General features: G+C 36.8%; 100 protein-coding genes and 1 riboswitch (1 of these 101 running past the window's edge). Of the genes, 45 read left to right on the top strand and 55 right to left on the bottom strand.

All coding sequences use genetic code 11. The features are described from left to right. Positions 1–1,115 carry the 3' portion of a histidine kinase dimerization/phosphoacceptor domain -containing protein gene (locus ABJH90_RS08395; RefSeq protein WP_348138280.1) on the top strand. Its footprint begins 799 nt before the window's first position, so only the last 1,115 of its 1,914 coding nucleotides appear in the window; its start codon lies off the left edge, out of view; its stop codon occupies positions 1,113–1,115. 2 nt (positions 1,116–1,117) lie between these two features. Continuing rightward, on the top strand, positions 1,118–1,855 hold the full coding sequence (locus tag ABJH90_RS08390) for a response regulator (RefSeq protein ID WP_348138278.1): 738 nt from the start codon (positions 1,118–1,120) through the stop codon (positions 1,853–1,855). Positions 1,856–1,893: 38 nt separating this feature from the next. Here the strand turns inward: ABJH90_RS08390 and ABJH90_RS08385 are convergent, their stop codons facing one another. Next, positions 1,894–2,517, bottom strand: coding sequence for an FMN-binding negative transcriptional regulator (locus tag ABJH90_RS08385; protein ID WP_348138276.1), 624 nt, complete (start codon positions 2,515–2,517; stop codon positions 1,894–1,896). A gap of 140 nt (positions 2,518–2,657) precedes the next feature. Between ABJH90_RS08385 and ABJH90_RS08380 the strand changes: the two genes are divergently transcribed. From ABJH90_RS08380 to ABJH90_RS08355, 6 genes are all read left to right on the top strand, one after another. Continuing rightward, complete coding sequence (locus ABJH90_RS08380; protein ID WP_348138274.1) at positions 2,658–3,296, top strand: hypothetical protein; 639 nt, start codon at positions 2,658–2,660, stop codon at positions 3,294–3,296. 15 nt (positions 3,297–3,311) lie between these two features. After that, positions 3,312–4,643 (top strand): 2TM domain-containing protein, encoded by a 1,332-nt coding sequence (locus tag ABJH90_RS08375; protein WP_348138272.1) that lies wholly within the window; start codon positions 3,312–3,314, stop codon positions 4,641–4,643. A 136-nt stretch (positions 4,644–4,779) separates the two neighbouring features. Continuing rightward, entirely contained in the window at positions 4,780–5,061 is a 282-nt protein-coding gene (locus ABJH90_RS08370) for a 2TM domain-containing protein (RefSeq protein ID WP_348138270.1), read from the top strand. Positions 5,062–5,139: 78 nt separating this feature from the next. Continuing rightward, positions 5,140–5,442, top strand: a complete 303-nt coding sequence (locus ABJH90_RS08365) for a 2TM domain-containing protein (RefSeq protein ID WP_348138268.1) — start codon at positions 5,140–5,142, stop codon at positions 5,440–5,442. 35 nt (positions 5,443–5,477) lie between these two features. Beyond that, positions 5,478–5,795, top strand: a complete 318-nt coding sequence (locus ABJH90_RS08360; RefSeq protein WP_348138266.1) for a 2TM domain-containing protein — start codon at positions 5,478–5,480, stop codon at positions 5,793–5,795. 64 nt (positions 5,796–5,859) lie between these two features. Further along, positions 5,860–6,615, top strand: a complete 756-nt coding sequence (locus tag ABJH90_RS08355; RefSeq protein WP_348138264.1) for a LytTR family DNA-binding domain-containing protein — start codon at positions 5,860–5,862, stop codon at positions 6,613–6,615. Positions 6,616–6,691: 76 nt separating this feature from the next. On the opposite strand, the gene ABJH90_RS08350 is transcribed toward ABJH90_RS08355, so the two are convergent. The 9 genes from ABJH90_RS08350 to ABJH90_RS08310 form a co-directional block, all read right to left on the bottom strand. Beyond that, a complete protein-coding gene (locus tag ABJH90_RS08350; protein ID WP_348138262.1) occupies positions 6,692–7,885 on the bottom strand; it encodes an LETM1-related biofilm-associated protein in 1,194 nt (397 codons plus the stop codon). 611 nt (positions 7,886–8,496) lie between these two features. Then, on the bottom strand, positions 8,497–9,084 hold the full coding sequence (locus ABJH90_RS08345) for a superoxide dismutase family protein (RefSeq protein WP_348138260.1): 588 nt from the start codon (positions 9,082–9,084) through the stop codon (positions 8,497–8,499). 232 nt (positions 9,085–9,316) lie between these two features. Next, positions 9,317–10,531 carry a bifunctional alpha/beta hydrolase/OsmC family protein gene (locus ABJH90_RS08340; protein ID WP_348138258.1) on the bottom strand — a complete coding sequence of 405 codons (1,215 nt, stop codon included), beginning with the start codon at positions 10,529–10,531 and terminating at the stop codon, positions 9,317–9,319. 230 nt (positions 10,532–10,761) lie between these two features. Further along, positions 10,762–11,448 carry a DUF2490 domain-containing protein gene (locus ABJH90_RS08335; RefSeq protein ID WP_348138256.1) on the bottom strand — a complete coding sequence of 229 codons (687 nt, stop codon included), beginning with the start codon at positions 11,446–11,448 and terminating at the stop codon, positions 10,762–10,764. 123 nt (positions 11,449–11,571) lie between these two features. Continuing rightward, positions 11,572–13,518, bottom strand: a complete 1,947-nt coding sequence (locus ABJH90_RS08330; protein WP_348138254.1) for an alpha/beta fold hydrolase — start codon at positions 13,516–13,518, stop codon at positions 11,572–11,574. 284 nt (positions 13,519–13,802) lie between these two features. Next, positions 13,803–15,056, bottom strand: a complete 1,254-nt coding sequence (locus ABJH90_RS08325; RefSeq protein WP_348138252.1) for an amidohydrolase family protein — start codon at positions 15,054–15,056, stop codon at positions 13,803–13,805. 44 nt (positions 15,057–15,100) lie between these two features. After that, positions 15,101–15,868, bottom strand: a complete 768-nt coding sequence (locus ABJH90_RS08320; RefSeq protein ID WP_348139353.1) for a CDP-alcohol phosphatidyltransferase family protein — start codon at positions 15,866–15,868, stop codon at positions 15,101–15,103. Between the two features lie 123 nt (positions 15,869–15,991). Beyond that, positions 15,992–17,368 (bottom strand): amidohydrolase family protein, encoded by a 1,377-nt coding sequence (locus tag ABJH90_RS08315; protein WP_348138250.1) that lies wholly within the window; start codon positions 17,366–17,368, stop codon positions 15,992–15,994. A 150-nt stretch (positions 17,369–17,518) separates the two neighbouring features. Continuing rightward, the gene (locus ABJH90_RS08310; protein WP_348138248.1) at positions 17,519–18,094 is read right to left on the bottom strand and encodes a YdeI/OmpD-associated family protein; all 576 of its coding nucleotides are present in this window, start codon (positions 18,092–18,094) and stop codon (positions 17,519–17,521) included. 107 nt (positions 18,095–18,201) lie between these two features. Between ABJH90_RS08310 and ABJH90_RS08305 the strand changes: the two genes are divergently transcribed. Beyond that, on the top strand, positions 18,202–21,618 hold the full coding sequence (locus ABJH90_RS08305) for a ThuA domain-containing protein (protein WP_348138246.1): 3,417 nt from the start codon (positions 18,202–18,204) through the stop codon (positions 21,616–21,618). A gap of 91 nt (positions 21,619–21,709) precedes the next feature. Here ABJH90_RS08305 and ABJH90_RS08300 read toward each other — a convergent pair whose 3' ends face one another. The 4 genes from ABJH90_RS08300 to ABJH90_RS08285 form a co-directional block, all read right to left on the bottom strand. After that, positions 21,710–23,344, bottom strand: coding sequence for a M1 family metallopeptidase (locus ABJH90_RS08300; protein ID WP_348138244.1), 1,635 nt, complete (start codon positions 23,342–23,344; stop codon positions 21,710–21,712). Then, on the bottom strand, positions 23,345–24,673 hold the full coding sequence (locus ABJH90_RS08295) for a DUF2268 domain-containing putative Zn-dependent protease (RefSeq protein WP_348138242.1): 1,329 nt from the start codon (positions 24,671–24,673) through the stop codon (positions 23,345–23,347). It abuts the gene before it with no gap. 9 nt (positions 24,674–24,682) lie between these two features. Beyond that, positions 24,683–26,020 carry a M28 family metallopeptidase gene (locus ABJH90_RS08290; protein WP_348138240.1) on the bottom strand — a complete coding sequence of 446 codons (1,338 nt, stop codon included), beginning with the start codon at positions 26,018–26,020 and terminating at the stop codon, positions 24,683–24,685. A gap of 259 nt (positions 26,021–26,279) precedes the next feature. After that, complete coding sequence (locus tag ABJH90_RS08285; RefSeq protein ID WP_348138238.1) at positions 26,280–28,484, bottom strand: bifunctional alpha,alpha-trehalose-phosphate synthase (UDP-forming)/trehalose-phosphatase; 2,205 nt, start codon at positions 28,482–28,484, stop codon at positions 26,280–26,282. Between the two features lie 102 nt (positions 28,485–28,586). On the opposite strand from ABJH90_RS08285, the gene ABJH90_RS08280 reads away from it, so the two are divergent. Further along, positions 28,587–30,386 carry a glycoside hydrolase family 15 protein gene (locus tag ABJH90_RS08280; RefSeq protein ID WP_348138236.1) on the top strand — a complete coding sequence of 600 codons (1,800 nt, stop codon included), beginning with the start codon at positions 28,587–28,589 and terminating at the stop codon, positions 30,384–30,386. A 46-nt stretch (positions 30,387–30,432) separates the two neighbouring features. On the opposite strand, the gene ABJH90_RS08275 is transcribed toward ABJH90_RS08280, so the two are convergent. Beyond that, on the bottom strand, positions 30,433–31,869 hold the full coding sequence (locus tag ABJH90_RS08275; protein WP_348138234.1) for an aminotransferase class V-fold PLP-dependent enzyme: 1,437 nt from the start codon (positions 31,867–31,869) through the stop codon (positions 30,433–30,435). Between the two features lie 160 nt (positions 31,870–32,029). Between ABJH90_RS08275 and ABJH90_RS08270 the strand changes: the two genes are divergently transcribed. Then, positions 32,030–34,060, top strand: coding sequence for a dihydrofolate reductase (locus tag ABJH90_RS08270; RefSeq protein ID WP_348138232.1), 2,031 nt, complete (start codon positions 32,030–32,032; stop codon positions 34,058–34,060). 84 nt (positions 34,061–34,144) lie between these two features. On the opposite strand, the gene ABJH90_RS08265 is transcribed toward ABJH90_RS08270, so the two are convergent. The 8 genes from ABJH90_RS08265 to ABJH90_RS08230 all read right to left on the bottom strand — a co-directional run bounded on the left by ABJH90_RS08265 (position 34,145) and on the right by ABJH90_RS08230 (position 47,537). Next, entirely contained in the window at positions 34,145–35,956 is a 1,812-nt protein-coding gene (locus ABJH90_RS08265; RefSeq protein ID WP_348138230.1) for an acyl-CoA dehydrogenase family protein, read from the bottom strand. A 21-nt stretch (positions 35,957–35,977) separates the two neighbouring features. After that, positions 35,978–37,168 carry an acetyl-CoA C-acyltransferase gene (locus ABJH90_RS08260; protein ID WP_348138228.1) on the bottom strand — a complete coding sequence of 397 codons (1,191 nt, stop codon included), beginning with the start codon at positions 37,166–37,168 and terminating at the stop codon, positions 35,978–35,980. Between the two features lie 4 nt (positions 37,169–37,172). Continuing rightward, the gene (locus tag ABJH90_RS08255) at positions 37,173–39,578 is read right to left on the bottom strand and encodes a 3-hydroxyacyl-CoA dehydrogenase/enoyl-CoA hydratase family protein (protein ID WP_348138226.1); all 2,406 of its coding nucleotides are present in this window, start codon (positions 39,576–39,578) and stop codon (positions 37,173–37,175) included. Continuing rightward, positions 39,575–40,039: a MarR family transcriptional regulator gene (locus ABJH90_RS08250; protein WP_348138224.1), complete on the bottom strand. Its 465-nt coding sequence runs from the start codon at positions 40,037–40,039 to the stop codon at positions 39,575–39,577. Before ABJH90_RS08250 ends, ABJH90_RS08255 begins: the two co-directional genes overlap by 4 nt. A gap of 138 nt (positions 40,040–40,177) precedes the next feature. Further along, the gene (locus ABJH90_RS08245; RefSeq protein WP_348138222.1) at positions 40,178–41,950 is read right to left on the bottom strand and encodes an AMP-dependent synthetase/ligase; all 1,773 of its coding nucleotides are present in this window, start codon (positions 41,948–41,950) and stop codon (positions 40,178–40,180) included. A gap of 146 nt (positions 41,951–42,096) precedes the next feature. Beyond that, complete coding sequence (locus ABJH90_RS08240; protein WP_348138220.1) at positions 42,097–42,579, bottom strand: GNAT family N-acetyltransferase; 483 nt, start codon at positions 42,577–42,579, stop codon at positions 42,097–42,099. Continuing rightward, positions 42,549–46,226 carry a phosphoribosylformylglycinamidine synthase gene (gene purL, locus ABJH90_RS08235; RefSeq protein ID WP_348138218.1) on the bottom strand — a complete coding sequence of 1,226 codons (3,678 nt, stop codon included), beginning with the start codon at positions 46,224–46,226 and terminating at the stop codon, positions 42,549–42,551. Before purL ends, ABJH90_RS08240 begins: the two co-directional genes overlap by 31 nt. Positions 46,227–46,325: 99 nt before the next feature. Continuing rightward, positions 46,326–47,537 carry a methyltransferase domain-containing protein gene (locus ABJH90_RS08230; RefSeq protein WP_348138216.1) on the bottom strand — a complete coding sequence of 404 codons (1,212 nt, stop codon included), beginning with the start codon at positions 47,535–47,537 and terminating at the stop codon, positions 46,326–46,328. 193 nt (positions 47,538–47,730) lie between these two features. Between ABJH90_RS08230 and ABJH90_RS08225 the strand changes: the two genes are divergently transcribed. Then, positions 47,731–48,759, top strand: coding sequence for an oxidoreductase (locus ABJH90_RS08225; RefSeq protein ID WP_348138214.1), 1,029 nt, complete (start codon positions 47,731–47,733; stop codon positions 48,757–48,759). 81 nt (positions 48,760–48,840) lie between these two features. On the opposite strand, the gene ABJH90_RS08220 is transcribed toward ABJH90_RS08225, so the two are convergent. From ABJH90_RS08220 to ABJH90_RS08185, 8 genes are all read right to left on the bottom strand, one after another. Further along, positions 48,841–49,188, bottom strand: a complete 348-nt coding sequence (locus ABJH90_RS08220; RefSeq protein WP_348138212.1) for a DUF6515 family protein — start codon at positions 49,186–49,188, stop codon at positions 48,841–48,843. A 181-nt stretch (positions 49,189–49,369) separates the two neighbouring features. Continuing rightward, positions 49,370–49,822 (bottom strand): hypothetical protein, encoded by a 453-nt coding sequence (locus ABJH90_RS08215; protein WP_348138210.1) that lies wholly within the window; start codon positions 49,820–49,822, stop codon positions 49,370–49,372. After that, on the bottom strand, positions 49,815–50,327 hold the full coding sequence (locus tag ABJH90_RS08210; protein WP_348138208.1) for a hypothetical protein: 513 nt from the start codon (positions 50,325–50,327) through the stop codon (positions 49,815–49,817). The genes ABJH90_RS08215 and ABJH90_RS08210 overlap by 8 nt, the downstream gene beginning before the upstream one ends. A 118-nt stretch (positions 50,328–50,445) precedes the next feature. Beyond that, complete coding sequence (locus ABJH90_RS08205; protein WP_348138206.1) at positions 50,446–50,988, bottom strand: RNA polymerase sigma factor; 543 nt, start codon at positions 50,986–50,988, stop codon at positions 50,446–50,448. A gap of 60 nt (positions 50,989–51,048) precedes the next feature. Next, positions 51,049–52,878, bottom strand: coding sequence for an ABC transporter ATP-binding protein (locus ABJH90_RS08200; RefSeq protein WP_348138204.1), 1,830 nt, complete (start codon positions 52,876–52,878; stop codon positions 51,049–51,051). Next, positions 52,878–54,587: a phospho-sugar mutase gene (locus ABJH90_RS08195; RefSeq protein WP_348138202.1), complete on the bottom strand. Its 1,710-nt coding sequence runs from the start codon at positions 54,585–54,587 to the stop codon at positions 52,878–52,880. Before ABJH90_RS08195 ends, ABJH90_RS08200 begins: the two co-directional genes overlap by 1 nt. 49 nt (positions 54,588–54,636) lie before the next feature. Further along, a complete protein-coding gene (locus ABJH90_RS08190; protein ID WP_348138200.1) occupies positions 54,637–55,593 on the bottom strand; it encodes a glycosyltransferase family 2 protein in 957 nt (318 codons plus the stop codon). 44 nt (positions 55,594–55,637) lie between these two features. Beyond that, positions 55,638–56,156, bottom strand: coding sequence for a DUF4199 domain-containing protein (locus ABJH90_RS08185; RefSeq protein WP_348138198.1), 519 nt, complete (start codon positions 56,154–56,156; stop codon positions 55,638–55,640). Positions 56,157–56,331: 175 nt separating this feature from the next. Here ABJH90_RS08185 and ABJH90_RS08180 point away from each other — a divergent pair, with 175 nt between their 5' ends. The 3 genes from ABJH90_RS08180 to mtaB all read left to right on the top strand — a co-directional run bounded on the left by ABJH90_RS08180 (position 56,332) and on the right by mtaB (position 59,369). Continuing rightward, positions 56,332–56,640: a type B 50S ribosomal protein L31 gene (locus tag ABJH90_RS08180; RefSeq protein ID WP_348138196.1), complete on the top strand. Its 309-nt coding sequence runs from the start codon at positions 56,332–56,334 to the stop codon at positions 56,638–56,640. An 83-nt stretch (positions 56,641–56,723) separates the two neighbouring features. Beyond that, positions 56,724–57,899 carry a GlmU family protein gene (locus tag ABJH90_RS08175; protein ID WP_348138194.1) on the top strand — a complete coding sequence of 392 codons (1,176 nt, stop codon included), beginning with the start codon at positions 56,724–56,726 and terminating at the stop codon, positions 57,897–57,899. Between the two features lie 141 nt (positions 57,900–58,040). After that, the gene (mtaB, locus tag ABJH90_RS08170; RefSeq protein ID WP_348138192.1) at positions 58,041–59,369 is read left to right on the top strand and encodes a tRNA (N(6)-L-threonylcarbamoyladenosine(37)-C(2))-methylthiotransferase MtaB; all 1,329 of its coding nucleotides are present in this window, start codon (positions 58,041–58,043) and stop codon (positions 59,367–59,369) included. A gap of 31 nt (positions 59,370–59,400) precedes the next feature. Here mtaB and ABJH90_RS08165 read toward each other — a convergent pair whose 3' ends face one another. Beyond that, positions 59,401–59,694 carry a GNAT family N-acetyltransferase gene (locus tag ABJH90_RS08165; RefSeq protein WP_348138190.1) on the bottom strand — a complete coding sequence of 98 codons (294 nt, stop codon included), beginning with the start codon at positions 59,692–59,694 and terminating at the stop codon, positions 59,401–59,403. Between the two features lie 176 nt (positions 59,695–59,870). Here ABJH90_RS08165 and ABJH90_RS08160 point away from each other — a divergent pair, with 176 nt between their 5' ends. Beyond that, entirely contained in the window at positions 59,871–60,533 is a 663-nt protein-coding gene (locus ABJH90_RS08160) for an alpha/beta hydrolase (protein ID WP_348138188.1), read from the top strand. Positions 60,534–60,578: 45 nt separating this feature from the next. After that, positions 60,579–61,535 (top strand): lytic transglycosylase domain-containing protein, encoded by a 957-nt coding sequence (locus ABJH90_RS08155; RefSeq protein WP_348138186.1) that lies wholly within the window; start codon positions 60,579–60,581, stop codon positions 61,533–61,535. A gap of 4 nt (positions 61,536–61,539) precedes the next feature. Here ABJH90_RS08155 and ABJH90_RS08150 read toward each other — a convergent pair whose 3' ends face one another. Further along, positions 61,540–62,055, bottom strand: coding sequence for a DUF2892 domain-containing protein (locus ABJH90_RS08150; protein WP_348138184.1), 516 nt, complete (start codon positions 62,053–62,055; stop codon positions 61,540–61,542). A 2-nt stretch (positions 62,056–62,057) separates the two neighbouring features. Then, positions 62,058–62,942: a DUF6263 family protein gene (locus ABJH90_RS08145; RefSeq protein ID WP_348138182.1), complete on the bottom strand. Its 885-nt coding sequence runs from the start codon at positions 62,940–62,942 to the stop codon at positions 62,058–62,060. Between the two features lie 138 nt (positions 62,943–63,080). Between ABJH90_RS08145 and rpmH the strand changes: the two genes are divergently transcribed. Beyond that, on the top strand, positions 63,081–63,239 hold the full coding sequence (rpmH, locus tag ABJH90_RS08140; protein WP_297702715.1) for a 50S ribosomal protein L34: 159 nt from the start codon (positions 63,081–63,083) through the stop codon (positions 63,237–63,239). A 94-nt stretch (positions 63,240–63,333) separates the two neighbouring features. Continuing rightward, entirely contained in the window at positions 63,334–66,186 is a 2,853-nt protein-coding gene (gene carB, locus ABJH90_RS08135; protein ID WP_348138179.1) for a carbamoyl-phosphate synthase large subunit, read from the top strand. Positions 66,187–66,227: 41 nt separating this feature from the next. On the opposite strand, the gene ABJH90_RS08130 is transcribed toward carB, so the two are convergent. Together ABJH90_RS08130 and gndA are read right to left on the bottom strand one after the other, a co-directional pair. Continuing rightward, the gene (locus tag ABJH90_RS08130) at positions 66,228–67,247 is read right to left on the bottom strand and encodes a phosphotriesterase (RefSeq protein ID WP_348138177.1); all 1,020 of its coding nucleotides are present in this window, start codon (positions 67,245–67,247) and stop codon (positions 66,228–66,230) included. A 195-nt stretch (positions 67,248–67,442) separates the two neighbouring features. Continuing rightward, positions 67,443–68,852, bottom strand: a complete 1,410-nt coding sequence (gene gndA / locus ABJH90_RS08125) for an NADP-dependent phosphogluconate dehydrogenase (protein ID WP_348138175.1) — start codon at positions 68,850–68,852, stop codon at positions 67,443–67,445. Positions 68,853–69,032: 180 nt separating this feature from the next. Here gndA and zwf point away from each other — a divergent pair, with 180 nt between their 5' ends. Continuing rightward, the gene (gene zwf, locus ABJH90_RS08120; RefSeq protein ID WP_348138173.1) at positions 69,033–70,565 is read left to right on the top strand and encodes a glucose-6-phosphate dehydrogenase; all 1,533 of its coding nucleotides are present in this window, start codon (positions 69,033–69,035) and stop codon (positions 70,563–70,565) included. A 9-nt stretch (positions 70,566–70,574) separates the two neighbouring features. Beyond that, on the top strand, positions 70,575–71,288 hold the full coding sequence (pgl, locus tag ABJH90_RS08115) for a 6-phosphogluconolactonase (protein ID WP_348138171.1): 714 nt from the start codon (positions 70,575–70,577) through the stop codon (positions 71,286–71,288). Positions 71,289–71,338: 50 nt separating this feature from the next. Here the strand turns inward: pgl and ABJH90_RS08110 are convergent, their stop codons facing one another. From ABJH90_RS08110 to ABJH90_RS08090, 5 genes are all read right to left on the bottom strand, one after another. After that, entirely contained in the window at positions 71,339–71,704 is a 366-nt protein-coding gene (locus ABJH90_RS08110) for a 6-phosphogluconate dehydrogenase (protein WP_348138169.1), read from the bottom strand. Between the two features lie 5 nt (positions 71,705–71,709). Further along, positions 71,710–73,047, bottom strand: coding sequence for a DNA recombination protein RmuC (rmuC, locus tag ABJH90_RS08105; protein ID WP_348138167.1), 1,338 nt, complete (start codon positions 73,045–73,047; stop codon positions 71,710–71,712). A gap of 63 nt (positions 73,048–73,110) precedes the next feature. Next, complete coding sequence (locus ABJH90_RS08100) at positions 73,111–73,863, bottom strand: ABC transporter ATP-binding protein (RefSeq protein WP_348138165.1); 753 nt, start codon at positions 73,861–73,863, stop codon at positions 73,111–73,113. Between the two features lie 64 nt (positions 73,864–73,927). Then, the gene (locus tag ABJH90_RS08095) at positions 73,928–74,959 is read right to left on the bottom strand and encodes an iron ABC transporter permease (protein WP_348138163.1); all 1,032 of its coding nucleotides are present in this window, start codon (positions 74,957–74,959) and stop codon (positions 73,928–73,930) included. Then, positions 74,959–76,011: an ABC transporter substrate-binding protein gene (locus tag ABJH90_RS08090; protein WP_348338075.1), complete on the bottom strand. Its 1,053-nt coding sequence runs from the start codon at positions 76,009–76,011 to the stop codon at positions 74,959–74,961. The genes ABJH90_RS08095 and ABJH90_RS08090 overlap by 1 nt, the downstream gene beginning before the upstream one ends. Before the next feature lie 310 nt (positions 76,012–76,321). Beyond that, positions 76,322–76,548: riboswitch (cobalamin riboswitch) on the top strand. 70 nt (positions 76,549–76,618) lie between these two features. Here ABJH90_RS08090 and ABJH90_RS08085 point away from each other — a divergent pair. Further along, a complete protein-coding gene (locus ABJH90_RS08085) occupies positions 76,619–78,484 on the top strand; it encodes a TonB-dependent receptor plug domain-containing protein (RefSeq protein WP_348138159.1) in 1,866 nt (621 codons plus the stop codon). 4 nt (positions 78,485–78,488) lie between these two features. On the opposite strand, the gene ABJH90_RS08080 is transcribed toward ABJH90_RS08085, so the two are convergent. Then, positions 78,489–79,967, bottom strand: a complete 1,479-nt coding sequence (locus ABJH90_RS08080; RefSeq protein WP_348138157.1) for a S41 family peptidase — start codon at positions 79,965–79,967, stop codon at positions 78,489–78,491. 240 nt (positions 79,968–80,207) lie between these two features. Here ABJH90_RS08080 and ABJH90_RS08075 point away from each other — a divergent pair, with 240 nt between their 5' ends. The 5 genes from ABJH90_RS08075 (at position 80,208) to ABJH90_RS08055 (ending at position 83,297) form a co-directional block, all read left to right on the top strand. Beyond that, entirely contained in the window at positions 80,208–80,717 is a 510-nt protein-coding gene (locus tag ABJH90_RS08075) for a sigma-70 family RNA polymerase sigma factor (RefSeq protein WP_348139351.1), read from the top strand. Beyond that, positions 80,704–81,123, top strand: a complete 420-nt coding sequence (locus ABJH90_RS08070) for a hypothetical protein (protein ID WP_348138155.1) — start codon at positions 80,704–80,706, stop codon at positions 81,121–81,123. Before ABJH90_RS08075 ends, ABJH90_RS08070 begins: the two co-directional genes overlap by 14 nt. Before the next feature lie 10 nt (positions 81,124–81,133). Continuing rightward, positions 81,134–81,688 (top strand): DUF4252 domain-containing protein, encoded by a 555-nt coding sequence (locus ABJH90_RS08065; protein WP_348138153.1) that lies wholly within the window; start codon positions 81,134–81,136, stop codon positions 81,686–81,688. A gap of 99 nt (positions 81,689–81,787) precedes the next feature. Further along, complete coding sequence (locus tag ABJH90_RS08060) at positions 81,788–82,327, top strand: DUF4252 domain-containing protein (protein ID WP_348138151.1); 540 nt, start codon at positions 81,788–81,790, stop codon at positions 82,325–82,327. Positions 82,328–82,484: 157 nt separating this feature from the next. Then, the gene (locus ABJH90_RS08055; protein WP_348138149.1) at positions 82,485–83,297 is read left to right on the top strand and encodes a mechanosensitive ion channel domain-containing protein; all 813 of its coding nucleotides are present in this window, start codon (positions 82,485–82,487) and stop codon (positions 83,295–83,297) included. 75 nt (positions 83,298–83,372) lie between these two features. Here ABJH90_RS08055 and purB read toward each other — a convergent pair whose 3' ends face one another. After that, complete coding sequence (gene purB / locus ABJH90_RS08050) at positions 83,373–84,716, bottom strand: adenylosuccinate lyase (RefSeq protein ID WP_348138147.1); 1,344 nt, start codon at positions 84,714–84,716, stop codon at positions 83,373–83,375. Between the two features lie 124 nt (positions 84,717–84,840). Beyond that, a complete protein-coding gene (locus ABJH90_RS08045; RefSeq protein WP_348138145.1) occupies positions 84,841–85,419 on the bottom strand; it encodes an adenylosuccinate lyase in 579 nt (192 codons plus the stop codon). A gap of 46 nt (positions 85,420–85,465) precedes the next feature. Here ABJH90_RS08045 and ABJH90_RS08040 point away from each other — a divergent pair, with 46 nt between their 5' ends. Further along, entirely contained in the window at positions 85,466–85,930 is a 465-nt protein-coding gene (locus ABJH90_RS08040; RefSeq protein ID WP_348138143.1) for a heme-binding domain-containing protein, read from the top strand. Here the strand turns inward: ABJH90_RS08040 and ABJH90_RS08035 are convergent. Continuing rightward, the gene (locus ABJH90_RS08035) at positions 85,893–86,588 is read right to left on the bottom strand and encodes an NAD-dependent deacylase (RefSeq protein WP_348138141.1); all 696 of its coding nucleotides are present in this window, start codon (positions 86,586–86,588) and stop codon (positions 85,893–85,895) included. The two genes, ABJH90_RS08040 and ABJH90_RS08035, sit on opposite strands and share 38 nt — an antisense overlap. A gap of 45 nt (positions 86,589–86,633) precedes the next feature. On the opposite strand from ABJH90_RS08035, the gene ABJH90_RS08030 reads away from it, so the two are divergent. Genes ABJH90_RS08030 through ABJH90_RS08020 form a run of 3 tightly spaced genes read left to right on the top strand, consistent with a single transcriptional unit; the run spans position 86,634 to position 87,857 of the window. Beyond that, positions 86,634–87,290 carry an RNA methyltransferase gene (locus ABJH90_RS08030; protein ID WP_348138139.1) on the top strand — a complete coding sequence of 219 codons (657 nt, stop codon included), beginning with the start codon at positions 86,634–86,636 and terminating at the stop codon, positions 87,288–87,290. 27 nt (positions 87,291–87,317) lie between these two features. Continuing rightward, positions 87,318–87,470 (top strand): hypothetical protein, encoded by a 153-nt coding sequence (locus ABJH90_RS08025; RefSeq protein WP_348138137.1) that lies wholly within the window; start codon positions 87,318–87,320, stop codon positions 87,468–87,470. Positions 87,471–87,479: 9 nt separating this feature from the next. Then, positions 87,480–87,857, top strand: coding sequence for a VOC family protein (locus tag ABJH90_RS08020; RefSeq protein WP_348138135.1), 378 nt, complete (start codon positions 87,480–87,482; stop codon positions 87,855–87,857). A gap of 1 nt (position 87,858) precedes the next feature. Here ABJH90_RS08020 and ABJH90_RS08015 read toward each other — a convergent pair whose 3' ends face one another. The 5 genes from ABJH90_RS08015 to ABJH90_RS07995 form a co-directional block, all read right to left on the bottom strand. Beyond that, on the bottom strand, positions 87,859–88,671 hold the full coding sequence (locus ABJH90_RS08015; protein WP_348138133.1) for a metallophosphoesterase: 813 nt from the start codon (positions 88,669–88,671) through the stop codon (positions 87,859–87,861). Between the two features lie 72 nt (positions 88,672–88,743). Beyond that, positions 88,744–90,435, bottom strand: a complete 1,692-nt coding sequence (locus ABJH90_RS08010) for an alpha-amylase family glycosyl hydrolase (protein WP_348138131.1) — start codon at positions 90,433–90,435, stop codon at positions 88,744–88,746. A gap of 132 nt (positions 90,436–90,567) precedes the next feature. Further along, positions 90,568–91,347, bottom strand: coding sequence for a carboxypeptidase-like regulatory domain-containing protein (locus tag ABJH90_RS08005; protein ID WP_348138129.1), 780 nt, complete (start codon positions 91,345–91,347; stop codon positions 90,568–90,570). Between the two features lie 74 nt (positions 91,348–91,421). Continuing rightward, on the bottom strand, positions 91,422–93,227 hold the full coding sequence (locus tag ABJH90_RS08000; protein WP_348138127.1) for a DEAD/DEAH box helicase: 1,806 nt from the start codon (positions 93,225–93,227) through the stop codon (positions 91,422–91,424). A 158-nt stretch (positions 93,228–93,385) separates the two neighbouring features. Next, complete coding sequence (locus tag ABJH90_RS07995) at positions 93,386–93,961, bottom strand: non-canonical purine NTP diphosphatase (protein WP_348138125.1); 576 nt, start codon at positions 93,959–93,961, stop codon at positions 93,386–93,388. A 76-nt stretch (positions 93,962–94,037) separates the two neighbouring features. On the opposite strand from ABJH90_RS07995, the gene ABJH90_RS07990 reads away from it, so the two are divergent. Both ABJH90_RS07990 and ABJH90_RS07985 read left to right on the top strand, forming a co-directional pair. Then, entirely contained in the window at positions 94,038–94,490 is a 453-nt protein-coding gene (locus tag ABJH90_RS07990; protein ID WP_348138123.1) for an isoprenylcysteine carboxylmethyltransferase family protein, read from the top strand. A 161-nt stretch (positions 94,491–94,651) separates the two neighbouring features. Beyond that, the gene (locus ABJH90_RS07985) at positions 94,652–95,812 is read left to right on the top strand and encodes a 1,4-beta-xylanase (protein ID WP_348138121.1); all 1,161 of its coding nucleotides are present in this window, start codon (positions 94,652–94,654) and stop codon (positions 95,810–95,812) included. Here the strand turns inward: ABJH90_RS07985 and ABJH90_RS07980 are convergent. Next, the gene (locus tag ABJH90_RS07980; protein ID WP_348138119.1) at positions 95,806–97,764 is read right to left on the bottom strand and encodes a glycoside hydrolase family 3 N-terminal domain-containing protein; all 1,959 of its coding nucleotides are present in this window, start codon (positions 97,762–97,764) and stop codon (positions 95,806–95,808) included. The genes ABJH90_RS07985 and ABJH90_RS07980 overlap by 7 nt on opposite strands. A gap of 207 nt (positions 97,765–97,971) precedes the next feature. Between ABJH90_RS07980 and serA the strand changes: the two genes are divergently transcribed. Then, entirely contained in the window at positions 97,972–99,855 is a 1,884-nt protein-coding gene (gene serA, locus ABJH90_RS07975; protein WP_348138117.1) for a phosphoglycerate dehydrogenase, read from the top strand. Positions 99,856–99,896: 41 nt separating this feature from the next. On the opposite strand, the gene rlmH is transcribed toward serA, so the two are convergent. Beyond that, on the bottom strand, positions 99,897–100,370 hold the full coding sequence (gene rlmH / locus ABJH90_RS07970) for a 23S rRNA (pseudouridine(1915)-N(3))-methyltransferase RlmH (RefSeq protein WP_348138115.1): 474 nt from the start codon (positions 100,368–100,370) through the stop codon (positions 99,897–99,899). Between the two features lie 83 nt (positions 100,371–100,453). On the opposite strand from rlmH, the gene nadC reads away from it, so the two are divergent. The 4 genes from nadC to priA are packed head-to-tail and all read left to right on the top strand — an operon-like array spanning position 100,454 to position 105,187. Further along, on the top strand, positions 100,454–101,311 hold the full coding sequence (nadC, locus tag ABJH90_RS07965; RefSeq protein WP_348138113.1) for a carboxylating nicotinate-nucleotide diphosphorylase: 858 nt from the start codon (positions 100,454–100,456) through the stop codon (positions 101,309–101,311). Next, the gene (locus ABJH90_RS07960; protein ID WP_348138112.1) at positions 101,312–102,277 is read left to right on the top strand and encodes a YihY/virulence factor BrkB family protein; all 966 of its coding nucleotides are present in this window, start codon (positions 101,312–101,314) and stop codon (positions 102,275–102,277) included. Beyond that, positions 102,274–102,717 carry a DUF2147 domain-containing protein gene (locus ABJH90_RS07955; protein WP_348138110.1) on the top strand — a complete coding sequence of 148 codons (444 nt, stop codon included), beginning with the start codon at positions 102,274–102,276 and terminating at the stop codon, positions 102,715–102,717. The genes ABJH90_RS07960 and ABJH90_RS07955 overlap by 4 nt, the downstream gene beginning before the upstream one ends. 13 nt (positions 102,718–102,730) lie before the next feature. Continuing rightward, positions 102,731–105,187 carry a primosomal protein N' gene (priA, locus tag ABJH90_RS07950; RefSeq protein ID WP_348138108.1) on the top strand — a complete coding sequence of 819 codons (2,457 nt, stop codon included), beginning with the start codon at positions 102,731–102,733 and terminating at the stop codon, positions 105,185–105,187. Here the strand turns inward: priA and ABJH90_RS07945 are convergent, their stop codons facing one another. Beyond that, positions 105,188–105,880 carry a LytTR family DNA-binding domain-containing protein gene (locus ABJH90_RS07945; RefSeq protein ID WP_348138106.1) on the bottom strand — a complete coding sequence of 231 codons (693 nt, stop codon included), beginning with the start codon at positions 105,878–105,880 and terminating at the stop codon, positions 105,188–105,190. A gap of 241 nt (positions 105,881–106,121) precedes the next feature. Between ABJH90_RS07945 and rpsF the strand changes: the two genes are divergently transcribed. The 6 genes from rpsF (at position 106,122) to hisS (ending at position 112,488) form a co-directional block, all read left to right on the top strand. After that, positions 106,122–106,460 carry a 30S ribosomal protein S6 gene (gene rpsF, locus ABJH90_RS07940; RefSeq protein WP_348138104.1) on the top strand — a complete coding sequence of 113 codons (339 nt, stop codon included), beginning with the start codon at positions 106,122–106,124 and terminating at the stop codon, positions 106,458–106,460. A gap of 5 nt (positions 106,461–106,465) precedes the next feature. Beyond that, entirely contained in the window at positions 106,466–106,762 is a 297-nt protein-coding gene (gene rpsR, locus ABJH90_RS07935; RefSeq protein ID WP_019668764.1) for a 30S ribosomal protein S18, read from the top strand. A 13-nt stretch (positions 106,763–106,775) separates the two neighbouring features. After that, the gene (gene rplI, locus ABJH90_RS07930; RefSeq protein ID WP_348138101.1) at positions 106,776–107,228 is read left to right on the top strand and encodes a 50S ribosomal protein L9; all 453 of its coding nucleotides are present in this window, start codon (positions 106,776–106,778) and stop codon (positions 107,226–107,228) included. Positions 107,229–107,326: 98 nt separating this feature from the next. Further along, positions 107,327–110,503: a carboxypeptidase regulatory-like domain-containing protein gene (locus tag ABJH90_RS07925; protein WP_348138099.1), complete on the top strand. Its 3,177-nt coding sequence runs from the start codon at positions 107,327–107,329 to the stop codon at positions 110,501–110,503. A 59-nt stretch (positions 110,504–110,562) separates the two neighbouring features. Further along, positions 110,563–111,033 carry a DUF6495 family protein gene (locus ABJH90_RS07920; protein ID WP_348138097.1) on the top strand — a complete coding sequence of 157 codons (471 nt, stop codon included), beginning with the start codon at positions 110,563–110,565 and terminating at the stop codon, positions 111,031–111,033. 63 nt (positions 111,034–111,096) lie between these two features. Next, a complete protein-coding gene (gene hisS / locus ABJH90_RS07915) occupies positions 111,097–112,488 on the top strand; it encodes a histidine--tRNA ligase (protein ID WP_348138095.1) in 1,392 nt (463 codons plus the stop codon). Here the strand turns inward: hisS and ABJH90_RS07910 are convergent. Both ABJH90_RS07910 and ABJH90_RS07905 read right to left on the bottom strand, forming a co-directional pair. Then, positions 112,468–113,016, bottom strand: coding sequence for an NUDIX domain-containing protein (locus ABJH90_RS07910; protein ID WP_348138093.1), 549 nt, complete (start codon positions 113,014–113,016; stop codon positions 112,468–112,470). The genes hisS and ABJH90_RS07910 overlap by 21 nt on opposite strands. Before the next feature lie 39 nt (positions 113,017–113,055). Beyond that, entirely contained in the window at positions 113,056–114,144 is a 1,089-nt protein-coding gene (locus ABJH90_RS07905; protein ID WP_348138091.1) for a M42 family metallopeptidase, read from the bottom strand. A gap of 104 nt (positions 114,145–114,248) precedes the next feature. Between ABJH90_RS07905 and ABJH90_RS07900 the strand changes: the two genes are divergently transcribed. Next, positions 114,249–114,935 (top strand): DUF4294 domain-containing protein, encoded by a 687-nt coding sequence (locus tag ABJH90_RS07900; RefSeq protein WP_348138089.1) that lies wholly within the window; start codon positions 114,249–114,251, stop codon positions 114,933–114,935. Positions 114,936–115,343: the final 408 nt, after the last annotated feature.

Below are 115,343 nucleotides of genomic sequence, written 5' to 3'. Positions count from 1 at the left end.
ATCTTGCAGGTGAGAATGCAGTAAAATATGGGCAATTGTTGGATAATAACTTCATGTTAATGCGTTCCTGGCTGTCTATTGGTAAATCACAAAACCTGCAGGGCAAATACATTTCCGCAATCGAGAGTCTTGAGAGAAGTCTTTACATTGCCACTGAGGATTTTGGAGATGATTTTTATCTTAGCCAGGCCTATGAAGCATTGGGTAAGGCTTATGCAGGTAATCACAATTATCGAGAAGCATATCAGGCCTATGCAGAGTATGATAAACTTAAAAAGGAGATATTTACGGCCGAGGCAGATCAGCATATTTCATTATTACTTACTGAGTTTGACGTGGCTCAAAAAGAGAGTACTATCATAGTACAGGAAAATCAAATTAAAAAACAAAGATCAACGCAGACGCTAATGATTCTTATTGGAGGGCTTTTGCTTATGATTTTATTACTCCTATATAATGGCATAGAAACCAATAAAAGGAAAAACAGATTGCTTAAAAAACAAAATGACGAAAAAGAATTTTTACTAAAAGAAATACACCACCGGGTAAAAAATAATTTAGAAGTTGTATCCAGTTTATTATCTCTGCAATCTGAACAGGTAGGGGATTCAAAGGTAGCCGACGCTATGCAGAAAAGTCAACTTCGGGTACATAGTATGAGTATGATTCACCAAAAACTTTATCAGGGTAAAAGCTTTTCATCCATTGAGATGAAGGAATATTTTAAGAGCCTGGGAGATTATATTGTAGATATTTACGGGGCTTCAGAAAGAATTCATATTGAATGTGAGATGAAGAAAATGGAATTGGATGTTGATACTGCTATTCCAATTGGTCTGATAGTGAATGAGTTGTTTACCAATGCTTTAAAATATGCCTTTCCAGATAATCGTAATGGACTTATAAAGATTAGTCTTATAGAATCGGGGAATCAGTTACAACTCGAAGTGTCAGATAATGGCATAGGGAAAAACTATCATGAAAAGATGGAGGGTACGGGTTTTGGTACTCAATTAATTGAATTACTTACCAGGCAATTAGAAGGCAAAATGTCCTTAAATGTTAAGAAGGGAACAGCAGTTTCTTTTGAATTTCAAAATCATAGAGCAGCTTAAATATGAATAAGTTAATTAGAATTTTAATAGTGGAAGACGATATGATTATCGCAGCGAATCTTTCATTACAATTAACAAAGTTAGGCTACGAAGTCATTGGTATTGTGTCCGGGGGTGAAGATGCAATTAGTAATGCAAATCAAAATAAACCTGATATCATTTTGATGGATGTTAATCTTAAAGGTGCCATAGATGGCATAGATGCGGCTATTGCTATTCATCTGCAAAATGAAATACCCATAATATATTTAACTGCCAATAATGATGACGGCACTTTTTCCAGGGCAAAAGAAACGCAACCTTATGCTTTTATTTCCAAACCGTTTAATAAATTAAATCTTCAGCGAACGATTGCACTGGTTGTTGAGAAAATAAAGGATAACGGAAGTTTAAAACAATACAGGGCTCAAACTAATTTACAGGTTTTACCTGATCAGATTTTTGTGAGGCATAATGGGAAAATGGTTAAAATATTAATAGACCAAATTCTTTATATTGAGGCCGAACGAAACTATTGTAATATTATAACCGAAATAGGTAAATACCTGGTTGTAAGCACTTTAAAAACAATTGAAAATGAATTAAAAGATAGTTGTTTTATACGAGTCCACAGGTCATTTATCGTTAACATATGTAAATTGGATATTGTAGCAGATAGTCATCTAGAGATAGACAGAAAGGTTATTCCAATAAGTAAGTCATATAAGGAAGTTTTACTTGGAAGATTGCATACCATTTAAGGGTTAAAAGAACAACTTTCTTAAACAATACACTTATCTTATTTAGTTTTTTTGATTGTACTTTTTATCATGGCTTCTACAATTGCATGCCCACCACCGTTATCTCTTTTTTTTAGCTCCTCGATTATTTTGGGATGATCCTGTTCACGACCTTGCGATAACTTATAAGCTGCCTGTATTTCCTTTATCTCAATCTCAAAACCTATAATGCCTTTAATTTGCCTGAGTGTATTCTTGGACAAATTATTCAGGGATATGGGATTTTCTGATTTTCTCTCATATTTGTCTACCAGTTTATGAAGAGAGGTCATCATCGCCTTCTCGTCCTGAATTTTTAATAATCCGTAGATATGTACTGCAATATAATTCCAGGTAGGAACTTCTTCTTTTGCATACCAGGATGAAGAGACATAAGTGTGTGGCCCGTTAAATATGCAAAGTACTTCCTTATTTTCAATAAAATATTTCCATTGTGGATTTGCCTTAGCAATATGCCCTACAAGGATGTCATTCCCATTACTATCCTTATCTAGCTCTAGTGGGATATGTGTGGCCCAAGGTTTACCCTTTATGGAATTTATTAAAATGCCAAAGGAATTATTAATAATGAATTCCTTAACTTCTTTAAGGTTCTCATTTTTGTAGTGTTGTGGGATATACATAGGTTTACCTTACTTATTCTCCGCCAAAGGAGGGTCTAAATTACAATTAGTCGCTCAAAAACTACAATTCAGTAAGTCTTTTTTATATGGGAACGGGTTTTAGGCCATTTTTGAGCCATAAACCTTTAAAACTCCAAAAAATGAAAAACACTTTATTACTAATATCTTTCTTTATAGGGGTATCTGTATTTGGACAGGATAAATATACCAAAGGGATGCAACAGGCTTTTTCACTTTGGGGTGAGGAAAAGACAACAGAAGCGTCCAATCTTTTTGAACGAATTGCCATGGCGGAATTGGATAATTGGTTGCCATATTATTATGTTGCTCAGGTAAATACCACTCACTCGTTTGGCGAAACAGATAAAGAAAAGATAGGTCAACAGCTAGAAAAGGCGCAGGAATCTATTGACCTTGCTATGGCCATATCACCTGAAAACCCGGAAATACTGATACAGCAGGCAATGATCCATACTGCTTGGATAGCTTTTGACGGTGCCACCTATGGAATGACCCTCTCAGCGAAAAACGTTGCGATTTATACAAAGGCATTGGGCCTGGCTCCTAATAATCCAAGAGTGGTTTTGTCTAAAGCCGAATGGGACATGGGTTCTGCCAAATACTTTGGAAAAGACACGGCTCCTTATTGTAAAGATGTAGAGCGGTCATTGGAACTTTTTGCTAACTTTAAACCTGAAGGACCATTTTATCCTAATTGGGGAAAAGAAAGAGCTGTAATGATTCTCAATAATTGTGATAATCAGAAAGTTAATAAATAATTAAGGCTTTAAATAATGAGATATCTGTTTAAGACATTTTTAATAGGCATATTTATTGGGCTGGTCTTATCTGTTATTTTTATTGGTATTGAATTCTTTGCAAACGGCTCAGTTCAATTTGATAGAGAATTTTTCATAGGAGTGGGTTATAATCTACTTTATTCTGTGATACTGACCCTTATTAACAGTTCTTTTTTTGATTATTTAAATCATCGGGTCGTTTGGAAAAAATATGGCAGGTATAGACTGGTTATAGGAGCCGTTGGTGGAATAGTTCTAACCATGATTGGCATTCTTTGGATAAGAATATTGATTCGCATGGGGTTCGAAAGCGCCAGTTGGGAGGAATTTCTCGCTGAGGAAAGGGTTATCCATTACCTTATAGCACTAATAATCACCGTTGTAATTAGTGTCTTTTTTCATGCCTTTTACTTTTACAGGGCTTTACAGGATAAAAAAGTCAAGGAGCAAAAAATAATTGCCGGGACAGCTTCTGCAAAGTTCGATGCATTAAAAAATCAGCTAGATCCTCATTTTTTATTTAACAGTCTTAATGTACTTACAAGTTTAATTGAGGAGGATCCCGATCAGGCACAAAAATTTACTACGTCTCTATCAAAAGTATACAGGTACGTTCTGGAACAAAAAAACAAGGACCTGGTTACCGTTGACGAGGAACTTCAGTTTGCAAAAACATATATACGATTGTTAAAAATGAGATTTGAAGACAGCATTGTATTTGATATTCCAGAAAAGTGCAGTAATCCTGAAGCTAAGATTGTGCCACTTTCCCTGCAACTTTTGCTGGAGAATGCGGTTAAACACAACGTAATCACGAGTACAAGACCTTTGCATATTAAGGTTTTCGAAGAAGGGGAGTCACTGGTCATTCAAAATAATTTGCAAGAGAAACAGGTGGTCAAGAAGAGTAGTGGTGTAGGACTCAGGAATATTCAACAACGATATAGTATCCTTTCGGACAAAGAAGTTCAAATTAAAAAGACCTCGAAAGATTTTACAATCTTATTGCCTATGCTTACCAAAAAGGTTAGTATGAGGGAATCACAGCAAATCTATATCAGTGATAAGAGATATCAGAAAGCTAAAGAACGAGTAGAGGCAATTAAGGGTTTCTATGGAAATCTTACTGCATATTGCATTGTAATCCCTTTTTTGATTTGGTTAAATTTTAGGTCAACAGGTTTTCCGTGGGCAATCTTTCCTGCACTGGGATGGGGTTTTGGACTTCTAATGCACGGAATGGAGGCCTTTGGCTATAATCCTCTATGGGGTAAGAACTGGGAGGAAAAGAAGATAAAAGAACTAATGGATAACGATAAGTTTTAGGAAGGGATTCGGTCTACTCAAAATTACAATTCATCGGTTTAATAATACGGTTGAGAAACTTAAATTTAGAAGGTTGTCCAACATTTCGGAATTTTGATTTGTAATTAATAACAGAATCATTTACAAAACAGGACTCATGGAAAATAATAGAAAAGAAGCCGGTTATTTAAAGGCAAAGGAACAAGTAAAAGCTATTAGGGAATTTTATATCAGTAGTATTTTGTACTGCATAGTTATCCCTATCCTAATATGGATAAATTATCAGACTACCAGCTTTCCCTGGGCGGTGTTTCCGGCTCTTGGCTGGGGTTTTGGCCTTGTAGTTACAGGTATGGCTGCCTATGGAATAAACCCTTTGTGGGGTAAGGGATGGGAGCAAAGAAAAATACAGGAATTAATGAATAAGGAAGGTTTTTGAGCTACTCTGAAACCGATTCTCTAAGTTGCCTATTTTTAGGACAACACTAAAATATTAACAACTAACAACAAAAATATCATGGAAGATTTTAATAAAGAAACTAAATACCTAAGAGCGAAAGAACGTGTAGATTGCTTAAAGAAATTCTACGGAAATTTAGTGTCATATACACTGGTAATTTCTTTTTTGGCGATAATAAACTACTGGACGAATGAGTGGCGGTATATGTGGTTTTTATGGGCCGCATTCGGATGGGGAATTGGGATAATTTTTCACGCCATTAAAACTTTTAATTTAAATCCTTTTTTTGGGAAGGATTGGGAAGAGCGCAAGATTAAGGAGATCATGCGGGAAGATGAACATCAAAACAGGTGGGAGTAAACTAATTATAGAAAATTATACTAAATAAGATACTAATGGATATTGACAATAATAATAAGCTCGAAAGGGCTAAGAAGAGAGTGGGAGAGATAAAAGGATTTTATATACATTTGGCTGTTTACATAGTGATCAACTCCTTTATTCTTGTGAATATTTATATAAGGACTATGGCTGAAGGGGAAAGTTTCTGGCAATTTCCCACGTTTTTTACCTTGATTTTCTGGGGAATTGGATTGGCATTTCACGGGGCGCACGTATTTAATTATAACCCGCTATTTGGAAAAAAATGGGAAGAACGCCAAATTCAGAAATATATTGAAAAAGACAAACGCGAAGCTGATAAATTTAAATAGTAAAAGTATTTTGGTAAAGTATTCGATTATTTTCAAAATAATAGAAATTGATTAAATCATTAGGATGAATGTATTGATAATTGAAGATGAAAAACCCGCTGCAAGGAGACTGGCAAGGTTGCTCACTGAACTTAATGTCAGGGTATCTACTATGCTTCATTCTGTGGAAGAAGCAGTGGAATGGTTTCAGAATAATGAGCATCCCGATTTGATTTTTCTCGATATTCAATTGTCGGATGGCTTATCCTTTGAAATTTTTGATGTCGTTGAGGTTAATAGTGCTATTATTTTTACCACGGCTTATGATGAATATGCATTACAGGCATTTAAACTTAACAGTATAGATTATCTTCTAAAACCAATTGACGATGAAGAGTTGGAAAGTGCAGTTAGAAAATATCAAAACCTTAAACCGGATCATGATCAAATAAGTCTGGATTTTGAGGATATAAAAAAATTACTTGTCAACCCCCTCGAAAGAGAATACAAAAAGAGATTCACTATTAGACTTGGACAGCATCTGAAAATTATCATTGCCGATGAAATTGAATGTTTCTATAGTGAAAACAAAGGTACATATGCTGCAACTGCAGAAGGAAGAAACTATCTTCTGGATACTACACTAGAAAACCTTGAGAATGAATTATCACCACAAATATTCTTTAGAGTGAGCAGAAAGTTCTATGTCAATATCAATCACATAAAAGACATTATTTCTTACACCAATTCTCGTCTAATAATCAAATTAAATCACTATAATGAGCAGGAAATAATTGTTAGTAGGGAGAGGGTTAGAGATTTTAAGTTATGGTTAGAGTAATAGCCATTAAATATCTGACATAAAAACACTTAAGTATAACTATAGATTTTTCTTATAGTTGGTTTTTTGTAGCTTTTCAGGACTTTTTATTCACTCTGTTGTCATCAAAAGCAGAGGGAAGTAATTTAGGGATTAATTTAATGAAAATTGGCAATAAAACTGCTCCTCCGGGTAATAAAAATATCGCCAGGGAAGGTATGCTTTTAAAAATATCTATAAGCTGATTTTGAACTTTTTTCTTTTCTTCCGGACTGAGGTCCTTGACCGTGGACTTGGAAAGTAGCTGCATCAATTCTTTACTCTCTGATAATTCTTTTTGAAGTCTTTTATTATTTCTTAAAATCAGTTTATTGACCACTTTGGACATGCTATCATAAAATTGAATTGCCATGTTTGGGTCTTTCAGAAAAGGAATATTTGCAGAATTTTTTTCAAAAAAGGATGTAATTTCCTCCAATGATCGGGAAATCTCTTTTCTCTCAAAACCAAGATCCTTGCCAATACCAAAGATAAATTCGGATTCCTGATATTCCAGTGTTTTATCTTCCCAAACAGTAAGACATGCCACATCCAGAAAATAATGATTTTCCCAGATTGCTGAGTTATTCAGTAGCTGGACTCTGTATGAACCGTCAAATTCTTGCTTTTCACCATCAATAAATGTCATAGAAGAAGCAAAAAGTTGCGCTAAACGCTCGTCCGTTTTGTTTTTCTCTTTAGAGTTTAGTGCGTGTGAGGTAACATTTACGGTCAGGTATTCTAGTGTTTGGGCGTGTTCCCTTATGTTTTTACCTCCGTTCAGGTAATATTTGAATGTAAGAACGTCAATAAATAATAGTGAGTTAGTAATAATTCTGTTGAAAGTCTTACTAAATACATTATCGCCCAGGTAAACCCTTGATTCAATCAATTTTTCAAGTTGCTTAGAGGTTTTACTGCCGGCAAGGATTTTATTGAGGAAAGAAATATTACTAATATTAAGTTCCTTATAAAATTGAAAAATTATTTGAACAAAATCATCAAAATTAGAATTGTTGTGTTCTAATTTAAAAGTAAAAAACAAGGACGTTAACAGGTTGATTTTTGCTTTTTCATCTTCAGACAAAGTGTGCTCAGGACTAATAAAACGGGGAATCTTGATATTTAAACCGTAGACAAAACCGGATGTTTTAAGCCCCCCGTAAAGATCTCTGAAATCGGTAAAAACTTCAAGATTATGTTTTACGTCGTACCCGAATTTGTCAATCCAACCGGATGCGGATGGGTTCATTGGCTTAATCTTTTAAAAATTCAAAGTAAAACAAAATATGGGACATTCCCTTTATTGTCCTTGTTATTAAAATGGAAAATAGGGCGGTAGTAACAGCTCTCAACATAATTTTATTTTTTTATAAACTGTAAATTGGATTTAAATATTCGCTATTAATCAGTGCTAAATCCAGTTAGTATTTTGGTTATTTTTAACTTTTTTGTAGGATTTTATGGATGAAATGCTTATGTTTAACGTTCAAATGCTATCAGAGCATTTCTGCAATGCCCCAAGTATTACAGAAATCTGAATTTATTTATTAGTACGTTTTCGAGAATTTAACCCAAATCAACCTCGTTATGGAATACTATATTTTCTCCGTTTGGTTTTTAGTGATGTCATTTCTTTTGTTCAAAGTTTTTAAAGCCCATTATTCCTTGAGAAAAAATCAGGGTAGAGAAATTAATCATTAATAATTTAAATATTATAAGTACTAAGCTATCAAAATTTCAAAAATGATAGACTGTTACTGCTATTCGAGATTCACTGAAAAAACCATAAACGAATAGACCTCTTAAGACTAAAAATGGCTGCTAATTTAGCAGCCATTTTTTAATAAAATTACAGGTATACTATTCAATGATTCCGGTGCAGCTTACTCTGGCACCAGCGGCACCACTTGGTTGAGAGGTAAAATCATCAACTCCCTGATGTACAATGACAGCTTTGCCTAAAATATTCTTATTTGCATCATCACAGCCTATGCACCATTGATCTGTACTAAATTCAACAATAGCATTTCCTTCTGTATCTGCGGTAAAATTACCGATATCACCTTTATGATATCCCTCCGCTGCGCCCCATTTTCCATGTGGTTCATGTGTAGGGTTCCAATGCCCACCGGAAGACTTGCCATCATCAGAAGAACAATCTGCCTTTTCGTGTATATGGATTGCGTGTTCTCCAGCACTAAGGCCGCTTAAAGTGGCTTTCATCATTACCATTCCATTTTCTTCTGTAAAAACAACTTCACCCTGAACATTACTGTCACTTTTGGGTTGCATAGAAAATTTTATAACCTCTACATTTACTTCCTCTACAATTTTTTCTACAGGTTGGTCCGTAGCATCTTTGCCCTCTTTTTCAGTCTTTTTACCATCTTTACAATTATATGCCAGTACAAGAATCATACTTAAAGCGATGATGTGTATTTTCTTCATTTGTTTATCTTTTTATGTTACATAGGAAAGTTACGGAATAATCGCTGGTAAGTCAATACAATAATTACAATGATTTAAATAAGGCCTTGGGACCTCTTACCATGTTTAAGGTTATCAGACTGGAAAATGGATTCTTCTATGCTTGCTTCGGGAACTTATTTCTTCTTAGTTTTTAAATAATACCTCTTTTTTCCATCGGTAGACCTTTCCATTCTAAAAGGATCGTTTATAATTAACTAATTAGTTTAGTTACGACCTGTGTCTCACTGTACAGGGTTTTGTGAACAGGACATTTATTTGCTATTTCCAGGATACGTTGAGTCTGTCTCTCATCAATATTGCCGGTTAGTTTAAGTTCCCTGTGAAAAGTATCTATCATTGCCCCGGGTGACTCACAATCCTGGCAGTCCTCCGCATGTGATTTACTATATGAAGTGTGCACTTCAACATTTTGCAGGTCCCAAGCTTTCCGTTTTACATACATCTGAATAGTCATGGCAGTACAGGCAGACAAACCTGCAGAGACCAACTCATATGGAGAAGGCCCGAAATCATTGCCACCAAATTCTTCTGGTTCATCAGCGATCATATAATGTTTACCTACTTTCATTGATGTTGAAAATCCTTCATTTCCATCCAGGCTCGCTACCACCTGGTGTTTGGAATTAATGCTTTTGTCCTGAGGAATTTCGAGGTAACGTTGTGCCCAACCTGATATTACTTTACCTGCATATGATGAATCTTTTTTATCTGAGAGGAGGTGATCAGCGCCATCTAAAGAAATAAAGCTCTTCGGGTGATGTGCGGCAATATAAATTTCTTCCGCATTTTTAATAGCAACGGTTTGATCTTGTGGAGAATGCAATATCAAAATTGGTTTGCGTAATTCTTTAACTGTTTGTGGAAGAGTCCTATTCTCCAAATCATCCAAAAATTGCTTTTTAATAGTAAAATCCCGACCTCCGATATTGACCTGGGCCTTCCCTTTTAAGTTTATTTCATCAAGATTACTCTTTAGCAGATGTTTTACATGCACAGGATTTGAGGGCGCAGCTATTGTAACTATGGCATTTACCGAAGTTATTTCCGATGCAGCAAGGAGCACTGCTGCGCCCCCCAAAGAGTGTCCAATCAAGAGGGTTGGGGCTTTATAAGTGGCGTTGAGATAATCCGCAGCAGCGATTAAATCCTCGACGTTCCCTGAGAAATTAGTATCGGCAAAATCACCCTCACTTTCACCTAAACCAGTGAAATCAAAACGTAAAACACCAAAACCATTGGAGGTAAGTGATTTACTTATATTTTTTATTGCTAACAGGTTTTTGTTGCAAGTAAAACAGTGGGCAAATAACACATAATTATGCGGTACTTGATTTGCGGGTAACTCTATTCTTCCCACCAATTTCTGGCCCGACTTATTATGAAATATTACTTTTTGTAGGCTCATATTGCTTTTTAATTAATTGATAGTCGAATGAAAGGTACTAAACTTTCTTGCAGATGGAAATTGTAATTATTAGATCAATTTGTTAAAAATATAGAAATAACTCTTTAGGGTTGAGCAATTTGAATATTCTTAAGTTAAGGTCGTAAGCCTTCATTCTGGATGATCCTTAATTGAAAGTTGGGTATTTTTATGAAAGGCAACTATACCAACGAAACCTTAGTATGACCGGGTTATTTTGCCTCACTCTTTTTTCGACGTAAATCCGGATTGTAGAAAACACCCACCTGTAAACGATCGAAATTGGTAGTACTAAAATGGTTTTTCAAATACCCTAACTGCAAACTTAAATTTTCCACAATATTTAAACCCAGGGCAGCATAAAGTCTGTTCTGTCCAAAAATTTCGTCTTGAAGATTCAAAAATATCTCATCATAGAAGTTAAGGAAAAAAGTATTGGTAAGTGGCAATGTTATTTGTAATCTATACCTGGCTCTGTGCTGGGTATCAGAAGAATTTCCTGAATTCAAAAAACGCTGTTCGAAGCGAAAGCGGTGTTCAAATAATAGTTCCCAAACTTTGTTTTTGAGGATAAATTGTTCAAAAATTCTGTTTTCCAAGAGCTTATTTTGATTAGGGATATCTTCAAAACTTGTATCGGTATCAATGTAGCCATAACCTATAGTAGCAATGGCCTCAGGACTAATATGGTAATTGAGGCCAATTCTAAGTAGTAATTGATTGAAATTACTGGTAGTTTCATAGTATCTGAACTGAGCTTCGGAATGAATGCTAAATCGCTCTGAAACTTTATTCATTCCAAAGTACATATACCATGCCCCTAATTTATCTTCTCCTGTTTCCTGAGCCTGAGTAATGGCAACAATAAAAAATATAACAATGGCTACCAATTTTCTCATAAAGTAATATCCTTTATACCAGTGTAAAATTACAGGCTCGCTTGATTGCCAAAAGTCAATTCAAGCGAGCTTCTTTATTGAATTAAAATATCTAAATTCAATTAATTTAGATTTTATTAAAACTTATGAATCGGAATTCATTTCCATGGTTTCACCATCCTTAATGGGAGTACCCTTATCCTGCTTTAGATATACATCTAAAAATTCCAAAACTTTACTATAAGCTTCAATTTGATTTTCCTTTTTAATAAAACCATGACCTTCGTCTTCAAATAGGACATATTCCACCGGAACCCCATTTTTTCTAACCCCTGCAACAATCTCATCAGATTCAACCTGTAAAACCCTGGGATCCTGTGAGCCTTGCAAAACAATCAATGGTTTAGTTACCTTATCAGTATGGAATAAAGGGGATATTTTTTTAAGACGAACAGAGTCTGCGCTATTTGGGTCTCCCAATTCTTTGTAAAGCGCATCTTTAAATGATTCCCACCATGGCGGAATACTTCTAAGGGTTCTAATCCAGTTGGTAACACCAAATAAATTTACTCCTACTGCAAATTCTTCAGGGGTATAGGTAAGCGCAGCCATAGTCATATAGCCGCCATAAGAACCACCTATGATACCAATCTTCTCTGCATCAATTTCTGCTTGTTGTGTGAGCCAATTTTTCCCTTCCACACAATCTTTTAGATCTTTATCCCCATGATTTAAGTCATCCATCTGATAAAAAGTCTTACCATAACCGCTGCTTCCTCTGTTGTTTACCGCCAGGATGGCATAGCCATGATTTACCATATATTGTATTAAGGAACTAAAATTTTGTCTTGATTGTCCTCCAGGGCCACCATGCACCCAAACCAGAGCAGGCACTTTGTTTTCAGTACTGGCCTGATGAGGTTTGTAATAAATGGCTGGTATTTCAGTGCCATCAAAAGATTTAAAGCGTATAACTTCTGCAGTGACAAGATGTTCACCTTTTATTTCCTGATTTAAAACGTCTGTAATTTGATTCTGCCCTTTGGTTTCTATATCATATACAAATAAATTAGAAGGAGTATTTGAACCACCAACATAAAACCTCATGGTTTTTTCATCCTCTGAAAAACCAACATTAGTAATGCTGGTATTATCAAATTTGGGAAGTTCAATATTTTCACCAGAAGCCATATCTTTTACTTCAATAACATTTTTGGCGTCTTCATTTATATAAGTCACCTGGTACGTGCCATTTTCAGTAAAATAACTACCAACTATATCCCAATCGCGTTCCATAACTTTTTCACGAGAACCATCAGTAATATTATATTTCATGAGGTAAGCAAATTCTGCGCCATCGTCTGTAGTATAATATAATGCCGAATTGTCTTTAGCAAAGTCCTCGCTACTATTAGCGCATTGATTGAGATTTATTTTTGTTGTAGACTTATCCTTAAAACTATAGAGGAACAAATCACTGTCATTCGTGTTAATAGCTTTGCTTAAAGGAAGGTATTGTTTGTCATGTGAGATTCCGCTAACGTTATATCCTTCATTATTTTGGTAGAGAAGGGTAGGGGTAAAATTCTCTAAATCCATCTCGTACAGATCCATATACCTCTTATCCCTTTTGTTGGAAGTGAAGTAAAAGCTTTTGTCATCCTCAGCCCATCCGTAAAAAATTGTTCTGGCACCTTCATAAGGGGTTAGATCTTTGTGCGCTCCATCCTCGCCCCTCAGATAAATATGATAAATTTCATCCCCATTATTATCCATTCTAAATAACATACGTTCGTCTTCAGGGAAATAGGAAATGGAAAACACAGAAGAACTATCAGAGGCAGTAACCGGGATAAAATCTCCACCTGAGGAAGCAACGGTATACAGATTATAAATACCTGAACGGTTACTGGATACTAATAATTTTGATTTATCCGGTGAAAAGCTTCCACCAAACACACTCTCATTGTCCATCATTTGCTTTATGGTGTAAGTCTCCAGAGTTTCTGCAATGTTTGGTTTTTCTCCCATTTTTTCTTCCTTGCAACTCCATATCATTGTGATTGCCAGCAATAAGATCAGTTTTTTCATTTTTACTATGGTTTTAAGATTGATGATTAAGTAGCTATTAGCCCAGAAAATAAAGAAGAATGAGCATTAATTATTGCGGGTAGGAATGGCCATTTTTGCATTAAATAAAGGTGCTTAAATTTAGTTGCTAAATATACCAAAAAGTTGAACTATAAATCTTAAAAGCTTGTTAATGGCAGATTCCAATTTATAATTAGAAATGTTTATAAGAAGAAAAGTCGATATATAGCATTCGATAATTATTTAAATTGTAAAATTTGCATCAATTGTAATGCTCTAATGATCTAATGCTCTGCCAAATAGACTTCGCCATCTTTCATTACAAATTTCACCGATTTTATAACCGAAATATCCTTAGTAGGGTCACCTTGAACGGCTATGATATCTGCCAAAAACCCCTTCCTTATTTGGCCGAGTTTGTCAAGGTGAAATACACGTGCATTTATGGAGGTTGCAGATTGCAGAACGGTCAAAGGGGTCATCCCGTATTCTACCATTAATTTCATTTCCCGATAATTTTCTCCATGACTAAAAACACCTACATCCCCGCCAAAAATAATCTCAACCCCCGATTGTATTGCCTCTTCAAATGAAGCTTTTTTTTGAATAATTCTTTTGGGCACGGGACCTCTACCTTTTATCCAACCGCTATATTGCTCAACGGCTTCGCCCGCGGCAAGTGTGGGACAAAAGGCAACATCGTTTTCCTTCATTAAATTAAACTCCTTAATTGTTCCCAAATCCCCGTGTTCTATCGTTTCTACTCCTGCAAGAACTGCCCTGCGTATTCCCTCAGGAGTACTAGCATGAGCTACTACATATCTTCCTGCACTTTTAGCGGTAGCCACCATAACTTCAAGTTCATTCTGCAAAAAAGTAGGTTGGGCCGGTTCACCAGTTTTCCATCTGTAGTCTGCATATACTTTAATAAAGTCGGATCCATTGCCTATCTGCCTGCGCACCGTTCGAATGGCTTCATCAATTCCACTTACTGTTTCCGCTCCCAGGGGGACGGCTACCCCGTCATGAAACCCTTTTGGGCCATACGCTCCTGTAGCAACAATTGCCGGGCCTGCAACCAGTAAGCGAGGTCCGGGAATAATACCTTCATCAATAGTTTTTTTTAGATAAACATCAGTATATCCGGCTCCTTCTGCGCCCAGATCCCGCATTGTAGTAATTCCTGCCAATAGGGATCTTTTGGCATAAACGGAACCTCTGATTGCCCTCTCTGCAGGAGATTCCTTAAGTACCTGATCATTCCAGCTGGTTTCATTATATGGATGAAGCAGTAGATGTGAATGACCCTCTATAATTCCTGGTAGAAGTGTCATCCCCTTAAGCCAAATAGTATCTTTTATAGTTTTTATGGGACATTTATCAAGAGGGCCCGTGTAATCAATACGATTGCCATCCACAACAACGATCCAATTAGCAAACAAATTTTCTCCATCAAATACCCTATCAGGAATTAATACTGACTGACTTTGTATTCCGGTACTTAAAAGCAACAAAAATATGATAAACAACTTTTTCATTTCTGGTTTTATTATTGAAGATTGAGTCCTGAAAATAAAGATAATTACCGATTTAGTATCCTTCTAATTGCAATAAATAAAAAAATGAATAGGGAATAACCAATAAAAAACGGAATTATATAGGATTCCAGATTACACATAAGCATTATACCTATTATTAAAAGTTGAAATCCTAGTCCAAAAGTAGAAACAGCCGTCATAAACCAATTGGGAAGATATTGACTTGCTACAGCCCTTCTGTCCAATTCATAAATTATCCTATCAAATAGTCCATATAAGATGCTGTAAAGTCCAAAAAGGAAATTAACCGTGCGCTGATTCTCTCCGTTCATGGCTTTTGGCGCCTTGCGTTCAAAGACCCGGCTAGTAGTATCACCATTGTATTTATTTCTCAGAATAACATAATAGTAATTATAGAGTGTTCCCTGTAGCTGAAGTCCAATAAAAGCCAGGATGGTATACATTATTGATCCATCAGTAACGTACCAAATGGTAATCAGGATCATTAGATTAAGAATAATATCCGAAACAGAATCTAAATATCTGCCTGTATAAGAGGGCTGATTTTTAATACGGGCTAATTCTCCATCTGCAGCATCTAAAATTGATTTTAATATTAGGAAGAACGCAGTGGCCAGGTAATTATGATTAAGGATACATAGGATGGCAAGAAGCCCCGAAATCACAAATCCGATAGTTAGATGAACCGGCCTAAAAGCTGTATTTTTTAAATAGTTTGCTATGATTCGTGCAATGGGCCTGCCATAGTCTGAAAGGTCTATAAATTGATATTCCTTAGGTAATTTAGACATTACGTTTATGCCTGCTACCTCTGTAGATATTAATAACGATGACACGCTGGCTTAATATGAAGTAAAGGCTTAATACAAAAATAACAATAAATCTACCATTACATAAGTTAAAAATGAGCGCAACTAGTTAGTGGAAGCGTTTTTTGCTATTTGTTGAAGTTTTTGATCAATATCTATCTTGCTTATCCATTTCCCCCTGACCATTACGCCAGACACGTCTTTTAAGGCATTTATGTCTTCAATGGGATTAGAATTAACCAGCAGAATATCTGCAGCCATTCCTTCCTTTAATTGGCCGAAAACACTATCCATATCAAAGAAGATAGCTGGGTTAACTGTTCCGGTTTGTATTATTTCAAGTGGAGATAAGCCCGACTTCAACAATCCATCCATTTCGTGATGGATGGAAAATCCGGGAACATTGAATAATTGTGGAGCATCTGAACCCAAAAGCAAGCCATGCCCAGTTTTATTCAGTTCATATATTAGTTTTCTTCTTATGTCTATAAAGGTAAACCACTGCGATTTTTCAAAATTTGTGCCCGGACCTGTTGATGCATCTTTACGTTTTCTCCATTCTGACAAGGTTGATGCGGGCATGTATTTCATCTCGGGTTGCTGAAGAAGTATCTCTCCATCTACCGGTGCAAACCATCTTTCAAAAAGGCTTTGAGTTGGTACTATCCAGACGTTGTTATTTTTTGAAAGCTCAACCAGTTCATCTATCTTGGAAGTATCAGCCAGTTTTGTGAAATTGTAGCCAAAAAATCCATTGTCATTTGGATTAACATTCTCTGACTTAGGCACCAAACCTTCTAAAAACCCGTCTACATGGTCTATAGAGGCATATCTACTCTCCAAGGCATGTTCAATACCGACATCAACAGGGACATGTCCGGAAAATGAAATCCCCGATTCATTGGCAGTTTTAACTAATTCGTCAAACACATCACGCTTAATTCCAGGGTGAATTTTTAAAAAATCATATCCGTCATTTTTATAGGATATGACTTTCTCTCTGGCTTCTTCAGCTGAGGTTACCGAATTTCCATTTAAGGAAGGACTTGAAGTAAATATTCTCGGACTTAGAAGTTCTCCTTGTTCTGCCGCTTTTCGCAACTCTAAATGAGATGAATGACCTAACATTCCCCTTATAGTTGTAATACCATTTGAGAGATACAGAAAAAGGGTTTCTTCTGTTCGTTCCTTAGATGTAGGCGGTGAAGGAATATGAGCGTGCATTTCGGCGAGGCCGGGTAAGGCATATTTCCCTTGACCATCTATTATGGTTTTATATACTCCTTCATTTTCTATGTTGGTTACAATCTTCTTAATTTTTCCGGAGTCAATAACCATTTGCCTCCCAGGGAGAAGTTCCCCAGTATTTACATCAATGACGCTAACATTGGTAATTAAAATGGCCGTATCACTTATTTTATCCTGAGCCTGATTGCATGAAATAAAGGTTAAAATAGCACTGACAATAAATATTTTTTTCATGGGTTTATATTTTTTCTATTTCCGATTCTTTCATTATTATGAGCAACTCTTTAGAGTTTAAAATTGAATCTTTAAGGCTAACAATATCAATTAATATCCACATAATCCCTAATGATAATGGATTAATTCAGTTTCTATTTAATAAATCATTTACCTCGATTTAATATTCTTAGCACAGAGTTCAATGATTTGTTGAATTCTTTTTTTTCTGGTTTCATCTCTTTTTGCCTGATTAAGCCAAGACAAATAACTCTTCTGATAGGTCCGGCTAAACCTTTTATAATTTTTGAAGGCGGCTTTGTCTTTGTCAAAAGCATTTTGTAGATCTTTTGGAATAATGCCATTTTCAACATTATCAAGAGAATACCACGATCCATTTTGCTTGGCAAGTTCAACTTTTTTTAAACCACTTTCATGCATTAAATCCTTTTCTATAAGCTCCTTTACATATGTTTTATTGAGTTTGCTCCAAGCGCTTTTAGGATTTCGTGGGCAGAAATATTGCTTTCTTTTTCCATTACCCAGACTTTTAACTTTACTATCTATCCAACCGTAGCAAAGTGCAACTTTAACAGCGTCCTCCCAGCGCATTCCAGCTATTTTCAATTCCACCTTATAGAAAGTAAGATAGACTGCGGGATAAGAGTCATGGTGTTTGGCAAGCCAATCGCGCCACTCTTTCTTGTTTCTAAAATACAATTCCGGTGTAGAATTTACAGTTACCATCTTCTTATATTCAAATTAATAACTCTTGAATGCTTTTTGGATTAAATCGTATACAATACTTATCTTAGAACATTTTCTATTTTAATTTAAAAACATATTTGAAAATAATGAAAAATATTTATAGCTGTGCGATAGTTTTCTGTTGTCTTTTATTTTTTGGTTGTGATTCCAAAAAAAGAGAGGGGAATCCGAAAGTATTGGTATTCTCCAAAACCATGGGATTTAAGCATACAGCTATCCCTGATGGAATTGCCGCCATTCAAAAACTAGGTGCCGAGAATAATTTTGAAGTAGATACCACAAAAAATGTGGCCATCTTTGAAGAAGATTCATTACAGCAATACTCGGCTATCATATTTATGAGTACTACTGGGAATATTTTGAACCATAAACAGGAAGCTGGTTTTGAACGTTATATTCAGGCTGGGGGAGGCTTTGTTGGCGTACATGCAGCTACGGATACAGAGTATGATTGGAATTGGTATGGGAAATTAGTTGGAGCCTATTTTCATAGCCATCCTTCTGGTACGCCCGAAGCAGATTTTATAATAAAGGATCAGGCTTTTGCCGCAACCAGCTTCTTTACAGATACCATCTGGCACAGGACCGACGAAATGTACAACTTTAAAAAAATAAATCCGGATATAAACGTCCTTATTACCATTGATGAAACTACCTACGATGGGGGTATTAATGGTGATTTCCACCCAATGAGTTGGTACCATGAATACGATGGTGGCAGAGCTTTCTACACTGCTTTAGGTCATACTTCAGAATCCTTTACCGAGGAACTGTATTTAAAACATTTACTAGGTGGTATCCAATACGCTATTGGGGATAATCTAATACTTGATTACTCTAAGGTAAGCTCGCAGATACCTCCGGATATTGATAGGTTTTCCAAAGTTTCTCTGGTAGGTGGAGGAGAGTTTTTTGAACCTACGGAAATGACCATTTTACCAAATAATGATGTGCTTATTGGTCAGCGAAGAGGAGAAGTTATGCATTACAGCGCAGATTCCAAAGAATTAAAACAAGTGGCATTATTGGATGTTTATCATAAGACATTATCTAACCCTGATGTTAATGCCGAAGAAGGACTCATGGGATTGCAAAAAGATCCGAATTATTCCCAAAATCACTGGATATATGTTTATTACGCTCCAACCGGGAATGAATCTGTAAACCGATTGTCAAGATTTAAGTTTGAAGATGGAGTTTTTGATTTGGACTCTGAACAAAAAATTCTGGATGTCCATAGCCAGCGTGAGATATGTTGCCACACAGGAGGATCAATCGCCTTTGGACCTGGAGGGCTTTTATACTTGTCTACGGGAGATAACTCCACACCCTTTGATGAAAAAGATGTTAAATATGTGCATAGCGGATATGCTCCAATAAATGATATTCCCGGGAAACAACAGTATGATGCACGAAGATCTTCCGGAAATACAAATGATCTAAGAGGTAAGATTTTGCGGATAAAAGTCAATAAAGATGGCTCTTATGACATTCCAAAGGGTAATTTATTCCCGGTAGGAATGGACAAAACCAGGCCTGAGATCTACACTATGGGTCATCGAAATCCTTATAGAATCTCGGTTGATCCTAAAAAAGGTTATGTTTATTGGGGTGATGTAGGTCCGGATGCCAGGGAGGACAGCCTTTTAACAAGAGGCCCCAGAGGTTATGATGAAATGAATCAGGCCAGGGAAGCCGGTAATTTTGGCTGGCCACTTTTTATTGCGGATAATAAAGCCTATTTCGAATACAATTATGAAACAGGAGTTAGCGGAGAAATATTTGATCCTGAGAAGCCCCTTAATAATTCTAAAAATAATACGGGCTTAAAAGAACTTCCAAAAGCGATGCCTGCCTATGCTTATTACCCGTATGTCGAATCTTCAGATTTTCCCCAGGTAGGTACTGGAGGAAGAAATGCCATGGCCGGACCTGTTTATTATTCAGATCTTTACAAAGGTCAAAATGCGCTTCCAGAATACTTTAATGGAAAAGTGCTCATCTATGATTGGATGCGGGGCTGGATGAAAGCAGTTAGTCTCTTTGAAGACGGAACATTCAATAAAATGGAACCTTTTTCTTCAGATATTGAAGTCAATAGCCTAATAGATATGGAGGTAGGTGCAGACGGGAGAGTTTACCTGCTTGAATATGGGAGTGGTTGGTACTCAAAAAATGATGATTCAGGATTAAGCTATATCGACTACAATAGCGGAAACAGGCCTCCAGTTATTGATCACATGATCGTGAATAAGACCTCCGGTAGTTTGCCACTGAATATTTCGGCAGAAGTTGTGGCAATGGATAGGGAGAAGGATAAAGTAAGTTATATATGGGATCTTGGAGATGGAACTACTATGGAGACACCTGAGCCTTCTATTGAATACACCTATGATAAAGTAGGCGAATACAGGGTTTCTGTAGAGGTAAAGGATGATAAAAATGCTGTAGCTACCAGCGAAGTGATAACAGTGGTTGCAGGAAATTCCAGGCCTAAGGTAACTATAGATCTTAGTGGCAGCAATACCTCGTTCTTCATACCAGGTTTACCTGTTAAATACAAGGTTACTGTGGACGATCCGGATGGTAAAGGGAAAATTGATGAAGAAAATATTTTTGTTTCAGTTGATTATATGGAAGGGATGGATGAGGTAAATCTTTCATTAGGTCATAAGGAAATTTCTGCCTCTGTTTCAGGTAAGGCCCTTACTTTATCAATGGATTGTAAGACCTGCCATAAGGTGAACGAGGCTTCAATTGGACCAACCTATTTGCAGATAGCTGAAAAATACAAAGACGATGAAAATATACTTAGCTATTTGCAAGGTAAAATCAAATCAGGCGGAAATGGTGTATGGGGTGAAGTAACGATGCCGGCTCATCCCAATATTACGAATGTAGAATCCAGACAAATTGTTATGTACATCCAATCGCTGGCAAAAGGAAGAGCGGCAAAAAAATCACTTCCTGCAAAGGGTATAATAGTACCTGAACCAACACCAGGGGCTAATGTATTTGTTCTTACAGCCAGCTATACCGATGCCGGAACAGATGAAGCCAAACCGCTAACAGGTATGGAAAAGGCTTATTTAATGGGTAGTACTGTACCTTTTTCAGATAAAACCAAAACAGAAGGATTTACGCCTGTTTCTTTTAATGGAATGGATTTGCTTGTGATTCCCTCAAAACAAGCTTGGTTTGCACTGGAAAATATCGATTTGAAGGGGGTAAAGAACGTTTATATAGCCATTGGAGGACAGGAATTACCTACGTCCGGACTGGGTTTTGAAATGCGATTAAATGCTCCGGATGGTAAGTTATTAGGAAAGGGAAGCATGCCGAAACCTGCTGCAGGGCAACGAAGCGGAGAAGTGGCTATTAAACTTGTAACAGATTCTGATGTCAAAGCAGAGGAGTTATATTTTGTTTATGTGCCGAAAGAGCAGGAGGAGAAAAGATCTGGTATTGCTGTAGCACTGAACGTTAGGTTTGCCGCCAATTAATTATTTTTAAGAGTATCAATTAAGTCGGAGTTAAGCACTATTAAAAGCGTTTTCTTAACTCCGATTTTATATTTAATAGATTTTAAGGGATTTATTTGGACAGGTTTTTTACCAAAATATAAAAATTCTCATCTACCAGAACTTGGGTTGTGCCTTTGGCAGGTAAGTTTTCTGATTTCCATTCAGCCTCAGGAAAAAGCCATTTCTCCTGATCATTAACTTTAATTCTTACAGGCATATCAAAATCCTTTACAATATTTGTATATCTGAATCTAATTTTATTATCCTTAAGTCTAAATTCTAAAACCGGTATTTTTGTTGTCCGTAAATATTGATTAAAAAATGCAGTGAGATCTATTTTTGTTTGTTCACTGAGGTAGTTTTCAATTTGTTGTGTTGTAACCGTTTGATGATAAAATTCTTTATTTAACCCGCGAAGAATTTGCCTCCATTTTTCATCATCTTCCAGGAGTTGCCGAAGAGTATGCAACATGTTGGCCCCTTTATAATACATATCAGGTGATCCTTCATAATTAACTCCATACACACCAATAATAGGGCGGTCGTTTCGAATTCTTTTTCGGGTTCCGATGACATATGCTGCTGAAGCTTCGGTGCCAAAATAATAATCCAAATAGAGGTTTTCTGAATAGGCTGTAAAACTTTCATGAATCCACATATCCGCAATATCTATATTGGTAATATTATTGGCGAACCATTCATGGCCCGATTCATGAATAATTATAAAATCGAATTTTAGCCCCCATCCACTCCCTGAAAGGTCAGTTCCTCGATATCCATTCTGGAACTTGTTTCCGTAGGTCACAGAACTTTGATGTTCCATCCCCAGATAAGGGACTTCTACCAATTTATATCCATCTTCATAGAAAGGGTAGGGGCCAAACCAATATTCAAAGGCTTCCATCATCAGACCAGCTTGTTTAAACTGTTTTTCGGCTTTAACGAGATTCTCTCTTAATACGTAATAATCCATGCTCAACTTCCCATTTTCTCCTTCATAGGTCTCTCCGAAATAAACATAATCCGCTATGTTTACATTTACACCGTAATTATTAATAGGATTGGTCACAAACCAATGGTAAGTTATAGAATTCGGGCCTTCTTCAATTTCTCTTAAACGGCCATTGGAAACATTCATTAGATTTTTTGGCACAGTTACGCTTATTGCCATACTATCCACTTCATCATACATATGGTCCTTGTTGGGCCACCAGATACTAGCTCCCAGACCCTGACAGGAAGTTGCAACAAATGGATTGCCATTTGAATCTGTACTCCAGGAGAACCCTCCATCCCATGGAGCATTATCAGCTTCTTTCGGATGCCCGGAATAGGAAACGATTAATTCATTGTATTCACCAATTTTTTGCGGCTTTAAAAGAGTTACCCAGTGTGCATTCCCTATGGAATTAAAAATAAGATCATAGCCGTCCTGAGTTATTTTTGTTATAACCAGAGGTGATTGCAGGTCTATTTGAATAACCTGACTTTCACTTAATACTTTGTATCTGATGGTATTGCTTCCCGAAATAGATTTCTCATCAGGATTAACTTCAATGTTGAGGTCGTAATAATTCAAATCCCACCATGCCCTTTCAGCAGTAATACTTCCTCTAAGAGTGTCTTGCGCAGTAAAAAGTGGTGCCTGGGAGTAAACAGGCAAAACTATAAAAAGTATGACGGCAAGAAGTAAAAATCTAATCATTTAAAGGTTCTTTTCCAGGAGAAAAGCATAATCACTTTCCTTAAGAATAGATAAAAAGTCGTTTGTATTTAAAAGTTCAAATACAGCCTTCTGCTTATCTAATGCAAGTTGATAATATGATTTGGAAATCAGGTATCCTACTGTATATCCCAGATCATGCGGCCTGTCATCAATTGCACCTCCGTTATATAGCCATTTGGAATTGTCCTCCGAAAACAAATCGTTTTTTAGGTCATTCATTATTCTCTGCTCATTTTCTTCATCACTAAGATACATAAGATTGGAATTCTTTAATTCTTCCCCCGAACACAATTCAACAAGAAAATCACATACACCTTCACCGATCACCTGAGCAAGCACTGTTTCATTATTTTTAGTATCCTGATAATTTTGTTGAAAATGCATTAATTCATGTATGGTAAGTCCCGGGAGGTCTGAAACCTCCATGATAGCTTCTTTTTGCCAACTGGTTAATCCTTCAGTAGGCATTGAGTCAGATCTGCCATACATATCACCTCCAATAAACATGCCCATTTCAGTTGCTGTTCCACCAGAGTTTAAAATGCCCGGTACCACATATACTTTTGGAAAAACGGCTTTAGGGTAAATATTTTTAAAATTACGCATCCATCCGGCAGTTTTTGATTTTAAGGCGTTAATGCTATCCGGGTCAAACTGATTTTTTAAGTAATGGAAGTAATCCGGTGAGGCATTTATCATTTGTCCATACATATTGTTCAAATTTATATAGCGCACTACATAAAAATCACGCAGCTCTCTGGGACCTTTAAAAATAAATTCTTTAAAGATATCTTTGGCATTGGCCGTGTCTTTTGCAGCTCGTTCAAAGTAGTCCCAAAAAAGAGTCATTGAACCTATTTCCATACTGTAATGAGAAACGTCCTGAAGCTGCAATTGTATGGAGTCTAATCTCGGTTGCAGTTCCTGCCATAATGGAGTATCCATATTATTTTCCACACCCTGAAGCTTCGAGATTATTTTTGGATTGGCCATACCATTATCTATAGCCTTATGCAATAAAATAGCCACCGAATCTGAATTTCCGGCCTGCGCATATAGGGATGCTGCTTCTACAAATAATTCTGAAGAATTCAAATCTCTATTGGCGTTTACCAACTTATATGCAAAAGTATTGTATGCCCCAGTACTGTCTAGTTGCTCATAATCTTCATAGAGCTGGTTTAAATTGGGTAAATAAAGCCGGTTTAGTGCTTCTTTTTCTGCTTCCTTTCCAGATTGGCAGGAATTTAAAAAAGTTGTAAGCAAAATGATGAAGATAAAGACTCGGGGAAGGTTTCTTCTATTCATGATGTTTTGTTATTCTCTAAAAATTCGATTTGGAAATACAATAATACTTTCATGTCCATTTGCTCCAACGGCCGCAACGCCAAAAAAGGAATTATCAATTACTATTCCATCTAATGTGAAGGAAGTAATATCACCAACATAACGACTGTGATCCCAAGTAGGTGATGTGGTATCACGCCAGTAAATCTTGTAGCCAGTGGCTCCTTCAGACTTGTTCCATTTTAATTTTACTGAAGCCTGTACAATACCACCTATTTGCACTTCCTCCGGTGCTGGGGGTGCAGAGGCAATTGATGCCAAATTTATAGCGTTAACCGCTGTAAGTTTTTTTGCGTACTCAAAATTTACATGTTCCAATACATCGCCGTAAGCTATTCCATTTTCCATTCTGATATCCTGATGTTGCTGGGTATAATTTTCATGTGCTTCCATAATCCGGATACCTGCAAAACCAGCATCATTAAATGGTCTGTGGTGTCCACCTCTACCAAAACGATCCAGTCTGTAAATTAGTATTGGATTCATTTCCGGCATATACATTTTAGTAGTTTTAAAAACATATCTGGCTAGTTGCCGGGAAATACCATCAACTTCTCCGCCATAGAATCTTCTTGCTTTACGCTGCTGTTCTGTTTCCGTGGGAGGTACAGGTTCAGAAAAAATTCGAAAATCACGATTACTAACCACACCGTCTACACCACTTATATTGCCAATCATATCATTATTCAATATTCCTAAAATTTCCCATCCGCTTTTTTTGGCATAGGCTGCAAGACCTTTACCTCCAAATAGTCCTTGCTCTTCACCCGATAGGCCAACATATATAATGCTACTTTCAAACTTATACTTACTCAGAACTCTGGCAGCTTCTATGGTACCTGCCATACCACTGGCATTGTCATTTGCTCCGGGGGAATCTGAAGTAAAATTAGTAGGATCACTAACCCTGGAATCAATATCACCACTCATTATAATAAACTTATTGGGGTACTTACTGCCTCGTTGGATTGCCACAACATTTACTACCCAAACATCATGGACAATACGTTGGTTCTCACCCTCTTTAACTAAATCTTTTTGATAAAACACCTCCAGGCAACTATTACAATTATCTGAGATTTTTTCAAATTCACTTTTTATCCAGCGTCTGGCTGCACCAATCCCTCTCGTTGCCGAAATCGTATCACTTAGCGTATGTCTGGTACCAAAGTTCGTAAGTGTTGTTACATCATTTCTTAAACGTTCAGATGATACATTGTCAATGATCTCGTATAAGCGGGAATCTACCTGGGAATAGGAAAAGGCCGGCAATACTAATAAAAGGAATAAAGCAGAATAACTTCTCATGGACTATAAAATTAAAAAGAGATTATGTTCAAATTGATTCAACAAAAATACAACTAGGATCAGGAACTTTTACAAATTGCTTACCTCAATATTCTCAAATCTAGAATTTACTCAGAAAAGATAAGATTGTTATCTGACCTGCAACTGATCAAAGAGAAGGGATGAATTTAAAAACCAGATTTATTGGATTATTATTTTATTAAGAATCTACTTAAATAACAGGGTTTAACAAGTTAACACCAAAAAACTACAATAATTACTAAATAAATTTTTCAAGGAAACCCCGCACTCCTGAAACACTTTCAATATAATATTTAGCCTTTGTGTTTTGCATCCCCACTTTAACGGTCACGGCCTCTTCAGGAAGCTCCTGGAACATAAACTCATCTGTCCAGTCATCCCCGATAGCAAATATAAAATCATAATCCTTTTGTGGTAGTACTCTCATTGCTGCTCTGCCTTTATTCACATTGCTACTTTTTATTTCCATTACTTTGTTTCCATTTAATACACTTATATCATCATTGCCAATAAGACTGGTAAGTACAGTATTCAATTCAGCAGCTCTGTTGGCTCCAAAGTCGGGATCTGTATTTCTGTAATGCCAGGCCAGAGAATAATTTTTTTCTTCTATAAATGATCCAGGCGTCCTATCCACAAATGATTCCAATACAGGGTAAATTTTTTCCATCCAGTCCTTATTAACATTTTCAAGCATTCTGAATTCTTCGCCATTTTCTGAAATCCATACGCCGTGTTCCGCAATCATATTATACTTTTTCGGTAAAAACCAGCGACCAAACGTCTCTTTATCCCGTCCACTAATCAAATAAATATCGTTTCCTTCCTTTTCGTTCAATTGATCCAATAATTTAAATAGCGATTGATCCGGGCTTGCTTTTTGCGGATCAATTTTAAAGCCAGTTAATGTGCCATCATAATCAATAAAGAAAACTCGTTTTTTTGCCTTGTTGTAATTTTTTAGAATAGCTGTTAGGAGATTTTCAGTTAGGCGTTTAGAAACATTGGTGGCATCGCGGTTTTTTTGCTCCCTTAGAGAACCCATAAAGTCATTGGCCCATTTCTCAACATTATAGCGCTCAAGGCGTCTTTGCAGTATGGTATTTCTCCTTTGCTGTTCTAATTCAGGCATATTTATTGCCTTATATAGGGCGTCTGCAATCTGTTCAAAATTATTTGGATTTATGAGCAGAGCTTCATTCATTTCATTTGCAGAACCGGCCATTTCACTCAAAATAAGAACCCCGGTTTTATCTGTTCTTGTGGCAATGTATTCTTTCGCAACCAGGTTCATTCCGTCCCGTATGGGTGTTAACCAGGCAATATCACTCGAAGTGTATAAATCAATTAAATTCTCAAAAGGAAGTGATCTGTAAAAATACCAGATAGGGGTCCAGCTAACCGTTGCCAATTCTCCATTAATTCGCCCTACAAGTTCATCAATCTCCCTTTTTAATAGTTGATATTGAGGGACGTTAGATCTTGATGGTACTGCCAATATTATAAGTCTGATCTTTTCTTTGTATTGAGGATATTTATCCAGAAAGTATTTAAATGCATGTAAGCGTTTGGCAATACCTTTACTGTAATCCAGACGATCAATAGAAACTACTAATTTGGCATCCGGACTTGATTTTTTATGAAGATCGAGCCTGCGCTGTAAATCGGATTGTTGTGCTTCACTTTGCTGATGGTGTACTTTGGCAGCCTCATTAAATTTTTTATAGTCAATACCCATGGGAAAGGAATCGACCTTTACAATTCTATCATCAACGTAAATATCATCAAAACTAACTTCGTTTCCCAGCAACCTTCTGACAGAACTTAAAAAATGACGTTCATAATCATACGTATGAAAACCTATTAAATCTGAACCTAATAGTCCTTCAAGAATTTCTTCCCGCCAGGGTAAGGTTCGAAATATTTCATAGGAGGGAAAAGGAATATGGAGGAAGAATCCTATCGACAAATTTGGGCGTTTTTCCCTAACCATTTTTGGCACCAGCATTAATTGATAATCATGTATCCAAATGGTGTCATTTTCATCTGCCTTTTCAATAATGGCATCAGCAAATTTTTGATTTACTGACTTATAGGTCAACCAGTTATCTAATTCAAATTCAGCATACTGCAAAAAATAATGAAATAATGGCCAGATCGCACGATTGCTGAATCCAAAATAAAAACCGTTTACCTCGTCTTCACTGAGATTTACTTTGGAAGAACCATGTTTGGCGAGTGCCTTATCTATTTTTGGGATTAGTTCTTTAGGAATTTCTTCATCTGTAAGGCCGCTCCATCCAATCCAAAGACTATCTCCACCCGAATGGACAGATTTCATTCCGGTAGCCAGGCCTCCCACACTTGGTATCGCATTAATACTTCCATTGCCAATTTGCAATTGAACAGGCAGTCTATTTGAGATTATGATAGTTTTGCTCATGTATTGGATAAAATTAAGGGGTATTGATTTTTATTTTTCTAAATTTCGGCAAATTGCAGTGCAATAACAATTAAAAAGAAACTTTTAGCGGATAATTTAATTATGGACAATTTGGATTATGGTATTATCGGAAATTGCAGGAGTGCAGCATTAATTTCTAAAACCGGTTCCCTGGAATGGTGTTGCTTACCTGAATTTGATTCGTCTTCAGTTTTTGCTAAGCTACTGGATGAGAAAATTGGGGGCAGCTTTGAAATTCATGTTTCAGAAGAGTACTCAATAAGCCAGCGATATAAGAAAAATACAGCTGTCCTGATTACCAGGTTTACTGATGGAGATAATACGTTTGAACTGCACGATTTTATGCCAAGGTATTATGCAGAAAATGGAAATTATCATGCACCACCCGAATTAGCACGCCATGTGAGACACATAAAAGGGAAGCCCAGATTTAAAGTACTCTATGACCCAAAACTGGAGTATGCCCTGGGAGAGACCCGGTCTTATGTAAAAAAAAACTTTATTGTTAGTCTTACAGACAACAAAAAATTTGATACTGTCTTTTTGTACACTTCTTTCAACAAAAATGCCGTCATGGAAGGAAGGGAAATAGAAGTCACAAAAAACGGGTACTTTTTACTGACTTATAATGAGAAGATACTACAACCCGATTCGAGGAAGATTTATTTAGACCTGGAAAACACTAAAGTATATTGGTTGAACTGGACCAACAGAACGCCAAAATACAATCAATATAATAAGGAAATTACAAGAAGTGCCATAACACTCAAATTGCTTAGCTATGATAAATCGGGTGCTGTATTGGCTGCTGCCACAACCTCCCTTCCCGAAACTATAGGGGAAGTTAGAAATTGGGACTATCGTTTTTGTTGGATAAGGGACGCTTCAATGGTTATTAAAGTAATGGCTCACTTAGGGCATAAAAACGTTGCCAAGAGGTATTTACAGTTTGTTATTGATCTAATTCCGGATAAAGACGAGAAACTCCAAATAATGTATGGGATTAATAAGGAAAAAAATCTGACTGAAGAGACACTTGATCATTTAAGTGGATATAAAGGTTCTAAGCCGGTTCGAATAGGTAATGCTGCTTACGCACAAAAACAAAATGATATATATGGTATTCTAATGGATGTAATTCATGCCCAGTTGGTAAGATTTAGCACCAACATAGAGAATGGGGAAGAACTATGGGGAATTACCAAAGGGATTGTTTGGATCGTACAGCGGCACTGGAAAGAGGCTGATAAGGGGATTTGGGAGTTAAGAACAGAAGAAAAGCATTTCACTTTTTCTAAAGTGCTTTGTTGGGTGGCTATAGACCGGGCAATAAAAGTTGCCAGGATACTAAAAAAAACCCGGAAACTTGAAAAATGGGTGAAATTGGAACAGGAAATAAAGAAGGATATTTATTCGAATTCCTGGAACAGCGATGTAAACGCGTTTACCCAGTCTTATGGATCGAAACATCTGGATGCCTCTGTTCTGCTGATGGAGTCTTATGGATTTATTAATGCCAGGGAACCTAAATTCGTTAGTACGGTATTGGCCATTGAAAAAGATTTAAGCAATGATGGATTGATGTACAGATATAAAAATGAGGACGATTTTGGATTACCTTCATCGTCATTTACAATCTGTACGTTCTGGTTTATAAATAGCCTGTTTAAGATAGGAGAAGAAGAAAGGGCACAAAAGCTTTTTGATAAAATATTAGGCTACAGTAATCATTTAGGCCTTTTTAGTGAAGATATTGATTTCAAGACAAAAAGATTGCTTGGGAATTTCCCACAGGCGTACTCACATTTAGCCTTAATAGAATGTGCTGTTAATTTTGCAAATAAGGCCGCTGAGGAGAAAGTTTTAGAGTCTATGCGCTAAGAATTAGCCAGAGATTGAAGTGCTATGTGCTTTTGAGTTATATGATTTATGAATTTAATAAAGGAATAGCTTTTCTTTTTATATTATTAAGCAATTCCTTAAAGTGTTCTTCAGTAGTGAATGGATTCATTATTGTTGCCCTCAGGTAAATAATTCCATTAATTTTTGTTTGCACGATATAAAACTCACCTTCTTCCAGAAGTTTTTGCCGAATTGTTACATTGATCTTATTCAGGCTTGGAAGATCTAAGTCTTTATCTATAATTCTGAAACAAATTATATTGGACATTGGTTTTACCGCTATTTCAAAGAATGAGTCATTTTCTAAAATCGCACCAAACTTTTGTCCCAGATCATAAAGTGTTGTGACGAACTCATCAAATAAATCTTTACCATAAATTTTAAGTAAGGTATACCAATGCAGGCTCATCATATATTTAGTGCATTCAAAAGTTCGCTTTGCAAGATTATACCAATCTTCCTCCATGGACTCCTGAAGCAAATAATCTGCTTTTTGTCTGAAGGTGTTATGTGAGTCAACCGCTTCTTTAAACAACAAAGCTGTTGTAATAGAAGGCATCATCATCATTTTATGGCCGTCAATAACAATAGAATCTGCCTTCTGCATTCCTTTTAGCAATGATTTGTATTTTGAAGAAAATATAGCTCCGCCTCCATGTGCCGCATCAATATGGAACCAAATTCCTTTTTCCAAAGCAAAATCCCCAACAGCATTTAGGTCGTCATAAATACCTGTAGCAGTCGAAGGCGCACTTCCCACAATAGCTATAACTTCATACCCTTCATGAATAGTCTTGTTGTAGGATTGCTCTAATAGCTCTGTTTTTAGGGCAAAACCTTCATCAACGGGTATTTTCACAATACCTTTCTCGCCTAATCCCATGATTCGCGCAGCTCTGTCTATGCAGTAATGTGCTTCCTCTGAGACCATTATGGCTAATTTATTGGAAGTGCCATTTTCCCATACGTCATTCCCAGCTCTTTTTTTACGGGCACTTAGAAGGGCTGTAAGATTTGCTAATGTCCCACCTGATGTTAAAAATCCACCGGATTTTTTATCGTATCCAATTTCCTTACATAATTGTTCAACTACAACGCGCTCTATTGCAGTTGGGGCCATTCCCATTTCATAGATCCCCATACCATTGTTTAATATCGCATTTAAGAGGCTTGTCAGGCCTGTAACTGGTGCTACCGGACTTATCTGATGTCCCATATAATGAGGATGATGCAGGTGTATGCTCCGCTTTAAGATTTCATTATTCAGATCGGATGGTTTTCCATTTAAAAGAAAGTTGTTCCAGAATTGATATTCTTCCGAAGGGTTATCCCAATTGATAACTTTTGTTGAAGATTTATTCAATGTTTTATTCAGATGATCGGCCAGAAGATCAATTAATTGATGCCCGTTTTGTCTAAAATCCTCCGGGGAATAAGCAGCCTTTAAAAGTTGTTTGTCCATTCTTTAAAATTAGAAAGTTAGCTCCTTTTAAGCAAGACTTACTTTTTTAATTCACAAGTTAAGAAAATGGATAAAAGACATCGAAACTTGTGTCTAACAAGTATTACAAATTGGTAATGTTTCGCTAAATTTGCAGGGTTAAATTTAAAGGTATAAAATCATGAAATTGAAACATGTTCTAGGTAGTTTTCTTGTAATATTAGTATTGTGGTCTTGTAAAGAAAAAGTATTGCCAGAGGAGACTGTTTTGGTCACTGATACGGAATTTGAATACGTAGTAGATCAGTTTGCAGATCTAAGAGTACTCCGTTATCAGGTTCCGGGTTTTGAGGAACTTACCTTAAAAGAAAAAGAATTGGTTTATTATTTAACACAAGCCGGTTTAGCTGGTCGGGACATTATATGGGATCAGAATTACAGGCATAACCTTAAAATAAGAGAGGCACTGGAAAGCATTTACACCACATTTACGGGAGATAAATCTACCTATGACTGGAACTCATTTGAAGTGTATTTAAAACGAGTATGGTTCTCCAACGGAATTCATCATCATTATTCAAATGATAAAATAGAACCTGGTTTTTCTAAAGAGTATTTAAATTATTTACTTACAGAAACAAATACGGAACTGGAAGGAGAAGCTTTTGAAGTTATATTTAATGAAGCGGATAGCAAAAAGGTGAACAAGAAAAAAGGAGTGGATAATGTGGCCTCCTCAGCAGTTAATTTTTATGGTCAGGATATTACCGATGCGGATGTGGATGCATTCTATAAAACTGCATATAAAGGGCCCGAGGGTCGTTCAATAGAAACGGGTTTAAATTCTACTCTGGTAAAAGAGAACGGTAAATTGGTGGAGAAGGTATGGAAATCAGGCGGTTTGTATGGAACTGCTATAGACGAAGTAATAAAATGGCTGGAAAAAGCGCAGACTGTTGCCGAAAACGAAAAACAAGCTAAAACTTTAGAATTACTGGTAGAGTATTACAAAACTGGAAGCCTTGACGCATGGGATGCGTACGCTATTGAATGGGCAACTTCCACTCAGGGAAATATAGATTGGATAAATGGCTTTATAGAAGTGTATAACGACCCTAAGGGTTATAGAGGATCATATGAGAGTATCATTCAAATAAATGATTTTGATATGTCCAGAAAAATGGCTGTACTTTCAGAATATGCGCAATGGTTTGAAGATAATTCTACCTTAATGGAAGAGCATAAAAAGGACAATGTGGTTGGTGTTTCTTACAAGACAGTTAATGTTGCCGGAGAGGCGGGCGATGCCTCCCCAAGTACGCCTATCGGTGTAAATCTCCCTAATAATAATTGGATACGGCAGCAACATGGAAGTAAGTCTGTGTCATTGGGAAATATAGTTGATGCGTATAGTAGTGCCGGAGGTAGTGGCAGATTAAAAGAGTTTGCCAATGATGAAGAGGAGATCAGGCTTGAAGAAAAATACGGTAAACTTGCAGATAAATTACATACCGCTTTACACGAAGTAATTGGTCATGCTTCAGGACAAATAAATCCGGGAGTAGGTCAACCTAAGGAGACCTTAAAGAATTATAGATCAACTATAGAAGAGGGTAGAGCAGACCTTGTAGGACTGTATTTTGTTATGGATCCTAAGCTAGAGGAATTGGGTCTGGTGGATAACTGGGAAGAAACGGCTAAAGCCTCATACGATGAGTATATAAGAAATGGAATGGTTACCCAATTGATAAGATTAGAATTAGGAGATGATGTGGAAGAGGATCATATGGTGAACAGACAGTGGGTATCAGCCTGGGCATTTGAAAAAGGTAAGCCTAACAATGTCATAGAAAAACTAAGCAGGGACGATAAAACATATTACAATATCAATGATTACGAGGCACTCCGTGAATTATTTGGAGAATTATTGCGTGAAACTCAAAGAATAAAGTCTGAAGGTGATTTTAAAGCTGCTCAGGAATTGGTAGAAGGTTATGGAGTTAAAGTAGATCAGGCATTACACGCTGAAGTACTGGATAGAAATGCCCAATTTACGTCTGCACCATATAGTGGGTTTGTTAACCCTGTATTGGTCCCAACTGCTAATGATGAAGGTGAGATTCTTGAGGTTAATTTAATTCAACCTGAAAGTTTTGAAGAGCAGATGTTAAACTATTCGGCAAGTTATGGTGTTCTAAATTCACAGAATTAAACAAAAAGCTATTTAAGGATATTCTTATTTATAAAAAACCGCTCAATTGAGCGGTTTTTTTATTCTAAAATAAATTGAATTCACTTAATCAAAACTATAGCTGTTATCTGAAGCTACCTTGTCCGCAATTTGCATTCGGAGTTCCGCAACATTAGGCTGATTGGAATATTTTGTAAAACGCTTTAGTCCCATAAGCATCATACGTTGTTCATCACCCTCTGTAAAAGATACTATTGCTTCCTTACCTTTTTGAATCACGATATCAACTGCATTGTATAAATACAGCCTGGACATTGCAATTTGTGTAGCTTGGTTCTCTTCCCCAAATCTTTGGGCATTTTTCTCAGTTCTGAGGATAGTAGATTCGGCCATATATATTTCTATCAATATGTCTGATGCAGCCAATAACACTTGCTGGTGTTTTTCCAGATCAGTACCAAACTTTTGTACTGCACTTCCGGCTACCATCAGAAATACCTTCTTCAGTCTCGTGATTATATCATTTTCTTCCGAAAAGAGCTTAGAATAATCAGGTGTATCAAAAGACGGTATTCCCATAAGTTCATCAGCCACCTTAGTTGCAGGGCCCAATAAATCAACATGGCCTTTCATTGCTTTTTTTACCAGCATACCAACCGCTAACATCCTGTTTATTTCATTGGTTCCTTCATAAATACGTGCTATACGAGCATCTCTCCATGCTGATTCCATTGGCGTATCTGCACTAAACCCCATTCCGCCAAAGATCTGGATACCTTCATCTGTTGTTTGTTGAACATCTTCAGATACTGCAACCTTTAGAATAGAACATTCTATGGCATATTCCTCGACACCTTTGAGTTCGGCCTCCTGGTGTGAATTACCTTCAGCAACACGTATGGCTATTCTATCTTCAATATTCTTAGCAGCCCTATAGCAGGCAGATTCTCCCGCATAGGCATTCGTCGCCATTTGCGCAATCTTTGCTTTAATAGCACCGAAATTTATGATTGGAGTTTTAAATTGAATCCTTTCGTTGGCGTAATTAACTGCCTCACCAAGCACTCTCCTTTGAGCTTCCAGACAAGCTGCAGCTAACTTAATTCTTCCAATATTCAAAGCGTTCATTGCAATTTTAAACCCATTCCCTCGCTCAGACAACATATTTTCAACAGGGACCTTGGTATCACTAAAAAATACCTGGCGGGTGGAGGAGGAGTGAATTCCTAATTTTTTTTCTTCATCTCCCAGAGTAATTCCATTTGAAGCATCATTTTCAATTATAAAGCCCGTAATGTTTTTATCGTCTTCTATTCTGGCAAAAACAATAAATAATTTACAGAAGCCCGCATTGGAAATCCACATTTTTTGCCCGCTAATATGATAATGCTTTCCGTCTTTGGATAATACAGCCTTGGTTTTTCCAGAATTTGCATCTGATCCTGCACCTGGTTCAGTTAGACAGTAAGCTCCGAACCATTCACCTGATGCCAGTTTGGGCACATATTTCTTTTTTTGTTCTTCTGTTCCATAGAGAGTGATTGGCATTGTACCAATTCCAGTATGCGCTCCGAAGGCCGTACTAAATGAACCCGTAGCGCCGGAAATATAATCACATACCAACATTGTGGAAACGAATCCCATGCCAAGACCCCCATATGCCTCAGGAACAGCAACACTTAACAGACCAAGTTCACCGGCCTTGCGCATGCACTCTTCGGTATAGGCATAATCCTTTTTCTCAAATCTTTCCCAATGCCCCCATAGTTCACGATCTACAAACTCATTGGTGCTGTCACGCATCATTTTTTGCTCTTCGGTCAGATCTTCAAGTGTAAAAATATCTTCGCATTTTGTTTCTTTAACCAAAAATTGACCGCCACGTAAGATATCTTTGTTAATTGTATCCGTACTCATTTTATATTTCTTTAATTTATTTTAATTTAAAAACTCGTAGATGCCAGCTGCACCCTGGCCCGTTCCTACACACATGGTTACCATTCCATATTTTCCTTTCATATCGCGCTTACGCATTTCATCAAATAATTGGACGGAAAGTTTGGCTCCTGTACAACCCAGGGGATGACCCAGTGCAATGGCTCCTCCATTTACATTAACCAGATCCTGATTGAGGTTTAATTCCCTTATAACTGCTAGGGATTGAGAGGCAAAAGCCTCGTTTAGCTCTATCAGGGAAATAGCATCCTGTTTTAAACCTGCTTGTTTTAATGCTTTAGGGATTGCCTTTACAGGCCCAATTCCCATGATTCGCGGTTCTACACCGGCAGCTGCATAATTCACCAGACGGGCAATTGGTTCTAACTTTAGCTCCTTTACCATTTCCTCACTCATCACCATTACGAAAGCTGCACCATCACTCATTTGTGAAGAATTACCTGCAGTAACACTGCCACCTGCTGCAAATACAGGCCTTAATTTGGCAAGAACTTCTTTGGAAGTATCTGCTCTTGGGCCTTCATCTTTATTTACAGTGTAGGTATTTGTTTCTTTTTTGCCTGAAGAATTAACAAAAGTGTGTTCTACTTCAATTGGCACGATTTGTTCCTGAAACTTGTTTTCCTTTTGTGCTTTTAAGGCTTTCATGTGAGAGTTGTATGCAAAATTATCCTGATCATCTCTTGAAACCTTAAATTGTTTTGCTACAGCCTCTGCTGTTAATCCCATACCCCAGTAATAATCTTCATGACCTTCTTTGGCGATTTCGTAATCGGGGGTTGGCTTGTATCCTCCCATTGGGATATAACTCATGCTTTCAGCTCCTCCGGCTATTATACAATCGGCCATGCCTGCCTGTATCTTGGCTGTAGCAATACCAATGGTTTCTAGCCCCGAGGCACAATAACGGTTTACCGTAACGCCGGGAACGTCGTCTATTTCCAATCCCATTAAGGAAATAAGGCGAGCCATATTAAGTCCCTGCTCCGCTTCTGGCATTGCATTACCTACAATAACGTCATCAATTCTCTTTTTATCGAACTGTGGCAACTCGTTCATCATAAATGCGATGGTCTCTGCCGCCAATTCATCAGGTCTTTTAAAACGAAATAATCCTCTTGGTGCTTTGCCAACTGCTGTTCTGTAAGCCTTAACGATATATGCTGTTTTCATTTTTTTAATTTCTAAGTGGTTTACCTGTTTTTAACATGTGTTGAATTCGTTCCAAAGTCTTTCTCTCCGTACAGAGCGATAAAAAGGCCTCTCGTTCCAAATCCAATAAGTATTGCTCACTTACAAGACTTGCTTCTGATAAATCTCCTCCAGCCATTACATAAGCTAATTTATCTGCGATTTTTTTATCGTGCTCACTAATGTAGTGACCTGCTTCCATAGAATCCGTGCCTACCAGGAACATGCCCAAAGCCTGTTTTCCCAAAACCTTTACATCTTTTCTTTTGATGGGTTGGGTATAACCTCCTTCAGCTAAAAGTTTCGCCTGGGCCTTAGCTGTTGCTATCTGCCGGTCTTTATTTACGACAACGATGTCCTTTCCTTTTTGCAGGACACCTAAGTCATATGCTTCATATGCTGAAGTAGACACTTTGGCCATTCCAATTGTCAGAAAATATTCCTGCAGCACATTTAATTCTACATCATTTTTTCTGAATATGTCAGATGCCCTTAATGCCATTTCTTTTGAACCACCACCACCCGGGATGACTCCAACTCCAAATTCGACCAGCCCAATATAGGTTTCAGCGGCAGCAACTACTTTATCAGCATGAAGTGATAGCTCACAACCACCGCCCAGACACATGCCATGTGGCGCTGAGACTGTTGGGATAGAAGAATAACGCATGCGCATCATTGTATCCTGAAAGTATTTAATAGCCATATTCAACTCATCGTACTCCTGTTCAACGGCCATCATGAATATCATTCCTATATTGGCTCCCACGGAAAAGTTAGCCGCCTGATTACCTATAACAAGCCCTTGAAAATCCTTCTCAGCAAGGTCTACTCCTGTATTTAAACCAGACAATACATCTCCGCCAATAGTATTCATTTTAGATTGGAATTCTACATTTAGTATTCCATCACCAAGGTCTTCAATGACGACGCCACTATTTTTAAATACTTCATTAGATTTTCTTATGTTATCTAAAATAATAAATGAATCCTGGCCGGGTACCTTAGTCATGGCCTTCTGCGGAATATCATAGAAATAAGTAGCCCCATCCTTTATACTGTAGAATGAAGAGACACCTGAGTCCTTAAGCTCCTGAATCCATGTTGCCGGACTATGACCCTCTTCTGCAATCATTTTTAAACCATTTTCCAAACCAATGGCATCCCATATCTGGAAGGGCCCATGTTCCCAGCCAAAACCGGCTTTCATAGCATCGTCAATTTTATATAATTCATCTGTTATTTCAGGTATGCGGTGGGAAACATATGCAAAAAGTGCCGCAAAGCTTTTACGGTAAAAGATGCCGGCTTTATCCTTGCCATTTACCAAAACTTTGAAACGATCAATAACTTTATCTATGGGTTTGGTAATTTCCAGGGTGGCGAAATTTGCTCTCTTTTTGGGTCTGTAATCCATAGTATCCAGATCCAGGCTAAGAATGTCACTTTTCCCTTCTTTTGTCTTTACCTTTTTATAGAAACCCTGACCTGTTTTACTTCCCAGCCATTTGTTATCAGACATGGTCTGGATAAATTCCGGTAACTTAAATAATTCATGTCGTTCATCATCGGTACAATTTTCATAGATACCATTGGCCACATGGACTAAAGTATCTAGTCCTACTACATCCACGGTTCTGAAAGTTGCAGATTTTGGTCTACCAATTACCGGACCTGTTAGCTTATCTACTTCTTCCACAGTGAGCCCTAATTCTTTGACCATATGAAATAAACTCTGAATGCTAAAGATCCCAATTCTGTTACCTATAAAAGCAGGGGTATCCTTTGCTACTACAGATGTTTTTCCGAGAAATTTTTCGCCATAGCTATTTAAAAAATCCAACACAGATTGTTTCGTTTTCGGCCCCGGAATGATTTCAAATAGCTTTAAATAACGAGCGGGATTAAAGAAGTGAGTCCCACAAAAATGTTCCTGGAAATCATCGCTTCTTCCTTCGCTCATGAATTTAATGGGAATACCGGAGGTATTGGACGTTATTAATGTTCCGGGACTTCTATGCTTTTCGAGGTTCTCAAATACCATTTTCTTTATGTCCAGGCGTTCCACAACCACTTCAATAATCCAATCTACCTGTCCTACTTTCGCTATATCATCTTCAAGATTACCTGTAGTAATTCTACCGGCGAAACCTGAATGATAGATAGGGGATGGCTTTGATTTTAAAGCCGCTGCCAGGGAATCATTGACAATTCTATTTCTTACCGCTTTATCTTTAAGTGTAAGTCCTTTTGATTTTTCCTTTTCACTAAGTTCCCTGGGAACAATGTCTAGTAATAGTACTTCAACTCCAATATTTGCAAAGTGACAGGCAATTCCGCTACCCATTATACCAGAACCTATGACAGCTACCTTTTTAATGTGCTTATTCATTGATGGTGATTATTTAATTTTGTATTCCTTCTATATATTTTTTTCTCAGTAATAAGGTTGTTTATGGTTTCCATAACCTCAAAAAAGTTTTTCAACTTCCCCTCATTAACATTTTGCTTAATAACATCATTAAACCGTAAAACAACATCTTTGGAATCTTCACGTTTTTCAAGACCAAAAGGGGTAAGATGTATTAAAACGCCACGGCCATCATCCGGATTAGGCCTACGAATAATTAGCCCTTTTTCTTCCATACTTTTTAGTATTCGGGACAAGCTAGTGGCCTCCATTCCCATTTTAGGACCCAGGGATGTGGATGGGGTACCGGTTTTAGGATCTATACTTAGCAGTGTAAAACCAACTGCCATTGTTGTGCCAAAATGTTTGGCTTCTTCATTATACATTTTGGCAACGGATTGCCAGGTAGCACGCAAGGCATAATCTATGGTTATATCCTTCATAAAATCTTCAATTGATCCTCAAAGATATAAAAATTTATTATGCATGCATAATAAATTTTTAAGAATAACTGTTGATTTTAAAAAGGAATTTAGGTCAAATCAAGTAGTTCTGATCCCCTTAATAAGAAGTATCTGCTATTAATGCCCATATATTTGATTGTAGAGGTCCATATACTTTTCTTTAATAATCTTCCGGCGAAGTTTCATAGTAGGGGTGAGGTGACCTGTATCAACACCCCAGACATCTGGGGTAAGTCTAAACTGTTTAATTTTTTCCCATTTGGCAAATTTTTCATTGGCGTGATCAACTTCTTCCTGAAATCTGACCAAAACTTTTGGATTAACAACACATTCGGTATTGGTTCCCAGACTTAGCTTATGCCTTACCGCCCATTCCTCTAAGAACTCAAAATTGGGTTGGATGAGTGCAGCAGGCATTTTCTCTCCTTCACCAACAACCATAATTTGTTCAATAAATCTGGATTGCTTAAATCGGTTTTCCAATACTTGAGGTGCTACATATTTACCTCCCGAGGTTTTAAACATTTCCTTTTTACGGTCTGTAATCCTTAGGAAACCATCGGCATCAATTTCACCAATATCGCCTGTGTGAAAAAAGCCGTCTTTTAGTACTTCAGCACTTTTGTGGGCATCTCTGTAATAGCCCATCATTACCTGTGGACCTTTTATACAAATCTCACCATCTGCGGCAATCTTTACTTCAGTACGTCCTATAGGTTTACCCACAGTTCCTATCTTAAAGCCATTATTGCGCATGTCATTTACTGAGACAACCGGGGAGGTTTCCGTTAGTCCGTAACCTTCCATAAGACCCATTTCGGCAGCATTAAAAATTCTGGCCAATCTGGTCTGCAAGGCCGCACTTCCCGATGCAATAAGATCAAGATTTCCCCCAAGCCCGGCTTTCCATTTGCTAAAAATTAATTTACGAGCCAGTTTGAGTTGTTGTTCATACCACCATCCGTTTTGACCATATGGTTCATATCTAAGGCCAACTTTTACCGCCCAAAAAAACAAGAATTTCTTAATGCCCTTTAAGTCAGCACCCTTTGCAATAATCTTGTCGTAAACCTTTTCTAAAAGTCTGGGAACAGCTGTCATGACATGGGGCTCAACCTCTTTTAAATTTTCACTAATCGTTTCCAGAGATTCAGCGAAATAGATAGAAACACTTCTATACTGATACAAATACATTAGCATTCGTTCATAAATGTGGCAAACGGGTAAGAAACTAAGCGCTTTGACTGCACCGTCAGCAATTGGCAATCTTGTTGAACTTTCCAATGTATTACTTACAATATTATCATGAGAAAGCATTACTCCTTTTGGCCTTCCCGTTGTGCCGGATGTATAAATTAATGTAGCCAGATCCCCGGGTTTTACGGAGTCTTTAAGCTTTTCTACTTCACTCTGGTTTGACTCGTCTTTTCCTAGTTGCAATATTTCTTTCCAGTTCTTACAGTCCCCTAGTTCATCAAAAGAATATATTTCCTTTAAGGAAGGAACCTTTTCCTTTACCGCTTTAACTTTCTGATGAACCTCACTGCAGGATACAAAACAATAAACACATTCTGAATGGTTGAGAACATAGGCATAATCCTCTTCTGAAATTGTGGGATAAATTGGCACATTTTGTGCACCTAATTGTAAAATCCCAATGTCCATAATATTCCATTCTGTTCTGTTGGTCATGGAAATCAGAGCAATCTTGTTATTTGGTTTTACGCCTAATCTTAGCAAAGCCCTACTCACTGTATTTGCCTTATCTATATACTCTCTGGTAGAAGTTGCAATCCACTCCCCATTATATTTTGTTACAAGGGCATTCTTGAGATCAAATTTTTCTAATTGGTAATAAGGAAAATCAAAAAGACGGGTTATATTTTGCATACTCAGTTTCTGAATGGTAATTGCAAAATAAGAAAAGGGAACGGTTTTATAAAGCGGGATTACTAAAAAAAGACCTTAATTTCTAATAATTTGATAATAAAATATGATCTAATAATAAATATGATCTTAAAAGGTCAATTAATTATTTAGTGCAAATGAAGTTTCATACCCTCATGGGACGCTATGAACCCTAGTTTTTCATAAAATTTAACGGCCGCATCTCTTTTTTTGTCCGTAGTAAGCTGCACTACATGTGCTCCTTTTTCTTTAGCGCGATCTATGGCCCATTTTATAAGCTCCTGCCCAATTCCTTTATTCCTGTAATTCTCATGGACTCTAACGGCTTCTATTTGTGCTCTTATGCCTCCCTGATAAGTTAGATATTGAATAAAACTCAGTTGTAAGGTGCCAATTACAGTTCCGGAGTCGTTTAACATTACTATTAATTCCTGGTTTTGATCCGAATTAATATTGTCAAATGCATTTATATACTGCTGAGGTAAAGGAGTTTTGAAGTTTTCTCTTAACCTGCCTAATTCATCGTTGGCTATGAGTCCTACGATGGCTGGTACGTCCTTTTTATTGGCCCTGCGAATATTCAAGAATCTTCGTTTTGTTTTTCTATCCATTTTCTGGCGTTAGCAAACGCCTCTAACCAGGGTGATATTTGATCGTTTCTATCCCTCGGGTAATATGCCCAGTTCCATGGAAAAATAGAACGTTCTATATGTGGCATGGTTACCAAATGCCTTCCTGTTTTATCGCACATCATAGCGGTATTAAAATCACTTCCATTGGGATTAGCGGGATAGTCACTATAACCATATTTAGCAACAATATCATAATTTTTTTCGGTCAATGGAAGACTAAATTTCCCTTCACCATGTGATATCCATACCCCAAGAGATGTTCCTGAAAGAGAAGCAAGCATTACCGAATTATTGTCTTCAATCTTCACTGAGGTGAAACTGCTTTCATGCTTATGCGAATCGTTAAAAGTCATTTTTCCATGAACTTTATGTTCAGGATTCACTAATTCCAATTCCATAAAAAGCTGACATCCGTTGCAAATACCAACCGATAGCGTATCTGTCCTATCGAAAAAATTCAGAAGTGATTGCCTTGCCTTTTCATTATATTTAAATGCCCCTGCCCAGCCCTTGGCACTTCCCAAAACATCTGAATTGGAGAATCCGCCCACAGCGCCTATGAACTGTATGTCTTCCAGGGTTTCCCTCCCCGAAATGAGATCGGTCATGTGGACGTCCTTGACATCAAATCCGGCAAGGTACATTGCATTGGCCATTTCACGTTCAGAATTACTGCCTTTTTCTCTTAATATTGCTGCCTTCGGACGTTTTATATTTTCAGCACTTCTTTCAGGATACTGATTTTGAAAATATGATGGGAAGTTAAAATTCAGAGGTTGTTTTTTATAATTTTCATATCTTGATTTAGCAAGATTATCAGAGGTTTGTCTTTCGTCTAAGAGATAAGAAGTTTTATACCAGATATCCCGTAAACTGTTAATATTCAAACCTATTTCAACTTCTTGATTTTTTAAGTTCAAGTGCGGTTGTTGGATAACTTCCCCAATTTTCTTGAAATCTATTCCGGCCTCCTGCATTTTTACTTCTACCGAATCATCTTTGGCTTGAAAGACCAGTCCGGAATTTTCTGCAAAAAGTAATTTGATAGTATCTTTTTCAGCCAGATTTGAAAGATCCAGAGAAGCACCCAGATTAACATCGGCAAAACACATTTCCAAAAGCGTGGTTATCAATCCACCTGAAGCGACATCATGGCCGGCTACAATTTGTCCATCTTTTATTAATTCCTGAAGTGTGTTAAATACATCAATCACATATGCCGATTCTTTGATTGTAGGGGCTTTTTCACCAATTCTATTGAGGATTTGTGAAAAAGATGAACCACCTAACTCATATGCATCCTGCGAGATGTTTACATAATAAATACTTCCTGCATTATCTAGAAATACAGGTTCAACTACCTTGGTAATATCCGTGCAATTTGCTGCTGCTGAAATTATTACTGTCCCCGGTGCAATAACTTCTTCATCATTGTATTTTTGTTTCATGGATAATGAATCCTTGCCGGTGGGGACATTTATCCCAAGTTCAATAGCAAAATCCGATATAGCTTTAACTGCTTCATACAATCTGGCATCTTCTCCTTCGTTTCTGCATGGCCACATCCAATTAGCTGAGAGAGCAACCGATTTTAAGCCGTCTTTTAGAGGTGCCCAGACAATATTTGAAAGGGCCTCGGCAATACTGTTCCTGCTACCTGCGATTGGATCAATTAATCCGCTTATCGGCGAATGACCAATAGAAGTCGCAATACCTTCCCGGCCTTTAAAATCCAATGCCATGACTCCACAATTATTAAGGGGTAATTGCAAAGAACCGGCACACTGCTGTTTGGCAACCTTGCCACCAACACATCGGTCTACCTTATTTGTTAACCAGTCCTTACAGGCAACAGCTTCGAGCTGAAGGACTTGTTCGAGGTAGTCGTGAAAAAATTCTATTTTATAATTTGTTTCCTGATACTTCCTGTCTACTGTAATATCATCCATGATAGTTTTTGGAGAGCTGCCAAACATGTCGGAAAGTTCAAGGTCCATTGGCTTGATTCCTTTTGTTTCAGATTCGAAAGTGAATCTATTGTCTCCGGTAACATCCCCTACATCATAAATTGGAGAGCGTTCCCTATCGGCAATTCTATGTAATAACCCCATATTTTCGGTACCCATAACGAGCCCCATGCGTTCCTGAGATTCATTCCCTATAATTTCCTTGGCAGAAAGCGTGGGGTCACCAATAGGGAGCTTATCCAGATCAATTTTGCCTCCTGTCTCCTCCACTAATTCTGATAAACAGTTTAAATGCCCGCCGGCACCGTGATCATGAATAGAAACTATGGGATTTTCCTTACTTTCTACGAGGCCCCGTATTGCATTAGCCGCGCGTTTTTGCATTTCCGGGTTCGATCGCTGCACTGCATTTAATTCTATAGATGAACTAAATTCACCGGTATCGGCGCTTGAAACGGCAGCACCACCCATTCCTATGCGGTAATTATCACCCCCAAGAATTACTATTTTATCTCCTTTTTTTGGAGTTCCTTTTAGGGCCTGGTCCGCTTTACCATAACCAATGCCGCCTGCGAGCATAATAACTTTATCATAACCCAATTTTCTGGAGTGTTCTTCGTGTTCAAAAGTCAATAAAGATCCTGAAATTAAAGGTTGACCAAATTTGTTGCCAAAATCAGAAGCACCATTGGAAGCTTTTATAAGAATATCCATTGGGGTCTGATATAACCATGGTCTTTCCTCCATACCATTCTCCCATGGCCTGTTTTTTTCCAGGCGTGAATAAGAGGTCATGTATACGGCTGTTCCTGCTATGGGTAATGAACCTTTACCTCCTGCCAATCGATCCCGTATCTCACCTCCAGAACCCGTGGCTGCCCCATTAAAAGGTTCTACGGTAGTAGGAAAGTTGTGAGTCTCGGCTTTTAGTGAAATAACAGATTCAAACTCGTTTTCCTGATAGAAGTCTGGTTTATCAGAAGTTTTTGGAGCGAATTGAACCACTTTAGGACCTTTTACAAAAGCTACATTGTCTTTATATGCCGATACAATTTCATTTGGATTTTCCTTAGCTGTTTTTTTTATCAGCTTGAAAAGTGAGGATGGCATTTCCTGACCATCAATAACAAAAGTCCCGTTAAAAATTTTGTGCCTGCAATGTTCAGAATTTACCTGACTGAATCCAAAGACTTCAGAATCTGTTAATTTCCGACCTATTTTTTTTGATAATCCTTCGAGATATTCTACTTCATCCGGGCTTAGGGCCAATCCTTCTTCTTTATTATATTTAGAAATATTATCTATTTCAAGAATTGGATGAGGCTCCGTCTCAATGCTGTAAATCTCCTGATTTAACTCTTGGTACTTTTGTGAGAGCATTGGATCAAAACCTTTAAAGTTTTCATCCACGGGTGTAAATTCTTCTATTCTAAGAATTCCGAAAACACCCATATTCTGAGTTATTTCCGTGGCATTAGTACTCCAGGGGGTAATCATAGCAGCCCTTGGTCCAACAAAAAAGGCGTCTATAGACGCCACATTTATTCTGGATTGATTCCCAAATAACCAACTAAGTTTCTCAATGTCTTTTTCAGAAAGTTCTTGTTTAGTTTGTACTGCAAAAACTTTAGTGCTGAGGTCTCCAAAGAATTGAATCATGGAACGTATTACAAATTAGGATTACGAAAGCACAAATTTACATTATTAATATGGGTTTTTTCAAGAGAAAAGTTAACAGTTTTCAAACGGAATTGTTCATTACTTCCTGATCATTCGAGCCATATAGAAACCATCAAATCCACTTTCTGACGCATAAATGTTCATCTCCTCCTCCAGAGAGAATACCTTTCCTTCTTCAGAATCCAAAAATTGCTTTATTTGCTCTGTATTCTCCTGTGGTATAATAGAACAAGTAGCATATATAAGTTTGCCTCCTTCTTTTACCATCTTGCTGTAATTTTTCAGTATTTCCTGTTGTACTTTGGTAATCTTGTCCAGAAATTCCGGCTGCAATTTCCACTTGGCGTCCGGATTGCGTCTCAGTACACCCAGTCCAGTACACGGGGCATCTATTAGCACTCTATCAGCACTTGCATATAATTTTTTATAAACCTTGCTGTTGACTATCACTCTTGTTTCTACATTATGGCCCCCGTCTCTTTTAGCCCTTCTCTTTAGTTCCTTTAATTTATTTTCATAGATGTCAAGGGCAATAAGTTGCCCTTTATTTTTCATTAGAGCGGCTAAATGCAAAGTTTTACCACCAGCTCCGGCGCAGGCATCAATTACCCGTAACCCCGGTTCAGCCTTTGTAAAATATCCAACCTTTTGTGATGAGGCATCCTGCACTTCAAAAAAGCCTTCAGCGAATGCCTTTGTCCTAAAAACATTTGTACGCTCTTTTAATTTCAAGGCATCGGGATAACCCTCAATAGTTTCGGTCTCAATGCCCTCTTCTAAAAGAATGTTTCTTAAATTATTTTTAGTTGTTTTAAGTGTATTGACCCTTAGAATTACCTGAGCCTGTTTATTTAATGCTGCAATTTCCCTTGTCCATAACTCCTCTCCCAATGAATTTAAACCCAGTTGTTCTATCCAGTCTGGAATAGATTCTCTGTATTTTCTGATTTTCGAAAGCTCATCGAATTTCCCTTTTATTCTCCTGGTTGGAGTCTTTTCTATTTGTTTCCAATCTGGTAGTTGTATTCCCCTAAGTACCGCCCATACGGCAAATAGCCTAAATAAGTTTGGTCTGGAATAAGGAGCACTTACCTCTGCAATTTCTGAATAAAGACGTTTCCAACGGACTATATCATAGGTGGTTTCAGCAATAAAACCTCTGTCTCTCGAGCCCCATCGTTTGTCGTGCTTCAAGGTCTTTTCCACCACCTTATCGGCATATTCTCCTTCGTTAAATATGAGGTTGAGTGCGTCTACCACTGCAAACACCAAATTTCTATGTAACCGCATCTGCAAAATTTAGTAGGCAAAGGTATTGCTTTTAATTTTTAACCAATCAATTACACCATAGCAACTAAACATAGTTTTTTGTTTTTTTTTAATTGCTAAATTCCGTCACAATTTTCGAGATAGTACTATTGAGCAACGGAATAATCGTCTTTTTCTATTGGTTCAAAACCCGGTTTTATTCCTACATTTACACATGCGCTATTTTGTCTTATTCATTACTTTATTTATAATTCATTCCTGCAAGAAACCTATTAACAGACCGGACTTTACAGAGGTTAGGGTCGAAGTTCTTTATGAGGATTCCTTAAGTATAAGAGCAATTGAACTAATGGGCGGTAGTTTAGGTTTTGCAGCTAATAAAGGTGTTTTTGGCACAATTGACCTGCAGACCAAAACGGTTAGGACCAACAGTCAAGAATACGATAGCATTTTACCCGAATTTAGGGCAATAGCACACACATCAACCGATTTTTTTATGCTCTCCGTTGCAAATCCTGCTCTGTTATATAAAACAGGAGAAAAGGGAAGTATGGAATTGGTTTACACAGAAGAAGGAGAGAATGTTTTTTATGATGCCATGACTTTTTGGAATGATAAAGAAGGTATAGCTATAGGGGATAATGTTGGAGGTTGTCTTTCTATTATTATAACCAGAGATGGTGGATATAGCTGGACAAAACTCTCTTGTGACAAATTACCTGAAGCGCTTGAAGGAGAGGGCGCTTTTGCTGCCAGTAATACCAATATTGTTCTTAAGGAAAATAAAGGCTGGATAGGAACAACTAAAGGACGCATTTTTTATACTGATGACAAGGGGTTATCATGGAACGTTGTACAAACCCCCATCCTTAGAGATAAACCTACACAAGGTATTTATTCGATGGATTTTTACGATAGCTCATTGGGAATAGCTATTGGAGGAGATTATACAGATCCCGATAAAAGCTTAGCTAATAAGGCGATTAGCCGTGATGGAGGTATGAGCTGGGAGCTACTTGCTAATAATCAAGAACCTGGATACAAGAGTTGCATCCAATTTGTTCCTAATTCTGAAGGCAAAGAGATTGTGGCTATTGGATTTACAGGAATATCATATTCCCAGGATATGGGGCTGAATTGGAAGGCTATTTCAAACGAAGGGTTCTACACTATACGATTCCAGAATGACTCAGTGGCCTATGCTGCAGGAAAAAATCGCATTGCCAAACTTACTTTTAAATAAAAAGGGAAGCATAAGTACTTCCCTTTTTAATCACCAACAACCTAACCACTTATCGTGGTAACCAAATCAAAACCAAACGAACTATACACTAACTACTATATAGTTACGCCCCTTTTTCTTATAAAAAACTCCATTATATGTATAATACTTCCTGCCTGCGCGAACAACGACTTTATTTCCTAAAGGAAGCTGTCTCACTTTAACTCCCACAGGAGCTGCACATACAACGTATTTTCTTCCTCTTGCTTTGTACCAGACACCTTTGGAAAAATGAAAATTTACTCCTTTGTGCACAACAAGTCTGGGCTGGTATACAGTTGTAACAACCGTACCTTGTCTAGGATATACCTTTACTGTGCGCTGAGCGGCTACTGTTGAAGTAGCACCAACTAATAAGACAATGATTACTAATAGTTTTAAACTTTTCATAACTTCTTTTTTATTGATTATATAGATAAGACTTTGAATTAAAGTAAAGGTTTAATTAAAGCTTATTTATTTTTTGATAAACTAGTAGTTGAAGTTTAGAATGAAAGTGTTTCATTTTTGATTTAATAAACAAAAAAGGAAACCAAAAGGTTTCCTCTATAATTCAATAAGCTCTGTTAATTTATCCTCCGCCCTGCCTCCTTTGCTGAATTTGTTTCAGCAGACGCCTCTTAAAATCTTCTTCGGCTTTAATTAAAAGAAAGGTTTTCTTAGGTGAAATAACCTCCCGAATATTTGATATGAAAATTATATTAAGCTCTTGTTTCTCTCGCTCAAGCTCAATAAGTTGATCTAAGAGTTTACTGGCCTCATTCTCGCTTAAGTTCTCAAAATCGGCCATTTTGCTTCTTATTTCTACACGTTCCTTTCTGCGAATTTGTGCTAGCGCTTCCTCATGCTCATTGTAAACGGGCCAAAACATTGTGGCCTCCTTACTGGTAAGACCCACCCTTTCTGTTATAAATGCAACCTTCAGGGATTTAATTTTGTCCATTCCGGGCCTTCCTTGTCCCGACACGCTTACAACTGTTAAAAACAGCATTATAAACACCCATATTTTGCTGAAATTATTCATCGATCTCCAAATTTAATTCATCAATATCATCAATGTTATCCTCAAGGTAATCTATGATGTTTTCATCATCGAGTTCACTATTCAGAATATCATTTACTTCCAATTCTTCTGTTAGTAGTACCTCCGCCAGTTCGTAACTGCTCATTCCCAGTTCGTTTTCCTCGAGGTAAATTTCAATGTCCGTTCTGGCCAGATCATCAAAAGTAAAACTACTTTTATCCCTCCATTGAATACTAAATACTAATAACAAAATTGCGGCTACAGAGGCTGCTGCATAAAAGTATTTTCTATAGGATCTGAGACTTATTACTTTTGATTCCTTTTCAGTTACTTTCTCTAGTACTTCTTTATTTAAATTATCAAAATAGCCTTCAGGAACTTTAAATCCGTCCTTATTAGGAAGACCCGAAGTTTCTTTTGACATTTTGTTCAAAAGATCATCCGTAAAGCCTTCAAAGTACCCCTTCGGGGTCTTAAATCCACTATTTTTTCTTTTTTCACCCATCCTTATGGTTTGACTCTCAATGTCATAAAAGGTTTAATTTAACAGGTCTTATATCATTTTACTTAATATTTTCTCAATTTACCTTAAACCTAAATATATTGAATAAACATTACTTTAATTATTCTTCCTTTAAACTGGCTTCAATTTTTTTAACTGCTAAGTGATAAGAAGCCTTTAAACCACCTACCGAAGTTTCTAATATCTCCGATATTTCCTCGTACTTTAATTCTTCAAAATACTTCATATTAAAAACCAATTTCTGTTTTTCTGGTAATAGAGCAATAGCCTTTTGTAATTTCAATTGTATTTCATCACCTTCAAAGTAAACATCTGCCTGTAAATTATTAGCCAATCTTTCCTGTAGTTCGTCATTGCTGACCCCTAATTTTTTGGACTTTACCTTAAGGAATGAAAGCGCTTCATTAGTAGCAATCCTGTACATCCAGGAATATAATTTACTATCTCCTTTAAAGTTATCAATATTTCTAAAAACCTTGATAAAAGCATTTTGCAATACATCATCTGTGTCGTCGTGATTGAGCACTATTCGCCTAATATGCCAGTAAAGCCGTTCTTTGTACGTGTTAATTAGCACCTCAAAGGCCTTGGCCTGGGTATCTTTCTGCTTTAAATTTTCTATTAAGGTTTCTTCGGCGATCAAAGCAAATACTTATTTATTTAAGACTGCGTTGAATTTAAAAGGTTTAATTACATTTTAAATTTATATTACACCCAGTGTTTGCATATCTACCAGGTTCTTATACATACCACTCGATTTTAGCAGTTCTTTATGGGACCCCTGTTCTACAATCTTGCCTTTCTGTAACACAACAATGGTATCCGCATTTTGTATGGTAGATAATCTGTGAGCGATAACAATAGAGGTGCGGTTACGCATCATTTTTTCGAGTGCATCTTGTACCAGCCGTTCGCTTTCAGTATCAAGGGCGGAAGTGGCCTCATCCATAATCATAACCGGAGGGTTCTTTAAAACGGCTCTGGCAATAGAAAGACGTTGTTTCTGCCCTCCACTTAGCTTATTACCACTATCACCGATACTTGTGTCATAGCCTCGTGGCAATTCCATTATAAAGTCGTGAGCGTTGGCAATTTTAGCAGCAGCCTTAATTTCTTCAATAGTGGCATTCTCTTTTCCAAGCCCAATATTATTCTTTACCGAATCATTAAATAGAATAGAGTCTTGCGTTACCAGCCCTATTAGATCTCTTAGTGATTTTTTAGTGAGGTCCTTAATATTCGCATTATCTATTTTAATTTCACCTTCATTGATATCATAAAATCTGGTAACCAGGTTAGCAATTGTACTTTTACCACTACCGGACTGGCCCACCAAAGCGACAGTGTTGCCTTTTGGAACATAAAGATTAAAATTAGACAAAACGTATTCATCTTCGTATTTGAAAGCTATATTTTCTAATGTTATCCCTGTATTAAAATCAGTTTTTACAATTGCATCTTTCTTTTCAGCGATGGGGTTTTTTGTTTCTAAAATTTCTAAAACTCGCTCGGCAGCCGCATTGCCTTTTTTGACCCCGTATAAGGCTTTGCTAATCTGTTTGGCCGGAGTAAGTATATTATACGCTAATCCCATATATGCTATAAATTCGGATGCGCCCAGAGTCTTATCTATAAGTACCATTTTTCCTCCAAACCATAAAAGGACACCAATTACAAGTATGCCCAAAAATTCACCAGTAGGGGATGCGAGATTTTGTCTGTTTAGTAATTTGTTAGAAAATTTAAAAAAGCGTTCCGTAGAACTTTTAAACGTCTCGTAGAATTTAGATTCTGCGTTAAATGCTTTTATAACCCTCAGTCCGCTTAAAGTTTCTTCAATTATTGAAAGGAATTCACCTTGTTCTTTTTGCACACTATCTGAACTCTTTTTAAGAGATTTTCCTATTCGGGAAATTATCATACCTGCAATTGGAATAAAAATAAAGACAAAGAGGGTAAGCTTCACGCTTATTAAAAACATGATAGTTATTGTGAAAATGATCGTAAGTGGTTCTCTAACTATCAGCTCCAGGATAGATAGAAAAGAATATTGAATTTCAAGAACATCAGACGATATTCGCGCCATAACATCGCCTTTTCTTTTCTCTGAATAATACGACAGGGGTAGGTCCACAATTTTTTGGTACATGCTGTTTCTTAAGTCTTTCAGGACACCATTCCTTAAAAATGTAATGAAATACATGGCCATATAATTAAATAGATTCTTAAGGAGAAAGAGAATCAGTACCAAACCAATGACCAAAACCAAGCCCTTCATCTCATCATCTCCCGAATAAGCAGTAACTCTATAATTTATATACTCCTGTAAATAGTCCTTTAAGTTTCCAAATCCACTATATGCAGGTGCCTGATACACTTTTTGGGTTTTGTCGAAAAGTACATCCAGCATCGGAATCAGGGCAGCAAAGGAAAGCGCACTAAAAAGCGCATAAAGAATATTAAAAAAAATATTTAAGAATCCGTACCTGCGATACGGGATGGCAAAACGCAGGATTTTTTTAAAATATTCCATTAACGAAGCTTCAGTTCTGTAAGAATCTTTTCTATGCGTGCATCCATTTCCTTATCTACTTTTTTAAAGTTTTCTGCAGAATCCAATCTGGTATTTATGCTAAAGTAAAATTTAATTTTTGGTTCTGTGCCACTGGGCCTGGCAGCCATTCTGGTTCCATCTTCGGTGGTATAGATTAAGACATTAGATTTCGGGATATCAATTTGTTTTACTTCACCAGTTAACAGGTTCTTAGAAGTAGAAGTGTTATAGTCATCAACGATAACCACATTTGCGCCTCCCATTGATTTTACCGGATTCTCTTTAAAATCTATCATCATTTGGCTTATCTCTTCTGCACCGCTCATTCCTTTTTTGGTTATTGATATCAGCTTTTCTTTGTAGAAACCATAATTAACATAACACTCAATCAGCTGATTATAAAAAGAGCTGCCATTAGCTTTGGCATCCGTAGCTATTTCACAGGCCAGTAAGGTGGCTGTAACCGCGTCCTTATCTCTTACAAAATCACCAACCATATAACCAAAGCTCTCTTCACCACCACCTATAAAATATTGATCGGGAAAATCTTTGATCATCTTCGCAATCCACTTAAATCCGGTTAAGGACGTTTTGCATTCCACTCCATAGCTTTTGGCCATTTCATCCATCATAGGGGTAGATACTATCGTAGTGGCTATAAACTCATTTCCGGTAAATCCTTGTTTTGCTCTCTGATCCAATAAAAATTTGGTCATCAGAAGCATGGTTTGATTTCCATTCAACAGTTCCATTTTTCCCTCAGGATTTCGGACTGCTATTCCTAATCTATCACTATCCGGATCTGTTCCTACGACCATATCGGCCCCAATTTCTTCTGCCTTTTTCATTGCCAGTGTAAGAGCCTCAGGTTCCTCTGGATTGGGTGATTTAACCGTAGGAAAATCGCCATCTGGGACAGCCTGTTCTTTTATAATGGTAACATTATTGTAGCCAGCTCGTTTCAGCACTTCGGGAATAACTGTAATTGAAGTTCCATGCAGAGATGTAAAGACAATTTTAAAATTGTCCTTCTCCTTAGCGCCAAAGCTTCCATTTTTTACAGATGCTTGTATAAAAGCCTCATCAACTTCGCTATCAATTAATTCAATCAGGCTAGAATTGGCATTAAAATTAATTTCTTCGTAGTTCAGCCGATTTATTTCTTCAATGATTTCATTATCCTGCGGAGGCACGATTTGTCCACCATCTGTCCAATAAACCTTATAACCGTTGTATTCAGGCGGATTATGTGATGCCGTCAAAACTATTCCGGCATTGCAGCCTAAATATCTAACCGCAAAGGAAAGTTCCGGAGTTGTCCGCAATTGGGAGAAAAGAAATACTTTTATTCCATTCGCCGAAAAAACATCGGCTACTGTCTTTGCCAGGGTATCACTGTTATGTCTGCAGTCATATGCAATTACTACTTTTAAGTCTTCACCAGGATAAACTCTTTTCAAATAGTTGCTGAGTCCCTGAGTACTTTTTCCTAAGGTATATTTGTTAATTCTATTGGTGCCAACTCCCATTATACCCCTCATACCTCCCGTACCAAATTCCATGTTTTTATAAAATCTGTCCTTCAGCTCTTCCGGATCATTGGCTATAAGATTCTGAATTTCTTTTTTGACCGAGGGATCAAAAAAGTCGGTTTGCCATGTTTTGGCATTGGAAATAATGTCGTCCATTTGCGCGGAATTTTCGATTGAAAATTTAAAATTACAAAGAATATCTGTTTTAAGGCCTTGAAAGATTTAATTCTTCAGAAATGGTATAGCGTTGCACATTTACTCTTGATCTAACCATTATTTCTCCGAGAAACCCAGCAAGAAAAAATTGCGTTCCAATGATCATTGAAGTAAGTGAAACATAAAATTGCGGTCGTTCAGACAGCAATCGCCCAAAGGGATTAATAAAAAGTTTATCAATTCCAAGATAAAGAGCAAAACCAAAACCAATAATAAACATCAGAACACCTAATGCCCCAAATAAGTGCATAGGACGTTTACCAAACTTGGAAACAAACCAGATAGTAATTAAATCTAATAATCCATTTATAAATCGCTCTGCTCCGAATTTTGTTTTTCCATATCTACGGGCTTGATGTTTTACAACTTTTTCACCTATATGGGAATAGCCTGCATTTTTAGCCAAAACTGGTATATATCGATGCATTTCTCCGGAGACTTCAATATTTTTAACGACATCGCTTCTGAATGCCTTCAGTCCACAATTAAAATCATGTAATTTTACTTTGGATGTAATTCTTGCAGCCCAATTAAAAAGTTTTGAAGGAATGTTCTTGGAGAACAAGGAATCATATCTTTTTTTCTTCCAGCCCGAAACCAGATCAAATCCTTCACTTGTAATTAGGTCATAAAGTTGTGGTATTTCCTCAGGATTATCCTGTAAATCTGCATCCATGGTGATAATCACATCACCCTGCGCCACTTTAAATCCTGCATGAAGTGCCTGAGATTTTCCGAAATTCTTATGAAAACGTATGCCTTTTACATTTTCATTCTTTTTCACTAACTGTTCAATTACTTTCCATGAATGGTCTGTACTGCCGTCGTCAATAAAAAGTATCTCGTATGAAAAATGATTGGATTGCATAACAGCTGCAATCCAATCATGGAGTTCTTCTAAAGACTCTTCTTCGTTAAGTAAAGGAATAACTATAGATAGGTTCATTGAGTTCTAAGGGAAATTCCTTCCAAAAGTACAATTTTTAATAATTAATAATCCGGTTTAGCTTTTTTCAGTATTAATCCTCCGATTAGCCCAATAATTAAACCAGCTATGATATTAAATATTAAAATAAAGGGATAAGTAATCCAGAAATAATTAATTGTCCCATCATATTGCTGTTGTATCTGTGCATCTGACATCTGACCCCCCGCTTCATTAGCCGCTTTTGTGGTTTCTGCAATTTTTACTGCAAACTCAGAGTCCAGTACATTAGATAAAAACAAGGTATAAATAACTGTTATAATTCCAGCAACTAAAGCTATTCCAGCTCCTAGTTTTAGGGCCTCACCTAAAGTTAAAAATCCTCCATTGGCCTTTCTAAAATTAAAAATCCCCCAAATAATGACCCCAACCATAATAAGTACACTTATAGCTGTATTACTAGGGTCCTGTGAATAATGGGCATCCATGCTATATAACATAATGCCAAAAACTACTCCGATTACTCCCAGGATTACTCCGTAGTTCAATGAAAACTTCCCGGTTTTAGGCTGATTTTCTTCCATTTTTATATAATTTTAGTGTTTAGGATAGTTAGTTGTAATTGTTTGGTTTTTGTTACATTTAAAGATACAATATTTTGAGTTTTCTTTTTTGGGAAATTAAAATTGTTGTTTCTGAGAAATTTAATTAAATTTGCACGCTGAAAACTGAAAATTCAGAAGTTTAAAAGAATATAAAATGAGAAAAGGTATACATCCGGATAATTACAGATTGGTAGCATTTAAGGACATGTCCAATGATGAGGTGTTTATCACCAAATCTACGGCAGATACAAAAGAGACTTTAGAAGTTGAGGGCGTGGAATACCCCTTAGTTAAATTAGAAATCTCAAGAACCTCGCATCCTTTCTATACCGGTAAGGCTAAGTTGGTAGATACGGCAGGTAGAATTGATAAATTTAAGAGTAAATATAAAAAGTTTAAAAAGGAGGCAAATCCTTCTGCACCGGAGGCTAAGGATACTAAGCCTGGTACCGAAGAAAAGTAGACTTTTTAAAATTTCAGATAAAGATGCGCCTCCGATTACTATCGGGGGCGTTATTTTTTTATTTTTATTTAAAATTTAAATAGATGAATTATATTCTCTTTGATGGCGAGGTCAGGAATTCGTTATTACCATTTACTTTTACCAGACCTGTCGCCGATATTAGAATCGGCATTTTTACAATTAGGGAAAAATGGGAGAAACACCTCAATACAACTATCAGTACGAAGACGGAAAAATATCTTTCTAAAAAGTATCCTTTAGTTAATGGCCCTGCTAATATTTTACTTAACGCATCTTTTTGTCCAACCGAAGAACTTGTCTCGATTATATCTAATTTAAAAAAGAACGAAGCGGTTTTTAAAGAAGATCTTGTAATTGCTTATTTCACTGAGGATGCCGAACAAGAAGTTAATATTTCCAATTTTAATATAATAAATTTTGAAGGGGACTTACTTAGGGTTGTAAATACCTGGGATATTTTTTCTAAAAATGGGATTGCTTTACAGCAGGACTTTGATATGATTACTAAGGGAAGGAAAAGCGCTCCAATATCTCCTACCAATCATTTAATCAATGCTGAGCATATTTTTCTTGAGGAAGGTGCCAAAGTGGAATACAGTATTTTGAATGCCAGTAATGGCCCTATATACTTGGGAAAGGACTCGGAAATAATGGAAGGAAACCTGATTCGCGGAGCATTTGCTTTATGTGAAAAGGCAGTTGTAAAAATGGGAGCAAAGATTTATGGTCCGACGACAGTTGGTCCTTATGGTAAAGTATGTGGAGAAATAAATAATTCAGTGATTTTTGGATATTCGAGCAAAGGACATGATGGTTATTTAGGAAACTCCGTTTTAGGAGAGTGGTGTAATATTGGGGCGGATTCCAACAATTCAAATTTGAAAAATAATTATGCAAAAGTGCGTTTGTGGAATTATGCCACCGAGCGATTTGAGCATACAGGGCTACAATTTTGCGGCCTTATGATGGGTGATCACAGCAAGACAGCTATTAATACAATGTTTAATACGGGAACCGTGATCGGAGTAAACGCAAATATCTACATTCCGGGTTTTCCAAGAAATTTTATACCCAGCTTTAGTTGGGGTGGGGCTTCCGGGTTTACTACCTATTTGCCTAAGAAGGCTTTTGAAGCTGCAGAGGTAATGATGGCTAGAAGAGGAGTTATTTTTGATGAACAGGAAGCAGATATCATGAACCATGTTTTTGAGTTGACAAAGAACTATCGGAATTACTAATCAAAAACCCTGTCATATTCAAAATACCCAATCTTAAACTCAATAAAAGTGCATAAGTGTTTTCTAAGCAACTATCGCCAGGATGTTTTGCCTTAAATTTTGATATCTTTGCGGTCTTTAATTTAGTTTCATAGTAATTTTATGAAGAAGAAAGTAGCGTTTTATACGCTGGGCTGTAAACTAAACTTTTCTGAAACTTCGACCATTGCAAGGAGTTTTGAGAACAAAGGATACGACCGTGTAGATTTCACGGATCGTGCAGATATGTATGTTATAAATACCTGTTCGGTAACAGAGAATGCTGATAAACGCTTTAAAACTATTGTAAGACAGGCACAAAAGATAAATCCCGAAGCTTTTGTTGCAGCCATTGGTTGTTATGCCCAACTAAAACCGCAAGACCTGGCAGATGTTCATGGCGTGGATCTGGTTTTAGGTGCCTCAGAAAAGTTTAAAATATTAGACTATATCAATGATCTTTCTAAAAATGATTTTGGTGTAGTTCATTCCTGTGAAATTGAAGAGGCGGATTTCTATGTTGACAGTTATGCTATTGGTGATAGAACCCGTGCTTTTTTGAAGGTCCAGGATGGATGCGATTATAAATGTACCTATTGCACTATCCCTATGGCCAGAGGTATTTCAAGAAGTGACACCCTTGTAAATGTATTGAAAAACGCAAAGGAGATATCAGAACAAGGCATAAAGGAGATTGTACTTACCGGGGTAAATATTGGGGATTATGGTAAAGGAGAATTCGGGAATAAAAAGCACGAGCATACTTTTTTTGACCTGGTAAAAGCTTTGGATAGGGTTGAAGGTGTTCACAGATTTCGAATATCTTCTATAGAACCCAACCTATTGAAAAATGAAACCATCGATTTCGTTGCAGGCAGTAATACTTTCGTACCTCATTTTCACATCCCTTTGCAGAGTGGGAGCGATGAACTTCTTAAACAAATGAAAAGGCGTTATCTCACGGATCTCTATGTAGATAGGGTGAAAAGAATCAGGAAAGTGATGCCTCATGCGTGCATTGGTGTAGATGTTATAGTGGGGTTCCCCGGTGAAACGGATAAACACTTTTTGGAAACATATAATTTTTTAAACGAGTTAGAAATCTCCTATTTGCATGTTTTTACATATTCAGAACGAGATGGAACTGCGGCAGCAAGTATGTCACAGGTAGTGCCAAAAAATGTCAGAAGTAAGCGCAGTAAAATGTTACGGGGCCTGTCTGTTAAAAAAAGGAGGTCATTTTATGAGAGCCAACTTGGTAATAAAAGAACTGTATTGTTTGAAAGTGAGAATAAGGAAGGTTATATCCATGGATTCACCGATAATTACATAAAAGTAAAAACACCTTGGAATCCTGAATTAGTAAATACTTTACACGAAGTAACTCTTACTGATATCTATGATGACGGATTAGTGCAAATAAATTTTGTGCTAAATGAAGTCCGGGTATAAAAAAACCCCCAGAAAGGAGGTTTGTAAATTTTCAAATCCGGATACCTACCGGAAGCATTTCCTTATATTGTCTGTTCTTTCGTAAAAAACCTGCAATTTGAGGACTTGTTGGAACCACTCTGAGGTTTTGTTCCTGTATGTGATTCAAAACCGACTTAATAAATTCTTCTTTAAACCCTTCTTGAGATATTTCCTCAGGAATAACCAATTTGGTTAAAAAAACTTTTCTTTCCTGCGAAGAGTATTCAATCTTGGCAAGATGACCATCAACTTTAGTTTCAAATTGACGTAAGAAACTATTATCCTTAATTGCTACTTCATTCATATAGTATGATTTAAAATGGTTTCAGATAAAAAAATTACGATCTTGCATTAATCGTAATTATCTATATTGTCGGCCGATGTTTAATTCTTCAATTGGGAGTTGGGAATTTAACAATCAGCGCACAAAATTAAAAAAAAAATTGCTAATTTCCTAGTAAAATCAATAGTTTAGATAAAATGAGCAACACTAAAATTCCAGTTTATTTCATGCCGGGAATGGCCGCAAGCTCTGCTATTTTTAAAAACATTGAATTACCAAAAGACAGATTTGAAATACATTTATTAGAGTGGTTTGTTCCGGAATACGGAGTTACTTTTGAAGCTTATGCAGCTGCAATGTGCAGGCAAATCAGACATAAGAGGTCAGTGCTTATAGGAGTATCTCTAGGGGGACTCCTTGTGCAGGAAATGGCAAAACTTGTAGAAGTAGAAAAAGTAATTATCATTTCGAGCATCAAACAAAAATCAGAATTACCTAAACGCCTGCTATTTGCTAAATACACCAAAATCCACAAATTGCTGCCAACCGGATTGGTAAATAATGTTGAGCTTTTAGTTAAATATGCTTTTGGGGAGATGGTTACAAAACGTCTGAAATTATATGAGGAATACCTGGCTGTACGTGATAAATACTACATTGATTGGTGTATAGATCAAATAGTTCATTGGGATCAAAGTGGTTATGATTCAAATTTAATTCATATCCATGGAGAAAATGATGCGGTTTTTCCCATTCAACACATTAAGAATTGTCATGTAGTTCCAAATGGAACACATACTATGATTATTCATAGATATAAATGGTTCAATGAACGATTGCCCACAATTATTTTGGAATAAAGGAGTTGTATTTAATACCTTTGATAGGTCACTAAATTATAAAATATGAGATTGATTAAGAATATGTTGATGATTTTAGGGGTTGTCTTTGTAATAAGCACCTTAATCTTTGCCGTACAACAAGGGGATAATTTTGGTGATGAATATCAGGAGAAAGACATTGAAATAAAGGACAAAAATGTTTCAAGTGAATATCGAATTTCAGCTATTGAAATTCCAGCGGATTTAAATTTTGCTAACGAAATAGTACCTCAGGAAGATCCTGAAATAATGGAACGTGTAGACAGAGAATTTTTGGTAAATACCTATTGGCAGTCAAATGCTCTGCTGTTGATGAAACGCGCACATAAATATTTTCCCGTAATTGAGCCTATACTTTCTAAAAATGGTATTCCAGATGATTTCAAATATTTGGCAGTTGCTGAGAGTGGCTTACAAAATGTGGTGTCCCATGCCGGAGCTACAGGGTTTTGGCAAATAATGAAGGCCACTGGCCGTGAATATGGGCTGGAAATAAATGGTAATGTTGATGAGCGGTATCACCTGGAAAAGTCTACGGAAGTTGCATGTAGATATTTGCAGAAATACAAAGAAAAATATGGTAGCTGGACCCTTGCTGCCGCTGCCTACAATGCCGGTCCGGGTTCTATAAACAAGTATATGGGTATACAGAAAGCTAATGATTATTATGATTTGCTATTAGGAGAGGAAACGGGCCGCTATGTTTTTCGGATACTGGCCATTAAGGAAATACTCAGTAATCCGGAAAAATACGGATTTGACATAGAAAGTGATGACCTTTATAATGCAGTACCAACATTTAATGTGGTGGTAGAAGAACCAGTACAAAATTTTGCGGATTTCGCTCAACAATATGAAATCAACTACAAAATTCTTAAACGCCATAATCCCTGGTTAAGGGAACCTCATCTTAATAATGCTTCCGGTAAAACCTATACTTTAGAAATTCCTAATAAGGGGTATTATAAAGTATCAAGGTGAGCCTTTAAATTTTCTTCATTTGCTGCTGCATCATTTTTATCTGATCAGTAAGCATGTTATTCTTATCAAGCTTTTTGGCTTCCTGAAGGAGTGTAGTAGCTTCTCTTTTCCGTCTTTTTTGCATCGCAATACCAGCCAGACTAAGTTTAGCCATGGCGACATCATAGTCCATATTTAAACCCAATTTTAGTGCTTTCCTAAAATATTTTTCCGCCTGAGTAAGATTCTTTTGGGAAAAGATAATACCGTATAAGTAATTGTAATAACCTTGTTGTTTTTTGGTAAGAGAAGATTCAGGATTCTTTATTTTCTGTAGCCATTTTTCTGTTCCTTGCATATCCTGTTTACGCATCCTAAGGAATGCCAGAAGAATAAATTCATTCCTGAAATAAAGAAATACAAAAATTGATGCAAGTAAAATAAGAAAAATACCGTTTCCAATATTGCCCTCTATGAATTGGTAGACAGCATATGCAATGATAAGACCTGCTATAACCAGTTTAATATTCTTGTTAAACATATTTAGTTTTCTATTAATTCGTAAATAATTGTGGATTTTATTATTGTTGGGATTTCCTGATCACTCATCTGTGTCATAGTTGTAAATCCTTCAGCTAATCCATGGACCGTCATTTTTTTTACAAAACCAGTCGTGATGTCTGTTATTACAGATGAGTTCTGAGTACCATTCAGTTGCATTGTTGAAGAAGGTTCAACTACATCCATTACCACCAGGGCTTTCCCCTCTATATTGGCACTGGCCTCCGTAATCTCATTTAGGGTCCATGTGTTTTGAGCCTGAAGTTTACCCGCATATTCATTTTTCCAGCTATCACCTACCTCGATAGGAGTGACAGGGTATATGAATGTCAGTTGTTTGTAACTATCGGAAAGCGCTTCTGAGCCAAATTCTTTTTCCAGAGATTTTTTCATCATGTTTAATGAAAATTCATCTTCTAAACCAGAGGCATTTGCCATTTTTGATACTAGGCTATCACCGCCATTTACTTCTAAAATATCTCCTGTTCTGGCTAAAATTATGTGTATGGGAACATCTAGCAGACTATTAAAGATTTTAGATTGCGCATCATCTTCTTGAAAATTTTTGGCGTTTATGTTAATCAATTCTCCCTGAATACTGGATATCATTTTTAAGTTCAGGTCTTTAAACATGACGTCTATATTAAAAGTATTATTATTTTCACCCTTAACTCTAAATTCCATTATCCCCTGAAGCGTATTAGTTATTTCATGGGTAGCTCCGTCTATTTCCTGAGTTATAATTTGATTTGCGTCTTGCTTAATTGTAAAAACATCACCCAAGGATAGGTTGTATTGCATCATCGATTGCCCAAATAACGTTGTATTAATGAGCAGATAAATCAGTAAAAATGATAACTTTTTCAACTTTTAACGCAAGAATTTTTAAGTTCCCGCAAAAGTACTAAAACTATCCGAAATATTTTTTTAATTCCATTTGCCAAAGCAAAAACTCTTCGTATATTTGCCCGCAGATTTTGGGAAACCAAAGTAAAAAAAGCAGTAATGAAAAGAACATATCAGCCATCCAAGCGCAAGAGAAGAAATAAACATGGTTTTAGGGAGCGCATGGCTTCAGTAAGCGGACGTAAAGTTCTTTCGAGAAGAAGAGCTAAAGGAAGAAAAAAACTTAGTGTATCTTCAGAGCCGAGACATAAAAAATAATGATTGAATTTTTTAAAATACTTAGGTGTTACTTTTTAAAAGTAGCACCTTTTTTTTATCCAATACCTAATAAAAAGAGCTAAATAATAAGGAAATGCCAAAACGTAAAGACTTAAAATCAATACTAATAATAGGATCCGGACCAATAATAATAGGACAGGCGTGTGAATTTGATTATTCTGGTTCACAAGCGCTGCGTTCATTAAAAGAAGATGGTATTGAGACTGTCCTGATAAATAGTAATCCCGCTACTATTATGACAGATCCTTCTATGGCAGATCATATTTATCTTCTTCCACTTACCACCAAGTCTATTATTCATATATTAAAACAGCATCCGAATATTGACGCGGTCTTACCAACAATGGGGGGACAAACTGCTCTGAATTTGTGTATTGAGGCTGGAGACAAAGGTATTTGGGATGACTTTGGTATTGAAATTATTGGTGTTGATATAGACGCCATAAATATAACTGAAGACCGTGAGAAATTCCGCGAGTTAATGCTCAAAATAGGTATTGGAATGGCACCCCAATCTACTGCAACTTCCTTTCTTGAGGGAAAGGAGATTGCCCAAGAATTTGGTTTTCCTCTCGTAATCAGAGCATCATATACACTTGGCGGTGCCGGGGCTTCAATAGTATATAAACCAGAGGATTTTGATGATCTTTTAAGTATAGGGCTTGAAGTATCACCTATACATGAGGTCATGATAGACAAGGCTCTCATGGGATGGAAGGAGTATGAACTGGAGTTACTTCGCGATAATAATGATAATGTAGTCATTATTTGTACCATTGAAAATATGGACCCAATGGGTATCCATACAGGAGACTCTATTACAGTGGCACCTGCCATGACCTTATCTGACCGCACTTTTCAAAGAATGCGTGATATGGCAATACACATGATGAGAAGTATTGGAGATTTTGCCGGAGGATGTAATGTTCAATTTGCAGTCAGTCCTGATGAAAAAGAAGATATTATTGCCATAGAAATCAACCCAAGGGTATCCAGATCATCTGCCCTGGCTTCAAAAGCCACAGGTTATCCTATTGCGAAGATTGCAGCTAAATTGGCTATAGGTTACTCTTTGGATGAATTGGAAAATCAGATAACCAAATCTACCTCCGCATTATTTGAGCCAACACTTGATTATGTAATTGTTAAAATACCCCGATGGAATTTTGATAAGTTTGAAGGGTCAGACAGAACCCTTGGTCTCCAGATGAAATCTGTTGGAGAAGTTATGGGAATAGGACGATCTTTTCAGGAAGCCCTGCACAAAGCTACTCAGTCTCTTGAAATTAAACGAAATGGCCTGGGAGCTGATGGGAAAGGATATAAAAATTATGACCAGATTATAAGTAAACTAACTGTTCCCAGCTGGGACAGGGTTTTTGTAATTTATGATGCCATACAACTGGGGATTCCTCTTAGCAGAATACACGAAATCACAAAAATAGATATGTGGTTCTTAAAACAATATGAAGAATTGAATCTGCTGGAAAAAGAAATATCTAAATATACCATTGAAAGCCTGCCTAGGGAATTGTTGCTCGAAGGCAAACAGAAGGGTTTTGCAGATAGACAAATTGCGCATATGCTCGACTGCTATGAGAGTGAAGTGCATAAGAAAAGAATAGCACTAAAGATTAACCGGGTTTACAAATTGGTAGATACATGTGCTGCTGAATTTAAGGCAATGACACCTTATTATTATTCTACTTTTGAAGAGGAAATTGAAACCCCTGAGGGGGAGAGGTTTGTGTCCAATGACAGCATCGTAACAGATCGAAAAAAAATTGTTGTTCTTGGTTCAGGACCCAACAGGATAGGTCAGGGGATTGAATTTGACTATTGCTGTGTGCATGGAGTGCTTGCAGCTGCGGAATGCGGTTATGAAACTATCATGATTAATTGTAACCCGGAAACCGTATCTACAGACTTTGATACTGCAGATAAATTATATTTTGAACCGGTTTTTTGGGAGCATATCTACGACATTATCAGACATGAAGATCCAGAGGGTGTAATTGTTCAATTAGGCGGACAGACCGCTCTTAAATTAGCAGAAAAGTTAGATAAATACGGGATTAAAATAATAGGAACCAGTTTCGAGTCTTTAGACCTTGCCGAAGACAGGGGAAGCTTTTCAAAATTATTGCAGGCTAATAATATTCCTTATCCAGAATTTGGAGTTGCAGAAAGTGCAGAAGAAGCTTTGGATTTAGCAGATGAACTTGATTTTCCACTACTGGTAAGACCTTCCTATGTGCTGGGTGGACAGGGAATGAAAATAGTAATCAATAAGGAAGAATTGGAAGAGCACGTAGTAGATCTGCTGCGAAAAATACCTAACAATAAGCTTTTACTGGATCATTATTTGGATGGTGCCATAGAGGCCGAGGCCGATGCCATATGTGATGGAAAAGAGGTATATATAATTGGCATTATGGAACATATTGAACCATGCGGGATACATTCAGGGGATTCTAATGCTACCCTACCTCCATTCAACCTGGGCGAATTTGTAATGCAACAAATTAAGGACCATACAAAAAAAATCGCTCTTGCCCTTAATACAGTTGGTTTAATCAATATTCAGTTCGCTATAAAGGATGACATGGTATATATCATTGAGGCCAATCCAAGAGCATCCCGAACGGTACCTTTCATAGCTAAGGCATATGGAGAACCTTATGTTAATTATGCGACAAAGGTAATGTTGGGGGAAAAGAAGGTAAGTGATTTTACCTTTAATCCCAAGCTGGAGGGCTTTGCAATAAAACAACCTGTTTTTTCATTTAATAAATTTCCGAATGTGAATAAAAACCTTGGGCCCGAAATGAAAAGCACCGGTGAAAGTATCTTGTTTATAGATAATTTGAAGGATGATGAGTTCTACGAACTGTATTCTAAACGAAAGATGTATTTGAGCAAATAAGTTGAAAGAACAGGATTCTCAAATCAGAATGAATTTGATATTTATGGATTTTCTCGCTTTGTGACTATGCTCCTTTTATGAATGGCATAGGCCTTAGAAGGGTTAACTGAAATTAGAAGATTAATTTCATCCTCGGTAAATCCTTTGGACCTTAAGAGTGGGAGTAGTGTTTTGAAGATGGGTGTATAGGGTTGAATGTTTTGAGATTTTTTCTGTGGATCATACCATCCAGCATCGTGTGATATCAGAATTTGATCTAAAAAACCATTTCTTTTGGCATATACCAGTTTTTCAATATGTTTGTCCATCTCCCAGGCTAAACCATCAAAGCTTATCCAACAACCTGTTTCTGCTGCTTTTTGATAGCTTGTTTCTTCTTCTTCAGCTTGTGCATGGACCCAAATAAAAGCTTTTGGCGATACTCCCTGTTCAGAAAGAATCTCCAATTGTGGCCATAGAGCAAGTGCCTTTCCTGTATGTGAGGCAATTGTCAAACCACTTTTTAGGTGGCACAGGGCTGCAGCTTTAACTAACTTCTCGTGCATCGGGCTTAGTGATTCTGCGTTGTCTACGCTTATTTTAATAAAACCCGGTTTCATGGTGGTGCCATCAATTCCTTGTTCAAATTCCTCCAGCCATTGCTGTGCTAATTCTTCAGCAGTATTTTTCCTGGCAATGTCTGGGATAAACTTGTTGTTTTGAGCCCCATAAAGTCCGGTATTCGTAATAATTCTTATACCGGTCTTATCTGCAAGTTCCTTTAATAGGTGTATATCCCGACCCAGATATTGCGGGGTGGCATCGACAAAGTATTTCACATGAAAGTTCTTAAGTTCTAACAGAAAAGGGAGTACCTGTTTTGAAACATCTATCTTATTCCAGGAACTGGAATTAATACTATCTGCCCCAATAAAATCGACCAATATGTGTTCATGTGATAACCAAATTTCTCCGGGTTTTACCGCGTGCATACCAGTGATATCCTGAATGTATGCAGGCTCGGTTTGGGCAATTCCACACCAAACTATTAGGAAGAATATATATGTGGCAAGGAATTTCATTAGTTTAAGTTTTATCTGAGAGCTAAATGTGTTAAAATTTTCATGACGTATTTACACTATGTTATTTTTTATTCAATTATAAAACTATAAGTTATACTGGTTAATTATATTATCTTTTTGTAAAGTTATAGAATGGTTTTTTCTGTTATCATCTACTCCTTGCATCTATAAAAAAGGGATTAAGTTTTGACTAAATTAACTCCAATCCGTATGAAATATTCCTTCACGGTCTGTTCTTTCGTAAGTATGAGAACCGAAATGATCGCGTTGCGCCTGAAGCAGATTTAAAGGAAGTCTTCCTGAAGTATAGGCATCAAAGTAAGAAAGGGCGCTAAACAAACCGGGCATGGGGATTCCTTGATTAGCGGCATAGGCTACAATTTCTCTAGCTGCCGGAAGAGATGAAGTAATCTTCTCCTTAAAAACAGGGGAGAGGAGTAGGTTTTGTAATTCCATGTCGACATCAAAGGCTTCTGAAATATCTTCCAATAGACCCGCTCTTATAATGCAACCTGCTCTCCATATTTTAGCTATGGTGTTAAGTTTTAAATTATAATCGTATTCCTTAGAAGCATCTGCCAACTGGTGGAGACCCTGAGTATAGGTAATTATAAAGGCAAAAAATAGCGCAGCCTCTGTTTTTTCTTCTAATTCCTTTTTATTCTTTAAAATAGATTCAGGTTTACTAAACATAGTATTGGCCTTAATTCTATCTTCCTTTAAAGCAGATAATTCTCTCATACTTACTGCCATATCTATTGTAGGGACGGGAATTCCTAAATCCATAGCATTCTGTGAAGTCCATTTCCCGGTTCCTTTTTGTTTGGCTTTATCTAAAATTTTATCTACTAAATGGCCCTCACCCAAATTATCTTCTTTCTTAAATATTTCAGCTGTTATCTCTATTAAAAAGGACTGCAATCTGCCGTTATTCCATTTTGTAAATATTTCATGAAGTTCATTATTGGAAACAGTTGCCCCTTTCTTTAGGAGATCATAGGCTTCTGTAATTAATTGCATTAGCCCATATTCAATGCCATTATGAACCATTTTCACATAATTACCTGCTGATTTTGGACCTAAATAGGCTACACAAGGTTCTCCCTTAAATTTAGCAGCAACTGCTTCAAATATAGGCTGCACCTGGGCATAAGCTTCTTGTGAGCCACCAGGCATAATACTTGGTCCTTTTCTGGCTCCTTTAGCACCACCGGAAACTCCTGCTCCAAAGAAATGGATTCCCTTGTTTTTTAAATACTCTTCTCGGCGATCTGTATCTGTAAAAAACGAGTTTCCTCCGTCAATTATAATATCATCTGGTGATAAATAGGGCAGCAAACTTTCAATCACAGCATCCACAATCTTTCCTGCAGGCACCAGTAACATAATTTTGCGAGGTAGTGAGAGGGCATCAACAAAAGAACTAATATCACCAGACGCATTTACCCTGCCTTTATCTCCCCCTTCTTTTATTAACGCACTCACCTTTTCGGGATCAAGGTCATAACCAAAAGCTTTATAATCGTTGTCTGCGACATTTAAAATAAAATTGCGACCCATAACACCAAGGCCCACCAGTCCAAAATCATATGTATTATTTTCCATAATTATGGTTTTATATGTTTATTCGACCTGGGATGGCTACCTTAAATTTCTTCTTATGGAGAAGTAAATAAATTTTATCTTAGCCAAAGGCGAGATTCAAAAATAATTTAAAATATCCAATTTAGGGTCTCTTTGTATTTTCTCTCAAAATATAAAACTAAATAATTAACTTAACTGTCTATGAATAAAGTAGAAAATCAAATACTGATAATTTTTGGTGCTTCCGGCGATCTTACTGCAAGAAAGCTTATTCCGGCATTGTTTGATCTTTATAAGGGAAACCATCTGGCCGAAAACTTTGTCGTTTTAGGAACCAGCAGAAGTGTTTTAAGTGATCAGGAATTTAGGGAGAAGGTTGTCACTAAAAGCAAGTATTTAAAGGAAATGTTTAACGGACATGACGAAGCTTATATTCAGGCCTTTGCCAATAAGATCTTTTATACTGATATTGGAAAGGATTACGATTCAGACTACAGCAAATTAAAAGAACGTATCTCCTCACTAAACGAAAAGCATGGTACGGAAAACAATTTTATGTTCTATTTGTCGACTCCTCCAAATATTTATGAGACCATTGCAATGAATCTCGCTGAACAAGAATTGGCTGACGAGTCACAGGGCTGGAAAAGAATTATCGTAGAAAAACCATTTGGTTACAGTTATGAAACCGCTAAAAACCTAAATAGTGGGCTTCAAAAGTACTTTAATGAACCCCAGATTTATAGGATAGATCACTACCTGGGTAAAGAAACAGTTCAAAACCTTTTGATAACCAGATTTGCAAACAGCATATTTGAACCTTTGTGGAACAGAAATTATATTCATCATGTGGAGATAACTAATGCGGAAACGGTGGGAGTGGAAAAAAGAGGTGGTTATTATGATAAATCGGGTGCATTACGGGATATGTTCCAGAATCACCTTTTGCAAATTATATCATTGGTAGTGATGGAACCACCTATTGATGATAAAGCCGAAGAAATAAGGAATGAGAAAGTAAAGGCCCTGAAGTCTCTGAGGATTATGAGAGATGAGGAAACGCTCTTTAAAAATACTATCAAAGGCCAATATTTGGCTTCGGAAATAATGGGTGAAACGGTACCAGGCTATAGAGAAGAAGAAGGAGTGGATCCTGAATCTACTACAGAAACGTATGCGGCATTAAAATTTTACATCGATAACTGGCGATGGAAAGATGTGCCTTTTTATGTGAGAACTGCAAAAAGAATGCCTACAAAAGTTACCGAAGTAGTAATACATTTTAAATCGCCTCATCATCATATTTTTAGTGAATCAGGTATTATTGATAAAGACAATAAATTGATTATACGAATACAACCAGATGAAGGTATTTTAATAAAATTCGGGGTTAAAGTTCCGGGGCAGGGTTTTAAGGTAGAGCGAGCGAATCTAGAATTTTACTATTCCGGCTTAGCAGAGACAAACGTAATGAGTGCCTATGAACGACTCTTATTGGATGCTATGCAGGGAGATCCAACCTTATATGCACGGGCAGATGAAGTGGAAGCGGCCTGGGAGTTTGTGGACCCAATTTTAGAATACTGGAAGAACGGGAAAGACGTTAGAACCTATGGCTATTCCTCCGGAGTCTGGGGCCCTCAAAATGCCGACGAACTTTTTGAAGGTCTGTATAGTTGGCGGAATCCGGGGGAAAACCTTGCAGATGATCCTGGTTTCTGCGTAATATGTTAAGTTTAGAGGATGGAAGTCAATATAACGGGATCAAAAAAGCAAACGGCGAGGTCGTTTTCAGAAAATCTTGCTAGTCTTATAGCCAAAAATAATATTTTGCATATTGCCCTGTCCGGGGGGAGCACTCCGAAGGAGGTTTTTAAGGAACTGGCAGTACATTTTAAAAATGAGATAGATTGGTCTAAAGTTCAATTCTACTGGGGTGATGAACGTTGTGTTCCACCTGATGATGAGGAAAGCAACTATAAAATGGCCAATGAATATCTATTTTCAAAATTAGAATTTCCTTTGGGAAACATACATCGAATTAAGGGGGAGAATGAACCAGTAGAAGAAGCCAAAAGATATGCAGATCTTTTAGAGAAAAACCTTCCCAACGTTGGAACGCAACCACAATTTGATCTTGTCATCCTTGGCCTTGGAGATGACGGACATACGGCTTCAATATTTCCAAACCAGATCAATTTATGGAATTCTAAGGCGTACTGTGAGGTTGCAGAGCATCCTGAATCTGGGCAGAAACGAGTTACTCTAACAGGGAATATTATAAATAATGCAAAAGAGGTAGTTTTTTTAGTAACAGGTGAAAATAAGGCGCAAAAAGTATTTGAGATAATTGAGAGGAAGGGAAACTATAGTGCCTACCCTGCTTCTCTTGTTGAACCTATTTCAGGCAGGTTAAACTGGTTTTTGGATACAGAAGCAGCAAAATTACTTGAATGAAGTTGATTTTTGAACTCAACTGAAGCTAAGAACAAGCCTTTATTAAGAAATTAGTTATTAAAATGGGGTGATTTTTCCAGTTTGACCTCCGTAATGAAATATTTTGTATCACCCCACCAGGAGAACGTAGTATAACGTTCCTCGTAATTCAGTTTAACATAGGCTCCCTGATATTCTTTCAGCTTATCAATTACATCCTTCCTTTTACTGGACACGGAAAATTTAAATATCTGAGCACCTGTAATGCCCTGACTTAGTTCTCCTTCCCATGTTTTCATAACAACGCCTTTGTGACTAATTTTTATTAATTCTCCGGATCGGACACCTTCACTATAGGGCACATAATAGACAAAAGCAAAGTAAGAGACAACAGCCAAAATTATAACAGTAACCGCGATGAATAAATATTTTTTCATGCGTACTAATTTAGTTTTTCATCAAAATCATCTTGCTGGGCTCTTTCAAGATATTTATCCGGTAGAGATTTTTTCGCTTTAGCCCCCATTTTTTTAAGTTTTTCTATGCTTGTTATAATATTCCCGCGACCTTCTACCAATTTATTCATAGCGCCCTTATACTCAATCTTTGCCTCATCCATTTTTTTACCTACTTTGGTTAAATCTGATATAAATCCTTCAAATTTATCATATAATGCACCAGCCTGCCTGGCTATTTCAATGGCATTTCTTTGCTGCTTCTCATTATTCCACATGCTATCAATAGTTCGAAGTGTTGCCAATAAGGTTGAAGGTGTGACAATTACAATATTTTGCTCAAATGCTTTATTATAAATAGAGTTATCATTGTTAATTGCGATTGCAAAAGCAGGTTCTATAGGAACAAACATCAGAACAAAATCCGGGCTTTCCATTTCATAAAGATCTTCGTATTTTTTTGAAGATAACTGATCAACATGGTTCTTTATAGAGCTTATATGTTCTTTTAAATATTTTTCCTGAAATTCTTCCTCCACATTAATATAACGTTCATATGCAGTAAGAGACACCTTAGAATCTACAACCATTTTTTTACCATCAGGGAGGTTAATTATTACGTCGGGCAATACCCTGCTGCCATCTTCCCTGGTAAAACTTTGCTGAACTGAATATTCCCTGTCTTTTTCAAGACCTGATTTTTCAAGGACCCTTTCCAGTACTAATTCTCCCCAATTTCCTTGCATTTTGCTATCCCCCTTTAATGCTTTTGTCAGGTTTTCTGCTTCCTGGGTAATTTTTAAATTTTGGCTTTGCAGGTTTAATAATTGTTCTTTAAGAGAGGAATGGATACTGATGTTTTCTTTTTGACTCTTCTCAACTTTGTCTTCAAAGGTTTTAATTTTTTCCTTTAAGGGATTAAGAATATTTTCAATATTTTCTTTATTCTGCTTGGTAAATTTCTCAGACTTTACATCTAATATTTTATTCGCCAAATTTTCAAATTCTTTGGTAAACTTTTCCTGAAGTTTTTCTACCTCTGCCTTCTGTTCTGTATTTTTTTGCTGCAGGTTGTCCATTTCGGCTTCATATCGACTGATCTGAATTCCTAATCGTTCCTTTTGCGATCTCAATTCACTAGTTTCTTCAATACCTAATGCTAACCTTTTTTCCATTTCTGTGAGGTTATTCCTGAGTTGTTGCTCACGTTCGAGAAGGGTGCTGTGACTCGATTTTGTTTTAAGATTTTGGATGTAGTTACCTAAAAAATAACCGGCCACCAAAAAAACCAAGGCAAGGATGCTATAAACCAAATAGGCTTCCATAGATTATTGATTTTGTAAGGTAAAGATAAAGGATTAACATTAAATTTTCTGAAGTATTAAAGCTTACTTATTAATCTTAAATGAACCTGATTCCGGGTTAAAGGTAATGGTGTCTTTGGGGAATAAATCCTCAAAGCTTTTGCTCTCAATAAGTTCACAGGGAGCGCCAAAATTATTATTGTCCTTATTCATAATAAATATTTTATCACAAAGCTGAATAGCAAGGTCTATTTCGTGGGTGGTATAAAGAACAACCTTATTAGTATCATGAGCAATTCTTTGTAATAGTTTTAATATGTGCACTTTATGGTAGAGATCCAGATGAGTGGTAGGCTCATCCAAAAGAATAATTTCGGTATCCTGGGCTAATGCCCTGGCTATCATGACTTTTTGTAGTTGCCCGTCACTAAGTTCGTAACATTTATTATGTCGTAAACTCTCTAACTCTAAAATTTCTATAGCCTTTAGGATTTTTGATTGATCATCAGTAGATAAAGTCCCAATCCAGTTGGTATAAGGATGTCTTCCTAAACTTATAAGTTGTGATACTGTCAGGTTTTTTGACGCAATTGGCTCTGTAAGAACTACACTGACAAGGGTGGCGAGTTCATCTGACCTTAAAGATTCAATGGGCTTATTGTTTATCATTACTGAACCGGACAATTTGGGCTGTACTCGTCCCAAAGTTCGCAATAGTGTAGACTTGCCAATACCGTTTATGCCAACAATTGCCCCGAGTTCACCCTTGGTCAGTCCAAAACTAATATGGTCAGCTACATCCGTTTGCTTTCTACCAGAAGTATACCCAATGGCCAACTTTTTAGCCTCTAAGATGATATGTTCTTTTTTAGTCGAGATGATTGAGAGGTTTTATAAGTAATTAAAATATCATTTTCTTCTTTCGTACCAATAACCATATTACCACAGGTGCTCCTACAACCGAAGTAATAGCATTTAATGGCAATACATAGGAGGATGAGGGTAATTGAGCTATCAAATCACAAAGTAACAGAAGTACAGCCCCGTATACAAGTACTGCAGGCACCAATATTCTATGATCTGTGGTATTAAAAATCTGACGGGTTAAGTGAGGTACAGCAAGCCCAATAAAAGCAATAGGACCGGCAAAAGCTGTAACCGCACCTGCCAGTAAACCTGTGGCAATAATAATTATGAAACGAGTCTTCTTTAAGTGCACACCCAGACTACGAGCATAATTCTCTCCCAGCAACAAGGCGTTGAGCGATTTAAGGGAAATAATACTCAAGCTAACACCTGCAAAGATAAATACGGTCAACACAGCCAGTTGTACGCCAGATAAATTGCCTACGCTGCCAAATGCCCAAAAGATATATTGTTGCAATCTTTCGGCATCGGTGAAATAAGAAAGGACACTTACCAGAGCAGCTGTGATACTACCAAACATTAATCCAATTATGAGTAACGCCATGGTATCCTTAACTCTTGAAGCTACTGTAATTACAGCCAATAGAACTAAAAAACTTCCTATACTCGAAGCAATGGCCAGGGAAACATCGTTGATGACTCCAAAAATAAACCAATGAGAAAAAAGCGTAGATCCCATGATTAGCAGTGCTGCACCCAGGCTTGCACCTGAGCTTATTCCCAAAACAAAAGGGCCTGCTAATGGGTTTCTAAAAAGAGTTTGCATTAATAAACCACTAAGTGACAGTCCACTGCCCACCAAAATAGCCGTAAATGCCTTTGGAATCCTGTAATTCCATATAATGTAATGCCAAGATTCGTTTTCAATTGCACCTCCAAAAATACTTTTCATAGTATCTTTGAACGGAATAGCTACAGATCCAAGGCTAAGATTAAGTACAAAACAAAAAAGCAATACCAAAAATAAGATTAGAAAAGGAACCAGGTATGTATTTGATCTTTGCACTACTGTAAGGGTTTAAAAAAGAAAAGCTGGTGTTCCGGAATTAATTCGGGATGAAAAATGTATATAAGGTCTTTTAAGATCAAATCGGGCATGGCAGGCCCCAATTCATAAAACAACAAACCTCCGCTATCTCCTTTCGTATTGGCAAAAGTGTATACCTTTTTTTCTTTATACGCTTTAAACTGGCTGTAGTGCCTGCTTGCCTCATCAAGTTCATTATAAGATATAAATTGGGAAGGAGAAACCCAAAATGAAGCATTGCCTGCTTTTGCAAGTACACTTTCTACACTTAATGAAAGACTTCCCGTTGCGTTTGTTTCGCTCCATAGGTAATCTGCATTGGCGTCATTAATAAAGTTGGCTGCCCAACTTTTCCCTCCTGGGAGATACCATACATCTTTATAAAGCGCACCGCTAAGCACTGTCGGTTTGTTAGTCGCTTTCATCGCCAAAACCTTGGCGGCCAAATAATTTGATTCAAGAGTCTTAAAAATGTCTTTAGCCTCTTCCTCCAAGCTAAAGAAAGGTGCAAAGAATTTAATCCACTCTGCCTTACCCAAAGGTGTTTCTTCCGTCCAATCCCCATTGTAAACAACCGGAATATTTGAACGCTGAAGAGTTTCATAAGCCTTATTCTGATTATTTATACTGAAACCTATTATTAGATCAGGATTAAGGTTAATGGCCATTTCAGTATTAATAGACTCATTATTACCCAAATCTGTTATTTTTCCCTTATCTATTTTTTTTCTGGTAACTTCTGAAGAAATATATCTCGTATCGGGAAAGCCTACGAGCTTGTCTATAACTCCCAGATTCTCCAAAGCCGGTATATGAGTTGTTGAGGTGGCTATGATTCGATTTACGGGAACATTAATAATTGCATCAAAATCCTTTTCGTTTAGTTCGGGTACTATTTTAAGTTCTTTGGGCACTAAAGCATAGGTAAAAGCCTCCTCTGCATTGGGCCAGGGAGAAAATACCTTGATTATGGTAATTCCCGAAGCAAACTTCTCAATTGAGAATCCTTTTGCATAATTTATGGTAACCATATCCCTATTTAAGGTTTCAGGCAAAGAAATATTATTTTTCTTTTTACATGAAACAAGGGCTAGAAGCAAACTAAGTAGGGCTATATATTTAATTGCGAATAGATTCATAAACACTTTCGCAAGGTAACAAAAGTCACATTTCTAAAATTATATACTTTCTAAATTTGTTAAAAATTCTCATATGGGAAGAGATTCTAATATCATAGTCTATATCATAGGAGGTATTATATTACTTCATTTCATTGTTGGAATTCTCTGGCTTGTCATAAAACTGGGAAGGAAAAGTGACTCGAACTAGAGAAATAGTACTACATTAGCCTCGAATTTTGGTTTTCACTTCTTTAATTAGAAATGAAATTAAAAGGGAATCCGGTTTAATTCCGGAACTGTTCCCGCAACTGTAAGCTTAGTTCCTTTAATAAGGAATGCTTGTTACCACTTCAATACCACTGTTTGTGTTCAATTAAATTGAACATCCACGGGAAGGTTGATGGCAAGATGCAAGTCAGGAGACCTGCCCAATTCAACAAACAATGTTAAACTTTCGGGATAAAGGTTTGCGTATAGGAAGAGCTGTACAATTTACCCGCAAAACAATTTGATTGAAATGATGAAAAGATACTCTCTTTTTTGCATTCTTTGTGTATTGTTAACAACGGTATCTGCCCAAAGCCAAAGGGATTCCATGGAGTTACAGGAATTGGATGAAGTTGTTGTAAGTGATTCCAGATTTCCCTTAAAAAGGGAGAACTCTGGCAAAACAGTAATTAAGATTGGCCTTAAGGAACTGGAAAATAACCAGGGTAAAACCGTAGCGGAGATTATTAATATCAAAAGCGGTATTGAAATCACTGGGAGCCGTGGCCGGCAGGGAGAGGTGTTAGGTGTTTTTGCTCGTGGAGGAAGAGGCAGGCAGATTTTAATCTTGATTGACGGTATCAGAGTTTCTGATCCATCTTCATTTTCCCAAGAATATGATCTTAGATTACTTGCCGCATCGAATATAGAATCAATTGAAATCATTAAAGGAGCTGCCAGCACGCTGTATGGAATGAGTGCAGCAACTGCTGTAATTAACATAAGGAGTAAGAAGGCTTCGAATAAAAAAATAAGCGGTGATTTTCAATCCAGTATTGGGACAAACCAATCTTCATCCGAACAAAATTATAATATTTCAGATTTTAGCAACACTGCCTCGGTTACAGGAACTCTAGACAGCTTTACTTATTCTTTGGGCTTTTCCAATGTGTATACAAATGGTTTATCATCAATTGTTACCGAAACTAACGAGGAAGACCCTTTTTCAAGATATAATATTGATCTAAAATTCGGATATACATTTAATGACCGGGTAAATCTTACTATTTATGCCAATCAAACGAATTTGAACAGCGCTTATGACGAATCTTTTGGTTTAATTGATGCTCCCTATACTTTTATTACAGAACAAAAACGTTTGGGCTTATCTTCCAAATGGACCTATGAAAAAGGGGATTTAAATTTAAACGGATCATTTACAAATTATAAGTCAGATAACAGGAGTGCTTTTCCTTCTATGTTTGAAGGGAATAATTATGTGGTTGATTTGTTTAACAGATATACGTTTGACGATAGTATATATGCTATTTTGGGGGTAAATTATAATCTGGATAGAGCTGAAGTTGAAGGAACGCAGGAATTCTCACTGGTAGATCCCTATGCAAACCTTGTGTATATTTCATCTTTTGGGCTAAATATAAATGCCGGGCTACGACTAAACCTTCACTCGGAATATGGTTCACATGTAGTATATAATATTAATCCGTCTTATTCAATAGCCTTAGAGGAGGGCTATTTAAAATTCATGGGTTCTTATGCTACTTCATATATCACACCTTCACTTAGCCAGTTATTTGGCATGTTTGGTGCAAACCCATTGTTAGAACCTGAAACTAACAGGACCGCTGAAGGAGGTCTGGAGTATAAAGCAAATGAGACATTAAGGTTAAGCGCTCTATATTTTAATAGAAAAGAAGACAATTTCGTATTCTTTGATAATACGCTGTTTCAATATTTTAATGCTACAAATACGATTAATGCACAAGGTTTGGAGGCCCAATTAGACTGGGTTCCTCTAGAGAAAATGAATTTGATCGCAAACTACACTTTTACCGAAAGAAAAGGAGATAATGCGATAAGAATACCTAAGCATAGTGTTAATGCAGCTTTGAGCTATAACTTTTCAGGCAAAACCTATACATCACTTACGTATGCCTATACGGGGAAACGCCTGGATACGGATTTTAACACATTTAATGATGAGGTTCTCGACCCTTTTTCAACCTTTGGGTTTTATATATCACAGGAAGTAATGACAAATAAACTCAAGTTCTTTTTAAACGTAGAAAATGTCTTTAATACCAATTTTACCGAGGTAATAGGATTCACCACAAGAGGTAGGAACCTTAGATTAGGGTTGAGTTTAAAACTTTAAGTTTTTAGTATTTCAAATCAAGATTCAGATGAAGAGGCTTATCCAGTACCATATTGTCCTTCATAGGTGTAAACATCTTAGAACTTGTGTATAGTTTAACAGGCGTCTTAACGGTAAAATCCCTCTTCCCTGAAATACCTGTAATTTCTTCAATGGCCCTGGCCAGTAATGGTTCATTTTCATCTCCTAAAACTCCCAGGTTTTCCAAATCTTCAGGCAATTCTATTTCAGGGTCAAAACCTGCGGTATAATCTGAGAAGCCGACAGAATTTTCATTTCTTCCAACTAAGGGTTGGATTGCCCAACTGTTATCAGGATTAATTTGGTTTTCTCTGGAAGGGGTATAAATAAATGGAGCCCCATCCCGGCTGGGATCATCTACCATAGTGAGTGAAAATTCATTCTTACCCCGGGTTGTAGTTCCTATTTTAACAACTTCAACATAAGGATTTAATGCATTAATTACCAATTCACTAGCTGAGGCTGAACTCCCGGTTGTTAATACATATACCCTGTTCAAGTTTAATGTATTTATAGCGGTACCTGCCCCTGTTACGTCTGCAAAATAATCAGTTAAGTCTTCGTCAGAAAAAACGGCTTGCAATTTGTCATTCCAGCGTTGTCTAAGATATAGATTATTGGTATTTGTACTAAAAATCATGCTTGAAAGTAAGCGGGAAGAATTTACAGACCCCCCCGGATTATAACGCAAGTCAAGCACTAAATCTGTAACCCCGTCAGCCTTTAATTGTCCGAAGGCATCATTCAAATCTTCATCAAATTCGTTTGTGAAACCATTGTACATGAGATAGCCTATTTTTTGGCCGTTTATGTCATAAGAATTTACTACAAATACCGGATTTTCAACTAACCCTTCCTGCTTCGTTAATTCTACACTTTTGTCGTTAGGCGTAATTACTCCATCAGCGATATCCGCCATATTTAAGGTATAGGTCGCATTTTCACCAAATAAAAGATCCCTATAATTACTTTCGTTTAAACTTTGGCCATCCACCCCTGTGAATAATTCTCCCCGGGAGATGTCTTTTGTAGAAGCATCAGAATTAGCAACAATATAGCGTACATATCCAAAGATATCCGTATCGTTGTCGCCATATAAAAACAAACCAAATTCCAGACCGTTGCTTCGTGAGATTCCAGATAAATTGTCTGTAAGTGTTTTGTAATCGTCACTATAAAAGCTAAAGCGATCTTCTGTAAAGCGTAGTTTATTGTCGAAAAAATCAGCCGGATCCGCTTCCGAGACTAAAAATGCATTGTATTCCTCATTAGTGCTAAATCTATCATCTGCCAGATCAGCTACATCCGATTGCCAGAAATACCAGATATTCATGGCCTTCCACATAAAATCCTGAACGCTAACAGAAGTACTATCCGGGCCATCCACCCCAATGTCATCATCTTTACTGCAGGAAATACTTAGGGAGATAATCCCCATAAATAAAAGGAGAAACTTTTTCATATTTAATTTTTTTTGCAATTTACATAGTTTCAGCAACTATCATTCCAATTTTAATATTCATTAACACTATTCCCCCTATTGTGTTACTAACTCTGTTATTTATAAAAAATAGTAGCTTTAAGGGGTGCAAATTACTTACATCTGCAAGAAAATAAAATTTTTTGTAACAAAACTCGATGTACTTCGTCTTGCTTATGTAAAACACCTTGAATGGTTTATACGACAACAGAACAACCAATAATGACGCAATCAGAATTTTTAAATGTGGTTATGCCTTTTAAAGACAAGCTATATAGATTGTCAAAAAGATTACTCACATCCGCAGAAGAGGCAGAAGATGCCACGCAGGAGATACTAATGAAATTGTGGTCTAAGAATGACAATATTGCGAATTACAAAAATGTTGAGGCATTTGCAATGACAATGACCAAGAATTTTTGCCTGGATAGGTTAAAGTCGAAACAATCGAATAACCTGAAACTGGTTCATAGCAATTACGAAGATGGGAATACTTCATTGCAAAAACAACTGGAGGCAAGAGATAGCGTAAGTTGGGTTGAGAAAATTATGGAGGATTTGCCGGAACAACAAAAATTGGTATTGCAATTACGGGATGTTGAGGAATATGATTTTAATGAAATTGCAGATTTACTGGAAATGCAGCCTACGGCAGTAAGAGTAGCACTTTCCAGAGCAAGAAAAATAGTTAGAGAAAAATTAATGCAAAAACATAGTTATGGAATTGGATAGAATTGAAAAATTATTGGAAAAGTACTTTGAAGCTACTACCACGGTAGTTGAGGAGGAACAATTGAGAGACTATTTTTCACAGGATTCGGTTGCACCGCATCTGGAACAATACACTCCAATGTTTACTTACTTTTCCATAGCCAAGGACGAACGGTTTACTAAGCAGGTTCCATTAAAACCTAGGGTATCTTACCACAAATGGATTTCTATTGCAGCAGTAGCAGTTATGGCCTTTGGAATATATTTCGGTAATGATTACCGGCAACAAAAGGAAGCAGAGTTTGCCTATAACGAAACAAAGAAGGCATTAAATCTGTTGGCACAGAATTTGGAACGTGGTACCGAAAAAGTAGCCTATTTAAATGAATTTGAACAAACAAAACAAAAAATTTACAACAACAATTAAAATTTAAAAGATGAAAAAGTATTTTCTAATAGTAGCAATGGCAGTTTTACCTCTTAGTGGTTTCTCACAGTCCATTTTTGATAAATTCGAGGATTCGGATGAGGTAAGTTCTGTAATAGTGAATAAAAACATGTTTAACCTTTTGGTTAAGATGGATGTGGATGTGGATGATCCGGAAGCTCAGGATTTTATGAATATTGCAAAGAGCTTAAGTGGTCTTAAAGTATTCATTACGGAAGATAAATCAGTTTCCGCAGATATGCAGGCAACTGTAAACAAGTATCTTAAATCCTCTTCATTGGAAGAACTGATGAGAGTAAAGGACAAAGAAACCAATGTCAAATTCTATGTGAAAAACGGCAAAGACGAAGATCATGTAAGCGAATTATTAATGTTCGTTACCGGTATCGATAATGTAGATATGGAAATAAATGACAGAAAAATTGAAACTGTTCTTCTTACATTGACTGGAGATATTGATCTTACTAAAATTGGTTCACTTACAAAAAAGATGAATTTACCAGAGGAATTAAACAAGGCAGAAAAAAAGAACAAATCAGAATAGCAGATAACTAAAGTGGTAGTTGACCGTTGAGATGTTACTAACTTCGCAACAGGTCAATTACCCTTTCTAAAAGTTTTGATTGAATAAAAAGATCACAAAATGAAAAAAATAATAAACGTACTTTCTGTAATCAGCTTGCTAGCCTTTTTCGCCTGTTCTTCCACTCAAAGTCTCCAGGAATATTATGTGGATAATTCAGAAAACCCTAATTTCATTTCATTAGATGTTCCAACGAGCATTTTAAATTTGGAAAATCAAGATTTATCAGAAACGCAACAAGAGGCATTACAGTCACTGAAGAAATTGAATTTATTGGCTTTTAAAAAGACGAGCGAGAATGAAGCCGAATATGAAGTTGAAAAAGCAAAAGTAAATGCTATTTTAAAGAATGAAGATTTTGTGGAACTTATGAAACTGAATTCTGAGTACGGAAAAGGGGTTATTAAGTACCTTGGTGATGAAAATGCAATAGATGAGGTAATTATTTATGGCAGCAGTAATGATAAAGGCTTTGCAATCATAAGGGTTCTGGGTAAGGATATGAATCCCGGCCACATTATCCAGCTAATGAATGCAATACAAAAATCTGATTTCAACGGCGAAGGACTTGGCGAAATAGGCCAATTTCTTAAAGGATAACTTAAATATTTTTAGTTAATAAAGCCCGTCCGGATTTGTTCCGGACGGGTTTTTTGTTATTAAAAAGTAAAATAAATTTAAAAGTGTTAATTCGATTTAATTTTCTCTGGGCTATTTTATATCTTCCTAATCTAAATAATACTAAAAATTAATCACTATGGAAAACGCAGAAATTTGGATTGACAAAGGTATAGACTTCATTACAACTTATGGTCCCAAACTAATTGGAGCAATACTCATTTTTGTAATTGGTTCCTGGGTAATAAAGAAGATAATAGGGGCTTCCAGAAAAGCGATGTCCCAAAGTAAGTATGATGAATCTTTACAGAGATTTCTTCTAAATCTGGCTTCCTGGGCTTTAAAAATATTTCTAATTGTAATTGTCATCTCCCAATTAGGGGTGAATGTAACTACATTTGCTGCTGTACTTGCTGCTGCGGGCTTGGCTGTAGGACTCGCTTTGCAGGGATCCTTGTCGAACTTTGCGGGGGGTGTATTAATCATGATTTTTAGACCTTACAAAATAGGAGATTTAATTGAGGCACAGGGAGTACTAGGTGCCGTTAAAGAAATTGAGATTTTCACCACAAAACTTATTACACCTCAAAATAAATTAGCGATTGTTCCTAATGGGGCTATGGCCAATGGTAATATCATTAATTACACGGCTGAGGGTAAAATAAGAGTAGATATTGAAATTGGAGTGGATTATGGTGCAGATATAAAAAAGACTAAAGAGGTATTAATGAGTGTCCTTACTTCTAATGAAAAAGTGCTACAGGAACCCGCACCTTCTGTAAATGTATCTGAATTGGCCGACAGTTCCATAAATTTAGCGGTAAGGCCCTTCGCTAAACCAGAGCATTACTGGGATGTATATTTTAGTACAGTTGAGGGTTGTAAAGTTGCTCTTGATAAAGCCGGAATTGAAATACCTTACCCGCATTTACAAGTACTTAAAAAGGAATAGCACATATTAGCATTGAAGCTTTAATAAAGGGCACTGTAAAATAGATCTGGTTTCTATGTACTATAGAAGAGTTTTTTAAATACCGGTATAATTACTGGGGCTGATATTTTTTAATTCGGTCTTTAGCTCTTCTTTTATTTCCAACTGATCAATAAATTCTGCAATCGATTTTTTATTAATACGTTCATTGGTCCTGGTTAGACCCTTTAATGCCTCATAAGGATTGGGATATCCTTCTCTCCTGAGGATGGTTTGTATAGCTTCAGCCACAACCGCCCAATTGTCCTCCAGATCATTTTCAAATTTGACTTTATTCAGCAGTAATTTGTTTAGTCCTTTTAGAGTTGCCTTAAAGGCAATTATGGTATGCGCAAAGGGAACTCCCACGTTACGAAGCACAGTGCTGTCCGTTAGATCGCGCTGTAAACGTGAAATAGGTAACTTCGAAGATAAATGTTCAAAAATAGCATTAGCAATTCCTAAATTACCTTCGGAATTTTCAAAATCTATAGGATTTACTTTATGTGGCATCGCTGAAGAACCTACTTCTCCTTCGGTTATTTTTTGTTTAAAATAATCCAGGGAAACGTAAGTCCACATATCCCGATTTAAGTCAATAATTATGGTATTGATACGTTTAAGTGTGTCAAATAAAGCAGCCATATGATCATAATGCTCAATTTGAGTAGTAGGGAAGGAATGGGATAATCCCAATTTGTTCTGAACAAAATTTTCTCCGAAATTTTGCCAATCTATATCTGGGTAAGCCACTTTATGGGCATTATAATTTCCGGTTGCTCCACCAAATTTCGCCGCACTTGGAATATCATTTAAAAGGTTAAACTGTTCTTCGAGACGCACAACAAAAACATTAATTTCTTTGCCCAAACGAGTTGGGGATGCAGGCTGTCCATGAGTTCGTGCCAGCATAGGTACATCCTCCCAACTTTTGACTAAAGCCCTTAAAACCGCTGTCAATTCCATAAATACAGCCACATAAACCTCATTCATAGCTTCTTTTATGGAATAAGGTATAGCTGTGTTGTTAATGTCCTGTGAAGTAAGTCCAAAATGGATAAATTCTTTATATTTTTCCAGACCCAATGAATCAAACCTATCCTTAATAAAATACTCAACTGCTTTTACATCATGGTTTGTGGTTTTCTCAATTTCTTTAATAGCCAAAGCATCATCCACACTAAAGTTTTCAAAAATATTTCGTAGGGAATCGACTCTATCCTCGGATAATTTAGGGAGCTGAGGCAGTTCTAATTCACAGAGCGCTATGAAGTATTCAATTTCAACCATAACCCTGTACTTTATCAACGCTTCTTCCGAAAAGAAATTCGCAAGGGAATCGACTTTGGATCTATATCTGCCGTCAATTGGTGAAATGGCGTTTAACTGATTTAACGACATATGTTTTAGGATTGATTATTTTTTGAAAGATGTAAAGATACTTATATGCTTGGGAGATTAAAAGTATATTAAGAGGATAGTTAAGATTTTTGAGGTAAGCTGCTTAAAATACTTTTGTCACTCTTTAATGGTTCTTAATTTTCTTATTAATTAATATTAGAATATGTCTGGCCCTCGCCTTATAAGCAGCGCTTCCTAAACTGTAATTTTGCTCTAATATCATTTGGAGTTCAGGTCGTATCCATTCAAATTTTTTACTTAATAAATAAAGGCTCGTCATAGAATACGCTTTAGCTGCTACTTTAGTTTCCCCTATGAGCCAGTCAAAACAACAGGCAGTTATTTTTTCAAGGTGATAGTCCTTTAATTTCGTCTGGACGTCATTTTTTGATTTAGAAAAAAAAGCTTTCATGAGAATTTCGCAAATTTTAGCTATTGGTCTTACAGACGAATCTAATTGCACTTTAGACATTCCCATGGTAAAACCATCAATGTTAATTAGGATTAGCTGTAGATTTTTTTTGGCGACAAATTCCAAAATCCAGCAGGCTTTTGAAGAAATCAACCCATTATCCTCAAATGCAATTTCCATCAATGGTGAAATAGAATGACGCTTATTTAACACAATGTTCGTTACTTCATTGCGTTTATCGCGAGTGCCATCCACATAATTTAATGATTTGAATAATTCAGATTTAGTCACAAAAATTTGTATTTTGGCCCGACAAAAGCACCCCCAAATGAAAGTAATGAAAAAAATAGCAAAATTGCTATTACTTCTTTTTATTACCATCCAGTTTTTCAGACCGGAAAAGAACATCAACCAGGGCAATCATTTAGCCGGTTTCATAAATGAAACTAATCCTCCTGAAAATGTTAAAACCATATTAACGCATAGTTGCTATGATTGTCACAGCAACAATACCGAATATCCATGGTACAACAATATTGCACCAGTATCGTGGTGGCTTTCGGAACATGTCAAAGATGCTAAAGCAGATTTGAATTTGTCTGATTGGGATAATTACACCAAAAGGCAAAAGAACCACAAATTAGAAGAATTGATTGAGGTGATTGAAGAAGCTGAGATGCCTCTAAAGGAATATACATGGGTTCACCAGGAAGCCAGACTCTCTCCGGAACAACGCGAAGCCATTCTGGAATGGGCCAGGCGTACTAAAGCTCTTTACGGATTAGGTCCGTTACCAAGGTAGGAACCCCTTTTGCTGCTCTAGCTGGAATAATTGTGAGGTTTTCAAAATCTGAAGCATTTATACTTGGTTTTGGATCAACAAAATAAATGGGTGTGCCTTGTCTTGCATAATTTAGGAGACCGGCTGCAGGATATACCTGCATCGACGTTCCAATAATAATAAGAATATCAGCGGTTACAGTAATTTGTGCAGCTTCAGATAATAATGGAACTTCCTCGCCAAACCAAACAATATGAGGACGCAATTGATATCCTTTTGAGCAAGTCTCACCTAGGTTTAGATCTTTTTTCCAATCTAAAACAATCGTTTCATCACCCGTACTGCGAACTTTAAGCAGTTCACCGTGAAGATGGAGAACATGAGAACTGCCTGCACGTTCATGCAAGTCATCTACATTTTGTGTAATAATTGTGACATTGAAGTGCTGTTCAAGTTCAACCAGCATTTTATGACCAGGATTAGGGATAACATCTAACAACCGCCTTCTCCTTTGGTTGTAAAAATCCAATACTAAGTAGGGGTTTCTTGCAAAACCGAAAGGCGAGGCAACTTCCATTACGTCGTGTCCCTCCCAAAGCCCGTCCGCATCTCGAAAAGTTCTAATTCCACTATCTGCGCTCATTCCTGCTCCTGTAAGTACAACAATTTTTTTTTGCATGATTTTGGGTCTCTTATAAAGATACATTTTTCTTAAATTAGATTAATGATAGATCCTGATCTGCTTTCGTATTTGGAAACTTATATTACACCTGAACGCCTAAAACGATTCAATGATGTTTTAAGAGAGCGCACCAATTATATTACTGTGGCCATTGAGGATGTTTTTCAGATGCATAATGCAAGCGCAGTAATTAGGAGTTGTGACGTTTTTGGTATTCAGAAAGCGCATATCATTGAAGACCGATTTGGAGAACGTGTCGACAAAAATATAGCAATGGGAGCTCAAAAATGGGTGGATATAGAAAGATATTCTAATGCAAAATCTTGCATACACAATTTACGAAACAATGGATATAAGATTATTGCTACCACGCCTAATAATGACTCCACTTTGCTAGAGGATTTTAAATTAGAACATAAAATGGCTTTGTTTTTTGGAACCGAAAAAGAAGGCTTAAGCCCCGAGGTTTTAGAGCAAGCTGATGGTACTTTAAAAATACCCATGTCAGGGTTTTCGGAGAGTCTCAACATCTCGGTTTCTGCAGCTATTATATTATATAATTTAACACTACAACTCAAAAGATCAAATTTACCATGGTCCCTAACCGAAGAGGAAATTTTGGAAAAACGACTCGATTGGACTAAAAAGTCTATTAAAAGCATTGATGAAATAATAGAAAGATATCGGAAGGAAAATTAATTTTCTTTATATTTAAAGGTAAAAGAAATGGGTGCAAATGAGACTGAAGTTAGCTGGGGTTTTTCTGGCAAGAATAAGTTCCCAGTGAGCATCATGATACTTTTTATGAACATGGATAAGACTGTAGGCAAAGATTTTGAGGAAGGTTTAGTGAGTTTAAAAGATATCTTGGAAAAATAACTTAGCACAATGGATCACAATATGGTGGGATGGTTCGAAATACCGGTGGAAGATATGGAACGAGCCAGAAAGTTTTATGAGGAAGTTTTTGATATTTCAATTTCTGTTCATGATTTGGGCGGAATTATCATGGGCTGGTTCCCGGGTGTCCAGGACAAAACAGGTAGTTCCGGATCTTTAGTTAAGCATGAGATGTATGTTCCAAGTGATACGGCAGGTCCACTTCTTTATTTTTCGTGCAAAGACCTTGCAATGGAATTGTCCAAAGTAATTAATGCCGGAGGATCTATAATTCAACAGAAAAAAGAAATAGGAGGGGGGCATGGTTTTATGGCACTTCTGAAAGATACAGAGGGAAACAGAATAGCTTTACATTCCCTGCGGTAAACTAAACATAAAAAATAGTAGCTTCTGCTCTGCAACCCATTCGAATCGGAATATATTTTGTTCCAATGCCTTTGGAGACATACATTCTGATATCATTGAGTTTGTACCATCCTCTTAAGAACCTGCCACTGCCGCCTGGTTTATAAAATGCTTTCCCAAGAAATGTTATTTGCCCTCCATGAGTATGGCCAGATAATATGAGCTTAATATTTACTTTTTGAGTTTCATTTAAAAGAGCTATTTCATCACTGTACTCAGGACAATGATTGAGGACAATAGCTTCTTCAGAACTATCATATTCTGTTGAGGCATTTGTGAAATCCGGATCACCGCTAATTAAGTCATCAACACCAATTATAAGAAGGTTTCTGTTGGCAGCTGAGAATTTTAAACTTTCATTAATAAGTAATTGGCCATTGTGATTTTCAATTAAAGTTCTGAAAGAATTTATATTTACTTTCCCCTCATATTCCTTGTTTCCCATGATCACCACCTTGGGTATTTCCTTGCTGATAAGGTCCAAAAATTCATTTAAAACAGCTAATCCCTTGTTGCTGTTGACGGAATCTCCCGTAATGCAAATTAGGTCCGGTAGCTCTTGGTTAATTTTATTGGCAATAGCTTTATGGAAAGATTTTAATTCCTTTATATGTAAATCAGTTAATTGAACGATTTTTATTTTACTATCCGATTTGGAAAGATCATAGGTTGTCCATTGAATTACATTTTTCTCGAACCAAAAAATGTCAAAAAAAAATAATCCCAGCAGGACTAAAAAGGACTTAACGATAAAATTTCTCCTATTCATCTTCATAAAAACCCTTAATTCAAAGCATAAATCCTATGGATTCAAAAAATGGACTATGCTATTCTTTAAGAACACCAATTAATCTGCTAATTCCAGGAGCGCTATATTATTATCATTTTCCAGGATTACCTTTCCATTTTTCACTTCAACATGAGTTTCGGAGTAGGTATCAAAAAGTTGTGTTCCGTCTCCAAAAAAGCCTTTAACCCATAACGATTTTTTGCCCTTCGGTAAATCGAGTCCTACAACAACTTTATCCTTGTAATCCCCACTCACATAGGTTCTGCTGAAAACATAAGGTTTTTTACCCAAGCGCTTATGCCTTCCGGCCCCTATGGCAGGATGATTACGCCGAAAACTCCCCAATTTCTGCCAGTGGGTGAGAATATTTTTAGTTTCCTGGAGACTATCAATTTCTTGCCAATTCATAAATGATCTCAAAGTAGCATCCCCTTCAGTGTTTTCAATAGTAAGATCTCTGGCAGATTCATCTCCATAATAAATCTGTGAAGTTCCCGGGGTTAGGAAAAGTACGTTCGCCATATAATACGGTCTCTCCCTATCTTTGTCAAAGGGTTCTGAATCATCATGTGAAGTCATGTAATTAAGTACACCCTTGTTTTTTAATTTAGTGGATAGGATGCGATTGTATTTTTTAAATATTGTCTCGTAAGTTTTTTTGGCATCATTCTTTAGTTCAAAGTTTATAAGACTTTCAAAGCCATGTTCAAAATAATCGACCTTCTTATCACCAAAATCGAATTTTCTACCCATAGAAATTTCATACCCGTATGCTTCACCTACCATGTAAAATGGAGAGTTATCCAAAACTTCTTCAGGGTGCTTTTTTTTCCAGGTTTCAAATGCATTGGAAGCTTCCGTATATAATTCTAACCATGTTTTTTCGTCGGCATGTTTAGCCGTATCTACCCTGAAACCGTCAATACCCAGATCATTAACGTAGTCTGTTAACCACTTAATGATATAAAACCTGGGAGCTCGGGGGTACCCCGTTCTTTGAAAAAAAAGTTGAAGTTCATCCAATTCATTACTAAGTCTTCCTTCCTCCTTCCATTTAGCCAATAATGCATCCGGTAATTCAACCACTTCATCAGATTCTGTGTAAATATCAGGCAGGTTTGTAACCAAAGTACAACTTGTTGTCGTCTCATAATTAATATACTCACAAACAGGGGTAGTTCTTACCCAATCTTCCGGCCATACCAGATCTTGTTCAGTTACAGGCCCCGTATGGTTAACTACCACATCCATAAGAATCCTTATATCATTTTTATGAGCGGTTTTTACAAGATTTTCAAGGTCTTTTTTAGTGCCAAAATTAGGATCCAAGGCGGTCCAATCCTTTGCCCAGTATCCGTGGTAAGCATATGTATTACCTGTTCCTTCATCTGTATCGCCATGGATTTGTTCTACCACGGGTGTAAACCAAATAGCATTCACTCCTAATTTTGAAAAGTACCCTTCTTCAATTTTCTCTGTGATACCCTGAATATCACCACCCATAAAACCTCTTAAAGGAGCTGTTTCGTTTGTCCTGTCGAAATTCAAATCATTTTCGGGATTACCATTATTGAACCTGTCCGTTAATAAAAAATAGATATTGGCACCCTGCCAGACAAATGGAACTTTTTTCTGAACTATTTGCGTGCTGTCTTTAGCTGTAGAAACTGGAATTTGGGGTTCTTTTTTTTCTTCTTTGCAGGTCAAAAAAAGTGCAGAAACTGCGATTGCAATAAGCAGTTTTTTCATGTTCATAGATTTTGTCTAAAGCTATAAAATGAATGCGGAAAAATAAAATTTATTTCAAGGGCCTGTAAATTGTTTCATAAGGCCATTCCTACATCAAGTAATTATGCCGAGAATGGATCCTTAACATCTACTTTACTTTTTTCTGTTAAGTACTTTGAATTCTTCATAACAACTGCTAATTGCATCCAATATTTGCAAATCATTGGCTGTTTTAATAAAGGAAGTTGAATAATTGCAATTAGAAAGGATATCATTAATATCAAATTCATCAATTTGCAATAGTTCTGTAAGTGTTTCCCGATCAAATTTGGAGGCAAGGAGATCTCTGATGTCATCATCATCTTTTATCAGCCTCAATTTTTTCATCTGGTTGGGTTGTTTACCAAATAAATTTCGAAGAAGATCCGCAGGGTTAAGAATGGAGCCTAAAACCTTTGTTACCGCACTGGGATTTTTACTTCCAGCCTCATAGCTGGTGGGTAATCCGGAGATGCTATATTGATATGATGTATTAATGGGCAGATTTTTTATATCAATTTCAAGATAGCCTGTTAATTCATATGGCTTAACAATTACTTCTTCCAAAGCATATGCAAGCTCTGTGAGTGCAATCTTGGTGTTTTTAAACTTAAACATATCATTCGTAACACGAATTTTCTGAGATTTAAAGCCTAAATATGAGAAGTAAAGCGTATCGTTAACAGAGGCTTTCATAGAAAATTCGCCCTTGGAGTTGGTTATAGTACCAACAACCTTGTTTAGGTTTATTACATGGACACTTTCCAAAGGGGTACTGGATTGTGCATTAATAACTACTGCCTGAAATTCTTCCTCTTTCTGCTCAGCTTCATTTTCCTGTGATATTCCGGCAAAACCGATTAATGAAAACAAGCACAATAAATACTTCCTCATTTAGTGCAATGCTAATTTATAATACGAATAAAACAAAAATAGATGCCTTGGCACATTTTTTAATATACAATTAACTAATAGAAACCATCTCTTTTCTTACTTCGTCTATTTCCGGACGATGAACCCTGTTTGGATCCTGATCTTCTAGAACCGCTTTTTGAGAAGCTACCTTCTCCTTTTTTTCCACGACCTCTATTGCGGTCCCTGCTGTCTCTGCTGTCTCTGCTCTTCCTTGGTCCCCTATCCCTTCTTCTTCCTCCACCTTCCGGACTATTGGAGACTTCAACGTTTACAAATCGGCCTTTTATTTTAAAATCGGTAAATGTTTCTAAAATTTGATCCTTGAGCGCCGCTTCTGTATTGAAAAAAGAAAAACTCTCTTTAACATCTACTTTAAATAAATCATCTTTACCCAGGTGAAGTGTATCCTTCAAAAAGTCCTTTAAAGACATCCAGTCATAACCATCGCGCTCTCCTACGTTTATAAAATAACGAACAGATCCGTTGCTCGAAAAATCACTATCCCTGCCTTTCCGTCTTTCTCCGCGATCAGGTTCGGCAGAATTAAGGTCCTTGGTTTTATTGTAGTAATTAAAAAAACGGGTAAATTCTACTGAAACAATTTTTTGGATTAATTCATCCCTGTCAAGGCCTTCCAGAACGTCGTTAATAGCGGGTAAATAATTACTTACCTCTTCGTTTATTTCTGTAGTACGGATTCTGTTGGCCAAATGATACAATTGAATCTCGCAAATTTCGATTCCGGTAGGTATTTTTTTAGCTATAAATTTTTGCTGTATTTTTTTCTCTATAGCATGAATTTTTCTCAATTCGCTTCTGGTGACTATCACCATCGAGATACCAGATTTACCTGCTCTTCCTGTACGTCCACTCCTGTGAGTGTAGGTTTCTATTTCATCAGGCAGTTGATAATTAATTACATGGGTGATATCGTCTACGTCTATTCCACGGGCGGCAACATCTGTGGCCACCAACATTTGAATTTGTTTTTTACGGAAAGCATTCATTACCAGGTCACGCTGATTTTGGCTTAAATCGCCATGCAGCGCCCCTGCGTTATATCCGTCTTCAATTAATTTTTCCGCCACTCTTTGTGTATCGCGTTTAGTTCGGCAGAAAACCACAGAAAAAATACCTGGATTAGCATCAGCAAGGCGTTTTAATGCAGAATACCTATCGCGTCCGCCCACGACATAATATTCATGCTGTACAGTATCAACTCCAGTATTTTTAGTTCCCACGGTAATTTCCGTTGGGTTGTGCATGAACTTTTTGGCTATTGTAGCTACTTCCCTTGGCATAGTAGCTGAAAAAAGCCAGGTAGATTTGTCTTTAGGTGTATTGGAAAGAATGTCCTTAATATCTTCATAGAACCCCATATTTAACATCTCATCTGCTTCATCAAGAATGCAATAGTCAATTTTGGAGATATCAATGATTCCACGGCCAATCATATCCTTCATTCTACCTGGGGTAGCGACAACAATTTGTGCACCTCGCTTTATTTGTCTTGCCTGATCAGTTATACTTGCACCACCATAAATGGCCACCGTATTCAACCCTTTGACATATTTTGAATAAAATTGCATTTCTTTGGTGATTTGCAAACAAAGTTCTCGGGTTGGTGAAAGTATTAATCCTTGTGTAGTCCTGCTTTGACTGTCTATTTTTTGAATTAAAGGAAACCCAAATGCAGCTGTTTTACCTGTTCCGGTTTGGGCCAGAGCCACCAAATCTATTTCATCTTCTAATAAGAGGGGAATGGATTTTTCCTGAACTTCCGATGGAGTTTCAAATCCTAAATCGGTTATAGCATTCAATAGGGCGCTATTGAGCCCCAATGCTTCAAATTTTGTCATAATATGTTATAATTTACCTAATCGCAAATATGTATGTTGCATAGAGCGGTTATCCTTATAACTTATTAGACTCAGCGCAACACATGCTATACCAGCGGCTTCAATTTAAGCGGCAAAGATACTCTTATTTATTTAGATGGTTGCTAAACTTAATATATTCAACCCTTAGTAAGGTAGGCAATAAGCTTTTGAAGAGCCTTTCCTCTATGGCTTATTTCATTTTTTATTTGAATAGGCAATTGAGCAAAGGTTTGATCATAGCCATTTGGGATGAAGATTGGATCGTATCCAAAACCTTCAACACCCATTTTATCTTTGGTTATTGTACCTTCAACTACACCTTCGAATAGGATTCTTTTTTTATTTAAATTTAAGGCTATTACAGTTTTAAATCTGGCTGTGCGAGATTTGATGTTCTTCAGCTCAAATAAAACTTTTTCCATGTTTTTTTTCGAATCCTTCTCTTCACCGGCAAACCTGGCTGAATGGACTCCCGGAGCTCCGTTCAGTGCATCTATGATAAGCCCTGTATCGTCAGCAAAACATGAAATTCCATAACGATTGGTAATATAATCTGCTTTTAATTGTGCATTAGCTTCCAGTGTTGATTCGGTTTCCGGGATTTCTTCGTGGCAGCCAAGATCCTCCAGGGAGATAAGTCGGATAGTTTTTGGAAGCAAAAGACTTACTTCTTTTAATTTATTTGTGTTGTGTGTGGCGAAAACGAGATCCATAAGTCAGAGGAATTCACAAAAAAAGATTGTTGAGCTTGCCAAAAGTAGTAATTTTATTTGCTGCTATTTTTCTATTATGAAGCTTAAACTGCCACCTGCAATCGTTTTTTTGATATTTGGAATCCTAATGTACCTGTTAGCTGAATTTTTGCCGGTTGGATATTTTGATTTTTTTGGAAGAAGGGTTCTAATTAAGGCATTACTGATATTAGCGGTAGGAATTAGTTGTATGGCGTTAATTCAGTTCTACCTGGCTAATACTAGCATAGATCCTAAAAATCCTTCTAAAGCCTCTTCTTTGGTCTCAAATGGTATTTATAAGTACTCGCGCAATCCAATGTATTTGGGTTTACTGCTAATATTATTAGCTTGGGCACTATGGTGGGGCAATGCATTCAATGTTCTTTTGGCTGCAGGTTTTGTTTCTTATATGAACGCTTTTCAGATTCAACCTGAAGAAGACTCATTAGCCAGCTTGTTTGGCAAAGAATACAAACATTATTGTATAAAAGTAAGAAGATGGTTCTGACTTTATAAAAGTTGCTTTCAGCAAGCATTTTATATATTAGCGATATAATTTATAATTAATAATATTAGCATATTAATTAATATATTTTAATAAGGACCCTATTGAGTTTTGGAATAGCTATTCTCACAGGTATAATCTATAATTACTAAAATATCCGTTCTATGAAAATATTATGGTTTTTTATGATATTGCTACTTTCACTTGCTTGTAGTGAGAAGAAGGTAAAGGAAAAAGGAAAACAACTTCTTGAGAAAACAGGCCATCGATGGTCATCTGAAAAAGCCTGGGATTGGTACGACAAACAACCTTGGTACATAGGAGCTAATTTTAATCCGAGCTCATCCATAAATCAACTCGAGTTCTGGCAGGAAGATACCTTTGATCCTGAGACAATTGAAAGGGAATTAAAATGGTCTGAAGAATTGGGAATGAATCTGCATCGGGTATATCTGCATAATTTGCTTTGGGAACAAGATTCACTCGGATTTTTAAATCGTCTGGAAATTTATTTGAATTTAGCTCAGAAGCATAAGATAAAGACCATGTTTGTATTACTTGATGATGTGTGGCATCCTATTCCTAAATTAGGCTTTCAACCAGAACCTGTTCCACATGTACATAATTCAGGGTGGGTGCAATCGCCAGGTGCAGAAATTCTGGGTGATACCACCCGGCATCATGAATTGGAACCATACATTAAAGGAGTATTGGGGCATTTTGCCAATGATGACAGGGTCCTGGTCTGGGATGTCTATAATGAACCGGACAATGTTGCGGGCCAGCCAGGAAGAAGGGAACTTGAAGTGGAGAATAAAGATATATATTCGCTCATACTCTTAACAAAGGTCATGAGTTGGGCTAGAGAGGTTAATCCTAGACAACCTCTGACTACTGGTATTTGGAAGGGTGATATTGCCCATTGGGGTACTCCTGATAGTTTACCAACTTTGGATAGTTATATGCTTATGAATTCCGATGTTATTTCATTTCATGCTTATGACGGAGAAATAGAAAATGTAAAGAAAAAAATAACCGAACTACAAAAATACAACAGACCCTTATTTTGTACCGAGTATCTTGCAAGAGGTGCTGGGAATACCTTTCAAAAAGTCCTGCCAATACTAAAAAGAGATAAAATTGCAGCTATTAACTGGGGATTTGTCGCGGGTAAAACCAATACTATTTATCCATGGAAAAGCTGGGATTCTACATTTACTTCTGAACCAAAAATCTGGCATCATGATATTCTGAGGCAAGATGGAGCACCTTATTCCAAAGAGGAGGTTGACTTTTTAAAAGAAATAACCGGTAAAATTCAATAACTCAAACCATGTCCAAAAGGGTATAAAGGATCTTTAGAATCATAGGGTAAATCTTCCAATTGCTTTTTTACCGCTTCATTGGATGAAGGAAGTTCAAAGGGTAATTTTCCTTCAGGAATTATTTTTCCAAATAGAACTTCTGTCAGAACTTCATCGCTAGTGCCAAAGTCTGCCAACAGGGCTTTGGTTGACCTATCAATTTCAGTAAGTATTGCTGGTCGTTCCAGATTTATAATGACCACAGCGGGCTTTTTTGAAATAAGACTCAGAACTTTTTTCTGTTCTTCCTCCGTAAAATAAAGGCGTCCCTGATGAAAGAATCTTTCAATAAAATATTCAGAGCGCTCATCATAGGGCGTTCGAATTCTGGTTACGATAATATCCGCGTCCTCTGGGTTTTTTACGAGTTCGCCATATTTGTTAAGCAATTCCGGGTTTATCATTCCCTCCGCATAAATCTTCGTCCCGGTTTTTAAGGGTAAAATGGTTTCATTCTTTAGTACAATTGTAGACTTGCCCTGAGCTTCTTTTCCCTTTTCTCTAAAATTTTCATTACCCACAAATTTTGAAGCCTTTTGTTCGTCTACATATGGATCGTCAAAAAGCCCCATAGTAAACTTATCACGCAGCACTTTTTTTACTGAAATATCTAAACGTTCTTCAGTTATTTGTCCTTCTTCTACTAATTCAATGATTAATTCGGGAATACTTTCACCGCCAAATTGATCACAGCCAGCGTCTAGTACCTTTTTAACTCTTTCTTTTGGTGTAAGATGTTCAACACCCCAGGCGCGTCCTTCTCCCATTTTAGAATCTGAGATAATATTCCAATCGGTGCAAACAACTCCTTCAAACTTCAATGAATCCTGAAGTAAACCTGTAATTATGTCCTTATTAAAACCAAAAGCAACGTCTTCGGAGGTTTGTCCCACCGGAATCCCATAGTAGGGCATTATCTGGGCCGTATTTGCTACAAAAGCTCCTTCAGTAAAAGGAATAACATGGTAATCAAAATTATCTCCGGGATATACCTGTTCTTTTCCATAAGGAAAATGTGGGTCTTCACCATTTTTTTGAGGACCTCCGCCTGAAAAGTGCTTTGTCATACATGCCACGCTGTTTCTACCCAGCGTATCTCCCTGAAAACCAAGGACATAGGCCTTGGTCATAGCTGCTGATAGTTGTGCATCTTCCCCAAAAGTTCCATTAATACGACCCCATCGAGGTTCTGTGGCCAAATCGGCCATAGGGTGTAAGGCAAGTCTAATACCTACTGCTTGGTATTCTTGTCTCGCAATATCACCAAATTCTTTAACCAATAAGGTGTCTCTGGTAGCAGCTAAACCCAGTGAACTTGGCCATTGCGAAAAAGCAGGCGTAAATAGAGCAGCACCTGGATTATTTTCAGTCCCATGTCTGGGGTCTGTAGCTATAGTTATAGGAATCCCTAATCTCGTTCTTTCCGCCATTTTCTGAATGGTATTACTGTATTTTGCCATAAGATCAGCATCTAGTGATGTGAGAATATTAAAGCTATTCATTTTCTTTTTGGCTATCATTTCAGAGTTTGACGGTAAAACAATGGAAAAGACAAGAACTAGAGGGTCCGTTGATAATATCGGGGTTTCCATAGGCTCCCCTTTGGAAGTTGAGCCTATCATATTTATAAAAAGTGTTCCGGCTTTTTCTTCAAGATTCATTTGGTTGGTCAGATCCTCCACGCGGTCTTCTGTACTGGCTGAGCTATCTTCATAAACGTCCAATTTTCCATTTTTATTAAGATCCCTGAAAGTGATTCCGTTTTGACTAAGGGTAGGGGCCTCTACTCCTAAAAGTTCCATATTCTTTTTGGAATCACTGCGCTTACTAAAGTATACTATCAAATATCCTATAAGCAAGATCACAACAATTGATAGAAGCAAGTACTTTAGAATATTTAAAAGCTTTCTCATTACTATGTGTTTAAGATAATTTTAGATGTATATAAATATAATTAAAAACCGAATAATTTGAATATCGAATTTAAATGGCCATAATTGGGGAAGATCAGCAGTGTAATTGATTTATCTTTGCATTAACTTCATTTTTAAGTAAGGTAGCCACTGTGCACCGATTTAATTTAATAATTTTACTCCTAATTTTAATAAATCAGGTAAGAAGTGGGACGTAAGTATGTTTTTGATTTTGATAGTACATTAACCAGAGTTGAAGCTCTGGATGTACTTGCGGAAATGACTTTGCAAGGCAAGTCTAATCGTGATGACGTCATTCATGAAATACAGGAAATAACCAATCTTGGAATTGACGGGGATATTTCCTTTACAGAATCTCTGGAAAGAAGAATTAAACTCCTCAAAGCGAATAAGAATGATTTAGATCCTCTTGTTGATGAGTTACGGCAAAAAATTTCAAAATCAATTGCTGCCAACAAGGAGTTTTTTGAAAAGTACTCTGACGATATTTATGTGATTTCATGTGGATTTAAAGAGTTTATAGATCCCATCGTTAAGGAGTATAATATTCCATCGGAAAGGGTATATGCGAATACGTTTAAATTTGACGAGGAAGGTAGCATAATAGGTTTTGACGAGAAGAACGTCCTGGCTACACATAATGGTAAAATTGAATGTTTAAAGCAGCTCGATCTTGAAGGGGAAGTACAGGTAATAGGTGATGGTTATAGTGATTATGTTATGCGGGAAGCAGGCATTGCGCATAAATTTTTCGCCTATACGGAGAATGTTCATCGCGATAAAGCTGCTGACAATGCAGATCATGTTGCACCTAATTTGGATGAGTTTTTATTTGTAAACGACCTGCCAAGAAGTCTTTCTTATCCAAAAAATAGAATTAAGATACTTTTGCTGGAAAATGTGCACCCTGCTGCTTTTGATAATCTTTCGGAAGATGGTTTCTCAGTAGAACTCATAGAACAAAGTTTGTCGGAAGACGAACTTATTGAAAAGATAAAGGGAGTACACGTCTTAGGAATACGCTCAAAAACCAGGCTTACGCCTAAGGTTATAGATGCCGCCAATAAATTATTGGTCGTTGGAGCATTTTGTATAGGGACTGCCCAGATAGACCTGGATTATTGCAAGAAAAAAGGGGTGATTGTTTTTAATGCACCTTACAGCAATACCAGATCTGTTGTTGAATTGGCTATTGGGCAAATTATTATGTTATTTCGGAATGTTTTTCCTAGAAGTACGGAAATACACAATGGAGAATGGAATAAGACAGCTATTAATTCTAAAGAAATTCGGGGAAAGAACCTCGGAATTGTAGGTTATGGAAATATAGGCAAACAATTATCAGTCCTGGCTGAGGCAGTTGGAATGCGGGTTTATTACTATGATATTGAGGATAGACTGGCTATGGGTAATGCGGTAAAATGCGAAACCCTTGAAGATTTATTAAATGTTTCCGATGCCGTTTCCTTACATCTGGATGACAATAAAGCTAATTTTAATTTTATTGGTGAGCGCGAAATTAACCAAATGCGCGAGGGTGCCATGCTTTTAAATCTTTCAAGAGGTTTTGTGGTGGAGATACCAGCCCTGGTAAAAGCTCTTAAAAATGGAAAACTACATGGTGCAGCTATAGACGTTTTTCCTAAAGAACCAAAATCTAATGGACCCTTTATCTCTGAATTGCAGGGAATCCCAAATGTTATTCTAACCCCCCATATTGGAGGTAGTACTGAGGAAGCTCAGAGAGATATTGCCGATTTTGTACCCAACAAGATTATGTATTATATCAACTCGGGTAATACTGTAGATGCAGTCAACTTCCCGAATATTCGATTGCCTAAACAGAATAAGGCACATAGGTTCTTGCACATTCATAGAAATGTTCCGGGAATTATGGCTAAAATTAATGATGTCCTCGCTTTTTATGAGATGAATATTTCCGGACAATACCTTTCTACGGATAGTGATGTAGGTTATGTGATCACTGATCTGGACAGAGATTATAATAAAGAGGTAATTAAGGCGCTGAAAAAAGTAGAAAACACTATTAAGTTTAGAGTTTTATATTAAACTTCTCTTTGGTATATAGCTAATTAATCATGGGCATGCCATCATTTGTGATGATAAGGCTCATTCCTTAGAATAGTAAATGCCCTGTAAATTTGTTCAACAACAAATAGGCGAACCATTTGATGTGAGAAAGTCATTTTTGAGAGACTAATTATACCACTTGCTTTTTGTTTAATGGCATCACTAAAGCCATAAGGGCCACCAATAACTAAAACCCATTCTTTAATACCAGAGTTCATTTGCTTTTGCAATTGATTGGCAAATCCCACAGAGGTGTATTCCTTGCCATTTTCATCCAATAAAAAAAGCGTATCCGTGCTGTCAATATGTTTTAAGATTAACTCAGCCTCCTTATCCATTTGATCAGAAGCAGACAGGTTTTTGGTATTTTTAATGTCCGGTAAAACCGTCAATTCAAATTTTACATAGTGTTTCAATCTCTTCAGATAAACATCAATCAGCTTCTGTAACTCTCCACTATCTGTTTTTCCTATTGTAAGAAGTTTTATCCTCATATATCTAAGTTATAATTTTAAGGAAATTGAATTTCTTTATTGGCATATGTTTTTACTAATTTAGTGCTCTACAAGTTGCAAAAATGATATCAGAAGAACAATTCCAAAAGGAGATATCTTTAATAATAGAAAATGCCATTAGGGAGGATGTAGGAGATGGAGATCACAGTTCTCTTGCCTGTATTCCCGCGAATGCAATGGGTAAAGCTAAACTATTAATAAAGGATGAATGCATATTAGCGGGCGTTGAATTTGCCCGACAGACTTTTAATTATGTGGATAAGGATTTAAAAATGGAAATCCTGTTGAATGATGGGCAACAGGTAAATTTTGGGGATGTGGCATTTTATGTAGAAGGAAGATCTCAATCTATTTTAAAAGCAGAGCGACTTGTTTTAAATGGCATGCAGCGCATGAGTGCTATAGCTACAAAAACTAATTATTTTGTTTCACTACTTGAGGGGACCAAAACAAAAATCCTGGACACCCGGAAAACTACTCCCGGAATTCGAGCTCTTGAAAAGTGGGCTGTAACCATTGGGGGAGGAGAGAATCATAGGTTTGCTTTATACGATATGATTATGCTGAAAGATAACCATATAGACTTTGCAGGAGGTATTACTAAGGCAATTGAAAAAACCAAGCGCTATTTAAAGGATTCGAAAAGGAATTTGAAAATTATTGTTGAAGCCAGAAATCTAATAGAAGTGGAAGAAATTTTACAATCTCAAGGTGTTTTCAGGATTCTACTGGATAATTTTAGCTTTGAGGATACCAAAAAAGCCGTAGCCCTTATAGAGGGTCAAAGTTTAACAGAATCCTCAGGAGGCATAAATGAGAATACTATTAGAAAGTATGCAGAATGTGGTGTAGATTATATTTCTTCAGGTGCTTTAACACATTCAGTATTTAACAAGGACCTAAGCCTTAAAGCAATTTAGATGACTGAGGAAATAGAAAGAAAACTGGATAAGATTCCTATAGTCAAATGGTTGGTGAGAGTACTTAAAAAAATTAAGCTTCCGGCCTTTGAAGGACTCTCTCTTTATGATCTTGTTGAAATGTACATTATGGGGATAGTCCAGGGTGCACTTTCAACCCGGGCAAGTTCTATTGCATTCAGCCTTTTTATGGCTCTTTTTCCTTTACTTATTTTCTTGTTTACATTAATCCCTTTTATCATCCCCTATGTTAGTGTCGGTAATGAAAATTTTGATAGTCAATTTCTTGATTTTCTAGAGTCTTTTTTACCGTCGGCTACAGGTGAATATTTTGAAGTAATTTACTATCAGATAAAAGACCAGCAGAGTGGAGGGTTGCTATCTTCGGCGTTTATTTTGTCTATTTTTTTAATGACCAATGGCGTTAGTGCAATTTTTGGTGGCTTTGAAGATTCTTACCATATAAATCTGACCAGGAATTTCTTTAAACAGTATGCTTTCGCAATGATGGTAGGATTTCTTCTTTCTGTATTATTGATTTTAGGTGCAGTTGGATATGTATACTTTGAGTTCTATATTCTGGAATATTTAAGCGAATGGGCAGCCCAAACCAGAGGCTATAATCTTTCAGAAAGTGATATTGTTGGAGCACGAATTGGGAAAACCTTGTTTTTTATCCTGCTATCCTACCTTACCACTGCTATCTTATATTATTTTGGCACAAGGGAAGGCAAACAAGCCAAGTTTTTTTCTTATGGCGCCTTAATGACTACCTTTTTGTTTTTATTAACGTCCCTTTTGTTCGGGGTTTATATTGACAACTTTGCGAGATATAATGAATTATATGGAGCCCTGGCAGGATTATTAATTCTTATGGTATATATATGGCTGAATTCCAATATTTTACTACTTGGATTTGAACTAAATGCGACTCTTAATTATCTTAGAAAAAAACATCAGCAATGAAGTATGGACTCATCAAATTATTTATTTTGGGGATTTTCATTCTGGTCTCCTGCAAGGTAAATTCTCAGAGCATATTGGGCGAGTGGAAAACTATAGATGATATTAGTGGAGACCCTAAATCTATACTTGAAGTATACGAAACAGGCGGTAGGATTTATGGGAAAGTTCAAAGGATTCTTGAAAAAGGGAAAGAAAATGCGAAATGTATTAAGTGTGAGGGCGAACTTAAGGATAAGCCCGTAGTAGGAATGCTGATAATTAACGGGTTAAAAAATAAAAGTAAGAATGAATACAGTGGAGGGGAAATCCTCGATCCGGAAAATGGAAAAAAATACAGATGTAAAATTTGGTTAAATCCTAAAAACCCAAACGAACTGAAAGTTCGCGGTTACATTGCATTTTTCTATAGGACACAGACCTGGATGAGGGTTAAAAAATAGATGGTATAGAATAATGGAAATCTTCATAAATGTCATACTGCCAATTCCTTTGGAAAAGCATTTTACATATCGCATTTCTGAAAACGAAGCATCGCAATTAAAATTAGGAATGCGTGTAGCCGTGCCATTTGGAAAAACTAAACTTTATACCGCTCTCGTTGTTGAACTTCATAATAGGCCACCATTGGTATATGAGGCAAAAGCCATCCATGATATTCTGGATGAAGAACCTATTGTGACATCAATTCAATTGAAACATTGGCAGTGGATAGCGGATTATTATATGTGCACACTGGGCGAAGTCTTCCGAAGTGCAATTCCGAGTGCACTTTTGCTGGAAAGTGAAACACTTATTTTACCGAATAAAGATGCCATAATTGATGAAGATCAATTAAAAGATGATGATTTTTTGGTCTATGAGGCTCTGAAATACCAAAATATCCTTCATGTTAATGATATTATGGAAATTGTGGAAAAAAAGAACATTCTCCCTATTCTCAACAGACTTATTAAAATTAATGCCATCGTATTAAAGGAAGAAATTCATGAACAGTACAAACCAAAAATGGTACGTTATGTTCGATTGGGACAAAGGTATAATTCAGAAGTTGAACTAGAGGTATTATTGAATTCACTTACCAGAGCCCCCAAACAAAGCCAGGTTGTACTTTCATTATTTCATCTTCAGGCGACTAAAAAAAAGCCAATAAAGCTTAATGAATTAGAAATTGAAAGTAAATCGAGCCGGGCCGTAATACGCGCATTAATAAATAAAGAAGTCCTGGAAGAATATTTCATTCAAACAGATCGGGTTGTATTTAGCGGTGGAAAAGAGCTTGAGCCTCCTAAAGAATTGAATGAATACCAGGTCAAGGCATTAAATACAATTAGACAAAGCTTTAATAAGAATAAAGTAACACTACTTAAAGGGGTTACCTCTTCCGGTAAGACTGAGGTATATGTACAACTCATAGAAGAGTGTTTGAGTGAGGGAAAACAGGCGTTATATCTGGTTCCGGAAATTGCAATTACCACACAACTCATTTCAAGATTACAGGAATATTTTGGCTCCGCTATTTCCGTTTTTCATTCCAAATACAATATGCAGGAAAAAGTGGAAGTTTGGAAGAATGTTTTAAATAATAAGTCAAAAGCACAGCTAATTATTGGGGCTCGTTCTGCCTTATTTTTGCCATTTGCGAATTTAGGTCTGATAATTATAGATGAAGAACACGAAACTTCATTTAAACAGTATGATCCTGCGCCACGTTATCATGCCAGAGACGCTGCAATCGTACTCGGAGGCCTGTTTAATTGTAATGTGCTATTGGGTTCCGCAACGCCCAGCATAGAGAGTTACAACAATGCACAAACAACTAAATACGGATATGCACAAATAGACAGAAGGTTTGGAAATGTTTTAATGCCCGATATAGAATTAGTAGATATCAAGGAGCAGCATCGGAAAAAACGAATGAAGGGCCATTTTTCTGAGCGCCTGTTAGAGGAAATTACAGAAACACTAGATCAGGGAGAGCAAGTAATTTTGTTTCAGAACAGACGGGGTTATGCCCCGATTTTAGAATGTACTACTTGTGGTCATTCTCCTCAGTGTCCAAATTGCGATGTGAGTTTGACGTATCATATGCAAAGAAAACAACTAAGATGCCATTATTGCGGGCATCATATAGCTATTCCAAATAACTGCCTGGCTTGTGGAAGCAATACATTGGACACTAAAGGCTTTGGCACGGAACAGGTAGAACAGGAATTAAATACGATTTTTCCATCTGCCAAAGTGGGCCGAATGGATCTGGACTCTACCAGGGGGAAACATGCGCACGCCAAAATTATTCATGCCTTCGAAAATCAGGAAATGGATATATTGGTAGGAACCCAAATGCTTACTAAAGGCCTTGATTTTAGAAATGTCAATCTTGTGGGAATTATGAATGCAGATGCGCTTTTAAATTTTCCCGATTTTAGGGCACATGAACGGACCTATCAATTACTTACTCAGGTAGCAGGCAGAGCTGGCCGAACTAAAAAAAGAGGTAAAGTAATAATTCAAACCTACAACCCTTACCATCAGATACTTAAACAGGTTACCACTGGAGATTATGAAGGAATGTTTCGGGAACAACTGTATGAAAGGGAGCAGTATAAATACCCTCCGATTAACAGGATCATAAGAATTAGCTTTAAGCATAAAGAGTACAATAAATTAAATGAAGCTTCTGCCTGGTTTGCAAAAGCCCTGCATAATGCTAGTGAAATTAAAGTATTAGGCCCGGAATTTCCTCCTGTTGCCCGAATACGCAATCAATACTTAAAACATGTTTTGATTAAGATTCCAAAAGGCGTGCCTCTTCAAAAGACAAAAAAAAACATCAAAAGAATTCAAAATTCTTTTGATGCTGTTTCTCAGTTCAAAGGCGTTCGTATAATCTACAATGTAGATTATATGTAATTAGACATTGCTTAATGCTTCCGCCAGTTCTGTTTTCTTGTTTCTACTCAATGGAATAGACCTGCCGCTTACTTCAACATTCTTGCTATTGAATTTCTCTATCTTTTCAAGATTTACAATATAAGACTTGTGAATTCGCAAGAATTTGTCTTCAGGCAACTGTTTTTCGAAAGCCTTCATTGTCGAAAGAATTACAATATTAGCTTCATCTGTAACTAATTTTATATAGTCACCTAAGGCCTCGATCCACTTAATTTCATTAAGGATAACCTTTCTTTTCTTTAGATTACTCTTAACAAATATATGTTCTTCATCTTCATTTACCTTATTCATTTGCTCATACTTGGCTACTGCTCTTTTAACAGAAGCATCAAAACGAGCCATTGTAATTGGTTTATGGAGATAATCGGTTACATCATAATCAAATGCTTTCAAGGCATAATCTGGTTTACCGGTTATTAAAATCACCTGAGGACTGTTCTCCAGGGACTCCAATAAGTCAAAACCACTAATAATCGGCATTTCAACATCAAGAAAAATTAAATCGATTTCATTATTCTTGATACCGTTTTTCGCTTCAATAGCATTACTATAGTCGGCTACTAGTGCTAGGTTAGGATGATTGTTAACTAATTTTGCAACTGCCATACGTTGCATAGACGAATCATCAACAACAATACTTCTTAGTTTCATAAAGGGGTTGATTTGTGGGGTTAAATCATCGACAAAGTACCGAAAAAACAAGTTTAACTGCAATAAAAGTTGTAAACATTGTTAATAATTACGTGTAAATGGTAAATGATTATACATTTTAAGTTTAATAGGTTAAGTTTAATTTCTATGATTCTTGATACCTATAACGAAGATTTTTTCAATTTCTTGTAATTAGAACTAATTATTATTACTTTTGCGCTCCTAAAAAATATAAAACAATATGAACAATTACGAAACTGTTTTCATTTTAAATCCCGTTCTATCAGATACTCAGATAGAGGAAACAGTAAAGAAATTTGAGGATTTCTTAAAGAAAAATGAGGCCAAAATGGTCGCTAAAGAAAATTGGGGGCTTAAGAAATTAGCCTATCCAATACAGAACAAAAAAAGTGGTTTTTATCACTTATTTGAATTTACGGCTCCCGGGGAGGTAATTACGCCCTATGAACAAGAATTCAGAAGAGATGAACGTATTATGCGTTTCCTAACCGTTAAACTGGATAAACATGCCATTGAATGGGCGGAAAAAAGAAGAACAAGACTAAAAGCTAAAGCGTAGGTAATATGGCATCTATAGAACAACAAGCAAAAGGTAAAAAGGACGGTGAAATCAGGTATTTGACCCCCCTTAATATTGAGACTAATAAGCAAAAGAAATACTGCCGATTTAAAAAATCCGGAATCAAATATATAGATTATAAAGATCCTGATTTTTTGATGAAATTGGTAAATGAACAAGGTAAACTTTTACCGAGAAGATTAACCGGAACTTCATTGAAGTATCAGAGAAAAGTGGCCCAGGCCGTTAAACGAGCACGTCATTTGGCACTTATGCCTTATGTTGGAGATTTATTAAAGTAAAAAACAGCGGATTATGGAACTTATTTTAAAAGAAGACGTCCAAAACCTTGGTTTTAAAGATGACGTAGTGAAAGTGAAGAACGGTTATGGTAGAAATTACCTTATACCTAAGGGAGTAGCCATGTTGGCAACTCCATCGGCCAAAAAGGTACTTGCCGAAAACATAAGGCAAAAAGCGCATAAAGAGAAAGAGGTAGTAGTTACTGCCAATAAAACTGCAGATGCATTAAAAGAACTGAAGATAAAAATTTCGGCAAAAGTAGGAGCTGCAGAAAAGTTATTCGGGTCTATCTCAAATATGGATGTAGCAGATGCTTTAGCTAAAGAAGGTCATGAAATTGACAAAAAGTATATCATTATCAAAGGAGGAACAATTAAGCGTGCAGGGCCTTATGAAGCTCAAATAAGATTGCATAGAGACGTGGTTGTAGAATTTCCTTTCGAAGTAGTGCCTGAAAAGAAGTAAACCAAATTGGTTGATAACTTAAAAGAGCTATGCCTGCATAGCTCTTTTTTTATTTTTATTTTTATTCCTCGATATTCTAACAACTAAACTCAAAACCAATGAAAATCTCATCATTTCTAAGTCTTTTACTTCTACTTATTGGAATTAGTCTTAATGCGCAGGTTACCAGTTCTAACATCAGGGGATCTGTGGTTGATGATCAGGGAGTCCCCCTTTTAGGTGCAAATATTGTTGCTATTCATACGCCAACCGGTACTAAGAATGGTACGGTGAGTAACGAAGATGGCCGATTTAACTTATTGAACCTCAGGGTAGGCGGACCATACGAGCTTACAATTTCTTACATTGGATTTAAAACACAAACCGAAAGTGATGTTTATTTATCATTAGGTAAAACATTTAATATAGATGCCCAATTGGTTGCTGAAAGCCAGGCACTTGACGAAGTTACCGTAACTTCTGACAGAGGCGGAACTTTTGGAAGTGATCGAACAGGTCAAGCAACCAGTATTGGGAACAGGGAATTAACCAGATTACCAACCATTTCGAGATCAGCCTCCGATTTTACAAGGCTTGATCCTTCTGCATCTTCAGGTGCTTCCGGGACGTCCTTTGGTGGTAGAAATGACCAATACAACAATTTTTCCCTGGATGGTGCCATCTTTAATAATCCATTTGGTTTGGATGCTGCAACGCCGGGTGGACAAACCAGTGCTCAACCAATTTCATTGGATGCAATAGACCAGATACAGGTAACAACAGCTCCCTATGATGTTACCCAATCGGGATTTACGGGTGCATCTGTAAATGCTGTTACTAAAAGTGGAACCAATGAATTTTATGGTACTGTATATGGCTTCTTTCGAAATGACGATCTTACTGGAGGAAAAATTGATGGAGATAAAGTATTTAAAACCGGATTGGAACAAAAACAATATGGTTTAAGTATTGGTGGTCCCATTGTAAAAAATAAACTGTTCTTTTTCGTGAATTTTGAACGCGATGAGTTAACATCGCTTGGAACAGACGGTTTCGTTCCTAATACCGGTACAGGAGAAATAAATGAAAGCAGGGTATTGGAATCCGATTTTCAATTAGTAGATAATTTGCTCCGCCAGGTAGTAATAGGTCAGGATAACAGTGGAAATGATATTTTCTATGACCCGGGAAGATATCAAGGATTTAATTTTGATCAGGAATCAACCAAAGGGATAATAAAACTTGATTGGAATATTAATGATAAAAACCGATTGGCAATTATTTATAATTTCCTCGATGCATCAAAAGGTAAACCTGCTAATAGAGATGCTATTGCATTTAGGGGACCAAATACGCAAACATTGCAGTTTGAAAATGCGGGTTATGAAATAAATAATAAAATTCAATCTATTCAATTGGAACTTAATACCGAATTAACCGATAATACTACTAACAAATTACAGGTAGGATACACCCATTTTGATGATTTCAGGAATCCTTTCTCCACGCCGGCACCAAGTATTGTAATCTTGGATGATACAGGAAGCTCTAATTATATTATTGCCGGTCATGAGCCCTTCTCTATTAATAATACGCTGGACCAAAAAGTTTTTCAGATAACGAACAACTTAAACTATTTTCAGGGAGATCATACATTTACTATTGGATTTTCCTTTGAAAAATTTGAGTTTGACAATTCATTTAACTTGGGGGCATATGGTGCCCAGGGAGTATTCTTTCCAACTACAACAATAACAGATTTTCCAAATTTTGCAAGTTCAGGTGCACTTCAACAATCCTTTGATGATGCAATTGCTACTAATAATGCGTTTAACGCTGCCGGAACTGGAAACCCCGGTGGATGGGCACTTGCGGAAACCAATGTGGGTCAATTATCCTTTTACCTGCAGGATCAATGGGATATAAAAGAAAATTTTAAACTTACTTATGGAATTCGTTTTGATAAGCCTTTGTATTTTGATACTTCACAGAAGATCAGGGAAAATATTGAGCGAAAAGGCGGTGAAATGGGAACTTATATTCCAACAATCCAATATTTTGACCCGGAAACTAATGAACCAATATTTCTTGATTCGGAAAAATTACCTACAAATAAAGTATTGATCTCACCGCGGGTTGGGTTTAATTGGGATGTAAAAAGTGACAAAACGTTACAAATCAGAGGGGGAACAGGAATGTTTACAGGAAGATTTCCTTTCGTATGGCTTGGGAACCAGGTACAGGGTGTAGACTTTTTCTTCTATCAGCTAGTAGATCCTGATTTCAGATGGCCACAGGTTTGGAGAACAAACGTTGGTGTTGACAAGCAATTTGAGGATGGCTTAATTTTAACAGCAGACGTAGCTTATACCCAGGATATTCATGCTGCTCATGTTCAAAACTGGGGCCTTAGTTCTCCTTCCCTGACGTTAAATGGAGTAGATAACCGAGCGGTCTACTCAAACGATGATAAATCGCAAATTTTCGGAGGCCCTACTAGTGCTTATGTATTTACCAATTCCGATCAAGGAAGAATTTGGAACGCTTCATTAAAAGCTCAAAAAACATGGCGTAATGGTATTTACGCTATGGCCGCATATAGTTTTTTAAACGCAAAAGAGGTAAACTCTATAGATGCTGAAATCACGGGAGATGCCTTTGCCGGAAATGCCATAGTTGGTGATGCAAACAATGACGTGCTTTCTTTTTCAAGATATGGTGACACACACAGATTTATTGGGGTTTTCTCAAAAGGATTCTCCTCAGGGACTACAGTTTCGGCATTCTTTGAATATGCAAAAAGCGGGCGTTATAATTATATTTATGGAGGAGATATCAATAATGATGGATCGAGTATAAACGACCTGCTCTATATTCCAACCGCATCGGAAGTAACGCAGATGGCCTTTAGCGGCACCGGACAGGCTGAAGCCTTTGAAGCATTTATTCAACAAGATGATTACCTGAGTGGTCGAAGGGGTCAGTATGCTGAGCGATATGGTGCCTTAGCCCCCTGGAGAGGGACTTTTGATGTAAAGGTCTTGCAGGATATTAATATTAATGATAAGAACAAATTTCAAATAAGTCTTGATATTCTTAACTTCGGAAATCTTCTTAATTCTAATTGGGGTGTTGTGCAGGCACCCAATTTTGATCAGATAATGGGTGTAAGTGTTGATGATACAAATACTCCTACCTATACATTCGATCCAAGCAGAAATAGTACTTTTGGAGCTGTTACCGCAGAGATTTCCAGATGGAGAATGCAGATTGGGGTGCGTTATATATTTAACTAAACAAAATTTGATTTAAATAGGGCTGCACATTTTGTGCGGCCTTTTTATTTTTTTGTAAAATGAAATATGACAGGTTAACAAAACAGCAATTTGAAGAATTGCATAATGAGTTTATCAATTTTCTTGCAACTCAGTCTATTACAGCAAACGAATGGGAAACTATAAAGAAAAATAAACCTCAGGTTGTTGAAGAGGAATTGGATGTATTTAGTGATCTGGTATGGGAGGGTGTGCTGGGTAAAGTCACTTATTTGGAGAATATTTCCAGACAGCAGATGCATTTATTCCATTTAGCAGATAAAGAAATGAAACTGATTTCCGTTAAAATATTGAATCCCGATATAGATTTAAATACTTCTCTTGGTTTTAATTGGTTTAAAAAGAACTGGCAATCAGATTTTGTTGAATACCTCAATGCTTCCAAAGCATATACGGAGGATAAAAATCTGGATAAATTTAAACTTATACAGGAAGGTGCGGTTATTACCAAAGGAGAATTATACCAATGGTTTGATAATATTATTGGATAATATTGACATCCATCTTAGACAGCTTTGTACAAACAATTATATTTGCAGCAGTTAGCATAATTTATGGCACAAAAACCATCCATACCAAAAGGAACCAGAGATTTTTCGCCTGCTGAGATCGAAAAACGAAATTATATTGTTCAAACCATTCAAAAACATTTTAAAAATTTTGGATTCCAGCCGATAGAAACGCCTGCTTTCGAAAACTCAGAAACCCTTATGGGAAAGTATGGTGATGAAGGTGACAGGTTGATTTTTAAAATTTTGAATTCTGGTGATTTCATAAACAAGGTAGATGACGATACCTATAACTCCAAAAACTCAAAAGCCCTTACCCGAAAAATTACAGATAAAGCTTTGAGATATGATCTGACCGTACCTTTTGCGAGATACGTGGTAATGCATCAGAATGAAATAGATTTCCCATTTAAACGCTATCAAATTCAACCGGTATGGCGTGCAGACAGGCCTCAGAAAGGCAGGTTTCGGGAATTTTATCAGTGCGATGCCGATGTGGTTGGTGCAAATTCGCTGCTTCAGGAAATAGAATTCATACAATTGTACGACGCAGTTTTTACAGATTTAGGATTGAAAAAGGCAACGATAAAACTGAATAATCGAAAAATTTTGTCAGGCATTGCTGAGGTTATCGGAGAAAAACATCGCCTGGTAGACTTTACCGTAACGCTAGATAAATTGGATAAGATTGGCAAAGAAGGAGTTGTAAAAGAAATGCTGAGCAAAGGAATTTCTCCTAAAGCTATCGAAAAGGCCCAACCACTTTTTTCACTTACCGGCACAAATTCTGAGCAATTAGAACAACTTAAAAACTTTTTGAAAGATTCTGAAGAAGGCCGCAAAGGGGTTGAAGACCTGACCTTCATTTTAGAGGCAATAGGTGAATTGGGATTAAAATCTTCTCAACTTACTTTAGATGTTACTTTGGCAAGAGGACTTAATTATTACACAGGCACCATTTTTGAGGTAGCGCCACCTGCTGAAATAAGTATGGGATCTATAGGTGGTGGTGGCCGCTATGATGATCTTACCGGAATTTTCGGTTTAAAGGATATGAGCGGAATTGGAATTTCCTTTGGGTTGGATAGAATATATCTGGTTATGGAAGAATTGGGTCTCTTTCCGGGTAACATCGGCCGGGCATTGGACGTGTTATTTTTGAATTTTGGTGAGCGGGAGGCCATGGCGTCATTAAAATTAATTGGTAAGCTAAGGAAAGAGGAAGTGAAGGCCGACCTTTATCCGGATTCTTCCAAAATGCAGAAGCAAATGAAGTACGCAAATAAAAGGAATGTACCTTTTGTTGTAATCATTGGTGATCGTGAATTGGCGGATAATTCTTTTGTAGTCAAGAATATGTCCAAAGGAGATCAGAAAACTTATGACTCTTCAGATATTGAAGGATTTCTCAAGGATTTAAAGTTGTTCCTTAATTGACTTTATAATTGTTTTGTAATATTCGGTACTATGCGGAACATATTTTGCAGTATTGGCTAACCCCCAGACTTCTTCAGCAAATCTAATAAGCGGAATCATTGTTAAGGCTTCAACCTCACTATCCTGTTTTTTTAAAGTATTAAAAGGAACCTTCAAATTACATATAAATGTATAGTGGAATTCGTTATCTATGAGATTTTTTCCGTGGCGCTGACTCGATTTAAAAACTCCAACATTAATAAGATCTTCTTTTGTTATGTTCAATCCTATTTCTTCCTCAACCTCCCTTATTGCTGCTTTGTAAATGTCTTCTCCTGCACCAATATGTCCGGCAACAGAAACATCCCAAAGTAGAGGATGTGTATCCTTGAATTTCCCTCTCTGTTGTATCAGTACTTCCCCTATTTTAGTATAAAACCAAATATGCACCGTGGGATGAAAGACGCCATTCCGATGTGCCACGGATTTTAAAATAGTCTTTCCGGTAAACTTCCCTTGTTCATCTAGGCTGTCTATTAGCTCATCCATATTCTGATAGCACAAAGTGCATTAATTTAGGAGCCTGAGTTAATCAAAGTAGCTGAAGGTCTCCCCGGATTTAATGTTTAATAAGGTTTCGTAAATTAGTCGAATTACATTTTCCACATCATCCCTATGTACTGTTTCTACGGTAGTGTGCATATATCTTAAAGGCAGAGAAATAAGAGCAGAAGCCACTCCGCCATTGCTATATGCAAAAGCATCTGTATCTGTCCCTGTAGCTCTGGATGCGGCCATACGCTGAAATGGTATTTTTTTGGCTTCGGCGGTTTCAATAACTCGCTCTCTAAGTTTATTCTGAACTGCAGGAGCATAAGAAATTACAGGTCCGGCACCCAATTCTGTATGCCCTTGTTTCTTCTTGTCGATCATAGGTGTCGTAGTATCATGGCACACATCGGTTATAATCGCAGCGTTCGGGCGTATGGTTTGTGAAATCATTTCCGCGCCTCGAAGACCAATTTCCTCCTGAACTGCATTAGTTATATAGAGTCCAAAGGGTAATTTTTTCTTGTTTTCATGTAAAAGTCGGGCAACTTCAGCTATCATAAATCCACCTGCTCTATTATCAATTGCACGGCAAACGTATTTATCGTTATTCAGGACCTGGAATTCATCCGGATAGGTGATAACACAGCCCACATGGACTCCCATTTTCTCTACCTCTTCTTTATCCTTTGCCCCAATATCAATAAAAATATTATCTAATTTAGGAGGCTCTTCTTTAGCCCGGTCTCGAGTATGTATTGCGGGCCATCCAAAGATACCTTTCACAATTCCGTTTTTAGTATGAATATTTACCCATTTGGAAGGAGCTATTTGATGATCACTGCCACCATTGCGAATAACGTATAGGAGCCCGTTATCTGTAACATAGTTTACATACCAGGAAATCTCATCGGAATGTCCCTCAATGACAACTCTGTATTTTGCTTCCGGATTAATAACTGCAACCGCGGTTCCGTAAGTATCGGTAATAAATGTATCAACATAGGGTTTCACATAATTCATCCACAATTTTTGACCTTCCCATTCATACCCTGTAGGGGACGCATTGTTAAGGTATTTTTCAAAAAAAGCCAATGATTTTTTGGTGATAATCTTCTTTTCGCTCATGTATTTATAATTTGAATACAAACTTAACAATATTCACTTTTATTTAGTAATACAGTCCAATGTTTATCATTAATTTTGGCAAGAAATTTGAAATATAAATTTTAATGAAAAAGTGTTTTCATCTTATTCTTATTTCTCTTGTTGGCTATATTGGGATTTCCCAGATAAAGGAGCAGCCATTGGATTCTATTGCTGAAAAAATGATAATCATTGAAGGGGATTCAATTTTTCAACAATCCATTGCCTTGGAAGAGGTATACATTTTTGGAAGATTGGAGTTTTCATCTTACCAGGATAAATTGAAATATTATATTCTGCGCAGAAAGACTTTTAAGGTATACCCCTATGCAAAAATGGCATCGGAAAGGTTAGAAGAGCTCAATGATAGTTTGATGAAAATTAAATCAAAACGGAAAAAGAAGAAGTATACTAAAAAATTGCAAAAATATATTGAAGGAGAGTTTTCTGAAGAGTTAAAAAAGTTGACACGCACTGAGGGGCAGATTTTGGTTAAATTGATCTATAGGCAAACGGGGATTTCAACTTATGGTTTGGTTAAAGAATTACGAAGTGGGTGGCGTGCCTTTTGGTACAATACAACCGCTAAAATGTTTAAGATAAACTTAAAAGCGGAATACCACCCGGAAAGCTATCATGAAGACTACCTAATTGAAGATATCTTGCAGAGGGCTTTTGCGGCTAATCAGCTGGTGCGGCAGGAATCTGTTTTGGATTATGATTATTCTTCATTAATTAATAAATGGAGCAAGACAGAAAAGGAAAAAAAATAGTTGCAGATAACGTTAAAATGACGTAGCTTTATAAGCCTTTTTTTGCTTTCAATCTTAGAGCAAAAACCTAGTTATAAGTACATTAAAAATTGAGGTTAAAATTATTTCATAAAAATACCTGAAATTTATTTTTAATTTAAAAAAGTGCTTTATATTTGCACCCGCTTAGCTGGGCAGTAGTAACGGTTAGGTTAGGAATAAGTAATAGGAGCTACTGAATTTAAGGAAGTTCATTGACATATTGACAGACAGCGTTTTTCTGCTTATTTTTTTTTTAGGAAATGATAGGTAGGAGAATTTGAATTATTTTAAGATTAAGAATACAAACAAGGGTTAGGATACAATTTTCATAGTTTATATAGGCGTAGAAGTATTTTACGATACAACAATGAAGAGTTTGATCCTGGC

Source organism: Eudoraea sp., from assembly GCF_039969275.1.
Classification (GTDB): Bacteria; Bacteroidota; Bacteroidia; order Flavobacteriales; family Flavobacteriaceae; genus Eudoraea.
The sequence above is the reverse complement of the archived record's forward strand: the minus strand, read 5'-3'. Positions and strand labels throughout refer to the sequence as shown.

Excerpts from the sequence above, each read along its gene's own strand:
- ABJH90_RS08330 (WP_348138254.1), bottom strand. The coding sequence starts at position 13,518 with ATGAAAAAACTGATCTTATTGCTGGCAATCACAATGATATGGAGTTGC.
- ABJH90_RS08005 (WP_348138129.1), bottom strand. The coding sequence starts at position 91,347 with ATGAGGAAGTATTTATTGTGCTTGTTTTCATTAATCGGTTTTGCCGGA.
- ABJH90_RS08150 (WP_348138184.1), bottom strand. The coding sequence starts at position 62,055 with ATGTTTAACAAGAATATTAAACTGGTTATAGCAGGTCTTATCATTGCA.
- ABJH90_RS08260 (WP_348138228.1), bottom strand. The coding sequence starts at position 37,168 with ATGAAAACAGCATATATCGTTAAGGCTTACAGAACAGCAGTTGGCAAA.
- ABJH90_RS08230 (WP_348138216.1), bottom strand. The coding sequence starts at position 47,537 with ATGCGGTTACATAGAAATTTGGTGTTTGCAGTGGTAGACGCACTCAAC.
- rpsF (WP_348138104.1), top strand. The coding sequence starts at position 106,122 with ATGAACAATTACGAAACTGTTTTCATTTTAAATCCCGTTCTATCAGAT.
- ABJH90_RS08035 (WP_348138141.1), bottom strand. The coding sequence starts at position 86,588 with ATGCAAAAAAAAATTGTTGTACTTACAGGAGCAGGAATGAGCGCAGAT.
- ABJH90_RS07920 (WP_348138097.1), top strand. The coding sequence starts at position 110,563 with ATGAAATATGACAGGTTAACAAAACAGCAATTTGAAGAATTGCATAAT.
- hisS (WP_348138095.1), top strand. The coding sequence starts at position 111,097 with ATGGCACAAAAACCATCCATACCAAAAGGAACCAGAGATTTTTCGCCT.
- ABJH90_RS07990 (WP_348138123.1), top strand. The coding sequence starts at position 94,038 with ATGAAGCTTAAACTGCCACCTGCAATCGTTTTTTTGATATTTGGAATC.
- ABJH90_RS08040 (WP_348138143.1), top strand. The coding sequence starts at position 85,466 with ATGAAAAAAATAGCAAAATTGCTATTACTTCTTTTTATTACCATCCAG.
- ABJH90_RS08175 (WP_348138194.1), top strand. The coding sequence starts at position 56,724 with ATGAATTATATTCTCTTTGATGGCGAGGTCAGGAATTCGTTATTACCA.
- ABJH90_RS08090 (WP_348338075.1), bottom strand. The coding sequence starts at position 76,011 with ATGGTTACCATAAATTATGCAAAAGGATTCTCAATTGAGAAGTTTGCT.
- rmuC (WP_348138167.1), bottom strand. The coding sequence starts at position 73,047 with ATGGAAGCCTATTTGGTTTATAGCATCCTTGCCTTGGTTTTTTTGGTG.
- ABJH90_RS08000 (WP_348138127.1), bottom strand. The coding sequence starts at position 93,227 with ATGACAAAATTTGAAGCATTGGGGCTCAATAGCGCCCTATTGAATGCT.
- ABJH90_RS08310 (WP_348138248.1), bottom strand. The coding sequence starts at position 18,094 with ATGGTAACTGTAAATTCTACACCGGAATTGTATTTTAGAAACAAGAAA.
- ABJH90_RS07925 (WP_348138099.1), top strand. The coding sequence starts at position 107,327 with ATGAAAATCTCATCATTTCTAAGTCTTTTACTTCTACTTATTGGAATT.
- ABJH90_RS07945 (WP_348138106.1), bottom strand. The coding sequence starts at position 105,880 with ATGAAACTAAGAAGTATTGTTGTTGATGATTCGTCTATGCAACGTATG.
- ABJH90_RS08315 (WP_348138250.1), bottom strand. The coding sequence starts at position 17,368 with ATGAAAAAAATATTTATTGTCAGTGCTATTTTAACCTTTATTTCATGC.
- ABJH90_RS08085 (WP_348138159.1), top strand. The coding sequence starts at position 76,619 with ATGATGAAAAGATACTCTCTTTTTTGCATTCTTTGTGTATTGTTAACA.
- ABJH90_RS08285 (WP_348138238.1), bottom strand. The coding sequence starts at position 28,484 with ATGAGCAAAACTATCATAATCTCAAATAGACTGCCTGTTCAATTGCAA.
- ABJH90_RS08385 (WP_348138276.1), bottom strand. The coding sequence starts at position 2,517 with ATGTATATCCCACAACACTACAAAAATGAGAACCTTAAAGAAGTTAAG.
- rplI (WP_348138101.1), top strand. The coding sequence starts at position 106,776 with ATGGAACTTATTTTAAAAGAAGACGTCCAAAACCTTGGTTTTAAAGAT.
- priA (WP_348138108.1), top strand. The coding sequence starts at position 102,731 with ATGGAAATCTTCATAAATGTCATACTGCCAATTCCTTTGGAAAAGCAT.
- ABJH90_RS08270 (WP_348138232.1), top strand. The coding sequence starts at position 32,030 with ATGAAATTGAAACATGTTCTAGGTAGTTTTCTTGTAATATTAGTATTG.
- ABJH90_RS08185 (WP_348138198.1), bottom strand. The coding sequence starts at position 56,156 with ATGGAAGAAAATCAGCCTAAAACCGGGAAGTTTTCATTGAACTACGGA.
- mtaB (WP_348138192.1), top strand. The coding sequence starts at position 58,041 with ATGAAGAAGAAAGTAGCGTTTTATACGCTGGGCTGTAAACTAAACTTT.
- ABJH90_RS08380 (WP_348138274.1), top strand. The coding sequence starts at position 2,658 with ATGAAAAACACTTTATTACTAATATCTTTCTTTATAGGGGTATCTGTA.
- ABJH90_RS07995 (WP_348138125.1), bottom strand. The coding sequence starts at position 93,961 with ATGGATCTCGTTTTCGCCACACACAACACAAATAAATTAAAAGAAGTA.
- ABJH90_RS08200 (WP_348138204.1), bottom strand. The coding sequence starts at position 52,878 with ATGGAATATTTTAAAAAAATCCTGCGTTTTGCCATCCCGTATCGCAGG.
- ABJH90_RS08130 (WP_348138177.1), bottom strand. The coding sequence starts at position 67,247 with ATGAAATTCCTTGCCACATATATATTCTTCCTAATAGTTTGGTGTGGA.
- ABJH90_RS08075 (WP_348139351.1), top strand. The coding sequence starts at position 80,208 with ATGACGCAATCAGAATTTTTAAATGTGGTTATGCCTTTTAAAGACAAG.
- ABJH90_RS08280 (WP_348138236.1), top strand. The coding sequence starts at position 28,587 with ATGGACAATTTGGATTATGGTATTATCGGAAATTGCAGGAGTGCAGCA.
- gndA (WP_348138175.1), bottom strand. The coding sequence starts at position 68,852 with ATGGAAAATAATACATATGATTTTGGACTGGTGGGCCTTGGTGTTATG.
- carB (WP_348138179.1), top strand. The coding sequence starts at position 63,334 with ATGCCAAAACGTAAAGACTTAAAATCAATACTAATAATAGGATCCGGA.
- ABJH90_RS08055 (WP_348138149.1), top strand. The coding sequence starts at position 82,485 with ATGGAAAACGCAGAAATTTGGATTGACAAAGGTATAGACTTCATTACA.
- rlmH (WP_348138115.1), bottom strand. The coding sequence starts at position 100,370 with ATGAGGATAAAACTTCTTACAATAGGAAAAACAGATAGTGGAGAGTTA.
- pgl (WP_348138171.1), top strand. The coding sequence starts at position 70,575 with ATGGAAGTCAATATAACGGGATCAAAAAAGCAAACGGCGAGGTCGTTT.
- ABJH90_RS08110 (WP_348138169.1), bottom strand. The coding sequence starts at position 71,704 with ATGAAAAAATATTTATTCATCGCGGTTACTGTTATAATTTTGGCTGTT.
- ABJH90_RS07955 (WP_348138110.1), top strand. The coding sequence starts at position 102,274 with ATGAAGTATGGACTCATCAAATTATTTATTTTGGGGATTTTCATTCTG.
- ABJH90_RS08345 (WP_348138260.1), bottom strand. The coding sequence starts at position 9,084 with ATGAAGAAAATACACATCATCGCTTTAAGTATGATTCTTGTACTGGCA.
- ABJH90_RS08325 (WP_348138252.1), bottom strand. The coding sequence starts at position 15,056 with ATGAAAAAGTTGTTTATCATATTTTTGTTGCTTTTAAGTACCGGAATA.
- ABJH90_RS08225 (WP_348138214.1), top strand. The coding sequence starts at position 47,731 with ATGCGCTATTTTGTCTTATTCATTACTTTATTTATAATTCATTCCTGC.
- ABJH90_RS08255 (WP_348138226.1), bottom strand. The coding sequence starts at position 39,578 with ATGAATAAGCACATTAAAAAGGTAGCTGTCATAGGTTCTGGTATAATG.
- ABJH90_RS08220 (WP_348138212.1), bottom strand. The coding sequence starts at position 49,188 with ATGAAAAGTTTAAAACTATTAGTAATCATTGTCTTATTAGTTGGTGCT.
- ABJH90_RS07980 (WP_348138119.1), bottom strand. The coding sequence starts at position 97,764 with ATGAGAAAGCTTTTAAATATTCTAAAGTACTTGCTTCTATCAATTGTT.
- ABJH90_RS08390 (WP_348138278.1), top strand. The coding sequence starts at position 1,118 with ATGAATAAGTTAATTAGAATTTTAATAGTGGAAGACGATATGATTATC.
- ABJH90_RS08155 (WP_348138186.1), top strand. The coding sequence starts at position 60,579 with ATGAGATTGATTAAGAATATGTTGATGATTTTAGGGGTTGTCTTTGTA.
- ABJH90_RS08265 (WP_348138230.1), bottom strand. The coding sequence starts at position 35,956 with ATGAGTACGGATACAATTAACAAAGATATCTTACGTGGCGGTCAATTT.
- ABJH90_RS08020 (WP_348138135.1), top strand. The coding sequence starts at position 87,480 with ATGGATCACAATATGGTGGGATGGTTCGAAATACCGGTGGAAGATATG.
- ABJH90_RS08030 (WP_348138139.1), top strand. The coding sequence starts at position 86,634 with ATGATAGATCCTGATCTGCTTTCGTATTTGGAAACTTATATTACACCT.
- ABJH90_RS08190 (WP_348138200.1), bottom strand. The coding sequence starts at position 55,593 with ATGAACCTATCTATAGTTATTCCTTTACTTAACGAAGAAGAGTCTTTA.
- ABJH90_RS08065 (WP_348138153.1), top strand. The coding sequence starts at position 81,134 with ATGAAAAAGTATTTTCTAATAGTAGCAATGGCAGTTTTACCTCTTAGT.
- ABJH90_RS08080 (WP_348138157.1), bottom strand. The coding sequence starts at position 79,967 with ATGAAAAAGTTTCTCCTTTTATTTATGGGGATTATCTCCCTAAGTATT.
- ABJH90_RS07900 (WP_348138089.1), top strand. The coding sequence starts at position 114,249 with ATGAAAAAGTGTTTTCATCTTATTCTTATTTCTCTTGTTGGCTATATT.
- ABJH90_RS08195 (WP_348138202.1), bottom strand. The coding sequence starts at position 54,587 with ATGGACGACATTATTTCCAATGCCAAAACATGGCAAACCGACTTTTTT.
- rpsR (WP_019668764.1), top strand. The coding sequence starts at position 106,466 with ATGGCATCTATAGAACAACAAGCAAAAGGTAAAAAGGACGGTGAAATC.
- ABJH90_RS08305 (WP_348138246.1), top strand. The coding sequence starts at position 18,202 with ATGAAAAATATTTATAGCTGTGCGATAGTTTTCTGTTGTCTTTTATTT.
- zwf (WP_348138173.1), top strand. The coding sequence starts at position 69,033 with ATGAATAAAGTAGAAAATCAAATACTGATAATTTTTGGTGCTTCCGGC.
- ABJH90_RS08365 (WP_348138268.1), top strand. The coding sequence starts at position 5,140 with ATGGAAGATTTTAATAAAGAAACTAAATACCTAAGAGCGAAAGAACGT.
- ABJH90_RS08180 (WP_348138196.1), top strand. The coding sequence starts at position 56,332 with ATGAGAAAAGGTATACATCCGGATAATTACAGATTGGTAGCATTTAAG.
- ABJH90_RS08355 (WP_348138264.1), top strand. The coding sequence starts at position 5,860 with ATGAATGTATTGATAATTGAAGATGAAAAACCCGCTGCAAGGAGACTG.
- ABJH90_RS08025 (WP_348138137.1), top strand. The coding sequence starts at position 87,318 with ATGGGTGCAAATGAGACTGAAGTTAGCTGGGGTTTTTCTGGCAAGAAT.
- ABJH90_RS07905 (WP_348138091.1), bottom strand. The coding sequence starts at position 114,144 with ATGAGCGAAAAGAAGATTATCACCAAAAAATCATTGGCTTTTTTTGAA.
- ABJH90_RS08010 (WP_348138131.1), bottom strand. The coding sequence starts at position 90,435 with ATGAAAAAACTGCTTATTGCAATCGCAGTTTCTGCACTTTTTTTGACC.
- purB (WP_348138147.1), bottom strand. The coding sequence starts at position 84,716 with ATGTCGTTAAATCAGTTAAACGCCATTTCACCAATTGACGGCAGATAT.
- ABJH90_RS08370 (WP_348138270.1), top strand. The coding sequence starts at position 4,780 with ATGGAAAATAATAGAAAAGAAGCCGGTTATTTAAAGGCAAAGGAACAA.
- ABJH90_RS08070 (WP_348138155.1), top strand. The coding sequence starts at position 80,704 with ATGGAATTGGATAGAATTGAAAAATTATTGGAAAAGTACTTTGAAGCT.
- nadC (WP_348138113.1), top strand. The coding sequence starts at position 100,454 with ATGATATCAGAAGAACAATTCCAAAAGGAGATATCTTTAATAATAGAA.
- purL (WP_348138218.1), bottom strand. The coding sequence starts at position 46,226 with ATGATTCAATTCTTTGGAGACCTCAGCACTAAAGTTTTTGCAGTACAA.
- ABJH90_RS08275 (WP_348138234.1), bottom strand. The coding sequence starts at position 31,869 with ATGGACAAACAACTTTTAAAGGCTGCTTATTCCCCGGAGGATTTTAGA.
- ABJH90_RS08210 (WP_348138208.1), bottom strand. The coding sequence starts at position 50,327 with ATGGGTGAAAAAAGAAAAAATAGTGGATTTAAGACCCCGAAGGGGTAC.
- ABJH90_RS08215 (WP_348138210.1), bottom strand. The coding sequence starts at position 49,822 with ATGAATAATTTCAGCAAAATATGGGTGTTTATAATGCTGTTTTTAACA.
- ABJH90_RS08240 (WP_348138220.1), bottom strand. The coding sequence starts at position 42,579 with ATGGATAGAAAAACAAAACGAAGATTCTTGAATATTCGCAGGGCCAAT.
- ABJH90_RS08160 (WP_348138188.1), top strand. The coding sequence starts at position 59,871 with ATGAGCAACACTAAAATTCCAGTTTATTTCATGCCGGGAATGGCCGCA.
- ABJH90_RS08320 (WP_348139353.1), bottom strand. The coding sequence starts at position 15,868 with ATGTCTAAATTACCTAAGGAATATCAATTTATAGACCTTTCAGACTAT.
- ABJH90_RS08290 (WP_348138240.1), bottom strand. The coding sequence starts at position 26,020 with ATGAGAAGTTATTCTGCTTTATTCCTTTTATTAGTATTGCCGGCCTTT.
- ABJH90_RS08360 (WP_348138266.1), top strand. The coding sequence starts at position 5,478 with ATGGATATTGACAATAATAATAAGCTCGAAAGGGCTAAGAAGAGAGTG.
- ABJH90_RS08335 (WP_348138256.1), bottom strand. The coding sequence starts at position 11,448 with ATGAGAAAATTGGTAGCCATTGTTATATTTTTTATTGTTGCCATTACT.
- ABJH90_RS08340 (WP_348138258.1), bottom strand. The coding sequence starts at position 10,531 with ATGAGCCTACAAAAAGTAATATTTCATAATAAGTCGGGCCAGAAATTG.
- ABJH90_RS08375 (WP_348138272.1), top strand. The coding sequence starts at position 3,312 with ATGAGATATCTGTTTAAGACATTTTTAATAGGCATATTTATTGGGCTG.
- ABJH90_RS08350 (WP_348138262.1), bottom strand. The coding sequence starts at position 7,885 with ATGAACCCATCCGCATCCGGTTGGATTGACAAATTCGGGTACGACGTA.
- ABJH90_RS07910 (WP_348138093.1), bottom strand. The coding sequence starts at position 113,016 with ATGGATGAGCTAATAGACAGCCTAGATGAACAAGGGAAGTTTACCGGA.
- ABJH90_RS08015 (WP_348138133.1), bottom strand. The coding sequence starts at position 88,671 with ATGAAGATGAATAGGAGAAATTTTATCGTTAAGTCCTTTTTAGTCCTG.
- ABJH90_RS07985 (WP_348138121.1), top strand. The coding sequence starts at position 94,652 with ATGAAAATATTATGGTTTTTTATGATATTGCTACTTTCACTTGCTTGT.
- ABJH90_RS07960 (WP_348138112.1), top strand. The coding sequence starts at position 101,312 with ATGACTGAGGAAATAGAAAGAAAACTGGATAAGATTCCTATAGTCAAA.
- ABJH90_RS08060 (WP_348138151.1), top strand. The coding sequence starts at position 81,788 with ATGAAAAAAATAATAAACGTACTTTCTGTAATCAGCTTGCTAGCCTTT.
- ABJH90_RS08165 (WP_348138190.1), bottom strand. The coding sequence starts at position 59,694 with ATGAATGAAGTAGCAATTAAGGATAATAGTTTCTTACGTCAATTTGAA.
- ABJH90_RS08250 (WP_348138224.1), bottom strand. The coding sequence starts at position 40,039 with ATGAAGGATATAACCATAGATTATGCCTTGCGTGCTACCTGGCAATCC.
- ABJH90_RS08295 (WP_348138242.1), bottom strand. The coding sequence starts at position 24,673 with ATGAATAGAAGAAACCTTCCCCGAGTCTTTATCTTCATCATTTTGCTT.
- rpmH (WP_297702715.1), top strand. The coding sequence starts at position 63,081 with ATGAAAAGAACATATCAGCCATCCAAGCGCAAGAGAAGAAATAAACAT.
- ABJH90_RS08300 (WP_348138244.1), bottom strand. The coding sequence starts at position 23,344 with ATGATTAGATTTTTACTTCTTGCCGTCATACTTTTTATAGTTTTGCCT.
- ABJH90_RS08245 (WP_348138222.1), bottom strand. The coding sequence starts at position 41,950 with ATGCAAAATATAACCCGTCTTTTTGATTTTCCTTATTACCAATTAGAA.